This window comes from Persicitalea jodogahamensis, assembly GCF_014651615.1.
Lineage (GTDB): Bacteria > Bacteroidota > Bacteroidia > Cytophagales > Spirosomataceae > Persicitalea > Persicitalea jodogahamensis.
In genome coordinates this window covers 115343-230685 of the sequence record NZ_BMXF01000001.1, presented here as the reverse complement: position 1 = coordinate 230685, position 115343 = coordinate 115343, and the positions used below count along the sequence as shown (strand labels likewise).

The window sequence follows — 115343 nt, the reverse complement described above, 5'->3', positions numbered from 1 at the left end:
CATTCCAATAGCAAATGTCCGGCTCATAGTCGTTCCGTGTCAGGCCCACGAGGGCTTTTTCAGAATCGACAACGCCCAAGTCGTGGCGCATCACGTGGTTTAGTAGCAGATTTTCCAAATACTTGGTCGCATCCAGATGTCGCCGCTTGACGGGTGAGTGCATGATTACCTCACCGTTGATGAACTCAGCCTTCACATCATCCGTCAGCCATTCGCGGAATGCCAGGCGGCGGTTGGATTCATCGGCCAGGATTGCCTGCGCCCGCTCAATGACAAGCAGGGCATCGGGGGCTTCCAGAAGATCGTTTACCCGGTTTTCGAAGATCATAAGAATCGAGATGGATTACTATGATAACGGCAAATCAGAAAATTCTGACGCGCCACTTTTTCTCAAATATAAAAAGGAATGGCGGTAAGGACAATCGACATGATGAGAATAGCGCCGATTAGAACAAAACCCAGCTACAAGAATGCTTCCTTGGCCCGTTCGTAAAAAGATTTTTTGTCGACGAGGTACCCGGCCAGATTGGCAACCATAGCAGCCAGCAACAGATAAAAAATGGCCCCGTGGCGGTCAGTCATCTCCAGCACCAAAATGGCTGATGTAAACGGAGAGCGTGTCACGCCCGTCAGGAACCCTACCATGCTTACCAGAATCACCAGGTTGTAGTTGATGGCAGCCAGCCCCAGCAGCGCCGCCAGACCAGCCCCAAGCGTAGCTCCTGCACTAAGCGACGTGGCAAAAATCCCTCCCGCGCCTCCACTGTGGTAGCTCAGGATCGGTCCAAGGAACCGGGTCGGAAAGTCATACCATTCGGTACTTTTCTGATCGGAAAAAAGGAGGTGATTCATCATGTCTTTCCCGCTGCCACCTGCCTCGGGGCCCGCCAGATAAATCATAGTGGCAAACAGGAGCCCGACGCCCGCCACGAACAGAATTTGTTGCTGTCGACTTTGAACGAAACGGCCTTTCCAATCTGCGACGGCCAGCAATACCCGGGTCATCATGGCGCCGGCCCAGCCCGCCAAGGCTCCCGCCAGCAACACTACCCCAACAAAGGAAATTCCTACGGGCGAAATTTTGGGATAGCCCAAATATAGATAAGGTCCCAGCAACGCCTGAGCAGTCATACCCGCGATGATGACCGAAGCAAACACTGCCGTGCGGAAATAGGTGATGTGGGTTTTGGTCAATTCCTCCACCACGAACACAATTCCGCCCAGTGGCGTGTTGAAGGCTGCCGCCAACCCCGAGGCCCCACCCGTTACAAGCATAATGCGCTTGGAAACCTTAGGCCAGTAGTCGGGCAGGAGACGGTTGACGAAGCGGAAAATAGATGCCGATATTTGCAGCGTCGGTCCCTCGCGGCCAATAGCCCCCTGACCTAACAGCAAACTCAGGCTGCTCACGATTTTTACTAAGGCGATACGAAGGCCCAATATCCTATCCACCCGCTTATCCTGCCGTGGGTTGGCCAGCTCGATGGACGCCATAAGTTGCGGAATACCACTGCCCCGCGCCGCCGGCGCGTAACGATCGACAAGCCACCACGATAGCAGGAAGAAAGTGGGAGCCGTCACAAAAATAGCCCAGGGAGCGTCCTCCACCAGCAGTTGCCCTGCGCGCTCAAAAGCTGAGAACAACTTCTCGTAAGCTACCGCGACAACACCCGTGAGTAACGATGCGATCCAGAATGGAACGGCCTGTAAAGTGATCGTGCGGATTTCCTGATTGATAACTTTACGCCGCAACCAGGCTGCGCCATCCACGAGCTTATCCACCGACCACCAAAATCGTTCACGCATGAGATTTCATTGCCCGCTTGGGCGGACTATTTACGGATTGTGAGTGAGCGGCGGGACAATTTTAGGCTCTTTTTTTCGTGAAAAAAAGGAATAGGGAATTTCAATTTTTGAAAATTCAACCTATCTTACCTACGAAAACCAATCACTCTCCACGATATGCCAACTACCACGAATGCCACAAAAGGCAGCATGTTGGTCGCCGAGCCGTTTCTGGGCGATCCCAATTTCGACCGCAGCGTCGTTCTGCTATGTGATCACAATGCGCACGGCTCTTTTGGCTTTGTCCTCAATCAAACTACCGACGTAATGCTTGGCGACGTGTTGGAAGAAACCATTTATCAGGACATACCGCTGTACCTGGGCGGTCCGGTTGAGAAAAACACGCTGCATTTTGTCCATCGGCGCCCCGACCTGATCGAAGGCGGCGGCAAAATAGCGGAGGGGGTGTATTGGGGTGGCGACTTCGAAAGCGTGAAAACAATGCTCAACCTAAGTCAGCTGACTCACGAGGACGTGCGCTTTTTTGTGGGCTACTCCGGCTGGGGCGGCGGGCAACTCGAAGACGAACTTGCGCAAAAAGCCTGGTATGTGACACCCGGCAAATCGGAGTTTATATTCTCCACTCCCACCAAAGGCTTTTGGCGAGAGGTACTCAAAGACATGGGAGGCAAGTACCGGTCCATTGCACACTATCCGGTAGATCCGTCGTTAAATTAAAGCGACAAAGCCACGGAGATCACGTAGCAATACACTGCTGCGTGATCTCCGTGGCTTTGTCGCTTAATAGCTCTACTCAAAGTAATTCAACACCCGGTGCCCGCTGCTTTCCAGTAGTTGATCTTTCTTAAAGAGATTAAGATCAGCGGCTACCATATCATTTACCAGCGCTTTGAGATCATATTTGGGTTCCCAACCTAGCTTGGTCTTCGATTTGGTTGGGTCACCGATGAGTAGTTCCACCTCAGTGGGGCGGAAATAGCGCTCGTCGATGGCTACTACCTCTTTGCCCACGGGCAGCTGGTAGTCGGGGTCGTTGCATTTGACTACGAAACCTTTTTCTTCCACGCCTTCACCTTTGAATTCCAGTTCTATGCCTGCTTCGGCGAATGACATGCGCACGAAGTCCCGAATGCGGGTAGTTTCGCCCGTCGCGATCACAAAATCTTCGGGTTTTTCCTGTTGCAGGATCAGCCACATGGCTTCCACGTAGTCCTTGGCGTGCCCCCAGTCGCGTTGCGCGTCAAGATTTCCCAAATAAACCTTATCCTGCAGGCCCAGCGCGATGCGGGCAGTGGCACGGGTAATTTTGCGCGTCACGAAAGTTTCGCCGCGCAATGGCGACTCGTGGTTGAACAGAATGCCATTCACGGCGAACATGCCATAGGCTTCGCGGTAATTGACTGTGATCCAGTAAGCATACAGCTTGGCTACTGCGTAGGGCGAGCGCGGGTAAAAGGGGGTAGTCTCAGACTGTGGCACTTCCTGTACCAAACCATAAAGTTCGGAGGTGGATGCCTGGTAAATCTTCGTTTTCTCGGTCAGGCCCAGCAGTCGCACCGCTTCCAGAATACGCAGCGTGCCAATACCGTCCACGTTAGCCGTGTATTCCGGCTCATCGAAACTTACCTGCACGTGCGACATCGCCCCGAGGTTGTATATTTCGTCAGGCTGCACGTCCTGAATGATGCGAATGATATTCGTCGAATCGCTCAGATCACCGTAGTGGAGATGAAAACGGACGTTTTTCTCGTGGGGATCTTCGTAAATATGGTCGATCCGCTGGGTATTGAACAGTGACGTCCGACGCTTGATACCGTGGACTTCATAACCCTTTTCGAGGAGCATTTCGGCCAGGTAGGCGCCGTCTTGCCCGGTAATTCCAGTAATGAGTGCTTTTTTCATGATATTCTGTTTTAAGAATCAATATTTGGGGACGTCGTCGGATGCTCTGATTTGCAATCCTTTCTTGATTTCCACCCGATCGGGCAGAACAACTGCTGCCGGATATTGCTGGCGGATTTGTTCCAGGTAATCATCAGCATCAGCACGGTACATAAAGTCTCCGGCCTTCACCCGATACGTGGGCGACGAATAGCTGACGTAAGGGTATAGTTCGGGAAAAATCTGATAAACGTAAGATTTGGCCGCATCGGCCTCCTGGCGGGTATTGCCCACATAGAGTTGCACCCGATATCCATTGATATAGCGGATAGCTCTGTTCTGCCGGGCCATGGTGTCCAGCACAGCCTCAACGCGCTTAGTGACGTAAAGCGGCTCTTCGGTTTTGGCAGGCCGGTACTTTACGGGTTCTTTTTTCTTTTCTTTGGGGGGCTCTGCGGCTTCAATCACCGGTTCCACATAGGTATACCGGGGTCGCACGCTTTCCAGGTTATCCTCATAGCGGTCTTTTGCCGAAGTACCGACGGATTTCTTGGCACAGCTCGTCGTTCCCCACATTCCGGCGGCCATCAGAAGCAGCAGGATTATCTTTTTGAAAATCATCGGTAGATCATTCAGAAATAACGCACAAACATAAGCAAAAACGAATAAAACTAGCGAGTTCGCGCTCTTGCGCCACTATTATCTACCTTTGTTTTTTGAAAAAATCTTCATGGAAATAAAAGAAAACGTATCACTTCGGCCTTACAATACCTTCGGATTCGAGGCCAAAGCCCGGTATTTCGTCGCAATTACCTCAGTCGGGCAACTTCAGCAACTCCTGATTGACCCGCGCTGGGCGGCCACTCCCAAATGGATCCTGGGAGGCGGTAGCAATGTGCTGCTGACCCGTGATGTGGACGCGCTGGTTATTCGTATCGAAATCAAGGGAATAGAAATAGTTCACGAAGATGACGATCAGGTAATGCTGCGCGTAGGCGCGGGTGAAAACTGGCACGGCTTCGTGCAGCACTGCGTGGAGCAAGGCTATGGTGGCGTGGAGAATCTGTCGCTGATCCCCGGTACGGTAGGCGCGGCCCCGATGCAGAATATTGGTGCCTATGGCGTGGAAATCAAGGATATTTTTGAAGAACTGAAAGCCGTCGAAACTACCACCGGTATTTTACAGACGTTCGATGCGGAAACTTGCGCCTTTGGCTATCGCGAAAGCGTATTCAAGACGACTTTAAAGAACCAGTACATCATTACTTCGGTCACCTTCCGCCTGCAGAAAAAGCCCGTTTACAACGTTTCTTACGGCGATATTCAAAAAACGCTGGAAGAGATGGACGTCTCCGAACTCTCGGTACGCGCAATCAGCGAAGCCGTGGTCAAAATCCGCCAAAGCAAACTACCTGACCCTGCCCAGATCGGCAACGCGGGTAGCTTTTTCAAGAATCCGGAAATACCGAAAGCGCAGTTTGAATCACTGAAAACCGACTTCCCTACCCTGCCGGGCTACCCCGTCGGCAAGGCCATGGTGAAAGTTCCGGCAGGCTGGCTCATCGAGCAGGCGGGCTGGAAAGGCCACCGCACGGGCGCAGTGGGCGTACATGACCGTCAGGCGCTGGTGCTGGTGCATCACGGCGGAGGCACGGGGCAACAGATCAAAGAACTGGCAGCAGGGGTGCAGGCCTCAGTGGAAGATAAGTTTGGCATCCGGTTGACGCCCGAGGTGAATTTTGTCTAAGAGCCGTCGGCGGGCAGCAGTAGTCTACCGGTTTTCCTGTATCGCCAAAAGTACTCAAGCCACAAGCTAACAGCCGATCGCCCTACTCGAAACACAACGAAGCGGCCCCAAGCAATCCGGCGTCGTTGGCCAGCGTAGCCCGCTTCACACTCAGGTTTTTCAGGTAGTGTGGCGTAAGCCAGTAATCAAGCTGCCGATTGACGGCGGGCATGATGAAGTCGAAGGAAGCCGAAATTCCCCCGCCAATCAGAATAGTCGTGATGTCCAGGATACGTATCATCGCTACCAGACCATCGCCCAGCATCGCCCCCATTTCATCGAAGATGCGCAAAGCCAGTTCGTCGCCTTCGGCAGCGGCAGCCACCAGGCCCGTCGTGGAAATAGTACCATCGGTGGGCAAATGGGTCTCGCCCTTATAGGCGGCGCGCATTTCGGTAGCCATTAGCAGCAGTTCCACCTTGCCGATGTTGCGCTCAAGTACCCTACCGTGGCGCGAAGGGACATGGCCTGGCTCCATAGCATTGCCGCCCCCGCCTTTGAACACCTTCTTATCAATAATCGCCGCTCCGCCAATGCCCGTGCCGAGGGTGACGAAAATATAATCCTCGGGTAGTTTTTCCTCCCCAAAATAGTATTCTCCCAGAGCAGCCGCGTTGGCGTCGTTCTCGAGAAAAAACGTATGGCCGGGAAACCTGGCCGAGAGTTCGGGGATGATGCGGATACCGTCGATCTCGGGGATGGCGGTAATTTCGATGAGGGTGGTACGGTCACGGGTGATGAGACCCGGCACGCCAATACCCGTACGCTTGACGTGCGGCTCCTCTAACAGCTGCAGGGCGATGGCATCTCCCAGGCGCTCGACAAAGTGGCCCGATTTGCGCCAGCTGGCGGTATCGTGGCTATAAAAGTTAGAGATTCTGCCATCTGTAGCATCCACAATGCCCATTTTGACGTTGGTGCCGCCTACGTCTATGCCAAGGTACTGATCCATGAAATTCTGTAAAGTATGAGGTAATGTATAGGGAGTTTCTGGCGGGAAAGTTAATAATTAATCGGCCAATCCGCCTAATTTTAGCTAATATCACCTGCTACGGGCCGCATCAGAATCTCTTCAATTACCGCCGCAGGCGATAAGTTGTAGGCCGACCAGATGCTCTCGGCTACGTCTTCGGCCCGCATGAAGCGCGATTCCGGCAGATCGGTACCCGCCCAACTCGCGGTAAGCGTCGGTCCGGGTAGTACCGCCGTGACTTTTATGCCGAAAGGCTTCAGCTCTTCCCGAAAGCCCTTGGTCATGCCATAGAGCGCGAACTTGGAAATAGCGTAGGAGCCGCCATTGGGATAGGCCATCAGACTGGCTGTGGAACAAATATTAAAGATATGACCGGCCTTCTCGGGCGTCATCTTTGGCAACAGACCGCGAGTGATATGGTAGGCGCTGTAAACGTTGGTTTCGATGGAACGTTCGAGTATGCCCTCGGGTTCTGAATGGAGTTGGCCAGGAATGAAAACCCCCGTATTGTTGACCAGCACTGCCACAGGCTGGGCCAGTGAATCGACGTAATCCACAAAGTCGGCAGTTTCATTGCGCAGAGAGAGGTCTGCTTGCTTGATCAGGAGCGAGACATTGGGAAACCGGGCCTCTGCCTTTTCACGAAACTCTTCCAGGTCATCCATCTGGCGGGCACAGGTGACTACATCAAAGCCCCCGGCCAGAAAACGCTCGGCGGTGGCGCGGCCTATCCCCTTGGTTCCTCCGGTGATGACAGCTAACGGGTTCATTTTTTTGTTTGGGTCTAATTTTTCTAATTTTCCCGAAATTATCGGATAAAGATCACAATACATGGCAATCATCGGCAAATACTTCATTTTTTTGGGAGCGCTCTTCACGCGTCGGGAAAAAATGAAGGTCTATTGGCGTCGCTTTATGGAAGAGTGCGTGGGGATCGGCACCAGTTCGGTATTGATCGTAGCCATCGTCTCCACCTTCATCGGCGCTGTGTCCTGCATCCAAACGGCCTACAACCTGGTGAGCCCCATTATTCCTACTTCCACCGTCTCGCTGGTAGTGCGCGACATGGTGATTCTGGAACTTGCCCCTACCATTACCTGCATCGTACTGGCCGGAAAAGTGGGTTCCAACATTGCCGGCGAACTGGGCACCATGCGTATCACCGAGCAGGTGGATGCACTCGAAGTAATGGGCATCAATTCGGCGTCTTACCTGGTGTTGCCCAAAGTACTGGCGGCAATGATCACCTTCCCCATGCTGGTCATTATGGCGGCATTTCTGGGTATTCTGGGCGGCTATATAGCGGGCACACTTACGGGCGTCATATCACCACGTGATTATGTTTACGGCATCCGGGATGGCTTTGTCCCTTTCAACGTATTTTTCATGTGTGTCAAACCCGTGGTCTTTGGCTTCCTGATTGCTACTATTTCGGCTTATCAGGGGTACTTTACCAAGGGTGGCGCGTTGGAAGTGGGGCAGTCAAGTACCCAGGCTGTCACCAGCAGCTGTATCGCGATTCTGGTGGCGGACTATGTGCTGGCTCAGCTGTTTTTGTAATTTTTTGCTAGATTTTGGACGTTGGAGACTGGACATTGGACTCATCCTAATATCCAGCGTCCGGCATCCAATCTCCAACGTCCACTTATGATCGAAATAAACAATATTGCCAAATCCTTCGGCGACAAAGACGTGCTGATGGGCATCAGTTGCAAACTGCGTCAGGGCGAAACCAACCTGATAATCGGCGGAAGCGGCACGGGGAAAAGTGTGCTGCTGAAATGCATTATCGGACTGGTCCGGCCCGATGCGGGAGAGGTACTTTATAACGGCCGCAGCTTTTATGGTAGCGACAAGGAAGCGCAGCAAGCCATCCGCCGCGAAATGGGGGTACTGTTTCAGGGCGGCGCACTGTTCGACTCCCAGACCGTACATCAGAATGTTCAGTTTCCGCTGGATATGCTCACTTCTCAGTCGGCAGAGGAGAAGCGCGAACGCGTGGAGTTTTGCCTGCAGCGTGTGGGACTGGAAGGAACGGGGAAGCTCATGCCATCCGAAATCAGTGGCGGTATGAAGAAACGCGTGGCCATTGCCCGTGCCATCGTGATGAATCCCAAGTACCTCTTCTGCGACGAACCCAATTCCGGTCTTGACCCACTTACAGGCGTGAAAATTGACGAGCTAATCCGCGAAATCACCGACGAGTACCAGATTACCACCCTGGTCATTACGCACGATATGAATTCCGTGATGGAGATTGGCGACAATGTCATTTTCCTTCAGAAAGGCAAGAAGCTTTGGGAAGGCGATAAGGATTCCATTATGCACTCCGACGTGACGGAGCTAAACGAATTCGTCTTCTCCAATAAACTACTGCGTGATATGCGGGAGTAGCTTATTACGAATCACTCAGGTTAACTCTTTCCCAAGTACCGCTGGAAGCGCGGGGGGAGCGCATTGCGCTCTATCAACAGAATCACGCCAGCGAACACCATTAACCCAAACGCGCCCCCTGCTAGCTCTACCCAAAAGTTGTAGCGGGGCAGCAGCCCGGCCAGATAAACGATCATCGCCCCGCAAAGCACGTAGCCCAGCGCCGATCCCACTTTGTAGGGGACGGGGTAGTACTTTTGTCCAAATAAATAGCAAAGCGTTGTCATCACCACCGATGAAGCGGCAAAGGCCAGGGCACATCCCAGATAACCCATTCGGGGTACCAACAGAAAATTGAGCAAGGCCGTGACGGAAGCTCCTGTAACCGTTAGATAAGTACCATATTGGGTTTTGTCAGTAAGCTTGAACCAAGTGGCCAGGTTGTAGTAAATCCCCAGAAACAGAAAGCCCAGCAGTAGCCACGGCACTACCGGCAAGCCTTCGTGATAGATTTTCAGGCGGAGGAAAATGTCGGCCAGCACGTTCAGATTCAGACAGATGCCCACCCCCATCAGCACACACACGATCACGAACCATTTCATGACCTCGGCGAATACTTCCGGGGCGTTTTTATCTTCCGCTTTGGTAAAGAAAAAGGGCTCAGCAGCGTATTTGAACGCCTGTATCGCCAGATTCATGAAAATGGAAAGCTTCATCGTCTGCCCATAAATGCCGATGGCGTCGCGGGTCGTGCGTCCGGGATAGAAACCATTGGGCAGCAGGTACTGCAGGAACATCCGGTCGAAGAGCAGGTTGGTCACACCTGCTATGTTCATGATCATGATGGGCAGGGCGTACACCCAAACCGGACGAAAAATCTTCCAATTCCACACGAATCGAAAATCCCGCAGTTCCTGCCTTAAAAACCAGAAAAAAGTAAGGTTAGCTATAAGGTTGGCCATTACGATGTAAGCCGCCGGGGTATCCGGAACATAAATCAGTTCCACAAAAGGCCGTAATGCGGGCAGGTACTCTCCTTCGTAGATGTTACGGCAGAAAACCAGGAAGAAGACGTTCAGACCGATATTGAGCAGAATGTTGGTGATGCGAACCCGGACAAACTTCTTGGCCTTGCGTTCGAGCCGGAGGCGGGCAAAGGGAATGGCCATGATGCCATCAGTGGCCATGATGAGGGCCATCCACCGCACCAGCGTCACTTCCTCAGGGTACTCGATTAGCCGGGCCACGGGTTCGGCAAATGCAATGATCAACGTAGAAAGCAGTACGCTGACCACTATTACCGAACTCAGAATTAGATTATAGTAGGCTGGCTTGTCTTCCTCTTTCCGGGCAAAGCGGAAAAAGGAGGTTTCCATGCCGAACGTATAAATAATGAAAAAGAACCCGGCATAGGTGTAAAGCTGCACCTGAACGGCCATCAGCGATGGGTCGAAATCCGAATAGATGAATACCAGCAGGTAGTTCAGCAAGCGGGCCAGCATGGTACTGACGCCATAAGTGGCTGTATCGCCCGCTAATTTTTTTAAGATACTCAATTATTTAGTAGATCGTTGACAGTGAAAAGGTGGGGTACTTCCTGGCGACAACGCCATATCATCGTCAGGGATTTGAGCCTAAGTGTTACAAATGTACGCGGCTTGAAGGGCTTTGCATAAAAAAAGGCTTTTTCCCAAGGTCGGGAAAAAGCCTTTTTTCGAAAAAACACATAAGCTTACTTTTTATCGAGTGCTTCAAAAATGTCACCGACAACTTTCTCGATGCGCTTGAAGCCTTCATCGGATTGCAGGTCCACATCCATCATCTTGTCACGGTAGTCCGCTGAGACAGTTACGTGATAGATTCCTCCCATCAGCAGAGCTACCAATGCGTTGGTGTCTTCGTAGTTAGGCAGCGAGCCTACCTTCTCGATCATGCGCGCCCCTGTGTCGTTGCGCACATCAGTCAATACTGCCTTACCCAGGCCGATTTCCCAACGCACCAGGTCGCGGGTGGCTTTACGCTCACGCAGGTCATTCATGGCGGTCGTCAGGACATCCGTCCACACCTTCGAGCGTTTATCGGGCGCCGGCTTTTCCATATTATCGATGTACTTATGGCTCGAAGTGGAGGTGTATTCACCTGTCTTCACGTACTGCTCCATAAGACCATCTACGCCACCGAAATAGCGATAAATCAGCACTTTGTTCACATCAGCTTCGCGGGCAATCAGGTTTACCCCTACTTTCTTGGTGCCGTACTTCTCGATCACCTTGCCAACGGCTTTCAGAATACGGCTCTTTGTGCGCTCACGGTCGCGCTTCTTCACTTTTGCTTTTGCCTTGGTTTCGGCGACTTTCGCCTGTTTTTCAGTTGCCATTTTACGGACGTTTTAGAGTGTATATTAGTATGATATCCTACCGGTTGTAGCCGATTGGGCCAACAAGGTACGGAAAAAGTTTACTTAAACAAGAATTTATCGGAAGTTACTATAACCCAAAAAAAGAACTATGCAAGGCGAGCCGGGCCTTCCAAATGAAAAGAATTTCTCGGAAATATGATAGGTAATCGAGGCTTGGCAAAAAGAAAAGCCCCGTTCCATTGACTGGAAACGGGGCTTGCATTTACAAGTGTTGGCGGGCAAGGATTCGAACCCTGACTAAGAGAACCAAAATCTCCTGTGCTACCTTTACACCACCTGCCAATTCTGTATTTGGTGGTGCAAAAGTAAGCGGAATGATTTTATGTGTCAAGCATTAGTTTAAAAAAATTAAATTTAAACTACCGAAACCGCAGAAACTTCGACCTCTGGGGCTATCTTCTTGACCAGCCCCTGTAAAACTTTCCCCGGCCCGCATTCGATAAACATACTTGCTCCGTCACGCACCATATTCTCGACCGATTGTGTCCAGCGCACAGGAGCGGTAAGTTGAGCGATGAGATTGGCTTTAATTATATCTAAGTCTTGCGACGCTGATGCGGTGACGTTCTGGTATATCGGGCAAGGCATGGCTCTGAACGTGGTTCCGGCGATGGCCTGCGCAAGTTCTTCACGGGCAGGTTCCATCAGCGGCGAATGAAATGCTCCACCCACCGGAAGGGGCAGGGCGCGCTTGGCTCCGGCCTCTTTCATTTTCTCGCAGGCTATCCGGATGCCCTCCATTGTCCCCGAAATCACGATTTGGCCGGGACAATTGTAATTAGCCGCCACAACTACCTCATCGGTAATCGAAGCGCAGATTTCCTCCACCACTCCATCGCTCAACCCAAGGATGGCGGCCATCGTGGACGGTTGCCGCTCGCAGGCTTTCTGCATGGCGTCAGCCCGCTGGGCCACCAGTTTCAGTCCATCTTCAAAAGCCAGCCCTCCGGCGGCAACCAGCGCCGAGAACTCGCCCAGTGAGTGTCCCGCTACCATATCGGGCGCAAAGTCGTCGGCCACCGCCGCCAGTGCCACGGAGTGAAGAAAAATAGCGGGCTGCGTGACGTTGGTCTGTTTTAATTCCTCATCCGAACCCTCGAACATGATTTTCGTCAAGCCAAACCCCAGAATATTGTCAGCCTGATCGAATAGTCCTTTGGCTTTGGGAGAGTTTTGGTATAGGTCGGCTCCCATGCCTTTAAACTGAGAACCCTGACCGGGGAATACGTATGCTTTCATTCGTTAATGATTGATTATTGATTGAGTGAATTGTAAATGGGTCAATGCAGCGGCAAAGAAAAGGCTTTGGAATTTAAAATCTTACCCCATCGCTGTTTCCACTTCCTCCCGCGACGGAATAGATGGCTGCGCCCCCATGCGGGCGACGGATAGGGCCGCGGCCTGGCAGGCAAAGGCAGCACCATCGGCCAGCGACTTCCCTTCGGATAGCGCCACGACCAATGCCCCGCAGAACACGTCACCCGCCGCCGTGGTGTCAATGGCCTCGACCATTGGGGCAAGTACCAACAAATCAGTAGTGGCATTGTACAGAAACGCACCTTTTGCCCCCAGCGTGATTACCACATTTTCGACGCCTTTTTTGTGCAGGATACTGGCGGCCTCCCGGACAGTGTTCGTATCTGTAATGGAAATGCCCGTCAGTAGTTCGGCCTCGGTTTCGTTGGGAATAATGAGGTGGATATTTTTTAAAAATTCGTCGTCGAGCCGCTGGGCGGGTGCCGGATTCAGAACTACCTTCAAACCTTTACGGGTGCATTCGGCGATGGCACTTTTTACGGTATCCAGCGGAATTTCCAGTTGCAGCATTACCCATTCCGCATCAGGCATCTCTCCCAGGGCGTCAGAAACCTCTCCTGCACTGAGGTTGGCATTGGCGCCGGGCGCCACCATAATGGAATTTTCTCCTTCATCATCCACGCCAATGAGTGCTACGCCCGACGGCGCTTGTCTGTCTTGTAAAATGAACCGTGTATCCAGGCCCGCTTTTTCGAAAGCCTGGATGGCTTCGCGGCCGAAAACGTCGTTGCCGACTTTGGCGATAAAAACTACCTGCCCTCCTCCCGTCTGCAATCGCTGAGCGGCCATAGCCTGATTGGCCCCTTTACCGCCGGAATTCATCAGGAACGTGCCGCCAAGGACGGTTTCACCCGGACCGGGTAGTTGGGCAGCCTTCACGACCATGTCGGTATTGGAGCTACCGATGACGATAATCTGGCTCATTTTTGAGTGAGTTGATTGCTTGGGATAAAAAAGTACCTGAATTTGATTTTTTAACCCATTCAGCCGGATTTTGTTAAAATCTCACCGCTTCACAATCCGCTTCCGCCAAACCTGTGATGCCGATTTTACCTCTACGAAATAAGTACCCGCCGGAAGAGAACGAATGTCCACTTCCTGCTTGCTATTAAATAAAAAAGGCCTTTCCAAAACCCGTTTCCCGGTGAGGTCAGTAACGGTTACCGTAACGTCTACATTCCGGCGACCGGGATTTTCTATAATGACCAAATCACTACCAGGATTGGGATAAATGATAAAATCCTCTGCACCCGGGGCAGTAGCCAGCCCGGGCGGAATCTTGACAAAAATGGGGAACTCGTCCACCAGATAGCCCAACGAGTCGCGCACCGTAACGACCATGTCGCTCTGCGGCTGTACTGTGATCGTCCGCGTGTTGACCTGTCCCGTGGACCACCGGTGGGTGCCGGGCCAGGAAGCGGTCAATTCCACCGACTGGCCCAGGTCGATACGCTTTTCAGTACGCTTGTTTACATTTTTGAACATGGTGAAGCGGTCACGGATTTGGCCGTCGGCACAGATCCACTCGCTGTCCAGGCGGTTGTCCTGAATCGTAAAAATGCTGGAACCACCGATTTCGACGTTGGCGTAGACCGCCGCTGGCAGCGTCTCGTTGCGGCCATTCCAGTCGAGTCGTCCCGCCGAGCCAATGGTCATGTAAACCGTCCCCTGATCTTTATTGATGATCGGAGCGGAATCTTTGGTGTACAAAGCCTTCGTATCCTGCACCACATGCCGGTTTTTGTCGAAGGTAAACGAGAGCCCGGTATGGTCTTTCATCAGGTACGATCGCTCATAAACATGGCTATGGCCATTCAGTACTAAATCTACCTTGTGCTTGTCGAAAAGCGGGACAAGGGCTTCGCGTATGATCCGCAGCTCGGCCTCACCATCCGAATCGTGGGAACGCTTGGTGTAGGGAGGATGGTGGAAAAACACGATCGTCCAGAGCGAAGTGTTAGCGGCCAAATCTTTATCCAGCCATTTGTACTGCGGACCATCCGGGTCCGAGAAGGGGTACTTTCCTTCGTCATAACCGTAAGAATCCAGGGAAACAAAGTGGACGTTGCCGTAATTCACGGCGTAGTACGCTTCCGTTCCCGAAGGTACGCCTCCCGACTCACCCTGGGTAGGTGTGGTCACTATGTCGTAGTAAGGTACGTTGCGATCCTGGTGATTAGCGGCGGAGGTCGTGGCGTAGTACTCGTGGTTGCCGGGACTAGGCAGGATAGGCATACTGCCAAAAATGGAGCTACCATAAAAATCAAAAACCTGCGCCTGATATTCCGGCTCGGTGCCGCAACAGTAGGCGTTGTCGCCCAGCCACACCCACAGATCGACGGGCCCGTTCTTCCTGGCCAAAAACTGATCCCGCACCGCGCGTTGGTTGGTCGCGTACTTTTCCCCCTGATCGCCAAAGTCGCCCATGGCCCAGAAGCGGATCGGGCGTTTGGTATCGGCCGCCGGGGCGGTCGTGAAAAACTGATCGCGACTTTGGTTCAAAATGCGTTGGCTGGTGCCGATTTTATAAAAATACCTGGTATCGCGTGGCAGTCCGGTCAGCACGATTTCGTGTTCGGTAGTCAAAGCGTTGTCAGCTTTCGTAAATAGCTTCGTAGTATCGCTGGCGGCGGCGTAAATGACTCTGCTATCGGTGGGGATATCGGTGCGCCAGCGGAAGGTGATGCCGTCGGCGGTGGGACGTTGCAAGTACGGGCCTCTGGTGATATTCTGAGCGGTGAGATTGGTAACCGCAAAACAGAAGCAAAAGAGGGCAATATTGGAAAGTGAAGGCATTTTTTGCGAGTTAGGATAATTTCCAAAGGTAATCCAAAGCCCCGTTTCCCCGCATTTTGGATTACTGGAATATTCGCCGCAATTTTGGTACTTTCTCAAACCCGCTCCCTTTTCTTTGATGAGTAATTCCGCAAAAATCTTCCTCTGGTCCATTTCTGCCGCTCTGGGCGGCTTTCTTTTCGGCTTCGATACGGCCGTAATTTCCGGCGCGGAGCAAACCCTGCAAGTACTTTGGAATTCTACTGCTTTCGAGCACGGCCTGACGGTCTCCATCGCTCTCATTGGTACGGTGATCGGAGCGTTGTTCGGGGGAGTACCGGCGGATAAGTACGGGCGCAAATACAGCCTGCTGATCGTGGCGGTGCTGTATCTGGTGTCGGCCCTCGGGTCCGGGCTGGCGACGGGCTGGGAGATGTTTTTGATCTTCCGTTTCATCGGCGGCGTGGGTGTAGGTATTTCGTCCGTGGTGGCCCCGATGTATATTTCCGAAATAGCGCCACCCTCGCGGCGCGGGCGACTGGTAGCTTTGTTCCAATTCAATATCGTACTGGGTATCCTGATCTCCTACCTTTCCAACTACGCGCTCGAAGGCATCGGCGAGAATGCCTGGCGCTGGATGCTGGGCGTGGAAGCTATTCCGGCGGTACTTTTCATGGTATCCATCTTTTTCATCCCTGAAAGTCCGCGCTGGTTGATTTTGAAGAAAAATAAAATCCACGAAGCACGCGAAATCCTCAACGTCAGCGACTCCGAGGAAGCCGAGCGCGTAGTAGTGGCTGTGCTGAAAAGCAAGCACGAATCGACCGAAGGCAGCTACCGGGATCTGTTCAAGCCGCTTTATAAAACACCCGTCCGACTGGCGGTACTTTTCGCGCTGTTCAACCAGCTGTCCGGTATTAACGCTATCATTTATTACGCGCCGCGCGTGTTCGAGATGGCCGGGCTGGGCAAAGAATCAGCCCTGCTCTCATCGGCGGGCATTGGATTAATCAACCTGCTGGCAACGTTGCTGGGACTATCGCTGATCGACAAATTCGGACGTAAGTTTCTGATGTACGTCGGTTCGCTGGGCGTCATCACGGCCCTGGTGTTGGTGGCTAATTCCTTCTTCAGCGAGAACCTGGGCGGCGCGCAGGTGCCCATTTACCTTTTCATTTACATTGCCTTCTTCGCCCTGTCGCAGGGGGCGGTTATCTGGGTGTTTATCTCGGAAATATTCCCCAACGACGTACGCGCCTACGGCCAGTCCCTGGGTAGTTTCACGCACTGGATCGCGGCAGCAATCATTTCTTTCATCTTCCCCTACATCGCCCAAACCTTCGGCGGCGGCCCTACCTTCGCCTTCTTTGCCGGGATGATGGTACTTCAGTTGCTGTTTGTCTGGCAAATGATGCCCGAGACGAAGGGAACCTCGCTGGAAGGGATTGAGGAGGCGGTGGTGGCGTAAATTTGAACTGGATTCGATTTGCGCCGACCTTTCAGCGAACGATGCCTGATTTTCTGTGTTCTTCCAAAAACTAAAGAAATGCTTTTGGGGTTAAAGTCAGGATATGGCCCGGCCATATCACGATGGCCAGACACACCTTAACCCAGCGCATGACCACCTCATCCGAAACAATTCCCGCAGAAGAAATAGATTTTGCCGACCTGGACGCCCGCCGCTTTATTCTTATCAAGGGAGCCAAAGTTCACAACCTTAAAAATATTGACGTCGCCATTCCGCGCAATATGCTGGTGGTAGTCACGGGGCTTTCCGGCTCGGGCAAGTCCTCGCTGGCCTTCGATACGCTCTTTGCCGAAGGGCAGCGCATGTACGTCGAGAGTTTGAGCAGTTACGCCCGGCAGTTTCTGGGCCGGATGGAAAAGCCTGAGGTGGAGTACATCCGGGGCGTATCGCCTGCCATTGCCATCGAGCAGAAGGTTAATACCCGCAACCCGCGCTCGACGGTCGGGACAAGTACCGAGATTTATGATTACTTAAAGTTGCTTTTCGCCCGCATCGGGGTTACCTACTCACCGATTTCGGGCGACGTGGTGCGCAAGGACACCGTCACTGACGTGGTGGATTTTATGCTCGCCCACCCGGAAGGTACCCGTGTGCTGGTGATGGCCCCGTTGCTGGTGCGGCCCGGCCGTACGCTGGCTGAGGAGCTGAACATCCTGCTTTCCAAAGGCTACAACCGCATTGTGCGCGGTGGCGAAACGCAATTTATCGAAGAAGTACTGGAAGGCGAAGAACTAGCCGAAATCTCGGAAGCCGAAGAGCTTTTCATCCTCATCGACCGCGCCGCCGTACAGCCCGATGATGAAGATACGCAGTACCGCCTGTCGGACTCGGTGCAGACGGCCTTCTTCGAGGGTGAAGGTAGTTGTGTAGTCGAAATTGTGGGACAGGAGCAGCGTACTTTTTCTGATAAGTTTGAATTAGACGGCATTCTTTTCGAGGAGCCTAGCGTCAACCTGTTCAGCTTCAATAATCCTTATGGCGCTTGTAAGCGCTGCGAAGGCTTCGGCAAGGTACTTGGCATTGACCCTGATTTGGTTATTCCCGACAAAGGTCTGTCGGTTTTCGAGGGAGCCATTGCGCCCTGGCGGACCGAGAAGATGAGCGAGTGGCTGAAACCACTATTACGTAACGGTATCCGCTTCGACTTCCCGATTCATCGGCCCTACAAAGATCTGAGCCAGGCCGAAAAGGATTTGCTCTGGACGGGCAACTCGCATTTCAAGGGACTGGACGCTTTTTTCAATGAAATAGAAAAGCAAACCCACAAAATACAGTACCGCGTGATGTTGTCGCGCTACCGGGGCCGCACTACTTGTCCCGACTGTCGGGGCTCGCGGCTGCGAAAGGATGCGGCTTATGTCAAGATCGCAGGCGCATCCATCACCGATCTGGTACTAAAATCCATTGAAGATGCTTTGGATTTTTTCAAAAACCTCGAGCTGGACGAACATAGTCAGCAGATCGGAAAACGCATCCTGACCGAAATCAATAATCGCTTGGAATACATGGTGCGGGTGGGCCTGGGCTACCTGTCGCTCAATCGCCTCACCAACTCCCTGTCGGGTGGCGAGTTTCAGCGCATCAAACTGGCCACCTCGCTGGGGAGCGCGCTGGTAGGTTCCATGTATATTCTCGACGAGCCCAGCATTGGTTTGCACCCGCGCGACACGCAGCGGCTGGTGGGCGTGCTGGAATCGCTGCGAGATCTGGGAAACACGGTTATCGTGGTGGAGCACGAAGAGGAAGTTATGCACGCCGCCGACCAGATTATCGACATCGGCCCCAAAGCCGGGACGGGCGGTGGCCATTTGGTTTTCCAGGGTGATTGGGAAGAAGTCAAGGAATATGGAAAAAATGGGAAAGAAAAAGCCAACAGCCACTCGTACACCCTGGATTTCTTGCTAGGAAAAGATTCCATCCCTGTGCCGACATTCCGCCGGAAATTCACCCACTTTCTGGAATTGAAAGGGGCCCGGGAAAATAACCTGAAAGATGTGAGTGCGAAATTTCCGCTCAATACGCTTACCGTCGTAACCGGCGTGAGCGGCTCGGGTAAATCAACGCTGGTGCGCAAACTACTTTACCCTGCCTTGATGCGCACGAAAGGGGAATACGGTGAGGATGTTGGCAAATTTGACGAGCTGGCGGGCAGCCTGAACCGCGTGGAGGCCGTAGAAATGGTAGATCAAAACCCTATCGGCAAGTCCTCACGCTCCAATCCCGTCACCTACATCAAAGCCTACGACTACATGCGCCAGATGATGGCCGATCTGCCGCTGGCCAAGGCGCGGGGCTACAAGCCGTCGCACTTTTCGTTCAACGTCGATGGGGGGCGCTGCGAGGTTTGCCAGGGCGAAGGCCAGGTCAAAATCGAGATGCAGTTCATGGCCGATATTTACCTCAAATGCGAAGGCTGCGGTGGCAAACGCTTCAAACAGGAAATCCTGGAAGTAAAGTACCACGAAAAAGACGTGGCCGATATTCTGGACATGACCGTTGACGATGCCATCGACTTTTTCCGGGATTCTGAGGAGCGGCTGGTCGAAAAACTACAACCTCTACAAGACGTCGGCTTGGGCTACGTCACGCTGGGGCAGTCATCCAACACACTATCGGGTGGCGAGGCGCAGCGGGTAAAGCTGGCGTCTTTCTTGGGAAAGGGTAATTCTAATAAAGGCAAAACGCTCTTTATTTTCGATGAACCCACCACGGGCTTGCATTTTCACGACATCAAAAAACTACTGGCCGCCATCAACGCCCTCGTGGATCAGGGCGACAGCGTTATCGTAATCGAACACAACATGGAGGTCATTAAGTGCGCCGACTGGATCATCGACCTTGGCCCGGAAGGTGGCGAAAGCGGCGGCTACATTACTTATGCCGGTACACCGGAGGATATGGTAGGGCTGGAAGGAAACTACACGGCGGATTTTCTGCGGGGGAAGTTGGGGAAGGCTTGAAGATCCCACCCTTTAAGCCTTTTCACTCGTAAACCTTCTCCCCTTTATTAAGCCACACGCCCCAGGCGCGGGAGTAGGCGTGTACTTTTCGTGTAGGCTTGCCGTCTGCATCTACAATCGGGTAGTCCTGATTCACCCACTCGAAAAGACTCCCGTACAGATTTTGCACGTTGGTAAAGCCTGCATCCAGTAATTTCTTCCCAATCCTCTCGCTCCTGACCCCAACGGAGCAATAGATTACAATCGGCGTGTTCTTGCCGATACTTTGTACTTTGTCCAGCGTAAATTCCTCATAACCAACCCAACGGGCATCAGGAATATGACTCACTTTAAACTCTTCGTAGGCTCTGGCATCCAAAAAGAGTGCGTCGGGCATCTGACTGGCCTTTTCGCAGCTGACCAGCGGTACCTCCTTCTTGTAAAGCGTATTGAGCATGGCCCGGTAGGTGCCGGAGGTGATTTGGGCGAGGGAAGCGGTAAAGGGAATAAGCAAAGCGAAGGGCAGTATAATCAATGTTTTTTTCACAATATTGCGTTATATTAGTGCGAGAAGGCCTTTGTTGGTAAATCCCCCCGTCCGTAATAGTTTGAATTTTAGTTGTAAACGAGTAGCATGAGTAATTGGTTTGGCCGGGTAAATCGGATAAAGTTTTCCAGAATAGCGTTGGGAGTGGTGATTGCGTTGGTAGTGAGTTCCGTCGTAGCTCCGGCTTGGGAGCTTACAAGTTCCGTTCCATTCGTGTTGCTCAAATCTACACCCGAAGAGGTAGCAGCTCCCGTTGCCAAAGCGAAAAAACACTCAAAAGCCATCAAGGTTCTGCCCGAAAGTGCGTGGGCAGACAGCGTTTTACAGACGCTCACGCTGGACGAGAAAATCGGTCAGTTCTTCATGATTGCCACTTTCTCCAACCGCAACGAAATAGAATACCGCCAGATTGAGCGCCTGATCCAGGACTACCATCTGGGCGGCCTGATTTTCTTTCAGGGCGGCCCTTACCGTCAGGCACTGCTGACCAACCGCTACCAGGCGCAGTCGAAAGTACCTTTATTTATTGGCATTGACGGCGAGTGGGGCCTGGGAATGCGGCTCGACAGCGCAATGATTTTTCCCAAGCAAATGGTACTTGGAGCGATCCGTGATGACAGCCTGATCTACCGCATGGGCGACCAGATTGGTCAGCACTGCCGCCGTTTGGGGATTCAAATCAATTTTGCTCCTGTTTCCGATATCAACAGCAATCCCGATAACCCGGTGATCGGCTACCGCTCGTTCGGCGAGGACCGCGAGAACGTTACGCGTAAGTCGGTGGCCTATATGAAAGGCTTACAGCGCAACCGAGTCATCGCCACGGCCAAGCACTTTCCCGGCCACGGCGATACTGACGCCGACTCACACTACACGCTACCGGTAGTGACTCACTCCTCGGACCAGCTGCGCGACATTGATCTTTATCCTTATCGCCGCCTGATTGCCGACAGCCTGATGGGCGTCTTAACCGGCCACTTATATGTGCCCGTACTGGACAACACGCCGCTTTTAGCGACTTCACTTTCCCAGAAGGTAGTTACCGACTTGTTACGCACCGAAATGGGCTTTCGCGGCCTGATTTTCACCGACGCCATGAACATGCGCGGCGTTCTGAAAACCGGCCGCGCTCCTGACGTGAACCTCAAAGCTCTTATAGCCGGAAATGACATACTGCTCTATCCGAATAGTGTTGGCGAAACCGTCCAGCGCATCAAAGATGCTCTGGCAGACGGTACGATCAGCGAGAAATTTATTAACGATAAAGTAAAGCGCATCCTGCAAGGCAAGTACTGGTCAGGACTAGGCGATTATAAGCCTGTCGATACCAAAAATTTGTTTCAAGACCTGAACAACGAAAAAAGTCAGGAATTGGCCAGTGAACTGAGCGAAGCGTCGGTAACGGTGGTCCGTAATGAAAACAATTTGTTGCCTTTTGGCTCGCTGGAAAGTGCCAGGGTTGCATCCGTCACGGTGGGTGCGGGTGTCGGTACGGAATTTCAGAAAATGATGAGCCGCTACGCGCCGGTAAAACACTTCATATTTGAGGACAAACCCAACGGCGAAAAGGAAATAGCCGAGATGCTGGAATATCTGCAACCCTACGATGCGGTCGTGGTGGGTGTCCACGAGATCAGTAACTCACCGCGTCGCCGCCATAATATCACCAACGGTACCATCAACTTTGTCTCGCGGCTGCGCGAGGCCAATAAGAAAGTGGTACTTTGCCTGTTCGGCACGCCGTACAGTATTCGGTTCTTCCCCCAGACCGACGCCTTGATTTGTGCCAATGAAGACAATGAAACCACCGAGCAGGTGACCTCGCAAATCCTATTCGGGGCGCTACCCGCTTTGGGCCGACTACCCGTATCGGTGGCAGGCTATCGACCCGGTACTTTCGCTGAAACAGCCGTACTGGATCGCTTAAGCTACGGCACGCCTGAAAGCGTGGGCATGGATGGCAATAAATTGCGCAAAATCGACGATGTAGTGACCGACGCCATCGGCCAGAAAGTATTTCCCGGTTGCCAGGTGGTGGTGGCCCACAAGGGCCGGATCGTTTACTCCAAAGCGTACGGCGGGCTTGACTACCGATCCGGCGCACGCACGACCCCCGAAACGATTTACGATGTGGCTTCCGTAACGAAAGTTTCGGCTACGCTGCAATCCCTGATGTGGCTTTACGATCAGAAAAAGCTTGATCTGGATCAAAAGGCGGCTTTCTATTTACCCGAATTGAAAGGGACCAACAAACAAAACTTTACCATTCGCGATCTGCTGCTGCACCGCTCCGGTCTGGTTTCCTTTTATCCTACGCTCTGGAAAAATACCATGACGGGCGGCGGCGGATTACTGCCCGAATATTACAGCGCCCAGCCCGATACCTCCTTTCAACTGCAGGTGGCACCAAAACTTTTCGCCAAATCAATGCTCCGGGATTCAGTCTGGAAATGGGTCGTCGGATCGCCCCTCAATAACCGCCGCGACAAGGCTGGAAGATATGCGTATGTGTACAGCGACCTGGGTTTTCTTACTTTGCAGAAAGTCGTTGAGCGGCTGACAGGCTTACCACTGGACGTGTTTGCCTACAAAACTTTTTATGAACCGATGGGATTGCCTACGCTGGGTTTCAACCCTTTGCGCCGATTCCCGGCGGAAAGGATCGCGCCCACCGAGCAAGACTACCGCTTTCGCAGCCAATTGCTGCAAGGTACAGTACACGACCAAATGGCGGCCATTCAGGGCGGTGTCTCGGGACATGCCGGCTTGTTTGGCACGGCCACTGACCTGGCCACTTTAATGCAAATGAACTTGTGGAAAGGGAAGTACGGTGGCAAGCAGTATTTTCAATCTGGCACGGTTCCTGCTTTTGCTCGTATGGCCGACGAGGGCCATCATCGGGGATTGGGTTGGGACAAAGCTCCTTCTTCGGGCAATAGTTCGTACGTGTCGGACCAGGCTTCGGCCAATTCGTTTGGTCATACAGGGTTCACAGGGGCGGTAGTTTGGGTAGACCCTGACGAAGAGTTGATATTCGTATTTTTGTCCAATCGCATTCATCCCGACATGGAAAATCGGGGCATTTCCACCCACCGCACCCGGCGCAAGATTCATGACATCATATATGAAGCCCTCATTCCGTCCTGAAAATACTGATTCCTGGGAATGCAGTCTTATCGAACGCAGCTCTGGTCAGCCAGGGCTGCGTTCTTGGTTTTTTATTAAAAAATATACCTAACTTTATCCGCCATTTTTTACCCACACAGCATTTAAATTTCTTAAAAAGAACACGTTATGCAACGAAAAATTTTTACTTACTTAATTTTAGGGGGGCTGATCGGACTGGGATGGATAAGTAAGTCAACCGCGCAGACGATCACTACCGGGACAGTAGCCACTTCCTCTTATTGCGTTCCGGCCACCATTTCAGTGCCTTTTACGCAAACAGGTACTTTCGGAGCTACTAATGCTTTCAGCGTCGAATTATCTGGGCCGACAGGCAGCTTTTCCAGTCCGCGTACACTATTGACGACCGGGGCAGTCAGCCCTCTTACCGCTACTCTTCCTGACGATCTGCCCGCTGGCAGCGGCTATCGGCTACGAGTGGTTTCGAGTGCACCACAAGTCATCGGTACCACGGGGGCAACAGTACTTACTATTGGCAAGAAACCCGCTTCGCCCACAGTAACCACCACTTCTTACAATTACTGTGTAGGTGCAACCGCCACGCCGTTAGCGGCCACAGCAACAGGTGGCAACAGTCTGCAATGGTATAATGCTGCGGGTACTGAGCTCGCAGCCGCTCCCACCCCTTCTACCGCCTCGGCCAGTACGCAGACCTACAGCGTGGCCCAGGTAGCGCCAGCAGGCTGCGTAAGCGAAAAGGTTAGCATCAGCGTGCAGGTTTCTAGCTCACCAGGTGTCCCGGCAGGCGCCAGTTCCGTACAAATTTGTGAAGGGAGCCCGGCTTCCCCGCTAACAGCCACAGGCAATAATCTAAAATGGTACGACGTGTCTGACAACCCGCTGCCGGGCGCACCTACGCCGCCCAATAATGCTGCCTCCACCTATAAAGTCACCCAGACGGTAAACGGTTGTGAAAGTCTCAAAAAAACCATTGAAGTTACTATCAAGACCAGGCCCACCCCTCCGGCCGTAACGCCCAGCTACACATATTGTTCTGGGCAAACCATTCCGCCATTGACCGCCACGGGGACAGGCCTGAAATGGTACACTGTCAACGATACGCCGCTGGCCAGTGCGCCCACGCCTTCCAATACGGTCAGCTCCATCTATAAGGTGAGCCAGACGGTGGACGGTTGCGAAAGTGGCAAGGCTACAATAAGCGTCAGTATAAACCAAACGCCCACCCCTTCCACTACTACTTCTGTGGAATATTGTGTAGGTGCTACATCCACGGCCTTAATTGCCACCGGAGGAGACATCAAATGGTACTCTACCCCATCCGGCGGAACTGCGCTTGCTACTGCCCCAACGCCCTCGACGGCTTCGGCGGGAAATACCAACTACTATGTCAGCCAAACTTTGAGTGGTTGCGAAAGCAGTAGGGTTTCCGTTACCGTGACAGTGAAATCTCTTCCCCTCGCCCCTACTGTCGCCAGTCCGGTAGAGATTTGCGAAGGAAGCACAGCTTCACCGCTTTCAGCAACGGGCAGCAACTTGAAATGGTACAACGAAGCAGATGCTCCAATACAAGGAGCACCCACACCGAGCAATACAATTGCATCATCATATAAAGTATCCCAAACCGTGAACGGTTGTGAAGGGCCAAAGGCGACAATTGATGTCAAGATTAAGACCAAGCCAGCGGCTCCCAGCGTAACGTCAGGCTTTACGTATTGCTACGGCGAAACCATCCCTGTCCTGACCGCAACCGGAACGAGCTTGAAATGGTATACTGCCAACGATACACCTCTGAGCAGTGCACCTACCCCTTCGAACACGGCCAACTCGACCTTCAAAGTGAGTCAGACAGTGAATGGTTGCGAAAGCGACAAAGCCAGTATTTCTGTTAGCATTACCCGTACCAATCCGCCGGGCGTAGCTTCACCCGTCACTTATTGCGTGGGTGAAACTGCCTCTGCTCTTACCGCCAGCGGATCGGGATTGAAGTGGTACAATCAGGCGGGCACGCTGTTGACTGCCGCCCCGACGCCATCTACCGCTGCCGCAGGCAGCACCACTTACACGGTTACCCAAACCCAGAATGGTTGCGAAAGCGACCGGCGGGCGTCCATCCAGGTAGTTGTGAATCCGCGCCCGGCATCCCCCACTACCGTTGATTTGGTGTATTGTCAGGGTGCCACGGCGGCACAATTATCCGCCAACGGAAGCAATATTAAATGGTACAGTGCGGCTACTGGTGGAAGCGGTTCTGCCACTGCGCCTACGCCGTCAACCACTGCTGTGGGTACTACGGTCTATTATGTTACTCAAACCAACAGTTCCGGCTGCGAAAGCGAAGTCCGTGCCCAGTTGAAAGTGACGGTGAACCCAACTCCGGCTTTGCCGACGGTGGCAACCCCACCCGTTGAATACTGCGAAGACGCAACCGGGGCGACAGCTCTCACGGCTACCATTGCGACAGGCAATACCGCCAAATGGTATCTGCCCGGTGGAACTACCACTGCTACGGCACCCACACCTTCCACTGCCACAGCCCAAACACTAACCTATTCAGTTACGCAGACGAACAGTCTAGGTTGCGAAAGCCCCAAATCGGAAATTAAAGTAGTCATTAACCCGCTGCCGGCATTGCCAGGCATCACAAATCAGCAGGTTTGCCAAACCAAAGTTGAACAAGCCTATACATTGACCGCTACTGCATCCACTGGTGCCAGTCTGAAATGGTACACTGCTGCCACGGGCGGCACCGGAAACAGCACCGCCCCAACCATTAGTTTGGTGAATGATGGGTTAGTGACTTATTATGTAAGCCAAACCACCGCAAAAGGCTGCGAGGGCGAAAGAGCCAAAATAACGGTCAATATCAAGCCACTGCCCGTCAAACCTACGGTTCCGGCAGCGCTGGCCTACTGTCAGTCCGTCGTCGCCAGTTCATTGACGGCCACGCCTTCGGCGGGAGGGACTCTCAACTGGTACGGTACCAGTAGTACCGGGGGTAGTGCGAGTAGCAGTGCTCCCGTACCCTCAACGGCTGCCGACGGAGAAACACTCTACTACGTGAGCCAGTCGGTCAATGGTTGTGAAGGAGACCGGAGTTCGATTAAAGTGACTGTGCGGGCCACGCCGCAACCCAGCGTGGAGGCCCTGAAAGAATATTGCCAGAACGCCAGTGCTCAACCACTGACCGCCACGGGAGAAAACCTGAAATGGTACAACGCCGCCAGCGGCGGGACAGTATCCTCATCAGCTCCCATCCCTGCTACCAATCAGGTGAGTACCACCTCTTTTTACGTATCCCAGACCAAAACCTATACCATTGAGGGTATTGGCCTGAACTGCGAGAGTCCCCGCGCCCGCATTAACGTGCAGATCAACCCAACACCAAGCTTACCAAACGTGACGGCCTTTCAAGAGTTTTGCCAGGAACGTCAGGATAAGACATTCACTTTTTCAGCCACTGGCGACAATCTGAAATGGTACAATACCCCATCAGGTGGAAATGGAAGCTCAAGTACCCCGGGTATAAATCTGAAAAACACACAGGAGACATCTTACTTCGTGAGTCAAACTACGGCCAAAGGCTGCGAAGGCGGACGCATAGAAACCAAAGTACGCGTGAAACGACTGCCTGCCCTGCCCGGCGTAACGCCTTCCATCGAATACTGCCAGTTCGAAAGACCCAATCAACTGACGGCCAGCGCAGAAAGCAACGCCGCCCTTAACTGGTATGGTACCAGTGCCGTAGGTGGCGACCGCTCCGGCGTGGCCCCCACCCCCTCGACTGATAATGGTGGTGAAACGAGCTTCTACGTCAGTCAAACACTGGAAGGGTGCGAAGGTGACCGTACGTCGATCCGGGTTTTGATCAAAACGACTCCGAAGCCCGGTGTAACAACACCCCTGGAATATTGCCAGAATGTAGCCGCCCAGCCGCTCTCTGCCCAGGGCAGGGATCTGAAATGGTACCGCGAACCCGCTGCCACTGAATCACAAACTACTCCTTTCACGCCCTTTACAGCGAACGTCGGAAACTACGCTTTCTACGTCACCCAAACCGGAACTAATGGCTGCGAAAGCCCCAAAGAAAAAATAGACGTCAGGATCAAACCTTTGCCTTCGGCCACCGTCAGCGGCGACAATTCCATCAGCTTGGGTGCCTCTTCCCAGATTACGGTAGCCTTTACCGGAGATGGTCCCTGGGATTATAAGCTTTCCAATGGCTTGACCGGAAAAGGTGAAACTCAAAATCCCTTGAAAATCACCGTCACCCCTACCACCACCACGACTTATACGGTCACGGAGGTGGCTAACGTTTGTGGAAAAGGAATACCAATTGGTAGTGCCATTGTTACGGTAAAAATTCCAACCATCAGCACGGGTAATCCTACCATAGCCAGCCTGTGTGCCGGTCAATCATTTACTTTGCCATTCCAGCAGTCTGGCGATTTTGTATCGGGCAGTAAATTCAACGTGCAGATTTCGCTGACTGAAGCGGACGCCGGATTCCGTACCATACCTACCGTTACGACGGGCAGTGATGCGGTGGCCACGGTTCCCGACACGGCATCAGGTGGTAATTATTTCGTTCGCGTGGTGAGCGAAAGCCCGCAGTTTGTGATCAAGGGCAGTACCAGCCCGGTTCAAGTTACGGTACAGCCCAAGCCAACGGCTACAGTCTCTGGCTCATCGACCATTCTGATCGGAGAAACGGCGGCGATCAACGTCGCCTTCACGGGCGGTAGTCCCTGGACCTTCAACTTCAACAATGGTCGCCGCGATTCCCTCATCACCACCAGCGTCACTCCCTTTGTGATTAATGTCAAACCCGATTCCACGACAACTTACAAACTTAGCTCCGTGGCGAACTCCTGCGGCGAAGGTCGGGTGTCCGGTACGGCGCGTATCCAGGTGGACCCAATTTTGGGTACGGAACCTACCGTGGCAGCTGCCTGGCTGAAAGCCTACCCCAGCCCAGTGCAGACGATTTGTGTGGTGGAGATAGAGACCCCGCCCGCGGGAGATGCCGCTACGTTGCGAGTTGTCGATATGCGCGGGAGGACGGTTTCCGAGCAGAAAACCCGGCGTACCCGAAACGAGGTGGACTTTACCGCTCAGCCAGCGGGTGTTTATTTCATAAAAGTTGAAAACGGAGGCAGAGTTGGGGTAAGGAAAATTTTGAAAACAGAGTAAGCCCGGGCGTGTAGACGCGGAAAGTAGAAGAGGCTGATTTCTGGCTTTGAATTATCCAAAGGTTTGGCGGAATTCCGTCCCATCCTTGTGACTATGAGAAAACTCGCCACGCAAATTGGCATTTGCATATTGCTGTCGACTTTGGCCTTTGCCCAAACAGCGAAGCAAGCCCGCCAGGGGCCGGTCCCACGCAACGTACTGCTCATCGCTGTAGACGATCTCGACAACCACCTGGGTTGCTACGGCGACCCAATGGTGCAGTCGCCCAACATCGACCGCCTGGCGCGGCGCGGCGTCCGCTTCGACCGCGCTTACTGTCAGTTTCCGCTGTGTAGCCCCAGCCGCACAGCCCTGCTTACTGGGCTTCGGCCCGATTCGTCACGGGTGTATGACCTGCAAACGCACTTTCGCACCACCGTTCCCAATGTGGTGACACTGCCCCAGCATTTCAAGAACAAAGGTTATTTCGTAGCACGGGTGGGCAAGCTTTACCATTACGGCGTTCCGCGCGACATCGGTACCAGCGGCCTGGACGATCCGCTCTCCTGGACTACGGTGCGTAACCCGAAGGGCCGGGACAAGGTCGAGGAAAATCTCATTACCAACCTAACACCCAAACGCAGTCTGGGCTCGTCGCTTTCGTATCTGGCCGCCGACGGTACTGATGAGGAACAGACCGACGGCATGGTAGCTACCGAGGCTGTAAGACTACTGGAACGAACAAAGGACGATCCCTTTTTTCTGGCGGTAGGTTTCTTTCGTCCGCATTGCCCTTACGTGGCCCCGAAAAAGTACTTCGACCTGTATCCTCAAAATAAACTACCCCTCCCGGCCCATTCACCGGGCGACACCACCCAGTATTCGCGCGAGGCGTTCTGGACCTATCCTTTCAACTGGGGCCTGAACGAAGACCAGCGTCGCGAAGCCATCCAGGCGTACTATGCATCTGTCAGCTTCATGGATGCCCAGGTAGGCCGGGTTTTGGATGCGCTGGATCGCCTTGGACTGGCCGAAAACACGATCGTCGTTTTTTGGAGCGACCACGGGTATCTGCTCAGCGAACACGGCCAGTGGATGAAGCAGAGTCTGTTCGAAGAATCGGCGCGGGTACCAATGATCGTGGCGGTGCCGGGCGCTGAGGGAAATGGCGGTGCCAGTCCGCGCACCGTGGAGTTGCAGGATATCTACCCAACGATCACCGATTGGTGCCAGGTAGGCACACCCGCGCACGTGGCCGGGAATAGCCTGTTGCCACTGCTGTCCAACCCGAAAAGCGCCTGGGATCATCCGGCGATCACGCAGACAGACCGGAAAAGCGGCATGGGGCGCAGCATCCGTACGGAACGCTGGCGTTATTCCGTTTGGGAGAATGGCCAGGGGGCCGAAGAATTGTACGACCACGATAGGGATCCCTACGAACTGAAGAATCTGGCGAAGGAATCCGGCTTCGATGAGGTGAAGAGAGAGCTCAGAAGCAGGCTCCTGGGATCAACCGCCAAAGTGACAAAGTGATCGTTATACTCAATGTCCGGAAGATTGTCGATTGCAAAAAACGATATTGAACTTTGGCTTTCCTTTAAAGGCGGCAGCGAACGGGCTTTGGAACGTCTTTACCAGCGTTACTTTCCCGCGCTCAGCCGATACGGCTATCGTGTCATGCCCGATCGCCTTCTGGTAGAAGATGCTATTCAGGACATTTTCGTCGATCTTTGGCGCAGACGGGAATATTTGAGCGAAGTCGAACACGTGAAGTCCTACTTGTTCCGGGCCTTACGCAATCAATTGTTCCGAAACACCCGACACGATATTTTTGAGGCCGCTGAGGATATCGACGATTTCCTGGACTACCTCTCCTCCCTCTCCACCGAACAGCAGTCCATCGACCGCGAAACCCAGCTGAACCGTTCGCAGTCTATCCAAAATGCCCTTGCCAATCTTAGCAACCGCCAGCGGGAGGCGGTCCACCTGCGCTTCTACCAGGGCCTGAGCCTTGACGAGGCCGCTGAGGTCATGGGCATCCGAAAGCAAGTCGTCAAAAACCTGCTATCCAAGTCCTACGCCGTACTCAGAATCTCGCTCAAAACCCTCATTTCTCTCTTTCCTGTATCTTTTGCAGGCTGAGCGCCTGCCGACCACCTTCCTGTTCCCTTCATTCGGGCGCATTCTCATTTACTGTCTGAGAATACCCGTCGCGCCACCCCCTTTTATTATATTTTTTAAAAAAATCATCATGTAATGGTTACTATTTCCTGAATAGTATACCTCTACAAATAAGGACACTATTTGCCTTATTAAAAGATGAAAGGTAACTACACAAAAATTCAGGATTATTTGGACGACGATTCCTTCGTGCAGTGGGTACTGTCGGGCCGGGACGATGCCTATTGGCGGCAGTTTTTGGCTGATTACCCGCAGCACTCTGCAATGGTCCGGCAGGCGCAGACTCTGATTCTGGATATCAAAAAAAACGAAGGCGCAGACCTGCCTTTCCTCGACCAAAGAATGGTCTGGGCCAAAATCTCGGCCAACCTCCGCGACCCGGAAGTAAGCGACCAGGAATCAGCTTCGCTCAAATGGGGACGCTATGCGATCTGGCAGTGGGTGGCGGGGGTTGCGATAATGCTGGGACTGAGCTGGTACACCTGGCAAAACCAACCCGGCGGGGTAATCACTTACCAGGAGTTATCCGATTCAATCAGAGAGAAGAATGAATTAGTCGAAAGAATCAATACGCAGGATGCGCCGCTGGAAATAGCTTTGGAGGACGGCAGTGTCGTAATACTACACAAGGGCAGTAAGCTGATGTACCCCCGCCATTTTGGCGACAAAAACCGGAACGTCATCCTGATGGGCGAAGCCTTTTTTGAAGTTTCCCGGGATTCCGACCGCCCCTTTTACATTTACGCCAATGAGGTCGTAACCAAAGTTCTGGGTACAAGTTTCCGGATAAGGGCCTTTGAAAAAGAGCAACAAGTGACCGTACAGGTCAGCACGGGGCGGGTGTCGGTGTACAAGCAGCGGCGCATCAACCTGGCCGACCCCGAAACGGACGGCCTGGTGCTGTTACCCAACCAGGAAGCCGTCATCAACCGCAAGGCCGAAGGCCTGAGCCGTCGGCTGGTGGACAAACCCCAGCCCGTTCTCAAACGGGAGTTCGACACCCTGCCAACCCGCTACGATGAAGCCCCCGCCAGCCTGATCCTGCGGGATATCGAAACACGGTACGGCATTACCATTCTGTTCAACGACGATGTCCTGGACCACTGCTACCTGACGACCACTCTGAAAGAGGAGTCGCTCTACGATCAGCTCGACCTAATCTGCAAAACCATCGGTGCCAGCTACAAGGAAGTGGACGGGCAGCTGGTGGTGGAGTCGAAAGGATGTCGTTTTTAAACCCTAGCCCAGTTGCCTATGATTAAAAAACTCCAAGCGTAAAAAAGGGGAAACGATGCTGCCACATCGCCTCCCCGGTCTGTTGGTCCGCGCCGGTATGCACCTGCGGGATCCATGTGTTTTGTCTTACTAAAACAAAAACTATCAAAATTATGTCAAAATCGTGTACTAAAAAAGTGATTTTCAGGATTATGAAAATCTCCCTATACCAATTTCTGCTTCTGGCTATGTTAGCGGGCATAGGGTATGCCCACCCCAGCGAAGCTCAGGAAATACTGCAAAAACGGGTGTCGCTCTCCATTCGAAACGGGAGCTTGAAAAGCGTATTGCGAGACCTGGAGAAACAGGCCGACCTGGTCTTCTCCTATCAACGCGGGGTGCTGGATACGGACGAAAAAGTAAAGGCCCATTTTCAGGACGAAGCGCTGGGTTCCGTACTTGCCAAGGTGCTGAACCCGAGGGGGGTTGATTTCATGGTACTCCGCAATAAGCAGATTGTCCTGAGCCGGACAAAAGGGACAGGCAACCTGCCGGAAACTCTGGGAAGTGACCCCACCCAAACTTTTTTCGACGCGCCTGCGGAGGTCATAATAAAAGGGACGGTAGTGGATGATGCCAACGGACCGTTACCGGGGGTGAGCGTGGTACTTAAGGGCAGCAACCGTGGCGTCACTACCAATGTGAACGGCGATTACGAACTGGCGGTGCCCGATCAGGATGCGGTGCTCGTGTTCAGCTTCGTTGGCTACGCCACGCAGGAGATTCCGGTGGGCAATCGCTCGACGCTGGATGTGACGATGAAAGTGGACAATAAGATTTTGAGCGAGGTAGTTGTGGTAGGCTTTTCCACTCAGCGCAAGGCCACCGTGACAGGATCGATGTCTACCATCTCAACCAGCGAACTGGAACAGACGCCCACCGCTACGCTCACCAATGCCCTGGCGGGCCGGATGCCCGGCTTGTTTGCCAACCAGTTTGCGGGTGGCGAACCCGGCGTTGACCGGAGTGACATCATGATTCGGGGAATGGGTACGTATGGCAATACGGCCCCCATTGTGATTGTAGATGGCCTGGAACGGGACATGAACTACCTGGCCCCCTCCGAGATCGAAACGTTCACCATTCTGAAAGACGCCACTGCCACTGCCCCCTTTGGCGTTCGGGGAGCCAACGGTGTCATTCTGATCACCACCAAGCGCGGGAAGGTACAAGATAAAGCAGTGGTCAATTTTAAATCTTCGGCGGGTATGAATCAGCCGGTCAAATTTCCCACCTACCTGGGTTCGGCCGATTACGCCATGCTTTACAACGAGGCCATTCGAAACGATAACCCCGGTGTGAATCCCGAAAATCTCAATCTGTTTTCGCAGGATGCCATCGATAAATTCCGGCGGGCCAAGGGCGACAACTCCGATGGCCTGGGCTACGACTGGGATTACTTCGATTATGCGTTTAAGCCCGGTTTTCAGCAGGAAAACACCCTAAGCATCAGCGGTGGGTCGGCCAAGGCACGCTATTTCGTCATGGCTAACCATTTCCGCCAGACGGGCAACTACCAGCACTCCAACCTGAGCAACTACAATACCCAGGCGGTGTTCCAGCGCTACAACTTCCGCTCTAACATTGACATCGACGTCACTAAGGATTTCTACGCCCGCCTCGACCTCGGCGCCCGTATTACTGATCGCAGTGCACCCGGTACCACAGCCAACCGGATCATAGAGTTGGCCAACACCCAGCCCTCTTACCTACCCATTTTACTCAATGAAAACGATGACCCGGCCAACCAGCGTGCCATTGTCGGCAATCCGCTGGGGCTGCTCTACGGTGATCAGATCTACCGCTTCAACATTCTCGGCGAGCTGTCGCGCTCCGGCTTTCTCAATGAAAAAAACACCTACCTCAACGGCTCGTTCATTTTAGGGCATCAGCTCGATTTTATTACCCGTGGCCTCAAAATAGAGGGCTTGTTCGGCTATGATTCTTCGGATGGCATCTGGGTAGACCGCTCGGTAAACACCTACTCCGAAGGCTACCGCGTGTATCCCGGCTATGCTACCCTACAGCCAACGGGCGGCATCGATGTGTATCGTAATCCCGGCATTTATGAGGGGGCTTACAAGCGCGGCAATAAGTACGACATCGACCAGACGCTCGGCAACTCTACCCGCCGCAACGAAAACAACAGCCGCACCTACCTACAGGCCAAACTGGAATACCAGCGTCGGTTTGCCCGGCATGGCGTAACGGGTCTGCTACTCGTCAATCGCTCTAAGCGGAATATCGACAATCAGGTACCCTTCACCTATCAGGGGGTAACCAGCCGGCTTACCTATGATTTCGACGATCGTTACCTCTTTGAAGTAAATGCTGCCTACAATGGCTCCGAAAACTTTGCCAAGGGTCAACGCTACGGTTTTTTCCCGGCTGTGTCGGCGGGATGGATTGCCACAGGAGAGCGCTTCATGAGTAATGTCTCCTGGCTCAACTACCTCAAAGCGCGGGTCTCTTACGGGCTGGTCGGGAACGACCGCATCCCGAATGATCGCCGATTCGTGTACCTCCAGTATTTTCAGGGGGGGAACGATTATCAGTTCGGGACCGATTTCTTCGGCTCCGGGGCGGGGGGCGGCCTGCAGGAAGGCGACCTTGCCAACGTGAATCTAACCTGGGAGAAAGCCCAGAAAGCTAACTTCGGCATTGATGCTACTCTTTTCAAGAACCTTACGGTAACTCTGGATATCTTCCGCGAACACCGGTATGATATCATTACCGACCTGGGACAAAGCAACCGCTTGGGCTTCCCGAGCATTGTGGGCAAAAACGCGCCCTACGTCAACTCAGGTATTGTGAACAATCAAGGCGTCGATTTTGAGCTGGGCTGGTCGGGTAGGATCAACGACGACTTCACCTACTACATCCGCCCGAATCTGACTTACGCTAAAAACGAGATTATCTTTATGAACGAAATCCCCTATGACGCACCGGGACGCGCTCAAACCGGTAAGAGTATCGGGGAGCATTTCGTGTACGTAGTGGATCATTTTGTGCGCAATGCCGACGAAGCTGCCGCCCTGAACGCCAGCAACAACGGAGCAGGTTACCAGCCGTGGGGCAGGCTACAGCCTGGGGATGTAGTGTATAAGGACATTAATGGCGACGGTGTAATCAACGACCTTGGCGACCGTACGGCGGTCGGCCATCCGCGGAACCCCCAACTGATGTACGGCATTCCGGTGGGCGCGCGCTACAAAGGGTTTGATTTTAGCATGTTGTTCCAGGGAGCGGCCCTGACCTCGGTCCAACTCAGCGGCCCGGCCGTGTACGATTTCCCACTTTTCTCCCAAGACAAATACGGCAAGGTAAAGCCCGTCCACCTCAATCGTTGGACACCCGAAACCGCCGAAACGGCGACTTATCCTGCCTTACATTACGGCGATTACACCAATAACAAGAATGCCAATAGCAGCCTGTTCCTGTACAACGCCAGCTACCTGCGGCTGAAAACAGTGGAGATGGGATACAGCCTACCCAAAAAGCTCATTCGGGGCATCAAGCTGGAAAGCGTACGGTTCTACGCGCAAGGGCTAAACCTGCTGACATGGGATAAACTGAACGAGGCCGATGTGGACCCTGAAATTCGGGAGGGAAGCGGCGACTGGTACCCTGTGCAGAAGGTAGTGAATTTTGGTGTCGACATTAAATTTTAAAAAACTCAATTCATGAAAAATATCATAAAAGTAATCCTCAACACTACCCTCGCGCTGGCGGGTATCCTGCTGTTTTCGTGCGAAGACCAGTTTCTTGATCGACGGCCCGACGACCAAATCGACGCCGAACAGGCTTTCAGCCGCTACGAAAAATTCAACCAGTTGGTCACCGATTCTTACTCGCGCATCAAATCGGCCAACCGTCCGCTGGTCTTCTTCAACCACTTCTCTGCTTCCGCAATAACGGACGAGAGCGAGGGAACCAACGTTGAAGGCGGTATCACCAACAAGTTCAACTCCGGTGACTGGGGCCCCAACGGCATGCCCGACCGCAGCGATAACGGTCAGTATTGGTGGGGACTGTACGCCGATATCCGGCGCGCCAATGTGATTCTTGAAGGAGCCAGAAAATACAACACGCCCGACAATCCACTGCAAAAGGGTGACCTGGAAAAACGCCTGGGCGAGGTTTATTTCCATCGTGCCTATCTACATTATTTGCTCATCCGGATGTACGGCGAAGCCGTTTACGTCGATCGTGTCATCGACGCCACCGATCCCAAGGACTTCAAAAAGGAATCTTTCCACACGACAGTTGCCAAAATCAAGCAGGATTGTGACTCGGCTTTCGCCCGGGTACCCGAACGCTGGAGCGGCGTGGACTTCGGCCGGGTGGACAAGGGCGCCACGCTGGGTTTGAAGGCGATTGTGAGTTGGATGGCCGCCACTCCGCTCTGGAATGGGGGCACGCTGCCCAACGATACCCGCGAGTTCAAGTCGGAATACGCCAGGAACGCCAGCCGCTGGACGGCGGCCCGCGACGCGGCTAAGGCTGTCATCGACTTCAAAGCAGGCGGTGCACCGCGTTATACTCTGTACCAAGGCCACGGGCCGGCCGATTTCAAGGATGACGCGGGAGTCGATAACAACAATTCCAAGGTATACGCCCGGCTGTGGGATATGTTTTTCAGCATGGATTTCTTTCAGAATGAGGCTGTCTTCTTCGTGACGCGCGACAAGAATTGTTTCTGGCAGGGCGACCTCTACCCGCCTAGCTGGGGTGGGGCCTCCCGGCAAATGCCCGTTCAGGAGCAGGTGGACGAGTACGAGTATTTCGCCCCCAATGGCTTCGGCTACCCCATTTATAGTTCCCGGGCCAAGACTGACGGCTATGACGATGAAAATCCTTACGAAGGCATCAAGCGCGACCCGCGCTTCTACCGCGATATCATTTACCATGGCTCCACTTTCAAGGGCCGGGTCATTAACACCGCCGATGGCCAGGATCGCATCGGCGCTACCAATGCCACCGTCACGGGCTACTACCATCGCAAAATACTGCGGGAATCGTGGAATCGGGATAAGTGCTTTGACATTAACGGCCCGGCTATTTGGCGACTGCCCGAGTTTATATACATCTACTGCGAAGCGGTGAACGAACTATCCGGCCCTACCGCTGAAACAGTCGAGTTGCTGAACAAAGTGCGGGCGCGATCTTTTATGGCACCAGTGCCGCCGGAGGTCATGAACAGCAAGCAGATGATGAATGAGTATATCCAGCGCGAGCGCCGGGTGGAGCTGTTCTATGAAAATAACCGCGTGTGGACTTTCCGTCTTTACCTGGAGCCCTCCTCATCGGCAGAGATGGCCCGCGAACAGGCGTGGCAGGCAGCCGGCACTACCAACGACGAGCGTTCGCGCAAATATTGGCCTTACCCCAAAACCCAGCACATGATCAACGGGATGCGGCCCGTCGAAGACCCGAAGGGAAAAATCGTAGTAGGTGGAAAGAATTATCGGATGGAACGTTTTTACGTAGAGAGCCGGATATTCGTGGCGCCCCGGCATTACCTTTTCCCGATTATGCAAAGTGAGTTACAGCGTACACCATCCCTAACTCAGAATCCAGGCTGGTAGTTGTAGGCTGCCAGTTCCGTTAGAGGATCCCTACCAATTCCGCCCGTTTTCAGTAGTTGAAGACGGGCGGATTCTTTTTATCCAAAACCAAGCATTTGATTCCATGATCCGTATTGTTCGCCGATTCACCGCGCTGTTCCTCTTTTTGATTGTTCCACTGCTGTCCTTCTCACAGGCCCGGCAAGCCCGGCAAAGGCCCAATATCATCTTCATCTTCTCCGACGACCATGCCTACCAGGGCATCGGGGCCTACGGGAACAAGATCGCCAAGACGCCCAGCATCGACCGCCTGGCGCGGGAAGGTGCTTTATTCAAAAACTGTTTTGTGACCAACTCTATTTGCGGGCCGAGCCGGGCCACGCTGCTCACCGGGAAATACAGCCATATGAATGGCTACAAGCGCAACGACCGCACGCTATTCGATACTGACCAGACACTTTTTCCCAAGGAATTGCAAAAAAACGGCTACCAGACAGCCTGGATCGGCAAGATGCACTTGAACAGTCTGCCCGTGGGTTTCGATTATTGGAATATCCTGCCCGGGCAGGGGCACTACTACAATCCCGATTTCATCAGCCAACCCGGCGACACCACCCGCCACACGGGGTACGTTTCGAACCTGATCACGCAATTCTCGACCGAGTGGCTGGCCAAGCGCGACGATTCAAAGCCCTTCTTCCTGATTGTGGGCCATAAAGCCACCCACCGCAGCTGGATGCCCGATCTGCAGGATTTGGGTGCTTACGACGATGTGACCTTTCCGTTGCCTGCTAATTTTTACGATGAATATGAGGGGCGTGTCTCGGCCCGCGATCAGGATATGAGCATCGACAAAACGATGCGGATGAAGGAGGATTTGAAAATCAATCCTGACTACCAGAAAGATGGACTATTCAACCGCTTCACACCCGAGCAAAAGAAAATTTTCAAAGACTATTACGACAAAGTGGCCCGCGAAGCGGAAGCGAAAAACCTGTCGGGAAAGGCCCTGATCGAGTGGAAGTACCAGCGTTACCTGCGCGACTACTACGCCACGGCCAACGGCCTCGATCGTAACATCGGCGAGTTGCTCGATTACCTGGACAAAAGCGGATTGGCCGAAAACACCATCGTAATTTATTCGTCCGACCAGGGCTTTTACCTGGGCGAACACGGCTGGTTCGACAAACGGTTCATTTACGAGGAATCGCTGCGCACGCCACTGATTGTGCGGTATCCGGGCGTGGTAAAACCCGGCACAACCATCGACGCTCTGGTGGCAAACATCGACTGGGCGCCGACGGTGCTTGATCTCGCCAGTACAAAAATCCCGTCTGACATGCAGGGAAAATCCTTTTTTCCGTTGCTTAAAGCCGCTGACCCGCAGCGGGTACCGTGGCGGCAGGCAGTCTATTACCACTATTACGAATTCCCGCAACCGCACCACGTCTACCCCCACTTCGGCCTTCGGACCAACCGCTATAAACTCGCCTACTTCTACGACGGAGCCGATTCGTGGGAGTTGTTCGATTTACAGAAAGACCCGACCGAGATGTCTAATATTTACGGTCAGAAAGGTACTGAAAAGCTCACCGCTGACTTAAAAGCGGAGTTGAAAAAACTGATGGTTGAGTATAAGGATCAGGAAGCGTTGAATATTTTAGCCGGGGTTTGAGAATAATTGCAATTATGGGAAAAGTAAAGTACCACCTTCTGGCAAGTTTGTTAGGCTGCCTGCTGCTGGCTTACTCAGCGTGCGCTCAAAGTCTTCGTGAATCAAGTGGAATGCCGGACCGACCCAACATCGTTATCCTCTATGCGGATGATATGGGGTATGGCGATTTGGGAGTGCAGAATAAAAAGTCAAAAATACCGACACCGAATCTGGACAAGCTAGCGGCCGAGGGAATGCGATTCACCAACGCCCACAGCTCATCGGGTATCTGCACCCCCAGCCGCTACGCCCTGCTTACGGGTCGTTACCACTGGCGAAAATTCCACGGTATCGTCGATTCCTGGGATGCGTCTGTGTTCGACAAAGCCGAGATGACCTTGCCCGAAATGCTACAACAGAATGACTACCGGACGGCCTGCGTGGGAAAATGGCACCTCGGCTGGGACTGGGCCGCCATTCGAAAAGCCGGCGCCGAATCCGTCACGGTCAATAATAAGAAAACCTGGGAGCCAGACGCTTTCGACTGGACCAGACCGATACCTGACGGACCTACGGCCCACGGCTTCGACTACTACTACGGCGATGACGTACCCAATTTCCCGCCCTATGCCTGGTTGGAAAACGATCGCGTGGTGGACGCCCCGACTGTCATGCTGACTGTCACTGAAAAAACGCTGGAAGGAAATTGGGAGGCACGACCCGGCCCCGCCCGCAAGGACTGGGACTTCTATGATGTCATGCCTGCCAACACCAAAAAAGCGGTGGAATGGATCAAAGAACAGAAGCAGAATTCTCCGGGCCGCGTTCGGCCCTTTTTCCTGTATTTTGCTTTCACGTCACCCCATGCCCCCATCGTCCCCACCAAAGAATGGCAGGGCAAATCGGGCGCAGGTGCGTACGGCGATTTCATGATGCAAAGCGACTGGAGTGCCGGACAGGTACTTGAAGCGCTGAAAGAAAACGGCTTCGCCGAAAACACTATTGTTATTTTCACCTCCGACAATGGCCCTGAACACTACGCTTTCGACCGGGTCAGGAATTTTGAGCATTATAGCATGGGACCGCTACGGGGCGTGAAAAGAGATGTTTGGGACGGTGGCCACCGTATCCCGTTCGTCGTAAAATGGCCCGGTCTGGTTAAGCCCGGCACGGTTTCGGATGGGCTCATCAGCCAAATCGACATCATGGCTACGCTGGCGGATTTTTTAAAAATAAAACTACCTGGTGAAGCCGCCGAAGATAGCTTCAGTCAGCTTCAATTACTGCGGGGGAAAGCTTCCTCTGCCCGTCCGAGTATGGTGCACAATACGTATGACAAATACGCCATTCAGAAAGACAACTGGGTGTACATCGATGCCAAGGACGGCGAGCATTCCAAAATGCCCGACTGGTTCCGAACCAGAGAAAAGTACCCGGCCGACAATGCTTTCGGGGTGTTACTGTACAATCTGAACAAGGATGTTTCGCAACGCGAGAATCTGCTCTCCAGGTACCCAGCGAAGGCAAAAGCGCTTCGGGAGGAACTGAATAAAATTCGCCGGGTCAATTGATTTTATCTGGCACATTTCCTTTCGCTTTTACTAAAATCGAGTACCGACACTGACTCAAGACAGCGATTTCCGCCTATAGCAGGCAGGTGCCCCAAGGGTACTTTGCCTCCGTTTCGATGGTAATTTTGGCACCTGGAATACCGGTTCACTCTCTTTCCTTAGAAGTGCTTTCATGACCCGGACATCCATTGTTTTGGAAATAGGTAGTTGATACAGGCTCAAAACGGTGGGTTCGATACCTACATTGAAGGTAGGTGGTATGCCCTCGCATGATTGCTTAAAATCAGGCCCGTTTGCCAGCAGACGAATGTTTGTTTCGTGGGGACTCGGATCACCGTGTCCGGCCACACCGCCCGCAAAGCCGGTCCCCGCATACCTGTTGGCGTTCCGGGCATCGTTCCAGTTAGTTGCTACCGGAGTACCTCCCGAACACTTTCCTCCGTCGTAAAACCATTGCAGAGTCTTCAAAACAGAGTTACAAAGGAGATTATTTGAAATCAGTCTAAATAATATCTTTAAATCCTTGCATCTTTTACTTCCTAGGCCTTCCTTTGTGCTATTATTTATAACAAGTCTAAATAAAGAGACATTTTATCCTATCGATTCTTTACTTATCACCATTTCTGATAGATCAAGCTATAAAGAGGTAATGGTAGCAAAGAACTCCGGACCTGGTAGTTTCCCTATGATGGCCCAAATGTCATCTTACTATATGAAAGCAGTTTTTACCCTTCTTTTAGTAACAATAGTCCATTTTACCGGCCTATCGCAGACTGCGACGGTAAGAGGTAAAGTGTTTTCCAGAGAAAACGGCGGCGTAGGGTATGCAAGCATTAAACTGACCCATTGCGACAAAGCCGTGGTCGCTGATCATAATGGCTTTTTTACGTTTGAGGATATACCCTTTGGGCAGGAAGAGCTCATTGTAACATCGGTTGAGATGGAATTGCAGCGTATACCCCTAAGAGTGAATAAGTCGCTGGTAGAATTGTCCGTAATAGCCAAGCCGAAGAACATTAATTTAAATGAAGTACTTATCACCCAAAAATCGGAGAAAAAAGAAATAGAAACGAAGGGGTTTGCGGTCAATGTCATTGAAACCAGAGAGGTAGCCCAGCGAAATTTCCAAACCAACGAACTCTTGGACCGAACCGCAGGGATTAGAGTGCGCCAAAACGGGGGATTGGGCTCAGCCGTAAGCTATAACCTGAATGGCATGTCTGGCAACTCAGTCCGTATATTTATTGACGGCATTTCGGCTTCCACCTATGGGGAGTCCTTCAGCTTAAACAGCATTCCGCCGGCACTTATCGAGAGAATTGAAGTCTACAAAGGTGTCATCCCTGCTCATCTGGCGGATGACGCATTGGGAGGAGCCATCAACGTCATTCTCAAGAAGGGATCTGTCAATAACCTGACGGCCTCTGTTTCCTACGGGTCATTTAACACATTACAGGCCAACTTCAACGGAACCTACCGTAACGAAAAAAACGGCTTTACGGTCAGGGCATCGGCCTTTCACAACTATTCGAATAATGACTACGAAGTATGGGGCAAATTCGTAAGGAATATCCTTCCCAATGGACGCTATGAATACGTGAGGGCCAGAAGATTCAATGATGCCTACCGCTCCACGGGAGGGCAAATCCAGCTGGGCTTTACTAATGTTCGCTGGGCCGACCAGTTCATGATCGGGTTCAATGGTTCGGATGACTTCAATGAGATACAGCATGGCACGTACATGTCAATCCCTTACAAAGGTCGAACAAGCGAGTCGCAGTCGGCGGTGTTGAGTTTAAATTATATAAAAAAGAATTTCCTCACCAAGGGACTCGAACTTAACGTAAACGGAATGCTCAGCCAGCGCGCTCAGGTAGTGAGCGACACAGTAAAGTGGAACTACAACTGGTTCGGAGAAAGAAGCATAGGCCTGAACGGTGACCCCATCCTGCGCCCCACCGGCGCCCAGCAGGGAGCGCCCACCATCAATCATATTGACAGGAACGTAAGTACTTTTCGGGCGGGCCTCAACTACGATCTGACTGCCAACCATCGTTTTATCCTCAATCATATCTACTACGCCATCGACCGGAGAGAGCAGGATTTTATGCGTACGGAAACCGAAAGAGATTTCATCGGCACCCGAAATCTGGAGAAAAACATCACGTCGGTGGCCTATGAACTGAAAGCCTTCAATTCAAAATTGAAAAACAGTCTTTTCGGGAAATTCTACCAGCAGGGAATCGCACGTATGGACCCGGCCCTGAGGATGGTGGATGGAAAGCCTGCCCGGATCGAAAACCGCACAACGAGCAGCAAAACAGCCACCGGCTACGGGATGGCCATGTCCTTCGCCATCACACCACGATACACCATACTGGCCTCAGCCGAAAAAGCCGTACGATTACCTTCTGAAAATGAAGTATTTGGTAATCCAGGCGACAATATTGTCGAAAACTTCGGCATCCGTCCCGAAGTAAGCAACAACCTGAATGTGGGGCTGAATGCAGGTACTTTTTATGCCGGAAAACACAAATATTCCTTTACTGTTTCGGGATTCATACGTGACACCCGTGATAAGATAACCCAGAGAATCAACCCCAGGCTCAACGATGCCCTGCAAACTAATCCGTACGAAAATATCGGTAGGAACAAGGCGATAGGATTTGAAGCGGATGCCCGGTATACCCATGACAACAACCTGACGGTGGGTCTCAACATGTCAAAATTCAACTCGGTGTTCAATGTGCGTTACGACCCCAACGGAAGAGAGTACGACTATTACAACAAACAACTTCCCAACGAACCCTTCTGGACTGCCAATAGTAACATCCAGTACACCCTGAGGGATATTTTCATTAAAAAAGCCGCCCTGAATCTCTACTACAGTTTCCATTTTGTGGAGCGGTTCTACACTACGTGGCTGGATATTGAAGACTTCCGCACCCCGCGGCAATACATCCAGGACGTTGGCATAAGCTACGCCTTTCCGCAAAGCAGGTTCGTGATAACAGCCGATGCCAAAAACATCTTTGACCGTCAGGCTTACGACAACTTTGCCGTCCAGAAACCAGGCCGTGCCTTCTATTTGAAGGTCAACTATTTAATCAATAATTTGTACTAATTCAGGTAATACACTATGAAAACACAACTCGGAAATTTATTACGCTATATTACTGCCTTCGCCTTTCTTACCTTGGCAAGCTGTGAAAAATCTGACTCTCCCAACCCGGTTGACCCACCTGTTGACGAAGATCGCTGGATCACCGTGGCGGGTGCTCTGATGGGCACCAATCCTGGCGACGGGAATGGTGGTACCATGGTATATTCCGTCAGTAAGGAAGATGCACGGAATCCAGCGGTATCCATCAGCGTGTACGACGATGGAATGGCGGTCAAATCAAACAGAACCGCCCGCCTGCAATCGTCCGAAGACGGCAAGACGCTTTTCAATATTGCCTACACAGGCGACAACGGCGGTGAGTTTTCGAGATACAAAGTCAATGGTGCCGGCAGTTTCGTTCAGGAGGATGTTACCGTCAACATCTCTCAGTACGCAAGTACCTCGCCGCGCTGGTTGAAATTATTCGATGGAGACAAAACGGGTATTGCCGTAAACGTGGCCGATATCGCCGCCAACAATGCTGCGGACAAAACTCAACCTTTCAAATATTACCGAGGTACGGCCACGGTGCTGGCGCTCGATCTTCAGGGAGTACTGATCAGAGGGTATAAGCAATACCAGATTCCTCTGTCGGCCGGGGAGGAACTACAGGGCCATAGTATTTTCCGGCTGGATGGACCCGTACTGAACAAAGCTCAGGACAAATTGATTATCGGAACCTGGATGCGTAAAACCAACCCGGCTACCGGATTGACTGAGAGTTCTTTCGACCGCCTGGGGAGCAAGTCAGTGGTAGTAGACTACCCTTCACTCGAAAACCCCAAAGTGATCAGTTCGACCGTCGGATTTGGCGACAATAGTGGCTATCGGAGCCACAATTCCTTCCTGGCAACTGATGGAAATATCTATCAGGCTACACAGCGTGACAGCAAAGGCTCTCACATTCTGCGCATCAATCAGAATAACGACTATGACAATTCGTATGTATTTAGCTTGGATGCCGCATTAGGGGCTAAAAACGTGTATGTCGACAGCTGGAAATATGCCGGTGATGGAATCGCCTATGCAATGTACACTCAGGAAGGCTCGACCCAGGGGTACATTGCCCGCCTGGACCTGAACGCCAAAACCGCCACCAAAGTGAACATTGATTATGATCCCGCCCTGGATTTTGGCCAATATCAGGGGATACTCGTCAGCGGCGATGAGGTGTTTGTGGCCGTCACTCCCGTAGGGAAGGATGGGAATATTTATATCTTCAATAAAAACACAGGAGCCGTTACCAAAGGGGCAAAGCTGGTCAATAAAGCCGGCAACCACTACATTGGTGTTTTTTGATAGGTAGTTTGTAAGCATAAGGGACTGCCTTGTCATGCTTGAATAACTGGAAGGCAGTCCTTAATGTATTTTTAAAATGCCCCGGATTTAGCTAAACAGATTGCTCACGCAAATTCAATAAATTCATAGTAATCGCTTAATCAAAATGAAAATCAAACTGTTCTTCACCTTTTCGCTTCTCCTGGCAGGAGTTTCCCTTTCTGCGCAGAATATCTTTCACAGCCGGGAGTTCTGGGCCTCCAAACCGTCGGTCGACATCGTCAAACAAAAAATGGCCGAAGGGAATAATATCCTGGAAATGGGGCCCGGTGGCTGGGATGGTCCGCTGCTGTCCATCATGGCCGACTGCGACTACGAAACCATCAAATACGTCCTGGATCAACCGGGGATCGACGTCAATGTTGTCACGCACCATTCTAACAACTACTTGATGTGGACTACACAGAAAGGCAATGTACCGGTAATGAAACTTTTGCTGGACAAAGGTTCCAAAACGGATATCATCAACAGCCACGGACAGTCCTTTTTGATGCACGCTGCCCTCAGCGGAAAGGCTGATCCTGAGATGTATGACTTGTGCCTTCAGAATGGGGGCGATATCAAAAACGACAAAGATGAGCAGGGACGCAATGTCATGCTCACCGCCATTGGAGGTTTGAAGGATTTGTCTTTCTTGAACTACTTCACCAGCAAAGGCTTAACCCTGAATGACACGGATAATGATGGCAACGGGCTGTTTCATTATGCGGTTGTAGGTGGAAACACCGGAACGCTCCAGGAACTGGTGAAGATGGGGGTGAGTTATGCTCCGAATTTAAAAGGAGAAAACGCTTTCTCTTTCATTGGCCGGGGCCGCGGCGCGAAGCTGAATCTGGCACTGCTACAGTATCTCAAAAGTTTGGGTCTGGACCCAAAAGTACCATCGGCAAACGGACAAACCCTGGCTCATACCCTGGCCCGCACGGGTGCGGAGGAGCCGGTTTTGCAATTCTTAATTGAAAACGACATCGACCTTTCACAGGCTGATAAGGAAGGCAACACACCGCTAATGCTGGCGGCTGCCCGTGGGAATGCTCCTTTTATTAACTTTTGGCTGGCCAAAAACGATATCAACGCGACAAACAACGCCGGCCAGTCGGCACTTACGCAGGCGGTCGCGAACAATTCGGCAGAAATAGTGAAACTGTTGATTGAAAAAGGGGCAAAAACGGATGTGAAAGATGAGGATGGCAACGATCTGTATGGCACCCTTATCAGCTCGTACCGGAAGGGTAGAGGGAGCGTACAAAGAGCCACCGAGATTATGGATTTACTCAACGCTTCGGGCCTCGAAATGCCCCGAAATGGTAAGCTGATCCATACCGCTCTTGATAAAGATGACACAGACCTGATGGCGACACTCATCAAATCAGGGGAAGATATCAACGCCAAAGACAAAGACGGTTATACGATCCTTCACTACGCAAGTATGAAGTCCAAAGATCTGGATTTGCTGAAGTTTTTGATTGACAATGGGGCCAACGCCAAGCTAAAAACAGAACTGGATGAATCGGTACTTGACCTGATTGCCGAAAATGAAGTATTGGGTAAGCAGGAACTGAACCTTGATTTTCTTAAAAAATAATGATGAATAAGTTGAATAAATTACCAATCGTCTTTTTTGCTTTCGCAGTCACGGCTTTCTCCTTCTCAGGTTTCAGAACACCGCCTGCACAAGTTTCATTTAAGTGCTTGGTTCAACTCACCAACTATTCCGGAGAAGGTGCCTATGTGGTAGTTTCGCTGATTGACAGCAAAGGAAAGTACAAAAAGACTTTGCAGATTTTCGGGAAGGAAAAACGCTGGTACGACGACCTTACCTCCTGGTTTAACTACTATACTTCAGCCAAAGAAAATGTGGACGGCGTTTCGGGAGCTTCCATCACGGCGGGCGGTCGTAAGGTTTTTTCGATAAATACGGATGATACTGTGTTTAACAAAGGGTACAAGCTACGCTTTGAAACTGCCGTAGAGAACAAAGAGTACGAGGAAAAAGACGTGGAAATGGATTTTTCGGAAGTGAATGTCGGCAAGACCGTTTCGGGCACCGGATACATTCGTTACGTGAAGCTGATTAAAAACCCCTGATTTTGATGGCTAAATTTTGGCGGCAGCTGCACTTCGTGTCTACGGTAGTAGCCGGGCTTTTCATCTTTTTGGCCTCCGTAACCGGTTGCATTCTGGCTGTTGAACCGTGGTTCCTCAGCCAGAATGCAGTGTCCGGAGCTGCGAACCCAGATTTAAAACTTGTTGATTTTCAGAGTAAGCTTTCAGAGAACTTTTTAGAAGTTTTTAGCTTTGAGAAAGACGCCTACGGCAATATTAAGGTAGAGGGCATCGGACTCGAAGAAGAAGGTACCTTATTTGTCAGTGCGGAGTCGGGCTCAGTCTTACAGCCCCCGCCCAAACTATCCCGGCTTTTTGACACCAGTCGTGACCTGCACCGCTCTCTTTTCCTGAAAACGCCGGGCCGTATTTTAGTCGGTCTGGCAGCGCTCGCCCTGGTCTTTTTGTCCATCAGTGGCATCGGGCTTCATATCAAACGGGCAGGCGGGTTACGGTCTGTTCTAAAATCTATCAGAATTCTGGAGCTTAGGCGCGACGGTCATGCCCGCTGGAGTCGCCTGTTTCTGGTTCCTATTCTGATTGTGGCGGTTTCCGGGCTATATCTTTCCGTTGTCCGGTTTGCCCCCACGCCTCCCAATGCGGCCCTATCGCCTGCCAGTGCAACGCCGCTCGATCAGATTCTGCTGAGCGACGTCAGACAGGTTGCTTATCCCGTAATGGAAGAAGAACCTCTGGTGATCGAACTTGCTGACCGGATTCTGTACTTTGATCAGGCGCAAAACATACCAACGCGCGCTGAGCAAGTACCCTGGAGCGAGCAAATGCGCGCCGTCAATTTCGTGCTGCATACGGGCGAAGGTGCCCCCGTATGGACGGGCTTTCTGCTCCTGACTTCGCTGGTGATGGTTTTTCTGAGCTTCACAGGCTTTCAGATGGTGGTCGAAAGGTTACGCCTGAAAAAGCACAGAACCGTTCCGGACGCAAACGCCGACACAATTATTCTGGTAGGCTCGGAAACGGGGCACACGTGGCGCTTTGCCGATGCGCTGGAGGAAGCTTTTACCCGACAGGGCATCCAGGTCTGCACGCTTGGAATGGAGAACCTGCCCAAGGTGACCTCTGCTAAAACGCTGCTGTTCCTGACCTCCACGTACGGAGATGGTGATGCTCCGGAAAATGCACAGGGAGTATTGAAGCGCCTCAATGCCTGCCTCTCAGGGGCTGATTCGATAAAATTCAGTGTTCTGGGTTTTGGTTCGAGCGAATATCCCGCATTCTGCGCTTTTGCCGAAGTACTCAGATACACCTTGGCAGCCATTGAGAATACCAGGGAAATTGCTCCCTATTCTACCGTAGACAATCAGTCAGCGGTTCAATTTATCGACTGGGTGAGAGCGCTGAACAAAAATCTGAACATCGATTTAAGCATCGACACCTCAAGACTCCATCCGGTTCGAAAAAAAGGTCTGGAATCGTTTCAAATCAGGGAGAAAGCAGAGCAGGAAGACACCTTTTTGCTGCGAATCCTCCACGACAAAAACCTGGGTATCCGTTCGGGCGATTTATTGGGAGTTTACCCTCCCGATGAAAACATCGAGCGGTATTATTCCATTGCTTCTGTCAGCCCCACGGAACTCTTGCTGGTAATAAAGCGAACAGGCCTTTGCTCTAACTTTTTGGGTAGCCTGGCAGCCGGGGACCGATTTGAAGGCTACATCAAAGCCAATTCAGCATTCTATGAGCCTGTCGACGAAAAACCGGCGCTGCTGGTTGCCAATGGAACAGGAATAGCTCCTTTTCTGGGCCAACAGTCGTCAAATAGCCAATTGTTCTGGGGCGGCAAATATCAAACAGACTTCAAGTTGTTCGAAAAGTACTGCTCCATAAATAGCCCTTACCTTGCCTTTTCGAGAGAAAAAGAGAAGGCTTACGTGCAGGATTTGCTGCTTTGCCGGGAAGCAGATGTCGTGAAGGTTTTGAAAGAAAACGGTACGATCAAGATCTGCGGCTCACTGACCATGCTGAAAGGCGTATTGGACACAGTTGAAAAAATTGCGGCTTCAAACGCGCTGCCTTCAACCGAAGAACTCAGGAAAAGCGGCCGGATAGTAACGGATTGTTACTAAGCGTATCCATCTGTCCTGCTTCCGGCAGGTGGGCACCTGGCCCAGGCTCCTGATTTTCAGGCATACACAAAGAGGAGAATGTCAGTCAGGGCTTGATAAAAATTTAATACAGCCTTTCTTTTATTCTGCAACACGCGTCGGTTTACTCTGGCGCGTGTTTTTGCTTTAATAGCCCTCAAGACACTTCTTACCAGGCCCCCCTCCCTTATCGAGGTCAGAAATCTTATAAAATTTCTGAAAAAATCATCATATCAAGTAAGTGATCCTTTTGTAAAAGCACTCTTGTAAGCACAAGGCTTTCCCATTCCGCATCCTATGCCCGTACCTAACAACGAAGAAATACAGCCCGATCCGTCGCCGTTTGGTAAGTCGGAAAAACTGACGAGTAACCAGTTCGACGACCGGGAAATGTTTATCCGGCAGACTTTCGAACAGGATCCCCGGGCGGGCTTTGAATTATTGTTCCGGCGTTATTACCAGCCGCTGTATAGCCATGCTACCCGATTTCTGTACTCGCCCGATGTAGCGGGCGATATAGTAAGCGAAGTCTTTCTGAATTTTTGGCAGAAGAAAATCTATCTCAACGTCACTACCTCATATCGCCTCTACTTACTAACGTCAGTCCGCTATGCAGCTTTGGCGCATTTGCGCCGGGAATTCCGGCATGAATCGCTGGACGACTCGGAAGCACAGAAATTGGCTTTCCAGTCTCCCTCGGCCGAGAACACGATTCTGTTCGATGAATTGTATCTGGCTATTCAGCAGGGGGTGAAGTCGCTGCCGCCGAAAGGGCAGCGGGTATTTATGCTAAGCCGATTCGAGGGAAAGTCACACGCCGAGATTGCCGAGGAGTTATCGATTTCATACAAAACGGTGGAAGTACATATTTATCGGGCTCTGCGGGTACTGCGAAACATCATAGACGACTTGTAAGACCTCCTCTTAAAACATCATAAATGCCTTTTTATACCTATGAATCAGATCATTAACCGGGAGTTGCTGTTTTTATACTGGTCTGGACTCGCCACGCCCATGCAGCAGAAGCTCATTGTACGCTGGCTGGAAGACCCTTCCCATCAGGAAACGTTTTACCAATGGCTGATCGAATGGGAGGAGCTGCATCCCCAGGCACTGGGTGACTCAGAGGATGCCTGGACCAGCCTGACTCAACAACTCGAAAAGCAAGGCGAAACTACCCCGGCGTACCATATTTATAAACAAACCCCACGTACCTGGCTAGGCATTTTTCGCTGGTGGACGGTGGCGGCCAGTCTGGTCCTGATCGGCGGACTGTCTTTCCTATTGCGCGAAAGGCTTTTTTACACTACGCATCAGACGGGCAACGGCGAAATCATTTCCCTGCAATTGCCCGATGGTAGCCGGGCCACGCTGAATGCCAACTCCGAATTACGCGTCCCGGCCCTGTTCTTACCCTACTGCGACCGAACCGTCAAACTGGCTGGTGAAGCCGACTTTTCGGTAACTCACCGCAGCAATAAGCAGCGGTTCGTGGTCGAGACTTCCAGTGAAGTCAATGTAGTGGTGTTAGGTACCGAATTCGTAGTCCGCTCCAGAAAAGATCGGTTTCGGGTGGCATTGCATACCGGGAAAATCGCCCTCGAGCAACGCACCCGGCAGGGCGACAAACCAGTGGTTACGCTACGGCCCGGTGATGTGGCCTACACCGATAGTGGTAAAGACCGGCAACTGCAACTGATGTCACACCAACCCACCCGTGAATTGGCGGCCTGGCAGGAACACCTGTTTGTGTTCGACCACCATTCCTTGTCTGAAGTACTGCTGATGCTTAAGGAGCAATTTGGTGAGTCCATCAAACTGGAAAACGCCTCGCTGGCTACCTACCAGATAACCGGTCGCTTCCGGGCAGAGCGGGCAGAGGACCTGCTGGAGATTATTACAGAGCTCACCGGCTACAGAATCGAGACGCGTAACAACCAAAAGTACTTAGTCAAATAATTTTTTTCTTTAAGCCTAATCCCTTCCCTGATATGAGGAATATTTCTAAGAGCATAAGACGCTCCTTACGATGGAGTCTTTTTGTACCGCTGTGCCTGACTTTACAGACGGGCTATCCCCAGCTACTGGCCTCGGCACAGCAACCGGGCAACCAGCCGTCCCGGAAGGTTAGTACTTCCGTTTCGCTGCGTTCGGTGCTGCTGGACCTGATGAATCAGGAACAGATCGACATCGTTTTCGACGAACGGTTGTTGGCGGACAAACAAGTCATTAAAAAACCTGCGGCAGCCGATCAATCCGTCGAAAAAACTTTAACCACTCTACTCGAAGGGACAGGCCTGCGTTACAGAAAGATACGTCGGAATACCTATCTGATCCTTAAAAAAGCAGATGCAGGAAAGAGTTCAGCCAATGAGTCCTCAACCCTACCCGAATCTCTTCCGAACTCGAGCCACCCGAGCGGAAGCGTGACCCTTCAGGCTCCCTCGGCCGATGTACCAGTGGCGTCATTGCAAAAGCAATTGGAGCAAATCATCACGGGTAAGGTGACCGACGAAGACGGCTTGGCTCTGCCAGGCGTAAGCATTTTAATAAAAGGAACCCAACGAGGCACAACGACCAATCAGGAGGGACTTTTTTCCCTCGAAGTTCCCGACCAACGCGCCGTGCTGGTTTTCAGCTTTGTAGGCTACGTGGCTCAGGAGGTAGTGGTAGGCGATCGGACCCGCCTCAATATAAGTCTTGCAACTGATACGAAGGCGCTGGAAGAAGTGGTCGTGGTGGGTTATGGTACTGTGAAAAAGAGCGATTTGACGGGTTCGGTAGCTCAGGTGAAAGCCGAAGAGATCAATAGTTTCCCCACGGCCAATCCGTTGCAGGCGCTTTCGGGTCGGGCGGCCGGGGTGCAGGTCACGCAGAACACCGGCGCTCCCGGCGGCGGCATCAGCGTGCGCATCCGGGGTACCAATTCTATCCAGGGCAGCAACGAACCGCTGTACGTAGTGGATGGTTTTCCGATTTTTGGCAGTAACCCAACGATACTCAACAACGCCGACATCGAAAGCGTGGAAGTATTGAAGGATGCCTCGGCGACCGCCATCTACGGGTCGCGGGGGGCCAATGGGGTGGTGATCATCACGACAAAACAAGGCAAAACGGGACGCACGAAAGTTGACTTTGAGACCAGCTACAGCCAGCAAACGTTGCGCAAAAAACTGGATCTGATGAATGGCCGCGAATATGCCACTTTCTACAACCAGCAAGCTGTCAATGACAAGTTGGCCCCCTACTTTACGCCGGATCAGGTCAATGCTTTCGGCGAAGGCTTCGACTGGCAGGATCTGGTTTTTCAGAAGGCTCCCATGAAAACTACTTCGCTGAACATTAACGGCGGAAACGACAAAACCCAGTTTTCGGTGTCGGGCAGCTACTTCGGGCAGGAGGGAATCGTCAAAGGCAGCGATTACAATCGGTATTCGCTGCGTACCAACATCAATCATCAGGTGAGCAAAAAATTCAGCGTGACGCTGTCCAATACTTTGTCCCGTCTAAAAACCGATCGTCGGGATAGCGAGGGTGGTTCACGGGGCAACTCCATGATTTCGGCGGCACTCTCAGCCCCTCCCACGCTCACTCCCTACAACGAGGACGGTACCTATACTAGACTGGCCATCGCCTACCCTTTCGTAGCTACGGATTTAATCAATCCCCTGAATTTCATCAATGAGCAAAGCAGGCAAATCAATGCCAATCGGATACTCACCAATGCCGCTTTGATATTTAACCCCATTCCCGAACTGACGATCAAAATAGCGGGCGGTATCGAAAACCAGGACGACCGTACCGACGAGTACACTACCCGCAATTTTTTCAACTCACCGGGCCGGGCCAGCGTTAGTTCGTACCAGTTTACGAGCCTGCTCAACGAAAACACAATCAGCTACACCAGGACGTTCAACCAGCTGCATAGTTTTTCGGCGGTGGCGGGCTTTACCTACCAGGATTTCACCACCAAAACCCTGGGGGGCAGCGGCAATGGTTTCCTGAGCGACATCACCGAAAGTTTCGATCTCGGATCGGCCATCACGCCCGGCATCCCGGCATCGGGCTATGCCCAATCGGTGCTGGTTTCGTACCTGGGCCGTGCCAATTACAGCTATTCCGATAAGTACCTGCTAACGGCCAGTATCCGCCGGGATGGCTCTTCGCGGTATAGTCCCGGCAACAAATGGGGGTACTTTCCCTCAGCAGCCGTGGCCTGGAAAGTGGCCAACGAAGATTTCCTGAAAAACAGCCCTGATATTTCCGAGCTGAAACTCCGCGCCAGTTGGGGCTTAACGGGTAGTCAGGCCATCGCCGCTTACGCCACCCTCAACGAGCTTAACGCCAACCGGACGGTGTTTGACGATGCCATGTACACCGCCTTCTCGCCCAGTACCCGGCTGCCCGGTAATCTGAAATGGGAAACCACCGAACAACTCGATTTTGGCATTGACCTGGGCCTATTCAAAAACCGGCTGCTGTTTACGGCCGATTACTACATCAAGAATACCCGGGATTTGCTGAATACCGTGAGCCTTCCCTCTTCCCTCGGCTTTACCACGACGATCCAGAACATCGGACAGGTACAGAATAAAGGTTTTGAACTCGGTCTGGATGGTCGCGTGCTGACCGGGGCTTTCAAATGGAACCTCAACGCTAATCTTTCGATCAATCGCAATAAAGTAGTGAAGCTCTACGGGGGTGAAGATATTCTCGGCGGCAATGTCAACGTCGTGGTGATCAATGACGTAACCAGCATTCTGCGGGAAGGGCACCCTATCGGGAGCTTTTGGGGGTACCTTGAAGAAGGATACAATGAGCAGGGACGCATTACCTATCAGGACCTGGACGGCAATGGCACCATCAACCAGAACGATAAAACGTTCATCGGGAATCCTAACCCCAAATTTATCTACGGTCTCAATTCCTCGATGTCGTACAAAGGTTTCGACCTGACGCTGTTCGTACAGGGCGTACAGGGAAATGACCTGCTCAACGTAAGCTCCATTGTCAACACCATGGATCATGGTTTTGGGCTCAACATGACCCGCGACGTTTTTCTGAATAGCTGGACGCCCGAAAACCCAAATTCAAAGTACCCTTTGATCAGTCGCAACACCAACGCCCGGGTGTCCGATCGCTTCGTGGAGGACGGCTCCTACCTGCGGCTGCGGAATATTCAGCTGGCCTACAACGCTCCGGTCGAGAAATGGGGCATTGCCTGGTTACGGAGTGCGCAAATCTACGTGAGCGGGCAGAACCTCCTGACCCTCACCAACTATTCCTGGTGGGACCCGGAGGTGAATTCACGGGGCGGAGCTAATTCTACGGCCCAGGGACTGGATTGGAACAGCTACCCAACGGCCAAATCAACCACCGTCGGACTACGCGTTGGATTTTAAGGTACCCTTTCCTGCCGCTCGATTAATCATTCCAAATCAGAAAATCATGAAAACATCAAAAACATATAGCCGTCTGCTTTCCATTTCTTATCCGGGAAAAATCCTGCTTTGCCTGACCCTGTTGGCTTTGCTGGGTGCCTGTGAAGACGTTCTTGAAGAGAATCCCAAATTCATCGTGGTCGAGAATTTCTTTAACACCGCCGAAGAAGTCGAAGCCGCCGTGAATGCCGTCTATATTCCGTTGCGGGGTACCAACTATACGGTGTACGAAACTACCCTGGAATGCCAAGCCGACTACGCCTACGGCCGGGGTAGCTGGACGCCCCTGCACGAGCACAAAGGCCTGAACGACGCCAATATCAACCGCGTGGCGGGCCTTTGGAACGCCTTTTACCTGAGCATCCGCAACGCCAATCTGGTGATTGCCAACGCCCCGAACGGCACCTCGATCAGTCAGGCCGATATTGATAAGAACGTGGGCGAAGCCAAGTTTCTCCGGGCCTTCAACTACTTCCAGCTGGTACGCAACTGGGCGGGGGTACCTTTACGTACCGAGGCCAACATGACCCAAAACGACCTGAGGAAAAGTACCCCCGAGGAGGTATATGCCCTGATTGTCGCCGACCTGCAGGAAGCCGAACAAAAACTACCCGACCAGGCCACCAAAGTAGGCAAACCGACAAAATGGGCGGCTAAAACCCTGCTGGCCGATGTATACCTCACTCTCGGAAAGTACGCCGAAGCGCGTGACAAAGCCGATGATGTGATCAAAAGCAATAAGTTTTCGCTGGTACCCGTCCAATCGGTCAGCGACTTCCAAACCAAGGTGTTCGGCCCTGAACTGGTCAGTACCTCTGAGGAAATCTTTTACCTGAAATATACCCGCCAGATCAACCAGGGCAACTACATGCTCTGGATCACCAACCATCCAAGTACCAAGCTGTTCAATTTTGGCGGTGCGTATGTGGTGTACGGCTTCACGACCGAATCGTTCTACAAAGGCTGGGATAGCGACGACATCCGCAAAAAAATGTGGGAGCCGGTCAATATTGGTTTGGGAGCCAACACGCTCATCAGTTCGAAATTCGCCGATGCCAACGCCATCAGCCAGCAGGGCGCCGGGAACGACGATCCGGTGTACGGCCTGAACGACGTACTGCTCATCTATGCCGAGGCCGCGGCCCGGGCCGGCAACAGCGTAACGCCCGAAGCAATGGAAGCGCTTAACCGGGTGCATCGCCGCGCCTATGGCAAAGCACCCGCCGCTCCCTCTACGGTGGATTTCAAAGTGGCCGACTTCACGCCCGCCACTTTTATAGATCGGGTGATTCAGGAACGGGCCTACGAATTCTTATATTTGGGTAAACGCTGGCTGGATTTGAAACGAATTGGCAAAGTGAAGGAAACCATCAAAGCCGTGAAAGGCATCGACGTGGCCGACAAACATTTGCTCTGGCCCATTCCCGTTTCAGAATTGAATTTCAATGAAGCCCTGGATCCGGCTACGGATCAAAATCCGGGCTATTAAAATTAATAGCATGACAAAAATGAAAAGACGCTCAGCGCTGGCTTCCCTTGGCTCCATCTCATTGGGTATATCGTCGAAAGACTTTTTGCTTAAAGAGAAAGAAGTACCCGTCAATGCCTTTTACTCGATCAAAAAGCAGACGCTCAAAACCGATATTCTGGTCATTGGCGGTGGCACGGCTGGCGTCATTGCCGCTATCCAGGCGGGACGAGCGGGTAAAAAAACAATTCTGGTCGAAAACGTCAGTCAGTTGGGAGGTACCACCACCACGGGCGGCGTGGCCTACCCGGGCATCTTCTTTGCCTGGGGCAAGCAGGTGATTTCCGGCATCGGTTGGGAACTGGTCAAGGAAGCCGTCGACCTCAACGATGACACCCTGCCCAATTTTTCCATTCCTCACGGCAGAAATCACCCCCGGCACCAGATACGGCTCAATGGACAGCTTTACGCGATGCTCATCGAGGAAAAATGCGTGCAGGCCGGCGTGCACATCCGTTTTTACGAAACTCCAACCAAAATAACGCCCCAGAAAAATGGCTGGCTGGTGGAAACGATAGGAAAAGGGGTCAATACCGAAATCCAGTGCAATCAATTGATCGACTGCACCGGCAATGCTTTCGCCACTACGCTGGCCGGGTACCCGGTTCTGAGGGAAGAGGTAACCCAGCCCGGATCGCTGATGTTCCAGATCGGCGGATATGATTTCGAGAAACTTGACCTGAATCTCATCAAGGAGAAGTACCAGGAGGAAATAAAAAAAGGCACCCTCGATAAGTATGAGTTTCGAAACAATGTGGTAGGCTTACTCAAAAGCCAGGGCGATAACATCAGTCACGTGATGGGGGCTGATTCCACTACCTCGGAGTCGCACACGCTGGCCAATATCCAGGGAAGAGCTTCCCTGCTAAACACAATACGTTTTCTGCGCACGCTGCCCAATCTGGAAAAGTTGAAAATCATTGACGTCCAGAATGAAACCGCCGTACGGGAAACCTACCGGATCGACGGACACTATCAGATTTCGCACGAAGACTACGTGACCGGTAAAATGTTTGATGATGCCGTTTCGTACTCCTACTACCCCATTGATCTGCACGACGAGAAAGGCATCATCCCCAAGCACCTGAACGAAGGCGTGGTACCCACCATTCCGCTGCGGGCGCTGATACCTAAAAACAGCAAGAACCTCATCGTAGCGGGCCGTTGTGTGAGCAGCGACCGCCTGGCAAATTCGGCCCTGCGGGTGCAGGCTTCCTCGATGGGTATGGGACAGGCTGCGGCAGCAGCGGCAGTGCTTGCCCACACGCATGGAACCACGCCTTTGGAGGTACCTTTCGCCGAGCTTAAAAATCTCATTGAATCGCACGGGGGCATCGTACCCGGTTTGGTATAGTGCTTTTCATTTTGAACAATATTCTTGAAAACGATCACCAGAACCCTTCTCTTCCTTTTTACTGGAATTCTGATCCTGTCGGGGTACTTCCCACCCGGCAGGATTCAGTATTCCCACCCTCCTACCCTACCCCTTCCGGTTGATACGGTGCTGTATCAAATCGTGGATTTTAAAGACGATATTGCCAATGATACCCTGGTCCAGTCCCTGTCCAAAGAGGGGTACCCCATCAGCTACACCCGGCATCTGCGGACCGGGGTCTGCTTTGATAATAAATGCCGGCCGCTGGATATCACACTTCACTGGAATGTGACGGGTCGTTACCTGGGATTTGAGCTACCCGAAAAAGAATTTCTCAGTAAGTACGATCACGAACCTTTCACCGAGGCCGAGTACCTCCGTCTGCACGCCATCCTGACGGATTCTTTGTCGGCTCTAAATAATTTTCACTACAACGAAATCGTCCCCACGGCGGATTCGACCTACGAAAAGGTGGATGCGGTGTCGGGCGCCACTTCGGCCAACGTGCTGGAACATGTGGTGGAAGGAGCCGCTTTTACGACTTACAAACTCTGGCACCTCGTGTACGGTACGGCTAAGCAGCAGGCCGAGGCCCTGACGTGCCAGCGGCTCACGCCCGAATTGATCCGGCTTATTCTGAACAGTACCCACCCAAGTGATAAAATCTGGGCTTTAAATCACATCAACGGGTACGTTCAACCTACCCCCGCCCTGCGGCAAGCGGTGCTGTCCTATATTGATGGTAAAGACTACAACCTTACCGAAAGGGCTTTGAATTCGATTACGGCTGCTGATCTGGCATCGGATAACCTGCAAAGTACCCTGGCCCAGAAACTTCTGGAAGCAAATTACAGCACTCAGAAACTCCTGCTTGCCAAACTCAACGAAGCGCCTGCGCTCGACGGAAAAGCCCGGAAGCTATTGGCCAAAAACATCGGCTCTTTCAGCGGACAAGTGATTTCCAATGTGCTGGATTTGTTCCTTCGGCACCACACCACCGATGCGGAAACCTGTCGGGACGTGTCTGACTTGTTGCTGGTTAAAAACCCTTTCATTTCAAAGAAAGCCTATGCCTTTCTTATACAGGCAAATACGAAGGACGCAGGGGTACAAAAGCGGCTCATTCAGTATAAGACTGAGAATAATCTAATCGAGGTGGAATAATCCTGAAACCACTTCATGAGGTTAAAAAGCAGTAAGCCGGACTTCCAGGATGCTTTCGGGAATAACCATATTCGAATCAATTTTTGCCTGTCTACCTTTTCTGACCTGAAATTAGACTACACTTAGAAACTACCTGGCTCACTCTCTTTTTACATGAAACGCCGTACTTTTCTTGAAAACTCACTGCTGGCCTCCGCCAGTCTGTCCGTACTCCCGCCCAGCCCTTTAAGTCCCAAGAACGCCTCATTTCTAGAAGAAAAATATGCCTCGTCGCCTTACCAAAGTACCTGGCATACTCAGCCCGACCGGGTCTGGATTGGGGAAGCGTTGTGGGCCAATCGGTTGCAGGACTGGCACCTGCACAACGGCGGACTTCAATGCAACGTGCGGGGACGCAACCGTTCGGTGGCTCTGCTCACCCACGCGCTGGGGCCGCAGCGCGATGACTTTGTGCTCACGACTGATTTCCGGTTTCTTGCTCGGAATGAGCCCGCAGACGTCCTGGGTTTCAGGGTAGGCAGCACGGGGCCTATCGATGACTATCGCTCGGCGGCCATTTACGGCAAGGGGTTGCTGGCAGGTGTACGGGCCGATGGCAAATGGGTAGTCGGCGAAAAAACGCTTGATTCTCCGTTACCCGCCGAATCTTTATCCAAAGTACTTACACTCGAACTCCGGGGCGAACCGAAGGCCAACGATCAATACCAGCTTACTTTGCGTATTCGGGAAGGGGAGAAATTGCTCGCTGAAACTACCGTCGATTCGCTGCCAGGAGCCGATTTGCGTGGTGGCGTGGCTTTGGTAAGTCATGCCAATACCAACCAGCAACAGGAATTTACACCGTCGGTCCGGTTTGAAAACTGGCAGGTAACGGGCACCAAAGTGGTTTCCAATCCTGACCGGACCTACGGTCCGCTGTATTTTGCCCAGTACACCCTGCACAATGGTACCGTTAAGCTATCGGCCCTTTGCGCGCCCCTGCATGAAGCCGACCGGGAGGTAGTTCTGGAACTCAAACAGGGCGGTGAATGGAAACGCGTCGCAAAAAGCCCAATCGATCCGGTGAGCCTGCTGGCATCGTTCCGGCTGGCCGACTGGCAGGAAACCGATGCCGTTCCTTACCGGCTGGCCGTTAGTGTCCGGCAGAATGGCAACCAGGCAGCAATTCCCTACTACTATGAAGGTAGCATCAGCCCTGAGCCTGCCTCCGATCAGCCGATCAAGCTCGGCCTGTTCAGTTGCAACACCGATCACGGGTTTCCCGACACCGACCTGCGGGATAACATTCTTCATCACGATATTGATGCGGCACTTTTTCTGGGCGATCAGTTCTACGAAGTGACGGGAGGCTTTGGCGTAGAGGCCACTACCCTCGACCGCTCCATTCTTGACTATATGCGCAAATGGCAGCAGTTCGGCTGGTCGTACCGCGACGTGTTCCGGCATGTACCCTGCATCACCATTCCCGACGATCACGACGTGTACCACGGCAACGTATGGGGTGAAGGGGGCAAAGCCGCCATTCCCGAGGGTACGGCCTACCTGCGGCAGGACTCCGGCGGCTACAAAATGCACCCCGACTGGGTGAGAATGGTGGATCACACCCAGACCAGCCACCTGCCCGATCCTTATGACTCTACCCCTATCAAGCAGGGCATCGACGTGTACTACACCCATTGGAACTGGGGACCGCTGAGTTTTGCCATCATTGAAGACCGTAAGTTTAAGTCGGCTCCCAAGAACATCTTTCCCGCGGCGGCGGGGATTCAAAATGGCTTCATCACCAATCTCGATTTCAAGGACGAAAGCTACCTCAACGCCCCCCAAGCCGAGTTGCTCGGTCCCCGGCAGGAGAAATTTTTGCAGGAATGGGCTGCCGACTGGAAGCACGGCGCCCGCATGAAAATCCTGCTCTCGCAGACAAATTTCTGCACCCTGGCTACGCTCCCCAAAAACTCCACGGGCGATTCGGCCGTACCTACCCTGCCGATTCCTCCCCTGGGCGAGTACGTCTCTGGCGACGAACCGACCCGCGACATGGACTCCAACGGCTGGCCCCACAGCAAGCGCAACCGGGCCGTGGACATCATCCGCCGCGCGTATACGCTACACCTGGCGGGCGATCAACACATCGGTTCGGTGGTTCGCTACGGCGTGGACACCCACGACGACGCCGGCTTTGCGTTCGCGGGTCCGGCACTGAACAATATTTTTCCCCGCCGCTGGTGGCCTACCCTGCCGGCCAGTCACCAGCCCCTACCCGGTCGCCCGGCCTACACGGGGAAATTTGAAGATGGTTTCAAGAACAAAATCACGGTGCACGCGGCGGCCAGCCCGCGCCTGACGGGACTCAAGCCCGCCTTCATTCATGACCGCGCCACGGGCTACGGCATCGTAACGATCGATCCCGATTCCCGGCAGATCACCTTCGAATGCTGGAAGCGCAGCGCCAACCCGGCCCGGCCCACCGCCGACAGCCAATATGACGGCTGGCCTATCACCATCAATCAGTACGACAACTACGGCCGTACGCCGCTCGCCTATCTACCCGACATCGAAGTGAGTGACTACCCCAACGCCGTGGTGCAGGTGATCAACGAAACTACCAACGAAATAGAATATACCTTAAGGATCAAAGGGCAGCAATTCCGTCCGCCGGTATTCCAGAAAGGCAAGTACACCGTTCGCGTCGGCGAGCCCGACCGCGACGTCTGGCAAGAGTTCAAAGGAGTGCGCACCGGAAGAAGCAATAAGCCCCTGCGGGTAACACTCGGGTAGTAGCACGATCACTTTACTCATTCAAGACTACCAGGTTTCCATTTGATAAAGAACCATGAGACAATTTGCCCGAATAGCGTTCAAACTGGGTTTTAGCCTGGCTTTCCTGCTGGCTTTTACCGGCTGTGACAAAAAAGAAGCAGCCAAACAACCCAATGTGGTCGTCATCCTGACGGACGACCAGCGCTGGGATGCGGTGAGTTTTGCGGGAAATCCTTATTTGAAGACGCCCCACATCGACAAGTTGGCCGAAGAAGGGGTTTTCTTCAAAAATTACTTTTGCACTACCTCCCTGTGCTCACCCAGCCGGGCCTCGATCCTAAGCGGGCAGTACGCCCATGCCCACGGCGTGGTCAATAACTTCACGGAGTATCCCGTCGACCTCCCCAGTTTTCCCCGGCAATTGCAGGAAGCCGGCTACGAAACCGCCTACATCGGTAAATGGCACATGGGCGAGGACAACGACAATCCCCGCCCCGGCTTCGACTACTTCGTGACCCATAAGGGGCAGGGGAAGTACTTTGATACGGAGTTCAACATCAACGGAGCCGGTGGCAAAGAAATCAAGGGGTACTACACTACGGTAGTTACTCAGATGGCCGATGAATGGCTCAAAAAACCACGTTCCAAACCTTTCATGCTTATTCTGGGCCACAAGGCTCCGCATAGTTTTTATACCCCCGAGCCAAAGTACGCCAAAGCATTTGACGAGGTGCCCATCCCCTATCCGGCGAGCGCGTTTAATCTGGATGACAAGCCCGAATGGATCAAACAACGGCTCAACACCTGGCACGGCATCTACGGGCCGCTGTTCGACTGGCGCAAGCAATTTCCGGACTCTTCGCCTGGGGCCGTCAAGGATTTCGAGGCGATGATCCACGCCTACTGGGGTACCCTACTTTCGGTGGACGATAGTGTGGGTGAATTGTATAAGACTCTGAAAGAATCCGGCGAGCTGGACAATACGATTTTTGTATTCACCTCGGACAATGGCCTGCTCAATGGCGAACACGGTATGGTGGACAAGCGCACCATGCACGAGCCCAGCATCCGTATTCCTCTCGTAGTGCGGTACCCGGGCTTGACCCCTACCAACAAGCCTGTGGTGGTAGACAAGCAGGTACTCACGCTGGATATTGCTCCGACGATTCTGGAACTGTGCGGGGCTCCAGCCTTACAGAATATCCACGGGCAGTCGTTCAAACGGCTGGTACAGGGCGATGCCTCCGATTGGCGGAAAGCCTGGTACTACGAGTACAATTATGAAAAACAGTTTCCCTATACGCCCAACGTTCGCGGTGTACGCACCGACGAATGGAAGTACATGCATTATCCTGCCGGCGACGGTTCGCCCGACCAACACATGGCCGAACTCTACAACCTGGCCAATGATCCGGGCGAAGATCACAACCTGATCAATGACCCTGCCTACGCCACAAAGCTAAAAGAGCTGCAAAATGAATTGGCTACTCTGCTCCGGAAAGCCGGAGCCGAACCCGATAAAATGCCGCTGGATGAGGGAATCAAATCAGAATTGCCGGAACAGTCGATCCGTTGATGTAAAGCCTTGGGTACCTGAATTAAATTGTAGGGAAACGACCTCGTAATTTGTCATAGAATACCCGTTCGCTCCATTTCAGTGAGTCCGGAAAGGGGAGGCTATACTTTCCAAAATCGGACCAAAACATCAATATTCGGTGTTTGGACGGATCTTCCGAAGAAAGAATAACGGGAAAGTACCTGCCCTCCACCAACCTCCATTTGTCCTTTGTAAAATTGACAAAATAGCGTTGGTACTTATAGTCCTGACGTCCTTCGAGTACTTCATTTTTAAATGAATAACGGTAATGGAATCGTATAAAGGGCGTGGCTAGTCTCCCCTTCCGTATAGTTTCAATTTTAACGATTAGTGCGGTTTCGTAGGTCTGATTCTCCATGATTTGCTTTTTCTCACGGGCACTGGTGATACTCATATAAAGCGCAGGAAGGGCGAGCAATACCAGTCCCCAGGTTGAAAAAAACATGGCCCACTCAAACTCCGCTTTTGATTCTTTTGGAACACCTTCCATCATGTTAGTTTAAGCTTTTATTGTGCCAAAAAGCACTGGGCAATCAGACTGCATAGAATTTGGCCCAAAGCTACATCACTGCATTCAAAAGCTGTTTCTCTATATCCTGAATAAAATAATTCAATTATTTTCTAAAATTATTTAGGGATATCGTCGACTTGCTCTACTATACAGGCAACTATTCCTTTACCCCTAGCCCCGACAAACCTTGAAACAACTCGACGACGAACGTTTGGTACTTTTTCTTCGGGAAGGCAAAATGACTGCCTTCGAAGAAATATACCGTCGTTACTGGTACAGGTTGTATAGCATTGCGTACCATCAGACCGGCATCCGGGAAGAGGCCGAAGAACTGGTGCAGGAAGTATTCCTCAAACTTTGGGGCCGGCGCGAAGACGTTATAATCCGGCACCTGGGCATGTACCTCACCATCGCCGTTAAGAATCAGGCCTATGATTACATCAAATCCCGAATCAGCTACCGCAAGTACCAGGAGTACCTTATTTTTCAGGAACTTCACCAGCATCACGCTACCGACGAAACCGTCAACTACACACAGCTGACCGAGGCCGTCGAAAAGGCACTGAGCCGCCTGCCCGAAAAAACCGCCGAAGTATTCAAGCGCAGCCGCTTTGAAAGCCAGTCTGTGCGCGAAATCGCCCAGGGCCTCAACCTGAGCGAGAAAGCCGTGGAATACCATATCACGAAATCTTTGCGGTTTCTGAAAGATGACCTCAAAGAATATCACACCAACAACTAGGCTATCAATCGCCCCATCAACATGACCCAGCAAGAATTCAACCAACTCCTGAAGCGCTATCTGGAAGGGCAAACCACCCAGGAGGAAGATCAGCTCTTGACAGACTGGTACGAATCGCCCGCCAATCAGGTAGATCTGCACCTGCCGGAGCCTCAAAAAGAGATCATTGAAAAACGACTATGGCAGACTATCCGTAAGCAGGTACGTCCTGCTCTCAGAAATAATGTCATTCGCCTGGTCTGGCTATCGGGTGTAGCCGCATCCGTGCTTCTTGGCCTGGTATGGCTGATAAGCCAGCCTGAGAATGCTTCTGGATCGCTCGTCGCTTCCCTGGTGCGCCCGCAAACCGGAATCGAGGTAAAGAACACCAATTCAACCGAGCAGGAAGTGACACTCCCCGATGGTACCAAAGTACTTCTGGCTAACAATGGCAGCCTGGTGTACGAAAAAACCTTTGACCAGGCCCGCCGGGAAGTCTACCTTACAGGAGAAGCATTTTTTGAGGTGAAGCGCGATGTGACCCGGCCCTTCGTGGTACATAGCGGCGAACTGGTGACGGAAGTGCTCGGTACAAGTTTCCGGATTAAACACAACCCAAAGGGCCAGACTACCGAGGTGTCGGTCCGGTCGGGTAAGGTGTCGGTTTACGCACAGAATTCCGCAAAGAAAAGTGAACATAACGGCCTGATTATCACACCGAATCAACGTGTAATTTACGATACCCGTACCCGCAACATAATCTCCGGCATCGTGGATGAGCCCGTGGTGGTTTTGCCAGAACGCGAATCAAAGGCGGCACTGGTCTTTCGGGAGACTTCCTTTGAGAAAGTGCTGGCCGAACTCACCCGGCAATACGGCATTGAATTCATTATTTCGAATCCGACGGTAAAGGACTGCCACATCACTGCCGACCTGAACGGGCTATCCCTCTTTACCCAGCTCGAGCTACTCTGTAAATCCATTGATGCCACCTACGAAAAGCGCGGCACGGTGGTGTTTATCAACGGCGACGGCTGTTAAGAAAAAAGCCGAATGTGTGTCCAGCACATTCGGCTTCATTGGAACACCCTCTACAAACGCCAATCTGTGGGAGGGTGCTGTTTCTCAATTTTACCAATTAAAAAACAAGTAAAACTATGAAAAAACCAGTACCCATTCCCAAAAATTTGTGGAAGGTCATGAAAATTACGTTTTCACAAGTAGTGCTTATTCTTCTGTGTACCAGCCTGGCAACAGCTCATACTACCCGGGCTCAGGAGGTACTCAACCGCACCATTTCAATTCGCGGCGAGCGGGTGGAGCTGAAAGAAGTACTAGGACATATCGAAAAAGAAGCCCTGGTAAAGTTCGTATACAGCACCAAGATCAAATCCGGACAGCGGGTGTCGTTGAACGTCACCAACCGCAAGTTGTCGGCGGTACTGGATGAGGTTTTGAAACCGATTGATATTGACTACGAAGTGATTGAAAACAGGATTTTACTTCGGAAAAGCAAGCCGGGTATTGAAGAACCTACGGGTTTCGTACCCCGTTCAGTAGAGTTGCCCAAAGACCGGCAGATCACCGGGCGTGTCGTGGACGAAACCAACACCGGCCTGCCCGGCGTAAGCGTGGTGCTCAAAGGCACCCAGCGGGGCACCACGACCAATACCGACGGGCGCTTTCAGCTGGATGTGCCAGAGATTGGCTCACCGGTACTGGTGTTCAGCTTTGTGGGGTACCTCAGTCAGGAAGTTTCATTGGAAAGCCAAAACCAGATTGCGATTACTTTACAGACTGATACAAAATCGCTGGAGGAAATAGTGGTCGTGGGTTATGGCACTCAGAAAAAAAGCGACCTGACCGGGTCGGTGGCCAGCGTGGGCGAAAAGCAACTTACGGCGTACCCGGCACAGGATGCCGTTCAAGCCTTGCAGGGACGCGCCCCCGGTGTGCAAATCCAGGCTGTCAACGGCGAGCCGGGCTCCGGCTATAAAATCAGGGTTCGTGGGGCGACATCGATTAACGCCAGCAGCGACCCGCTCTTCGTTGTAGACGGAATCGTGGGAGGAGTGATGCCCCCTCCCGAAGATATCGCTTCCATCGAAGTGCTGAAAGACGCTTCTTCGACGGCAATCTACGGCTCAAGGGGCGCTAACGGTGTGGTGATGGTCACCACCAAAACCGGAACCATCGGGAAACCCAAAATCGCTTTCAACAGTTCGTTTTCCAGTCAGAAAGAAGTGGGTCGGCAAGCGGTGCTTGGAGCCAAAGATTACGCCGAGTACATCAACGAGGCCCGGGGTACCAATTATTATGATCCCAATGATTTGAGCAACGCCACCGATTGGCAGGAGCTCATTTTCCGTCCCGGCTCGATCTGGAACAATCAGCTTTCCGTTTCGGGAGGTACTGATAAGGTGAAATACTATGTTTCCGGGGCCATGTACCAACAGGCCGGTATTATCCAGACATCGGACTTCAACCGGATTTCTCTGAATACAAGACTTAGCATCGATGCCACCGAGCGGCTCAATCTCAGCTTCAGTACGTTTTTGCGCCGGGAAAAACAGGATGGCGTGTATAGCCAGAATCCCAGCGGGGCAAACACGGCCGGAGTCATTGCCTCCGCCCAACGATTTGAACCCAACCGGGGCATACTGGACGAAAACGGTGTGTATACGACCAGTAACGTTGGCACGGCCCCTTACGAGAACCCAATGGCCGTGCTGGACGGCAGGACCATCGAGCGCATAGGAGAAAATGTGCAAACGAATTTTCAGCTGCGTTACCGCATACTCGACGGTTTGTTTTTCAACTCGACACTGGGTGTAAGCTTCAACAACCAAAGAAACGGCCAGTACAACAACCGGATTTCTGCTGAAGGAATTGCCAGCAATGGTGAGGGGATACTATCGACCATCAGACGGTTAAACCTTATCAGCGAAAACTACTTCAATTATACTAGAACATTCGCCGAGCGCCATACTGTTTCGCTGGTGGGGGGATACTCCTATCAGAAATTCAATAACGAAAACTTTTCTGCCTCTAACAAAGGCTTCATTACGGATGCTTTTGGGTTCTGGAACCTGGATGCAGGATCCAATTGGCAGCCTGCAAGCTCCAACACCACTTCCTCCGAAATCGTATCGTATTACTCACGGCTGAATTACAACTTCGACGACCGCTACCTTTTTACTGCCACCGGTCGCTACGACGGCGCTTCCCAATTCAGCGAAGGCAATAAGTGGTCTTTTTTTCCGTCGGGTGCGTTTGCATGGAACGTAGCGAATGAGGATTTCTTCCCCAAAAACAATGTCATCACTACCTTAAAGCTCAGAACCAGCTACGGTATTACCGGCAATCAGGCCATCGGCCCCTACCAGTCGTTTTCCCGCATTTCGCCGGTTCTTTTTTCGATCGGCAACACCGTTCTGAATGCTGTGCGGCCTACGGCCATTGCCAACAAGGATCTCACTTGGGAAACCACCGCTCAGTTTAACATAGGTACCGATTTTGACCTGCTCGGCGGACGAATCAATCTGTCGGGAGATTATTACAACAAACAAACCTCTGACCTGCTTTTTACCGTGCCCATCACCTCTTTTTCGGGGTACACAAGCCGGACAGAGAATTTTGGGAAAATTGAAAATAAAGGGTTTGAGTTCTCGGCCACAACCAAGAATCTGGTGGGTGCTCTCAAATGGTCTTCCAATTTCAATATCACGTTTAACCGCAACAAAGTACTGGCTCTGCCCGGAGGTCTCGACCGGGAGTTTGGCGGTGCACCGGGGGTGTTGCGTCCTGGCAATACCTCCATTCTGCGGGAGGGCGAACCCGTGGGTACTTTTTACGGCTTTATCTACGATGGAGTATACCAGGCGGGCGATAGCTTCCTGCCAGGTGGGGGATTTGAGCAGGTCGCAGGTGGCGAAAAATTCCGGGACCTGAATGGAGACGGTGTCCTGACCATTGACGACCGTACCATCATCGGTAATCCTAATCCGAAGTACATCTGGAGCCTGAACAATGATTTTTCCTACCTGGGATTCGATCTGAATGTATTTTTTCAGGCGAGCGTGGGCGGTGATATATACAACTTCACCGCCATGGAACTCGGCCAGTTGAATGGAATTACAAATGCTTCTCTTGACGCCCTGAATCGCTGGACACCTACCAACACTAACACGAACATTCCCAAGGCTACCACAGACCGGACCAATCACTCCTCGACCCGCTTCATTGAGGATAGGTCCTACGTCCGACTTAAAAACCTGTCTCTGGGCTACAACTTTCCAAAAGAAACCCTCGCCCGGATAAAAATCAGTAACGCCCGCCTGTTCGTCAGCGCCCAAAACATACTAACGTTTACCAAATATACCGGAGTAGATCCCGAAGTGGCCTTTCGGGGCGCCGGGAACGTCAATCTGGGTGGCGATTACGACAGCTACCCCAACGTTAAATCCTATACGGTTGGTTTAAACCTCACTTTCTAAACAGGAAAAAAATGAAGAAGATAACGATACTTTTTTCCCTTGTCTTTGTGTCACTCACGGGATGTACGGATCTGGCCGAAGAGCCCAAGGGTTTGCTGGCGCCTGAATCATTTTTCAAAAGTACCACGGACGTCGAGGCCGGAATTTTTGGTGCATACAGCCAATTCGTTTCCGTCAATCTGTACGGACGCGAACTGCCCGTCATGCTCATGCTACGGAGCGATATGGCAGCCATTGGCGATTTAGGGACCCTGGCCGATCGTAAACAAATTGATGAATTTGATATGGACTCTCAAAACGATTTATCCAAAAATGTCTGGGAGGCTTTTTATCGAACCGTTTCGGCAGCAAACACTGCCATTGAAGCTGCTAAATCCGTAAAAGGCGACCCCGTGAAAAAGACCAGTCTGGAAGCTGAAGGCAGGTTTATTAGAGCTTTTTCCTACTTTAATCTGGTCAGGATATTCGGGGATGTACCCTACCTTGACAAGCCGGTGGAAACCACAGCCCAGTTGAACGGGGTAGCCCGTACTCCGGTAGCACAAATCTACCAGTCGATCGAGGAGGATTTACTTTTCGCCAGGAAAAACCTCCCCGATCGGCACACCGGAGATCCCAGAAACCGGGCCACCTCGGGAACTGCTGCTACTGTCCTGGCTGATGTGTATTTAACCCAGCAACAATTTGACAAAGCAGCCACGGAAGCCCGCTATGTTATCAATAACGCCAGCGGGCTTTTCAATTATCGTCTGGAGAAAAACTATCAGGATCTTTTCAACGGTACTTTGGCAGCATCAATCAAAGAACCCATCTTCGTGGCCGATTGGCAGAATAACCTGTTGGGCGACGGTGGGATCAACGAAGACTGGCTTATCTCTCAAACCAGACCCAGGGGGCTGCTCCCCCGAAGCCTTTCGGTGGTAGTGCCTACCATGGCTGTGTATAACTCCTGGGATGCGCGGGACTATCGGCGGGCCGTCAGTTTTGAAGATTCTGTGCTTATCAACGGTCAGAAGGTTTCAATAGTTAAGGCCGCCAGCATACCCGTAAAGCGTCCGCACATTGCAAAATACTACCGTTTTCCAGGCCCCCAGGATGCGGGCGACGACCGGCGGGCAGACAACGACTACCACATATACCGCTATGCCGACGTGCTGCTGATGGCGGCAGAAGCCATCGCTGAGTCGGAGGGCGTAAATGCCGAAGCGATTGGCTACATCAATGCGATCAGAGCCAGGGCGCGTTTCAATGGCAAAATCACCACGAGCTTTCCGGCGGATGTTACTCCTCAAATCAATGCAACTGACTTTATTAAGCTGGTCAGGGAGGAGAGAAGGCTGGAACTGGCCTTTGAATTCAAGCGCTGGTTTGACATAAAGCGCTGGGGTATTCTGCAAGAATCCTTTACGGGCCCCGGTGCCTACGAAACCCGGCCTGTTGATTCCAATCGGGACTACCTGTTACCTCTGCCGTTAAACGAAATCAGGCTCAATAGCTGGACGCAGAACCCGGGGTATTGATGAAGTACCTTGCCTGCCCTTCCCCCAATCCCAAGCGTAGTCGTATGAAAAATTTGGTAAGAACAATCCTTTTGGGTGCCTTGATATCGGCAGGTTTTCTCAAAGCAGCTGTCGCCCAACAAGCCAAGGCCCCCAACGTAGTCATGATTTCAGTTGATGACCTCAACGACTTCATTGGGGGCATGGGGCATCCCGACGCGATCACCCCTAACCTTGACAAGCTTATTGGTAAAGGTGTCCTGTTCACCAATGCCCAGTGCCAGTCGCCCATGTGCAGCCCCTCGCGAACCGCCATAATGACGGGACTCAGACCTTCAACAACGGGTATTTACGGCATGATCGACGACAACAAGATCAGGGAAGCCAACGCAGCCACCCGGCAGAACACTTTTTTGCACCAGTACTTCAAGGATGCGGGATACTATACCATGGGTGTCGGGAAAATCTTTCATGAGCACGCCCCGGAGGGCCTTCTCGATGAAAGTGGAGGGCGGGCGAAAGGCTTCGGCCCCAAGCCGCCCAAACCCCTACACTGGAACGAAAAACAGACTTCGACCGACTGGGGTGCTTTTCCGGAAAAGGATGAACAAATGCCTGATTTCCAGTCTGCACAATGGGCCATTGAGCGACTGAAGCGTACGTATGATCAGCCCTTTTTCCTTTCGGTGGGGTTTCTGCGCCCGCACGTACCCTGGCATGTTCCACAAAAATGGTTCGACTTATACGACCCTGAAAAGTTGCATGAGCCACCCTACCTGAAATCCGACCGGGAGGACCTTCCTCCCATCGCACTACGCGTGGACGATTGGCCCATGATGCCCACGACCGACTGGGCCATCCAAACCGGCCAATGGAAGGACATTCTGCAAGGGTACCTGGCCAGTGTTTCGTTTGTGGACCATTACGTGGGTCAAGTACTCGATGCGCTTGAAGCCAGTCCCTACGCGAAAAACACCATCGTTGTTCTGTGGTCGGACCACGGCTACCGCCTTGGCGAGAAGGGTACTTTCGCCAAGATGTGCCTGTGGGAGCGAGCTACCGCTGCTCCGTTGATTTTTTCCGGACCGAATATCCCGCAGAACACCAAAATCGATGCCCCTGTCGAGTTATTTTCCATCTACCCTACCCTGACCGATCTATGCGGACTGGCTCCCAATAAAAATCTGGAAGCCCGCAGCCTGCTCCCCCTTTTAAAATCGCCCAAAGCCCACTGGCCGCATCCAGCCATCTCGACCTGGGCCAGAAACAATCATGCGGTCAAAACGAAAGACTACCGCTACATTCATTACGAAGATGGCTCTGAGGAATTGTACAGGGTAAAAAACGACCCCAATGAGTGGCATAACGTGGCCAGCCAGCCCCAATACGCCAAAGTAAAAGCGGGTTTAAAGAAACATCTGCCGACCGTCAACGTCAAGTGGGCGGCAGCTTCCGAGTACAACATGAACGACTATTTCATTGAGCAGAAAAAGCAGCAAAGTGATGCATCTCCCCAAGATTGAAAAAGAGGATCTTTCGTATTTTTGAAGGAATGCTATGGTCTGATATTGTTCGACGATCAGCCTAGCTCTGGGGAACGGCACCTTTTTTTCACGCTGAAAAATCGCCAGGATGCACTCATAAAAAACGACACTTGCCTATGCAAATTCCATGACGCATTCCCTTACCTGATCTTCGCTGATGACCAGTTGATTCTGCATTTCCCGACGGTATTCATCAGTCTCGTTCGTGAGTTCTTCCACCAAGGCCCTGTAGTAGTCGATACCGGCCAAAATCTGTCCGGCAAATTTTTGCAGGTATTTCAACTTTTTCGGCGTGGGATTTTTCGTATAAACCCCGCGCTCTTTAATGTAGTACTCCACATAAAGAGTCAATTCGTTGATAAACATATTGGGCCGTTTCACCCCAGCCAGCAAATCGGTTTTTCCGTAGATATGTCCCGCCATTTCTTCAAGGGAGTAGGTGCGGGAAAACCAGGCCAGATTCGGCCCCGGACAAATCGCCACGGACTTGTTCTCCCGGGGTGCCAACAGGTTGTTTTTCAGGAGGGTCGAGGTACTTAGCCCATCGCACAGGCAAATCTTCTGAGTGATGGCATTGGCCTGAATTTCGTACTCCTGAGCTTCAAGATTCAGACTTTTCAGCTGATTTAGTTTCAAATGCTGATATTCCCGGGAGGCCAGGCAAATCGGTTCCTCCGTAAATTCAGTGTTGGAAACGAGATACTTCTTTTTGCAGGGACTACCAGGCCTTCCTTTGGCGATGCGTGCCAACCGGTCTTTTTCCGCCGAGCTGTTGCGGAAATTATTGAAAAGTACCCCCAGAGGCGACGAGTCACTGACGTAATAATCGCTGCTATCGGCCTCCACGAGATCGTTGAGCGTGTCGGCATCCACGTTAGTCACTTCGGGTACCAGCAAGAATGGACTACCCCAGCCCGCGGCATCTACCCCGTAGTGCCGGAGCAGAAATTCGTGTTCTTTGGCCGTTCCGATCCCTCCCTGTACGGTGATCAGCAAAGCGGGCATGGTGTCAATGTGTAGTCCTTTTGTCGCCAGGGCAGTCTGGTACATGGCAAACAATTCGGCGCTCATTTCCTTCCGCTTCGTCTTGAATTCCTCCAGAATTGGGCCCAGCAGATAGCCATCGGTGGCAAAGGCGTGGCCGCCGCAGTTCAAGCCCGATTCGATGCGGAATTCCGAGATCCAGATCCCCTTTTTTGCCAAAAATTTCGCCTGAATAAACGCCGAACGAAAGTCGCTGACTTTCAAAATGATCTTTTTTTTCAACCTGCCTTTTTCATCTGGGTAGAAATCCCGGAATTTTTCCAGATAACCGTACAACCGGGGATTCATTCCGGCTGAAAGTACCAGCGAGGAAGCAAGGGTACTTTGGGCAAAGCCCCGGAGCGCGGCAGAGGCGTCGGAGTCCTCGTCGCCCAGCATTTCTCCGCTCGCACTTTTATTCATTTTATCCACTTTGGACATAATGTTGACGTCTATACTACCTTTCACCAGGCTTGCCCGCAGCTCTTGTTCTAGCTGCGCTTTCTGATCACCATTCTGCGCATTCAGCCACTGCACATACGGCTTTTTCAAGGGTGAAGTACAGGGCAAAAGCTCGAAATAGCGGGTAATTCCAGTACCTTTTCCGAATGGCTCCCGGCGCAAATGATTGAACGTGTCGTCGATAATTTCGTCCATCAGATTGAGGTAAGCCGTGATGCGTCGGCTCCGGAAATCAGGTTCATTTGTCTTAATCGGCACGAAAGACTTCCGGGATTTAATGGCATGGTACTTCCGCATTCGTTCAATCATCTCATCATCGACGATAGACGCCACGGAACTGATGCCAAAAGGTGAGACTTTGATGGGGGTGTCGACCGAATAACCCAGGCCGAGAACGGGTATGTGAAAGGAATGCATCGCTTGATTGTAAGACTACGGGACTGGAGGAAAACTCAAAGTTCAAAACTACTTTTCCAGCCCGCAGCAAGCCATGCTTCAGATTTTCTTACAAAATGATACGCGTCATAGTACGGTATGGCATAGTACGGTATGGCGTCTCAGGGTATAGATCCATCCGCAGGCACAGGTCGGGCGAATCGTTGCCACCACTCTATTATTGGTGGAGGAAGACCGTTGAATATTACGCTATTTGATTCCCCAATAAGCCGCTACCGCATCCCCATCACCGCTGCCATCGTTTCCAACCCATCAAACAGATTTCCCAGCCGGATATTCTCGTTTTCGGCGTGTTGATTATTGTCGTGATTCGCAATGGGGACGGTCATTGTGTTTGCATTCAGGTATTTAACAAACAAATACAATGGAAGACTACCGCCCGAGGTAGGTTGCAGTACCAGCGGATCGGGCGTGGTGGTCTGCACGGCGGCGATCACCTTTTGGGCGATGGGCAGGTCCATCGAAGTGCGCTGGGCGTTGTAGCCATCGTCGCCGGGGATTACCTTAATGAGCTTGGCGTAGTTGGCTCTTTCGGCATCGGTGGGCTCGTGGTCGATAACGTGGTACCCCTGGGCTGCGATATGGTCGATCACTTTTTGCTGCTGACGCTGCGCGTCATTGCCCAGTACCAGTCGCAGGTCAAGTACCGCAGTAGCGAAGGTCGGAATCTGATTGGAGGCCATTTTCCCCACATTACCACTCTGCATACCGTTGATGTTCAGCGAGGGCATACTGATTGCCTCGTTCAGTACGCTTTCCGGCATCTCGGTGGCACTGATCCCCAATTCGCTCTTCATCTGCGCTTCCACGGAAGGTACTTCGCGCATGGCTTTTTTTTCGGATGCGCTGAGCGGTATCACGTCATCATAAAAACCTTTGACCAGCACCCGGCCGTCGTCATCCTTCATGGATGCCAGCAGTTTTGCAAGCATCAGCGCGGGATTGGGCGCCCAGTTGCCATAGTGGCCGCTGTGCAGGGGACGCTTGGGTCCATACACGGTCAGGTCGATATGGGCGTCACCGCGCACGCCAAACACGATCTGCTTTTTGCCCGACTGGTGCACGGGCCCGTCGCAAATGATCCACAAGTCTGACTGCAGCAGCGATTGGTGCTTTTCCAAAATCTCATCCAGGTGCGGCGATCCGGCCTCCTCCTCGCCCTCGAAGAAAAATTTCAGATTGGTAGTGGGTTTCATCCCGCTTTTCGTCAGGGCTTCGTAGGCATTCAGAATCGTGTACACTCCCCCCTTGTCGTCGGAGGCCGAGCGGGCGTAGATGCGCCAGTCCCTATCGTACTTCCCGTTGGCCGGGAAAGGTATATTTTTGCCTCCCTTGTCGATAGCACCAGTGAAAAGTTTGGGTCCGAAGGGTTCAAGCCCGGCGGCCCATTGCGCGGGGTTAACGGGCTGGCCATCGTAATGGGCGTAGAAAATGAGTGTTTGGGTCGCGCCCGGCACCATCACTTCGCCATACACGGCAGGAGGCGCACCCGGCGCAGCAGGCGACAAAAGCTGCACATTTTTGACGCCGCGCTTTTGCATCATGTCCATAATGGCAGCGGCATTCTTCCTGATGTTAGCCGTGTCGCTTGCCACATTGGGAATGGACAGAAATTCACTAAACTCCCGAATGATCTTATCGGCGTTTTGGGAGCCGTAGTTGCGGATACTCAGCGTTTCAGCGGATTGGGCGAAAGATGGCTGGTTGAGAAAACCAATCAGCCCCAAAAAAAGCATAGATTTTTTCATAGAAGCGAGGTAAGCGATAATTAAATCAGGCGATCACCCGGAAGTATGGTTATATTGTTGGGGTGTCGTTCTTTGAATAAGCATACGCCCTGGGGCTGAAATTATCGAATTTATCAAAACATCGCGACCATGAAGAAGATATTTGTTTTCGTTCTGTTCCCCATTTGGTGCTTTGCCCAAACGGATCAGGGCGCGCCCGCATTACAGGTCAAAACCGCCAACGGCATTCTGGAAGGCCTGGACGAGTCGGGCATCCGGGCGTTCAAGGGCGTCCCCTTTGCCGCGCCGCCCGTGGGTGACCTGCGCTGGCGCGAGCCCCAGCCCGTCAAGAACTGGACGGGTGTGCGCAAGGCCGATAAGTTTGGCCCCCGCGCCATGCAGTTGCCCATTTTCGGCGACATGAACTTCCGGTCCGACGGCGTCAGCGAAGACTGCCTGTACCTCAATGTCTGGACGCCCGCCAAAACGGCCACCGACCGCCTCCCGGTGCTGGTCTATTTCTACGGCGGTGGTCTGATCGCCGGCGATGGTTCGGAGCCACGCTACGACGGCGAGAGTCTGGCGCGCCATGGCATCGTGACTGTCACGGTCAATTACCGCCTTACGATATTCGGCTTTTTCTCCCACCCTGAACTGTCAAAAGAATCCCCCCACAAGGCGTCGGGTAACTATGGCTTTCTGGATCAGGCCGCTGCGCTGCAATGGGTACAGAAAAACATTGCCGCTTTCGGGGGGGATCCCAATCGGGTGACGATCGCTGGCGAATCGGCAGGTTCTTTTTCAGTAAGTGCGCAAATGGCTTCTCCGCTGGCGAAGAATCTGATCGCGGGTGCCATCGGCGAAAGCGGGTCGCTGCTGGGTTCTCGTCCGATTTCGTCCTTGTCCGAGGCTGAGCAAACCGGTGTAGAGTTCGGCAAAGTCGTAGGAGCAACTTCGCTGGCTGCCCTGCGGAAAATGCCTGCTCAGGAACTGCTGGAAACTACCACCAAGCCCGGCGTTCCCCGCTTTTCGGCGGTAGTGGATGGGTACTTCTTCCCCAAGCCTCCTGTTGAAGTTTTCGCAAATGGACAGCAGTCACACGTCCCATTGTTGGTGGGCTGGAACTCGCAGGAAAGCGGCTATCAGGGTATATTAGGCAAAGAGCAACCTACCCGCGACAACTACACCGCCGCCGTAAAGAAAATGTATGGTGAGCAGGCCGACCAAATGCTTAAGGTGTATGCTCCGGCTACGGACGCCGAGGTAGAGCAGGTAGCTACCGATATGGCCGGGGATCGGTTTATCGGATTTGGCACCTGGAAATGGGCTGATCTCCACAGTCAGACCGGCGGTAAGCCAGTGTACCGTTACCTCTACGCCCGGCCCCGTCCGGAGATGCGGGCAGAAATGGGCAATGCGACGGCTAACCTCGCGGGCGGCGTCACAAGAAATGACGATGCGACGGCAAAGCGGCCTCCTGCTCCAAAAGGTGCCGTTCACTCGGCAGAAATCGAGTACGCTCTTGGTAATTTACCCACCAACCGCGTGTATGACTGGCAGCCGGAGGATTACAAAGTATCAGAAATCATGCAGCTCTTTTTCGCCAACTTTATTAAAACCGGGAATCCCAACGGTCTGGGCGTTCCGAACTGGCCCGTCGTGAAAAGCGGGCAGCCTGCCGCCGTGATGCATATCGACGTGCAGACCAAGGCTGGGCCGGAAAAGCACCGGGACAGGTACCTGTTACTGGATAAAATGGCGAAAGAGGCGAATTGAAAACCCGCATCGCTTTACGGTTTTTACCAAACTTCCCCAACTACCCCTGGGAAAGTTCGGTAGCTCGTTTTTGGGCCGCGTGAATGCCCTGCGTGAGAGCATCGGCTAACTTGCCTTCCTCGAAGCCTTTCAGGGCTGCTTCGGTAGTGCCGCCTTTGGAGGCCACCGCCTTGATGAGCTCGTCGAGGGAGCGGTCGGCATTATTGATGAGGTGGTAGGAACCAAGCATAGTTTGCTTTACCAGCAGCGTGGCCACCGATTCCTCGAAACCCATTTGTCTGCCCGCTTCGATCATCGTTTTTACCAAATAGAAAAAATAGGCCGGGCCACTGCCACTCAGGGCGGTCACGGCGTCCAGCTGGCCTTCGTCTTCCAGAAAAACCGAGCGGCCGGTGGCGTTGATGAGGTTTTCTACCTTGCGCAACTGCCCCCGCTCCACTTCGGGCGAGGCAGCGTAGGCCGTAATGCCCATGCCCAGCATCGCGGGCGTATTGGGCATGGCCCGCACTACGGGCTGATGATTGAGCGATTCCTGAATGGTTTGCATGGAGATGCCCGCCATAATCGAAAGCACGATCTGCGACGGCTGAATGACCTCACGCAGCGACGCAGCGACTGTCAGATAATCCTGCGGTTTGACCGAAAGAATGACCAGGTCATAAGTACCAATCTCGGGGCTGATGACACCCGTCAATACACCCGGCTGAAAGCTGTGCAGGGTTTCCTTACGCTCGGCGCTTTTTTCCACCAACAGGAAGTCCTCTTTTTTTACCAGATCAAATTTAAGAAAGGCACGGGCGAATGCCATGCCCATATTGCCGCAGCCTACGATGGCGATTTTCATTTAGCTATTGAATTTTTTATTTGAGGGTCGTACAAAAAACACAAAGTAACGAAAAAGCCCGACGCAGAGCCGGGCTTTCTATTGATTCATTGATTGTTCTTTCCTTTTTATTCTCCGCCGAGCAATTCGCTGATTTTGGCTTCCAGCGAGGCCCCGCGCAGGTTTTTGGCAATTACTTTTCCTTCTTTATCCAGCAAAAAAGTAGCCGGAATAGCGTTGACGCCGTAAGTCTGGGCCACGGCGGAATTCCAGAATTTAAGGTCGGAGCCATGCGTCCAGGTCAGGTTGTCTTTTTTGATGGCAGCGAGCCAGGCGGCTTTGTCTTTGTCAAGAGAGACGCCGTAGATCGCGAAGCCCTTGTCTTTGTATTTATCGTAAAGCTTCACCACGTTGGGGTTTTCCATGCGGCAAGGGCCGCACCACGAAGCCCAGAAGTCGATGAGTACGTACTTACCACGCAGCGACGAAAGCGTTACGTCCTGACCTTCGGGATTGTTCAGCGTAAAATCGGGGGCGACATCACCTACCGAAATGCCTTTGAGCCGCTTGACAAAGCCAATGTAGGATTGTGCGATTTTGGACGAAGGGTTTTCCTGCTCAAAACGCTGAGCCACGGCTTCCATCTCGGCAAAGTCCCGCTCCGGATTGAGCATATTGTTGGCTGCAAAAATGGCCACCAGCGAAGTACCCATTTCGGGCAATAGCGTTTTGATTTTAGCCACATGTTCTACCTCGGCAGCCTGGAAATTACCCTGAATCTCCTGCATTTTCTTACTATCCTTTTTCTCGGTAGCCTTGGCGTACTCGTCGTTCCATTTGTTGACTTTGTCCACCATCGCCTGGTTCATTTCCATGAGTTTGGCGTAATACTCCATGTTTTTGGAGCCTTTCACCGTGTACTTGCCGGGCTCACCCTTGTCATTTTTGTCGTAACCGTCGGTCGTGACCGCAAAGTTTTCGCCCCCTTCCACAAGCAGCACTATTTTCTGACGGTCGGCGATATTGAGCATATAAAAATTGCCACCATCTTTCTCTGTGCCCTTAATGGTGAAAGTACCGTCGGCGGCCAGCGTCGTCGAATCCAGAGTCACGGGTGGGTTGGTCGAGAACTGCAGATAAACCTTCTCTCCCGCCGAACCGTTTTTAACTTTGCCTGACACCGTAAATTCCTTAGCGGCAGGCTCCTGCTGCGCAAACGCAAAGACGCTCAATAGCATGAATAGCGCGAGGTACTTTGCTCTTTCTATAAGCATTTGTCCATTCTCCATTGTCAACTGTTCATTAGTTAAGTTTTTGGGCCAAAAGCTGATTGATCATTTTCGGATCGCCTTTGCCTTTCGATTTTTTCATCACTTCTCCGACAAAAAGCCCCATCAAGCCTTTCTTCCCTTTCTGATAAGCTTTTACTTTGTCGGGCATAGACTGAAGAACTTCCTCTACCAACGTCTCGAGTTCGTTTGTATTGCGGTTTTGGAGCCAGTCGCTGGCTTCGGCCAGTTCGCGCGGCGAGCGGCCAGGCTCTTCCAGCAAAGCCGGGAAGGCCTTCTGCGTGGCCACCGAATGGCTGATAACCTGCGTCTCTATCAACTCGATGAGTTCGGCCAGCGTTCCCGGTGTCAGCGGAAAAGCCGCAATTTCCGTACCGCTTTCGTTCAGATACGAGCGAACGGGGCCCATCAGCCAGTTGGAGGCCGTTTTGTAATGGGTAGTCAGGCCGCATAATTCTTCGAAGTAGCGGGCCATGTCCCGCGTATCGGTGAGCAACTCGGCGTCGTAAGCCGGTATCCCGTATTGGCTGACGAATTTTTCCCTTAATTCACGCGGCAGAGCGGGCATTTGGCTTTTTATTGCCTGTACTCTTTCTTCCGTCAACTCCACGGGGCAGAGGTCGGGATCGGGAAAATACCGGTAATCGTTCATCGTTTCCTTCACGCGCATCCCGTAGGTTTCGCCCGTTTCGGCGTCGAACATCCGCGTTTCCTGAAAAAGTGCGTCGCCATTTTCCAGCGCCGACACCTGCCGCCGCCGCTCGTATTCTACGGCCCGCATGATATTGCGGATGGAATTCATGTTCTTGATTTCCACTTTGGTGCCGTATTCTTCCTGCCCGAAGGGCCGTACCGACACGTTGACATCGCAGCGCAGCGAGCCTTCCTCCATGTTGCCATCGCTGATGTCGAGGTAGCGCACCAGACGCCGTATCTCGGTCACGAAGGCACCCGTTTCCTCCGCCGAGCGCAGATCAGGCTCCGACACCATTTCCACCAGCGGAGTTCCGGCGCGGTTGTAGTCGAGTTGGGTATCGCTGCTGCTGCCATCGTGCACCGACTTGCCCGCATCTTCTTCCAGATGGATGTGGTGAAAGCGTATCGTACGCTCTACCGGATTATTTTCCTGGTCCTTGGTCGTAACCGTCACGCCGCCCCCCACACAAATCGGGGCTTTGTCCTGTGAGATCTGGTAGCCCTTGGGCAAATCCGGGTAGAAATAATTTTTGCGGTCAAAAATAGTGTGGCGGCTGATGTCGCAGCCGCAGGCCAGCCCCAGCCTTACCGCGTATTCCACGGCCTTTTGATTCAGTTTGGGCAAAGTACCCGGCAACGCCAGCGTCAGCGGGCTGATGTGCGTGTTGGGTTCGCCACCGAAGCGGTTGGTATCCGAGGCAAAGAGTTTGGAGTCGGTCAGGAGCTGGCAATGCACTTCCAGACCGATGACAGTTTCGTATTTTTCCAAAAGCTCATCCGGTAGTTCGGTGGGTGTGAATTCAGTAGAGGTCATAAGTATTGGCTATATCGGCAAAGGTAGGGTGTTTCTGCCTGAGGCGAAGGTAAAAGATCTAACTTCCCCACTCCTCTACCACCTTCAGAAACAATTCCCGTAAAAACACTGTTCGCTTTCCGGGATGGCCATCGGCAATGGTGTGTTCGCCGACCTGTACGATGGGCACCGCCCATTTGGTGGTGCTGGTGGTGAAGCACTCGTCGGCGTTAATCAACTCGTCGAACAGAACGGGCCGCACCTGCACATCGAAGTGAGGAGCGGCGAGTTCGAGAAACGCGCGGCGGGTGATGCCGTTCAGCACATTACGATCGGGCGTGATCAGCGCGTCGCCTTTAAAAAGAAAAACATTGCTTCGGGTGAGTTCACTTATTTCGCCGCCTTTATGAAAAAGCAAATCCGCCGCGCCCTGCGCCTTCATCTCTCCGGCCTGCAGAATCATGTGGAGGTAGTTTGTGGTCTTGATTTCGGGTAAATCGCGGACATAATCGTAGGGCAGCACCTTTATTCCTTCGCGGAGAGAAGTTGGATTATCTTTGGGCAACGGCTCACAGCGAATCAGAAAATTGGGTTGTGTCACCGTCACGCTGTCGGCGGCGTAGCCACCCGTCAATACAAAACGGAATGCCACTTCGGCCTCACCCGAACGCTTGTACAGGTCGGCCAGGATATCAGCGGTTTCGTCCTGCGTAAGCGGTGGTGCCATATGCAGCGACCGGGCCGAGTTCGCGAATCTCGTCCAATAATCATCCCAGCGAAACGGGACGCCGTTGTAGGTGCGAAAGTAGTCGAACATACCATAACCCCGCAGCAGACCCAGATCGTTTGTTTTGAGCAGGTCGGCGTCGTTGGGAAAGATTTGGCCGTTAAAATATTGCGCGTAGGGCATAAGTGAAGACGATTGAGACAAGTACGTACCTCACAAAAATGGCAAGAAAATCCGACAATGGCGGTGATTTATTGTTTGAATTCCGCCACGTTTTCCTTCGTCACCAACTGAAACGGAATCAGCACTTCCTTTTCATAGGGCTGCTTGTCAATGATTTTCAGAGCCGTTTCGATCGCCTGAGAACCCTGCTGTCCGGCATTCTGAAACACGGTGGCATCGAGCGTTCCCTTTTCTACGGCTTGCAGCGCGTCGGGAATAGCGTCAATGCTCACAACTACCACCTTATTCTTCATCCCGGCGGCTTCCAGGGCTTTGACGGCTCCCATGCCCATTTCATCATTTTGGGCAAAAACGGCATCGATCTTGTTGCCGTAAGATTGTATCCAGTTTTCCATGAGCGACATGGACTTGGCGCGGTCCCATTCACCCGTTTGGTGAGCCAGCATTTTCAGACCAGGGTACTTTTTCAGGATTTCGCGCGCGCCCTGCTCACGCTGGATTTGAGCGGCCTGGCCCATATAGCCGTGAATCATAATCACATTGCCCTTTCCACTTAGTCTCTTGGCAATATACTCCATCGCGATGCGGCCCGACTCCACATCGTCGGAACCGACGAAGGCGGTGGGCTTGGTAGCTGTAGCCGAGTTGACGTTAATGATCGGAATTCCTGCCGCTAGTGCCTTAGTCACGGCGGGCGAACTCGCCTCCACTTCGCAGGGGTTCATGATGATAGCATCTACCCCCTGTGCAATAAAACTCTCTACCTGCTCGATCTGCTTCAGTGCCGACCGTTCGGCATCCACTACAATCAGTTCCGCACCGACAGCTTCGGCCTTTTTCTCCATTTCGTCGCTGATGTTGACGATGAACTCATTCTGCATGCTCAGCATCGAAACGCCAATAAGCGGCTTACCGCCGTTGGCGCCGTCGTCGGATTGATTGCAGCCCGTTAAGGCCACGAAAAAAGTAAGGATCAGGAGAATTTGCTTCATGGTTTTGAGGGAAAGTGTTTTGGGTAAAGAAGCGAAAGGGAAGGGATTTACTTATCCCTTTCGATTTAACCCGTCAAGTACCACCGCCCCAATGATGATCACTCCCATCACTACTTCCTGATAATAAGAGGTGACATTGAGCAGATCCAGCCCATTGCTGATCACCCCGATCAGCAAAGCGCCGATGAGCGTCCCGGTCATGGTGCCGCTGCCGCCCGAGGTACTGGTGCCGCCGATGATGGCGGCGGCGATGGCGTCGAGTTCGAAGCCTTGCCCGGCATTGGGTTGTCCGGTGGTGATGCGGGAAGTCAGCACGATACCCGCCAGTGCAGCGAGCGCCCCACAGAGCGTGTAAACGATCATCTTGACTTTGGCCACCGAGATTCCCGACGCTCGTGCGGCCTGTTCATTGCCGCCTACGGCATACATATAGCGCCCCCAAATCGTTTTTTTGAGCAAAAGCGTACAAAGCCCAAAAACCACAACCAGAATGATAATGGGAAAAGGAATTCCGAACACCTGGCCCCCTCCAATAAAATTAAACGTATCCGAAAGGTTGGAAACAGGCCGCCCTTTACTCAGTATCAGGGCCAATCCGCGCCCGATGGTCATCGTGCCGAGGGTGACGATGAAAGGGGGTACTTTGCTTCTGGTAATGACCAGGCCATTGAAGCCTCCCATCGCCACGCCCGCCGCCAGCGCGATTCCCAAGGGCACAACCAACGGGTAGGTGTCGGGATGCGCAAACAAAGCCGCAGCGACGCCCGTCACCGCTACCATCGACCCCAGCGACAGGTCTATCCCTCCCGTGATGATGACAAACGTAACCCCGAAAGCCAGCAGAGCGTTGATAGACACCTGCGTGAGGATGATGGTCAGGTTACCCACCGTCAGGAAGCGCGGCGTCGTCAATGCCAGGGCGGCGCAAATAACCACGAAGGCCAGCAAAATGCCGAAAACACCCAGGCTGCGAACCCTGGTGCTGTATGAATTTCTGGCTTGAAGAATCGTGGTCGTAATCTTTTGTTTCATACTAAGTAGTTCATTTTAGCCATGACTTGACTCCGTCAAAGTCCTGTTCACAGCGGTCAGTTTAGCGCTGGATGGCGTGGTTCATGATTTTCTCCTGACTGATGGTTTGCCCCGATAAAACTGCCGTTTGCCGCCCTTCGGCCAATACCAGCACCCGGTCACAAAGGCCAAGTACTTCGGGTAGTTCGGATGAAATAAGCAGTACCGCTATTCCCTGCGCGGTAAGCTGACGGATGAGTTTATAGATTTCGTGCTTGGCTCCTATGTCGATACCACGCGTGGGTTCATCGAAAATAATGATTTCCGGTTCGGCAAGCAGAGTTTTACCAATCAGCACCTTCTGCTGGTTGCCGCCGCTGAGTTGGAGCACCTGCTGAGACAGTCCGGCAGTTTTGATGTGCAGATCCGTCGCCATCCGGCTTGCGGCGGCTTTCTCGCTTCCGGCGTCGATAAAACCGCCTCGCAAGTGATCGCGCAGACTTGACAGTGTCATCGTGTGCAGCACCGACATGCCCGGAACACAGCCCCAGGCCTTGCGATCCTCGCTCACGTAACCAATGCCGTGCCGGATGGCGTCCTCCGGCGACCGGATCGTTGTCTTTTCACTTTTTATAAAAATCTCACCTTCCGCCAAAGGGTCCAACCCGAAGATTGCACGGGCTACCTCCGTCCGGCCCGCCCCCATGAGTCCGGCCAGGCCAAGTACCTCACCCGCGCGCAGGTCGAAACTAATGTCCTGAAATTTGCCGGGAATGCTCAAATTTTTAACCGAAAGAACCACCTCGCCCTTCTCGGCTGTCGCCTCGGGAAAAAGACTATCGATCGTGCGCCCAACCATCATTGTAATCAAGGTACTTTGGTCCAGTTCGGCGGCGGGCTTTGTCCCAACGTATTTTCCGTCACGCAGTACCGTGACGGTGTCGGCAATCTGGGCGATTTCCTCCATCTTGTGCGAGATGTAAATGATGGACACCCCTTTGGCTTTTAAATCTTTTATTATTCCAAAAAGTGCAGCCACTTCTTTTTCGGATAAAGCGGAGGTGGGCTCATCCATGATTATCACTCTGGCATCGTACGAAATGGCCTTGGCGATTTCGACCATCTGCATTTCGGCCACGCTCAGGTACTTCATCCTAGTGTGGGCATCCAGCGCTACGCCCAGATCAGTGAGGAGTTGCTTCGTTGTTTGGTAAATGCTCCGATCGTCCAGCCAGCCCGGCAACCAGCGGGTACTTTCGCGACCCAGGAAGATATTCTCGGCCACGGTTAGCTCCGGGACTACCTGTAATTCCTGATGAATCATGGAAATTCCCCGGTCCAGCGCATCGCGCACGCCGTGGTTTTCCCAGGATTTCCCGGCAAGCATGATTTCACCCGAGTCGGCCGTCTCCAGTCCCATCAGAATTTTCATCAAAGTGGACTTGCCCGCGCCATTTTCGCCCATCAAAGCGTGTACTTCGCCCCCATTGAGCGTAAATTCAACTTTGTCCAGTGCTTTGATGCCGCCAAATGATTTAGAAAGGGCTCTTACAACAAGTACCGGGCGGGCTGTCTGATTATCCATAAAATGAAAAAACGGCAAATCCGGATTCGCCATTGATTTTTGTTTTTACAAAAAGCGAATGTGGCAACGCTCTACCTATTTGCCCCTGCTCAATTTTAAACCGAAGCGATCATTTTCTCTCCAAAATCCAAAAATTTTCCTTGTTTATGGGTACCTTAGTGGTTCTGTCTCCTTTATACTAATAGTAGTACGGGCCAATGGCCCCGCTTTTGAAGACTTTGTGGAATTGATTCATTTTACTTCCAGCACAATAACACTACGAGTACCATTTCCCAATTACCCCCATGAATTTGAAATACCTTACCGCCGGACTTCTTTTTTTTGTCAGTTCCAGCGTTTTTTCTCAAGACAAACCCACCAATTACGCTCAGAAAATACCCGGTACCAACCAGGAATACGAAATGGTAGCCATTCCCGGCGGAGAATTCACGATGGGCAGTCCGGCTTCCGAAGCAAACCGCAATGCCGATGAAGGTCCGCAGCATACGGTGAAGCTAGATGGTTTCTGGATGGGCAAGTACGAAGTAACCTGGGACTTTTTCGATCTCTATTCTTTCAAGAACATGGAGGCTGAAATGGCAAAACGCTATCCTGATGACGAAAAAAGCGTAGCCAAGACCGACGCCAGCACCCGCCCCAGCCCTCCCTATGTGGATATGTCGTTCGGTATGGGCCGCGCGGGCTACCCGGCCATCAATATGACGCAATATTCGGCCATCCATTTTTGCAAATGGTTGTATGACAAAACGGGCGTGTTTTACCGCCTGCCTACCGAGGCAGAGTGGGAATACGCCGCGCGCGCGGGTACTAAAACAGCCTACTCGTTCGGCGACGACCCGGCCAAGCTTGATGAATACGCCTGGTATAAGAAGAACAGCGGTGGTACTTACAAAAAAGTCGGCACAAAAAAGCCTAACCCATGGGGATTGTACGATATGCACGGCAACGTGATGGAATGGACGCTCGATCAGTATCTTCCCGATTTTTACGCCAAAGCCGACGGGGTAGTGGATAACCCTTACGTACCCGTCACGGAGTTATACCCCAACTCCGTAAGAGGTGGCTCCTGGGACGATGATGCAGCAGTGGCCCGCTCCGCCGCGAGGACACCCTCCGCGGCCGAATGGAAGATGCTCGACCCGCAACTACCCAAGAGCGAGTGGTGGATGACCAACGCCTCTTTTCTGGGAATGCGTCTGGTACGGCCCTTCAAAACGCCTACTCCCGAGGAAATTGAGGCGTATTACAATCCAGAACTGATTGAGGATTATTGATATGGGCCGTCAACGGTCGGCTTTCGGCCACTGGATTAATAATATGAAGTACAATTAAGCGATTTATAATCAGCCAAATAAGTAAACTGATTAGCAAACGTTCTTTGCTCTAATAAACTACATTTTTAAACCGTAATAACCAGAGGTAAAAAAGCTGAGAGCCAAAAGCCGACTGCCGATTGCCATTAAAAACAACAATCATGGAACAAAAAAGACGTGAATTTCTGAAAGCTTCCGGGCTACTGGCCGGAGGAATTGCCCTGAGTCCGCTCTCGTCCTATGGCTTCAACAGTAATGTGGATGACACTATAAAGGTCGCATTGATCGGTTGTGGCGGCCGCGGAACCGGCGCAGCGGCGCAGGCCCTCAGCACCAAACAGAACGTGAAGATCGTAGCGATGGCCGATGCTTTCCGTGATCGTCTGGAGACTTCATACAAGAGTCTTACTTCCAAAAAATATAAAGATGCCAACGGCAAAACCGTAGACGGCACCACCAAAGTGGACGTGCCCGACAGCCGCAAGTTTGTGGGCTTTGAGGCTTACAAAGATGCAATGGCGCTCGCCGATGTCGTCATTCTGGCAACACCTCCTGGCTTCCGGCCTTACCATTTCGAAGAAGCAGTGAAGCAGGGCAAGCAGGTTTTCATGGAAAAACCCGTAGCTACCGATGCTCCCGGCATCAGGAAAGTACTGGAGGTAGCCGAGATCGCCAAGAAAAAGAAACTGAACGTAGTGACAGGCCTTCAGCGCCACTATCAGCCCAACTATCGCGAAGCGATCAAGCGCATTGAGGATGGCGCCCTGGGGGACATCGTGGGTGGACAAGTGTACTGGATCAGCGGTGGCGTGTGGGTAAAAGACCGTTTACCCAGCATGACTGAAATGGAATACCAAATGCGTAACTGGTATTACTTTAACTGGTTGTGTGGCGACCACATTGTCGAGCAGCACGTCCACAATATTGACGTGGCCAACTGGGTCAAGGGCGGCTACCCCGTAACTATTCAGGGAACGGGCGGTCGCGAGGTACGCGACGATAAGAAGTACGGCGAAATATTCGACCACCATTGCCTGGATTTGGTCTATGCCGATGGCACGACGATTTCGAGCCAGTGCCGTCACTATGAAGGTACTTATAGCCGCGTGGATGAGGCTTTCGTGGGCACTAAGGGCCGCATCGACAGCTTTGCCAACAATAATACCGTGCTAAAAGATTATAAAGGTAAAGAAATATACAAGCACGATTCCAAAGGAGACGGCAACCCCTACCAAATCGAACACGACGAATTGTTTGACGCCATCGCCAAGGGAGAGTACAAATTTGCCGATGCCGAGCGCACCGCCAAAAGTACCATGACGGCGATCATGGGTCGTATGGCTACGTATTCCGGCAAGCAAGTGAAGTGGGACGAAGCGCTAAACTCGGATATCAGCCTTTTCCCCGACAAGCTCGCCTGGGACGCCATGCCCAAAGTACTGCCCGACGAGAACGGCTACTATCCTGTACCCGTGCCTGGCAAGACCCGCGCAGTGTAGAGTCAATTTATCGCTTGGTGAAAAAAGCCCGTTTCGTGAGAAGCGGGCTTTTTTTGGTATAAGCGGAGGGCTTCGCACGATAGAAAAAATATTTCAATAAAAAAACAAAGTTTTCATTAAAATATTTATTTATCTTAGATAACTTTATAATCCCTTCGTGCTCAGCCGTATTACCCTATGAAAGCCGATCCCATTGAAGCATTTATCGAAACGGCCGCCAGCCTGCTGAGTCTGAAAGCCCTTCAATATCTGGGCGGGCGTCTTGGCGTCCGTCGCTTTGCTCTTCGCCACCTGCTGCGCGGAGTCCACCCCTTTGACGGTGTCTCCTACATGCAGATAGATCATTTACTTATCCCATTGACGTTTCTTTCTTACAAGAAGGTATATACCTCTGCCAGTTAAAAGCCAATGACATCTCCATCACAAAAAAACTGATCGTGAGTAAGAAATGAGAAAAGGAAGTCATGGCCCTCGATTGGCAGGAAGCCTTTTTCGTTTTATACGCATTTAACTAAATCAATACTATTATGAAAACAAAAACAGCCCTACTGCTGCTCAGTCTTGGCCTTTGCCTCTTTGCCTGCAAGAAGCCCCAAGAGGTCGTGGACGACAAGCCCGCTATCAAGTCCATCTCCTTCGAGGGAATCCCCGCACAGAACGTGCGGCTGGACGCGCGCACCTCGATCATCACCGTTCAGCTACCCGCTGTCTTGCCGGAGGTAGGGCTAAAGCCCGTGCTGGAACTGGTCAACGGGGCAAGCGTCGTCCGGGGCCTGCTGCCGGACGGCACGATCAGCGTTTCTTCGTACTGTGCCTGCAACTACCCTTCCGGTGCTGGCACATATAAGGATACGCTGGCCATCGTAGTGGGCAACGCGGCAAAGACGACCTACTATCGGCTGAGGATAATCCCGCCGACTGGCCCCATGAAGGCAATCGCAACCGACACTCAGTTTGTGTTTTCCCGCCAAACTAAGCTGCTTCGGTTGAGTTTGCCCGTCGAGAATCTGTACACCAATCCACAGGTGAGACAGATAGACTTCATCAATGTAGCCACTGGGCTAAGATCGGTTGTCAACGCCGATGCCTCCTGCCTGAGCGGTTGCTCGGATGAAGCTCCCAACCAACTGCTCATCAACTTAACCTCTCCAATCGAGCTAAGGCTAACGCCTGGCACCTATAAGGTGACTGCGGGCGGCGTTGAATTTCCACAGAAATTGGTGGTGACTGAGTGAGGGCCGAGACGAAAACACAATCGCCCATGAAAACAAAAACCGCCCTACTGCTGCTCGTGCTTGGCCTCCATTCTTGTAACAGTCCCGATGAAGTCCCTGACGACCGGGCTGCCATCAAGTCCATTTCCTTCGAGGGCGTCCCCGCCCAGAACGTGACCATCGACCGCGCCTTGTCCACGATCAACATAAGGATACCCACCGAACTGCGGGGCGGCTTAAGACCCGTCCTGGAACTGAACGAGGGGGCTAGCGTGGTGGGAGGATTGACGGCCGATGGGCTGGTCAACCTGGGTCCATATTGTTCTTGCTACATCAATGGTGCCCAATCGCAGATCGTAGTGGACAAGGAAAGCTCGAATTCTTCCTTGAAGTACCGAAGGTCGTACGCTGTGAAAATCGTGAACCAGGGGCCGCTGAAGGCATTAGACAGCACCATTCCGCTCACTTTTTCCCGAAAGACAAACCGATTAGTCATGCACCTACCCGTTGAGAACCTGTACACCAACCCCAGGATTTCACAATTGAAGTTTACTAATGTTGAGACGGGAGTAGGGCCGCTTCTTGACGCCGATGGCAACTGCCTGAACAGTTGCTCGAACAGCGCCATCAACCAGCTTATTTTTAACTTTTCGGCTCCGACCATGAGCGTACAGTACCTTATGCCAGGTACTTACACCGTCTCTGCCAACGGCATTGAGTTCCCCCAGAAGCTGGTGGTGACGGAGTGAGGGCTAATTCGATTTTGGCAAGCACTCCCGTGCGAATCCCATTCATCGGCATTTTTTTTTCAGCATTCCAGGTCGATTAGAGGCTATCGAGAACCCTGATACGAAAAGTTACCATTTGCTGAGCAAAAGTTACCATTCAGTAATTGTTTCAAGTTGATCCATTCCTTTCTTTTGTCAGATCGGAAATTCCGAACCATCTGGCTTGGAGTCAATTGATTCTCAGGCAGGCCTGAATTTTTCTATTAACTCAATCGACTGGTGTATGAAGAAGTGCTCCACCTTTCTGCTTACCCGTTTGTTGGCTCTTGCCGCGATTATAGCCAGCAGCCTCCTTAATGAAGCTGCCGCGCAGGACTTGTCCTCCGAGCTGATTTCTTACTCAAGCAAGCTGCTCGAACAGCTACCAGCGAAGCATAGGCAAACTGCTAGTGAGTTGACCGAAGATAAGAATGTCACGTCCTATCTGATCCGCATCAATTCTATCAAAAATGCTGTGCGAGATAATACAATTACACTCACTCTGCCAGGAAGCGAGGAGGCGATCAGAGTTGCACTGGATAGAATCGAATATCACGATGAAAAAAACTACATCGTAGCTGGCAAAGTGGAAAACACTCTGCTTACTGTCCTCTTCTCGAGCCATGAGGGCCGAAAAGGCGGACTCATCCAAGGGTTTGAATCAACCTACGAGATTTTCGACTTGGCCGAGGAAGGCCAGCTTCTGGTGAAAAGCAACAATGCGGAGAGCAGCGAAAATTTTTGCGGGTTGGAGCAGACATCTGGTAATCCTCCCCTACTATCTGAACAAATACCAAACAACACCGGCAGAAAATCCTTAGCTAACGCTCGTGTGGATGCATGTACAAGTAACATTCGAGTTTTATTCCTACACGACACATTTATCGGATCATCTACTGCAACTTCTTACGCCTACAATTCGATTGATATACTTAACCAAGCTATATCAGCCAGCAGTGTTAATAACTCCTTGGGTTACGCACAATTGGCAGGAGTAACTTCAATCAATTACACTCCTAGTAATCAGTCTGATATACGTGCAGATGCCGTCAACTTGTCAAATAACTCTACTGCTCAAAGTCTCAGAGATACGTATAAAGCGGATTTGGTGGTTCTTATTTCGCACGAATATTATAATGGGTTAGGAGGCGTACCTAACCCTGAAGATATTGCGCACCCTCACAACGGAAGAGCTTACGCAATAGTTACAACCGTTGGTAATTCCACTGTTCCCCTTGTGGTTGCGCACGAGTTAAGTCATCTCTATGGATGCAACCATGAAGACGTAGCCTATGGACTGTATTATTCCAAAGCCAAGGTATTTGGTGGGCCAAATAATAATACATACAAGACACTGGTAGCTAGCGCATCCACAAATAGCAACTTAGCAATTGCTTATTCAAACCCTAATAAGACATACAATGGTTATGTAATGGGCGATGCAACTAGCAATAATACTCAAGTAATGAGCACCTACGCAGGAGGCGTCAAGAACTTTCGCCCCGAGCCGAATGTACTGAGTACCTACATCGACGGTACTTATAGCGGCATTGCTTACCATATGTACACCTTCGAGGCGATAACGAGTTGTGGGTCTGACCCGTACTCTTACCAATGGCAAGTTTCTACAGATGGGTTTAATTATGGGTCGGTGCTTGGAACAGGAGAATTTTTCAATACGCATCTTTATCATAACGGTAATCACTGGCATTACATCAAGCTGACAGTCACTTCGGCGGATAACCAGACCAAACAGTCTACCCATCAAGTATGGGTGGATGACAATAACCCCTACCGGGTGGGAGTAGTGGAAAATGCAGTCGTTGACAATACAGAGAAGGAATTTCAGGAGGGTACCTTATACCCTAACCCCGTCAGTAGTTTCGCTAAGGTCGATTTAGAATTGACCGAAGCAGGCAATGTATCTATTGATATATATGGCATTGCCGGAACTCTGATAGCCCGTCCTATCAGCCAAAAGATGGAACGGGGCCAGCATCGACAGATTGTTCCATTGGATAAATATGCCCTGCCCGATGGTGAATACCTCATTCGCGTACAAACTCCAAATAAGGTAAAAACGTATAAAGCCGTCTATCGCCATGAAACCCATTAACCTTATTTTGTTCCTCGTTTTAGGATTAGCAGCCGATGGCTGCCACCCTAGCGAACCGGATGTGATGCCCATGAATTTCTCGATGGAGATCAACGGGGTGAGGTATCAGCAGAGCGTAGTAGCGGAAAAACCTAATAAACAACTGCTTCTGGCCCTATCAAATAACGACAGTTTCTCGTGCGGTTTTGACATTGTGTGGCTGACTTTGACCAAGCCTGTGTTTGACGGAGCTTTGCTCGCAGTGTACCTCAGTATTCCCACATTAGTTAAGAGCTACCCTTTGACTAGCTACTTTCCTTACGAGGTCCCCTGTAGGCAAGCTGACAGTCTTAGGGTATATGTCAACATAGAGGAACAGCCCGAGGTAGCTCGCCCTATCGACATCACCAGCATCGCGGTGTATGATTTGGCCAAAGACCCGGCCAACTACTTGGAAGTAACGCACTTCGATGCAGAAAAGCGGCAACTGCGGGGCCGCTTCCATATCAAGGTGGTGCGGTCAGGGGTCAACAAACACATACCCATTCCGCTATCTGACACACTGGTGCTGTCCAATGGTGAATTCAGCGTGGGGTTCAGCCGAAAAACTTCCTGATTGGGCTACCCTCTGCCGCTGGCCGACACGCTGGTGATCAAAAACGGGAAGTTCAGCTTCATCTTCAGGCGGGAATGAGGAGAAGAAGGCAGGTTTTTCATTCCAGCGTCCTCCATTCGCGGGTTTTCCCTCCTTCCGTTTCCAGCAGCCACACCTGCACGCCCGGAAATCGGCGGAGGATTTTTCGGCTACGCCGGATTCCCCCCACGCTGACAGCCGTAGCCAAAGCGTCAGCCAAAGTACCGTTCGGCGCGATGACGGTCGTGCGCACATGGAAGCGTAAGCCGACGCCCGTCTCGGGATCGACAATGTGCGAGTAGCGGACGCCTTCGTGTTCCAGGTAGCGGTAGGTGGCCCCCGAGGTGGCAACGCCCGCCTGGGCGAGCGGCATCGATACGGTAGAATCCCCGGAACCGACGCTGATTTCCCAGGCTTTCCTACCGGGCGGTGGCTGGGCCAGCGTAATGTCCCCTCCGGCGTCGATCAGCACGGATGTTATCCCGAGATTTTCCAGCAGTTTCACGGCTTCGTCGGCGGCGTACCCTTTCCCGATGCCGCCCACATCCAGCCGCATACCGGAGCGGATAAGCCTGACCGATTGCGAACGGCAGCGTAGTTTGACAAAACGGTAACCGACTGCTCGCCGCGCTACTTTTAGTTCGGCTTCGGTTGGGAACTCGTTGCGTCGTATAGCCCGCCGCCAGAGTTGGACTACCGGGCCGATGGTTACGTCGAACGTACCGCCCGTACGGCGGCTTACTTTTTTGGAAATAGAAAGAATCCTGAACAAATCATCACTTACGGCGATCCATTGGCCGCTCCCGGAAGTGGCCGACAGACGGTTAATCTCGCTGCCGTCGCGGTAGTCGCTCAATAAATCGTTGAGCTGCTCGATGCGGCCAAAGGCCCGATGGGCGGCTTCGTCGGCTACGGAATCATTTTTGGCATAAAACACCAACCGAAAAGGCGAGCCCATTAGCCCCTTCTCGAATTCGTAGCGCTTTTCCTGTCCAAAGCCCGAAGTTGGCAAGTAGATTGGAATCAGGATTATACTTATATTCAAAAAAAAGCGGAGGCTGCTCCTTCCCATTTTACCACAAGACCCGAAACGGGTGAAACTGACTGTATTCAATGCAATACTAATCCTGGCCATTGGGATGATGGTCGTGCTGACGGGCGTTTTCATGAAAACACAGCGTCTGCCGTCCGGCAATTATATCATGCTGGGGGGCCTGGTCCTGGAATTCCTCGGGACCGTGTGGTTTGTCCTCAGCCTGTATCGCCGCCGCAAATCCCGTCGAGATTAAACCCGACTGGCCTGGTGTCGCAGGTAGAAGTCAGCCATGACCAACGCAGCCATCGCTTCCACAATGGGTACTGCGCGAGGTACAACACAGGGGTCATGTCTTCCCTTTCCCTGCACGGTTACGGTTTCACCGGCCTCATTAAGACTTTCCTGATTCTGCATAATGGTAGCCACAGGCTTAAAGGCGACGCGAAAATAAATATCTTCTCCGTTGGAAATACCGCCCTGTACTCCACCCGAATGATTGGTTCTGGTATGTACTTTCCCGTTTTCATCGGTGAAGAAAGCATCGTTATGTTCCGAGCCCCGCATCTCGACACCCGCAAAGCCGCTGCCGTACTCAAATCCTTTTACGGCATTTATACTCAGCATAGCTTTGCCCAATTCGGCGTGCAGTTTATCAAATACCGGCTCCCCTAATCCAACGGGTGAACCTGTGATAATACAGGAAACTACGCCGCCTATGGAATCTCCTTCCTTGCGTACCTGATCGATGTAGTCGAATACGCCCTGCGCGGTTTCGGGTTCAGGCCAGCGCACGGCATTTGCCTCGGCGTTTTCCAATTGTAGTTGCTGGTAGTCTTTCTCCAGCTTCATTTTGCCCACTTGCGAAACGTAAGCCTGCACCTGAACACCAACCTTTTTTAAGATCATCTTGGCCACGGCTCCGGCGGCAACGCGGGCAGCCGTTTCTCGGGCCGAGCTGCGCCCCCCACCCCGGTAGTCGCGGGTGCCATACTTGGCCTGGTAGGTATAGTCGGCATGAGAAGGACGATATTGGGTAGCGATGTGAGAGTAATCCTTGCTGCGCTGGTCCTGGTTGCGGATGATGAGAGCAATGGGTGTTCCAGTAGTTTTCCCTTCGAATATGCCCGACATTACCTCAAACTCGTCGGCTTCCTTCCGTTGCGTCGTGATTCGCGACTGGCCAGGTTTACGCCGGTCGAGCTCGCTCTGAATAAATGCCTCGTCGAAGTCGATTCCCGCTGGACAGCCCTCCAGCACTACACCGATCCCAACGCCATGTGACTCGCCGAAGGTCGCTATTTTCAAAATTTTACCGTAGGTACTACTCATTTTTACTTTATTTTCTGAATATCCAAACCATTGCTCCCAATAAAATGAGTACAACAGCATTGGTGAGATTGCGGATAATTTCCTGATAATCTATATAGCGGACGTTGGTGTCCAATTCGTCAATATTTCCGTAAACCGGATCGGCCCCCTCTCCCGACAAAGCGGAAGCCCGGAGATTCTCGCCCGTTACCTCGACAGTTCGCGATGACCGGAGCGTATCGTACTTCGCCCTGACCGGATCAAAATATATCCATTGAAAAAATCTTCCCAGCGTGAAATTACCTTTCTGACGCGCCACAATGTTGTAGCCGAATGTTTTCTCGCCGCTCACTTTCTCATAGCTGCGTTGTACGGTTTGACTCACGTCGGGCGGATAGAAATCGAAGGCCATACTTTTGGCCATTTCGGGAGGGGTAATGGTAGCAATATTGCCGTCCCCTTTAATCGTGAACTCATATCGCAGACTTTCGCCTGAATACACTTTGTCTCTCGTCAGCTTCTCGCCTAGTTGATAATTCCCCACCGCGATTTGGTCTTTCCTGGGATGCGAGGGCAGAGGTTTCACGAGTACCCGCACCGGACGTGAGTAAAAAGATTCTACCTCCTTTTTCTTCTGGCCATCAGGAAGGGTTTTCAGCAAAAGCATATCAAGCTTCACGGCTGGAAAAGACACTGATTGCAAGGTAATCGGGAAAAATACCGACTGGTACATTTGGTACTCAGTGAATTTCTTATTCCCGACAGTCACCTCCCGCTGGACAATCTCCTCGATACCCACATTTTCTTCCCAACAGGTGGCGGGTCGCAATTTTTTCAGGATATTTTGTAATTGAACATCCAGCTGGTAAAATTCCATCTCTACCGGGGCACTCTTCGCCACGTAGAGCGCCAGCCTTACCGAAAAGCCTTCCCGTACATACACAATGGGCTTCGAAACTTTCACAGACAAAAATATACTTCCGGCGGCCAAGTCCTCGGCCGAAGAAATTATTTCCTCGGCTTCGCCGGAATTTTCAGTAGATATCGCCCCGCCTTCGACTTTGTTAAAAGTGAGGGTCGTGCCTTCCGACTTCACTTTGGTTCCATCTACCGTAACCTCGAAAGGAAGAAGTACATTTTTGCCTTCCTGTTTGGCAAAATACTGCTGGCTGATCGTTTGAATCAGAACGGTTTTGCCGTTCACCACATTAGTGGTACTGGTAGCCGACGCGCTTCTTTTTTCCAGTCCCGGCAATTCGGGAAATTGCACCGAGGGCCTGCTAGTGCTGTTCCGCACCACCACTGACACAACGAAAGGCTGGTTTATAGCCAAGTCTTTTTCACCCATTTCCACACTCACGCTCTTCTCGGCTGGCTGTTGTGCCATGATGGGGCAAAAGCCTAAAATTAGCATCAGAAGTACATACGCTTTCATCCTTCGGTTGCGTTCTATATCGGGATGATATCCGACTTTGCCGGCTAATCTGTCCTCCTTTTTCTCAATATCCTAAACCCCAAAACTAAGTAATACTATGGCCTCTATGTTAGAGTATATCAAAATTATTCTGCAAAAAGTCAGCTTTGACCGCAGATTGTTCGAGAAAGAACTCCGCAAAGCGATTCGAATGCTGATGCCTGGTGAGGTAAAAAGACTAAAATTATGGTGTTATGAGAAATTTGCGGCGGTTCATCAGCCCGTTCTCGACACTTGCTTCGTCACTCCAAACACGATACTCTGATTTTTTTGACTTTTCAAAACGGCGAAGGCCCCGGAAATTTCCGGGGCCTTCGCCGTTTTGAGCCATTTGCGTCAGCTTACTTGCTGTTGCCTTTCTTCGGGGTGACCGCTGTTGCGGGTTCTGTCATGCCTAATGCCTGCTTAGCCGTAATATTATCAGGATCCACTGTTAACAGTTTTTGCCAGTAAGTCTTAGCCTTGGCTTCATCCTGACCCACAGTTTGATAGTATAGGGCAAGATAACTATAAGGTTGCTTGAAGTATGTCTTGCTCAGGCTTCCATCCTTCTCACCCAACTCAACAAATTTCTCATAGTAAGGAAGCGAGATGCCTTGATCCAAGTTAGCCTGTGCGCCATAAGCATTATACAACACATTAGCTCTTTGTAAGTAGCTGTATGGCCAGTCAGGCAGCTTCTTCGAAGTGAAAGCGAAGAGAGAGTCAGCTTTGAGATAAAACTCTTTTTTCTTTGCTGCTAGCGCAGCGCCATCCAGACCTACCATTGCTTCCGGCATTTTTGCCAATTCAAGAGAGTCAAACTTACCGGTAGAATCTGGCAAAGCGATGTTGCTGGCCGCATACGAATAAGCCGATCCAGCCTGGTAATAATCGTTCCCATTGGCCTTGGCCGTATCCATAGCTATACCTTTATCGAATGCTGCACCTGCTTTCAGGTACTCTTTATTTTTGAGATAAAGGTTAGCAATCTCTTTATAGGTAGTTGCTGACTCAGCCACGTTGGTATCCAGATCAGCACCTTTCATCAGCGCCTCTATCCCCTGTTCTGTATACTCGCCTTCGGTAGCCATCTTGTTATATGCCCGACCTAGGTACCTGTAATCATCCGGGACAAGCGTTCTGAAATTGCCATCCTCGTCTTTTGTAGTAGGAGCTACCTGAATGAATTCTTCAAGATTTTTGATCGCATCCTCCATGTTGTTAGTCTTGTAGTAAGACCAGCCATACATTCTTTTCAGAATCGGGTTATCAATTTTGCCCTTAATGCTATCCAGCAGCTCGAGAGAGCGGGAATAGTCATCGGCTACGAAGGCAAACTGCGCAGCACGAAGTACCGTTTCGGGATCCTTGTCACCACTCTTCTGAATGTACAGATCAAAATTTTCGGCTGCGCGCTTGTACTGGCGTGCCAGGTAGTATAGCTCAGCTAAATCCTTATAAGCCGGAGCGTAGTCGGGATCTTTCTCGATAGCCTTCTTATAAAAATCCAGAGCCAGGTTGTAGTTTTTACCGCGCAGATAAATCTGACCGATACGGTTGTTAGCTACGGCGTAGTTTGGCCGCGCCGTAAGCGCGTATTCGTAGGCAGTGACTGCCTGTCCACCTTCGTTTTTCTTGGACAGAATATCACCTTTAACAATGTAGGCATCCGCCAAAGTATTGTCCTTTAAGGTAGCTTCGTCAATCAGACGGATAGCCTCGGCGGGATCGCTGGTTTTGTCGAAAAGGGACCATGCTTCTCCAGCCCGGAAAAGTACATTAGCATCCTTACCACGCGTCTTTTTGACAGCATAGTCGATCATCTCCTTTCCTTTCTCGCGGTTGCCCCGGCCCAATTCCACCATAGCCATACCCACTTGGTTGATATAACTCTTGTCATCCAGGGCCAAGCCTTTTTCGAAAGCTTTTTGAGCCTCGTCCAGCTGGTTGTTGCGGACATGATAGTAGCCTAAATTAAAGTAACTTTCTTCCGAAGGACTGGATTCCGCCAGTTTCTTGAAAGTTTGCCCCGCTTCTTCCGTTTGGTTAGTATTGAGCTGATCGAAGCCTTCCTGAGCCGTCTGTGCAAAACTAATTGCCGTTGCAGACAGACCTAGCATCAGGGTCGCGATAAATTTTCTGAGCTTAGTGTTCATTTCTTAATCAGGTTGAATAAGAGAGTAAAAATTGGGTTGTATTAAAAAACAGGTTCCAAAGATAGCAAATTGCAGGCCAACTCTAAAAATTTTGTTTGGTTTGCATCTCCACATCTCTCGGATAGGGTATCGTCGGGACAAGTCCCATCTTCTCAATCACAAGTCCGCCTACATCACGGGCAATATAAGTCATCAGGCCCCCTCCCAGTCCTGAATAACCTTCTCTGCTAATAATATAAATGAATCGTGCCAAAGGATAATTCCCCTTGCGAAGATCGCGCTGAAAAGGTTGTCCGTAATCCTGGATCGAAGTCGGGTTCTCTTTATCCGAAACGCCCATCACCCGCATATTTTTTGATAATTCGGAGGTAAGAGTCGCATCCCCGTCGCTAATCCAGCTCACACCAATAAAACCGATTGAGGAGCGATTGTCGCGTACATGCTTAATAACGTTTTCATTGGATTCAGCGGTATAGATCGGCAGCTTTGTGACATCCTGAACCCCGAAGCGTTTAAGCATGTAATCAAGATTGCTGGAATTGGCATGATCGAAAACCAGCGTTATGGGTCCTGTCTGGCTGCTCCCCTTCAACTGCGACCAATCTTTGATCCGGCCCGAGAAGATGCCTTCCAACTCCTTTATTGTAATCAGGCTGTCCTGATTGGCTTTACCTGTTATAAGGGCGATACCATCGATAGCGATTTTTTGCTCGGTCAGTTTGCCATCCTGCTGTTTGATTACCTCACGTTCATTCTCGTTCAATTCCCGGCTGGTAAATGCCAGACGGGAACTGTCGCGAAGCAGGGAAATCACCGCTTCCTGTTCGGGCAGATAGGATACATTGAAGTGTGCGTCCGGGTAGATTCCTTCGTATGCGTGCGTCAGCGATTTGACCAATGGACGGAAAGACTCATCAACGCTAACATTGATCGTACCCTGACGAGGGTTGTCCAGGTTACCGGACGTGCAGCCATACCAGACCAATCCGCTGGCAACCACTAGCGATACCCAAAACAATTTTTTTATTTTCACAGCCTTATTTGTTAATCGCGTCTGAATTCCCAAGCGCGGTAGCCCCGGTAGATGCCATAGGCGATCAGGGCCACAGCAAATATGTAGCGGTAGACGCTACCCGCTGGCAGGAAGCTAAAAGACAAGGAGGAGGCGATCAGATAGATGCCTCCTCCTATGTAAACCAGTGCCATGAACATCGAAGTATAAAAAGGTATCTCCTGATGCAATGGTCTTCTCTTCATATTCCGTATTACTCGAGTTGGAAACTGATGGGCAGGTTATACTTAACCCGTACCGGACGTCCTGACTGCTTGCCGGGCTTCCATTTTGGCATAGTTTTCACTACACGCATGGCTTCCTCGTCACAGCCAAATCCGAGTCCTTTCAACACTGCTACGTCTTGAATACTACCGTCGGTATTCACCACAAAAGTGAGAAATACTTTCCCCGAAACGTTGGCACGTGAGGCCGCAGCAGGGTACTTGATGTTCTTACCCAAGAACTTATACATCTCCTGAATACCACCTGGGAATTCGGGTTGCTGCTCAACTACGGTAAAGATTTGCTCTTCAACCTTAGCTTCTACCACTGTTCCTTTACTTGGGGCAGCGACCTGCTCAGGAGCAATGATAATCTCCTGGGCATTGATATCCCCTTCCTGCGTTTTGTCAGCAGCAACGGCTACTTCCAGTTTCTCCACTGTGGGTGGAGGAGTTTCTATGGGTACTTCCTCGTCCTTCTTCACTTCCGGTGGTAGGAACTTCACAGTTTCCACTTTGGGTTGCTCGACGGGCGGCGGCGGCGGGGGTGGCGGCTCAGCGGGATCGATTGGCGGCGGTGGAAGATTCATCAGATCCACGTTCACCATTACTTCTTCCGCTTCATCCTCAGTGAGGAACTTATCAGCCAGCATCGGAGAAAGCATCGCCAAAATAAAGATGGCGGCTCCGATCAGCGTGGAGCGGTTGATCACCCCACGGTATTCCTGGCGTAAAGGATACGCACCGTACGCCTTGTTGCGATTTTCGAACACTATGTCGTCAAGCGTCGCATTCGGGCTCATTTCTGCCATGGCGTTTGTTTTAAATTAATTGATTGAAAATTAAACTACTATTGGTCTCCTGGCTGCGGCTTGATCCGGTCGCCCAGAAGCTCCTTTTCAGAATCCGAGAGAAAATCCACCATCGCATACCGCTTGGTTTTAGTGATAGCCATTTCGTCCAGAATATCCACCACATTTTTATAAGTGGATACTTCTGTCGGTTTGATTACTACCACGAAAGGCAAGTTGCCTTCTTCGTCTTTCTCGAATTGAGAGTTGACGCGCTTTTGAGATTTGAAAATCCCATCGCGCAGTTCAGTACCGAAGCGCACTTTCTTAAGTTCTTCCGGTGCCTTGTCGTCATTGGATGCTATTCCATCCAGCAAGTACACATCATCATTACGGCCCAGAAAAACAGTCAGTACCTTGGAAGCTTTCAAAGGTTCGGTTTCCTGTTCTTCTTTATCTTCCTGCTTGTCAGGAACGTTCAGGGTCATAGAGGTAGGCTTGCTAAGAGTCGTGGCCAGCATGAAGAAGGTAATGAGCAGAAAGCCCAAATCCACCATGGGGGTCATGTCCACCCGGGTAGAGAGCTTTTTGGCCCTTACTTTACCATCACCTTTGCCTTTACCACCGCCCGATTCTACTATTTCTGCCATCGCTTTTGTTGTTTAGGGGTAAATCCAAGTTATTACTCGCTGTCCGATCGCCAGCCCGCAGGTGGTTCCTCGGCATCGGTGATCAGGTTGAACTTGTTGATATTCTGCGATTGCAGATTAGCAAGCACGTTCTTAAACGTCGGAAACTTTGCCGAATTGTCTCCTTTAATCGCGATGCGAAGCTGAGAGTTCGCTTTCCGGGCGGCATACACCCAGTCTGCCAACTCGCTCACACCAGTTGAGTCCGTTGGGATACCCGGCTGCTTCACAGTTCCCATTTCAGGGGCGGGCAGATCGAGCCATCCTTTCAGTTGGGCAAGCGGAAAACCGAAACTCGCCTGATTGGAAAACTTTTTCTTCTGCTCGTCCGTAAAAGTCAAGCCTTTGGTTTCAGCGATGTTGTCCAACATCCTGATGCGGTCAGGCTGTGCATCCACACCGAAGAACACCTCACCCTCATTACCGATGCTTATCATCAGTATGTTGTCATCGGGCACTTTGATAGCGGAAATGGATGACGGCGTGTCGATCTCAGCAGCCTCCTGCGACTTAAATGTGGCGGTCATGATGAAGAACGTCAATAGCAGAAACGCTACGTCCGTCATCGCCGTCATGTCTATCGTAGGCGGATGCTTCTTTGGTCTTACTTTTGCCATGGCAATGTATAAGTTTTTTTTATATTAACGAAACAATACTATCGATTATTTTGCAATAATCTAAAATTATCAAGCGGCTAAACTAAAAACCGCTTGATAATCAAATCAATAGTGAGCGGCAAAGTTTTGCTGAATGCTCATGCTGATTTCGTCAATGCTGTACGTCAGGTCATCCACTTTGCTGTTCAGATAAGCATAGGAGATCGTCGCGATTGCGGCGGTACCGATGCCCAAACCAGTGTTGATCAAAGCCTCGGAGATACCCGTTGCCAGAGCAGCTGAGTCAGGAGAACCGGAAGCACCCAGGGCGGCGAACGCCTTGATCATTCCGATTACAGTTCCGAGCAGAGCAATAAGTGTAGAGGCAGATGCCAGCGTAGCGATAATAGTCAGGTTCTTTTGCAGCATGGGCATTTCCAGTGTGGTAGCTTCCTCGATTTCTTTCGAGAGTGCAGCCATTTTCTGCTCTTTATCCAGTACCGTATCGGTTGTCAACAATTTGTACTTTTCCAAACCTGTACGAATCACGTTACCTACTGAACCTTTCTGCTTGTCACACTCTTTGATGGCCTCGTCAATCTGATTGCGGTCCAGCAAGCTCCGGATTTTGCGAACAAAAGCGTCCACATTAGAAGTTCCGCTAGCTTTACCCAGCGTAATAAGACGTTCAATAGTGTAAACCAGTACAATCAGAAAGCAGGTCATCAGAATCGGCACAATGGGTCCTCCTTTATAAACGATACCGTAGTAGTCGCCGGGTTTAGGTCCTTTTTCGTGATCGCCATCAATGAAGTGTTCGGGGGCACCCAGCACAAACATGTAGATGGCGAGTGCGATGATGAACAACAGGGGAATGACCCACGCTGGGTTCAACACTCCGCCTTTTCCTTTTGCTTTGGGGGCTGCGGCAGCTTTTGGTGCCGGGGTCGTAGCTTTCTTTTCCATTAGACTTGTTTTTTAAAGAGTTAATTGAGGTTTTGGTTACTGATTAGATAAAAAATTTTGAATAAAGGGCCTTTAATAAAATAATCTTCTGATTTTAGGATGAGACAATGGACAAGGCAAAAGTATGGGTTTTCCTTTTAATATTCCGCAAGAGCACATTCAGTTTTTTTTAAACTTTTTTAAAAAACTTCAACACCTGATATGATTTTTCTAATAGAGGGCCAAGGTAATAATTACAGATTTTCTTGACTGGTTGCTGAAAAAGCCACTTTTTTGTCTTTTTAACAAAAGTGAGAATTGCACTATTTACAACTTATTCATTTAGTTTGAATCACCTTTTTGCCAATTGGAGCGGAAAAATAGAGCCTTACGCAAACAAAAACAAATTTTATTTGGAAGGATGTTTGATGGGACAATTTCAAATCGTTCAGAAACTAATAAAGCGGTCTACCTTCTTCTTTATACTGCCCGCAGGCGGTCGTTATTGTCCTTCAAATCTAACTTGTTCCAAAAAATTATTTCAAAATACTGTCTCACAGATTATTAGATAGCAGAATGGCAGCTGTCTGTTTTTGAGTATTGACTGCTAAGCAAATGAAGGGATGCTACAGTTCGTGAATGATCTGATAGTCAATTGATAAAATAATACGACGGTCTAAAATTCCAGCCAAACAGAGAATTGGGTATCAGCCGTTTTCTGCCGTTAATGGAGGCTGGAAAATTTCCGAAAAAGGGTAGTCCGGCATTCTACCCTTGCTCCCATCCTTGCGCTGTAATGGGGACTTTACTGCCTGACTTCAAAGATAGCGTGATGCTTTGCGGCTGGTCGGTAACGTACCCGATGACACTGATTTTGGGATTGTTCTTTATTTTATCGTAATCCGCCTGACGAACAGTAAACAGGAGTTCGTAGTCTTCGCCGCCGTTTAAGGCCGCTGTGACAGGACTGAGATTGAGTTCCGTAGCAGCCAGATACGTCTGCTCGTCAATGGGCAGGTTTTCCTCGAAGACCATCGCTCCTACATTAGATGCCTTGCTTAACTGAAGCAGGTCGGAGGCCAGACCGTCCGAGAGGTCAATCATGGCGGTGGGAATTACGCCTGCTTCTGCCAGTTCATAGATTACATCCATACGTGCTTCGGGCTTCAACTGGCGTTGTACGACATAGTCGTGACCGTCCAATTGCGGCTGCATGTTTGGGTTAGCCAGAAAAACCTGCTTTTCGCGTTCCAGAATCTGTAAGCCAAGGTAGGCAGCTCCCAGGTCGCCTGTGACACACAGCAAGTCGTTGGGCTGAGCAGAGGCGCGATATACTACTTTGCCTTTGTCCACTTTGCCAAATACGCTCACAGAAATCAGCAGTCCGGAGCGCGACGACGACAGGTCCCCACCTACCAAATCCACCCGAAAATCAGCGCAAGCAGCTGCAATTCCTGCATAAAGCTCTTCAATAGCCTCTACTGAAAAACGATTGCTTACCGCCAGGCTCACCGTCACCTGCCCGGGAATACCGTTCATGGCGGCGATATCGGAGATATTGACCGCGATAGCCTTATAGCCCAAATGTTTGAGAGGAAAAAAGCTCAGATCAAAATGGACGCCTTCCAGCAGCAGGTCGGCAGTCAGCAGACCATATTCATTTTCCAGGTCAATCACGGCGGCATCATCACCTATTCCTTTTACAGTTTGAGGCGATGCAGCCGCGAAAGGCTGACTCAAACGGTCTATCAGACCAAATTCTCCCAGAGAGGCAATTTCGGTGCGGGTTTCGGACATTTTTGGATGAGTAAATATTAAATGGTTGATCAACCGTCAGGGACAATTAATAAGGCCAAGCACGGTAGACAAAGTTAATCAAAACACGAAGAAGCCGATTCCTCCTAGAATCGGCTTCTTCTACAAAGCGCCACAATTATCATTAAGGGTGCCTGAAACCAGTTTTTTACAGAATCTCAATCGGATTAAGGATTCGACAGCGTGTACTGGTTAATTGTACCTCCCGTTTTGACGCTGGATGTGGTACGGGTCAGAATCATGCTGCCGTCGCTGAACTCGGAGATGTCGAACTCAATGGTACCGTTGGTACCCGTAGGCTGCGGGTTCAGGTTTTTCAGAATCAATTTATTCTCACCATTCAACTCCCATTGGCCCGTAAAGGTATTACCGTCAAACTCAGTGTAGGTGACCGTATTGTCATTGTTCAACGCAAGTTTGTAATTCGCATAGCCGGGCTTTGCATTGCTGGCCCCGCCTTTGGTATATACTACCGTGCTACCTTCTTTGATCGTATTGGCCGACCAGACTTTTGCGATACGCTCAGAAAGCGGCGGTGGATCTTTTTTACAGCTAATGGCTACCAATCCGATAGCCATGCACAGGCTCCACACAATAGGTTGAATTTTTTTCATGATATTAAAAATGACCAGAGTTTTTTCAAAAGAACGAAATTTCCATTTGAGTTTATATCTATTAGAGATAATTAAGATTATCCAAAAACCCGGCCACAATTTCTACATTTACCGCATTATATCAAAAAAAAGGCGGCAAAGCCTATGAAAGAGTACACTCGCGCTCAACTAGCCTTACGTAACGGTCAGGATCGCGACGAGATCTGGTGCGCCTATCAAGGCAAAATTTACGATGTGTCGGCCTCGCGGCTATGGCGCGATGGCAAGCATTACGAGCATTGGGCGGGCCAGGACCTCACGGATGAACTACCCGACGCGCCGCACACCGACCAGGTTTTCAGTAAATTCACTATCATCGGAACCATTAAATGATACTCATCGCCGACAGCGGCTCCACCAAAACCGATTGGCTGCTTCTTGATAATGAAGGCCAGCAAGCGGCGCGCTTCGCCTCCGTCGGCTTTAACCCTTTTTACCAAAATCAGGCAGTAATAGCAGAGGGCTTACGTACTGAAGTCGTCCCTAACGTAAATGGTCCGGTGGGAGAAGTTCATTTCTATGGAGCTGGCTGCGCTGATGAAGTTTCCAGCCGGCCGGTCCTGGAAGCGCTTACCGATGCTTTTCCCGCTGCCACCATTACGGTCAACAGCGACTTACTCGCTGCCGCGCGGGGGATGTGCGGACGCGAAGCTGGCATCGCTTGCATTCTCGGTACCGGTTCCAATAATTGCCTGTATGACGGCAATAAAATCGTCAATAACATTGGTTCCCTTGGTTTTTGGTTAGGCGATGAAGGCAGCGGCGGGTACTTAGGCAAGCAGTTGGTAACACGTTATCTGCATAGCGAATTGCCCGTTCAGCTTCAAGCGGATTTCCAAACTACCTATCCCGATGTCACGCGGCTGTCGGTACTGGACCGGGCCTATAAGCAGCCTTTTCCCAATCGCTACTTTGCCACCTTCGCGCCTTTTTTGAGCCAACACCTGAGCCATCCTTTCATTAAAGCGCTCGTCCAGGATGCTTTCCGGGTGTTTTTAGATATATATGTAGTCAGGCATCCCGGTTCTGGTTCGCTGCCCGTGCATTTTACGGGTTCGGTGGCGCATCACTTCCAATCGGTTCTTCAAGATGTCCTGGCTGAGAAAGCCTTACAGTTAGGGTCGATTCAGAAAAGCCCGATGCCGGGTTTGACAAAATATCATAGGGCGGGTAATGGATTAGAAGAATTCCGATAAATGATATCTCCCAGTCGAAGAACTATTGTTTATTTAGGTCTTTTAGCGAACACAACCCAAAATCGGTATTCTTTGGGCGTTTTGCGTTATGGTGAGGTTCAGATTTTCATCCAATTTTGCAAAGTAGTTTTCTGACCTCGAGAGGGGCATGAAGATGCTGCTTGTAGGTAAACGCTGATTCAGAATATTGCCACCTCGATTCGTATCAATGGTAAAAATTCTTTTACAGACTGATTTCTACGAAAATATAACTGACAAGAAAATAAATTAAGATAAATCAACTCATGAGTAAACAAACCCTATTCGACAAAGTATGGGACGCTCACGTCGTCCGCCACATCGATGAAGGCCCCGATGTTCTGTTCATCGACCGCCATTTTATCCACGAAGTGACCAGCCCCGTGGCCTTCAACGGCCTCGAAAGCCGGGGCGCAGAGGTACTTTTTCCGCAGCGCACCTTCGCTACCGCCGACCACAATACCCCTACTATCAACCAACACCTACCCGTTGAGGATCCGCTGTCGGCCAATCAATTGCAGGCACTAGCTAATAATACGACCCGGCATGGCATTTCATTTTGGGGATTAGGCCACGCCAAAAACGGAATCGTTCATATTATCGGCCCGGAGAATGGAATCACACAGCCGGGCATGACGATCGTCTGCGGCGATTCCCACACTTCGACCCATGGCGCGTTCGGAGCTATTGCATTCGGGATCGGTACTTCAGAAGTGGAGATGGTACTGGCGACACAATGCATTATGCAGCCCAAGCCCAAGAAAATGCGGATTACTATTAACGGCAAGTTGGGTAAAGGGGTACTTTCCAAAGACGCCGTGCTGTATATCATTTCGCAGATTTCGGCCAGCGGCGCCACGGGCTATTTCGTAGAGTACGCCGGAGAAGTTTTTGAGGACATGAGTATGGAGGCCCGCATGACGGTCTGCAATATGAGTATCGAAATGGGCGCCCGGGGCGGCATGATTGCTCCTGATGAGAAAACTTTCGCTTACCTCAAAGGCCGCGATCAGTCGCCCAAGGACGAAGCCTGGGACAAGGCCGTGGCGTACTGGAAAACACTCAAAACCGACGCCGACGCCAAATTCGACCTGGAATATACCTTCGATGCTGACGACATCGAGCCCCAAATAACTTACGGTACCAACCCCGGCATGGGTGCAGGTATTTCGCGCCCCATTCCGACGGCCGAGCAAGCCAAAGGCGGTGCAACTACCTACGCCAAATCACTGGATTATATGGGCTTTGCGGAAGAAGATAGTATGCTGGGCAAGCCCATCGACTTTGTGTTCCTGGGAAGTTGCACCAATGGCCGTATCGAAGATTTCCGGGCGTTTGCTTCTATTGTAAAAGGACGTAGAAAGGCTGATAACGTTACAGCCTGGCTGGTACCCGGCTCGCACGTGGTAGAATCCCAAATAAAAGAAGAGGGCCTTCTGGATGTGCTGACGGAGGCAGGCTTCGAACTCCGGCAGCCCGGCTGCTCGGCCTGCCTGGCGATGAACGACGATAAAGTACCAGCTGGTAAGTATGCCGTAAGTACCTCTAACAGAAACTTCGAAGGAAGACAAGGACCAGGCGCGAGGACATTGTTGGCTAGTCCGTTCGTAGCAGCGGCAGCGGCGGTAACGGGAGTAGTGACTGACCCGAGACAATTCCTTTAAAAGCTGTAAGCATTAAGCTATATGCTTTTTGGGTCATGGGAAAACGCGACCTTTTGGATCTTAAACTGATTTAAATAATTGACGTGAGAGATTTCAGAAAGTATGAGGTTTGGAAGTTGTCTCACGAGTTGGTGTTGGAAATTTACGCCCTTAGCAAAGCTTTTCCAAGTTCCGAAACGTATGGAATAACCAGCCAGTTGAGAAGGGCTTCGGTATCCATTCCAACTAACATTAGCGAGGGATGTGGGAGAAAAACTGACAATGAATTTATCAGGTATATTCACATTTCGTTGGGATCGGCCCACGAAGTCGAATACCTTTTGCAGTTATCATTTGACTTGCAGTTTATCGACATTGCTTCCTACGAAGCATTGAACAAAAAAATCAATGTAGTGAAAAGGATGCTTTTCCAACTAGAAAAGAAAATTAACGAAACAAAAATTAATTGACAAGTAGGTATAAAGAGTAGGATAAAGAAAAATGGCCTACGGCTTATGGCCTACAGCATAAAGCAATAAATTATGGCTTACGATAAATTCACAACCCTTACCTCTTCTGCTGTTCCGATGCCCATCGAGAACGTGGACACCGACCAGATTATCCCCGCCCGCTTCCTGAAAGCAACTGAGCGTACAGGATTTGGTGACAACCTGTTCCGGGATTGGCGCTATAATAAAGACGAAAGCCCCAAACCGGACTTTGTCCTGAATAATCCCATATACCAAGGCAAAATTCTCGTTGGCGGCAAAAACTTCGGCAGCGGTTCCAGTCGCGAACATGCTGCCTGGGCTTTGTACGACTACGGCTTCCGTTGCGTAGTATCGAGCTTCTTCGCCGATATTTTTAAGAACAATGCCATCAATGTCGGCCTTCTGCCAGTGACTGTGTCGGCGGAATTTTTGGATAAAATCTTTAAAGCCATCGAGCAAGATCCCGATGCGCAATTGGAAGTAAGTCTGCCCAATCAAACGATCACCATTCTGGCGACGGGCGAGCAGGAATCATTCGTTATCAGTGACTACAAAAAGCACAACCTCCTGAATGGCTACGACGACATCGACTACCTTCGCGCCATGAAAGAAGAGATTGGTGCGTTCGCGGAGCAGAGTATGTATTAAATAGGCTATCGGCTATCCGCTTTCGGCCACCGGCTTTTTCATACTGCCGAATGGAGCCGACTGCCGGTAGCCGACTGCCGACCGCCCAATGAGATCAATCGAAATAATGGACACGACCCTGCGCGACGGGGAGCAGACCAGTGGAGTATCGTTTTCGGCCTCCGAGAAGCTGACCATCGCGCAGTTGTTGTTACAGGAAGTAAAAGTGAACCGCCTGGAGGTGGCGTCCGCCCGCGTATCGGATGGGGAGTTCCAGGCCGTGAAGAAAATCACGGACTGGGCCGCGCAGCACGGTTTACTGGATAAAATTGAAGTACTGACCTTCGTAGACGGCGAAGCCTCTATCCAATGGATGCAGAAAGCCGGGGCGAAAGTGATGAACCTGCTGACTAAAGGTTCGCTCAATCATCTTACGCACCAGCTAAAAAAAACACCCGAACAACATTTTGCGGATATCCGGCAAGTTATCGAGCGAGCCAAGGAAGAAGGCATTTCGGTCAACGTTTATCTGGAAGACTGGAGCAACGGGATGCGCAGCTCACCAGACTACGTGTTCGAGGCGCTGGATTTCCTAACGGCTCAGCCTATCCAGCGCATTATGCTGCCCGACACGCTGGGGGTACTTACACCCGCTGAGTCCTACAAATTTGTAAAATCAACTGTTGACCGTTATCCGAATCAGCACTTCGATTTCCACGCCCACAACGATTACGATCTCGGTGTTTCCAACGCGCTGGAAGGCGTAAAAGCCGGAGCACATGGGCTACACCTGACCGTCAACGGTATGGGTGAGCGGGCGGGCAATGCTCCTTTGGCAAGTACCATTGCCGTGCTGAACGACTTTCTGCCCGAAGTGAAGACATCGGTCAGGGAAGAGTCTCTCTATTCGGTTAGCAAGATTGTCGAAACCTTTTCGGGTATTCGCATTCCTTCCAACAAGCCACTGGTAGGGGAAAATGTTTTTACTCAAACTGCGGGCATTCACGCCGACGGAGATAAGAAAAACAATCTTTACTTCAGTAAGCTGATGCCGGAGCGATTCGGGCGGCAGCGATTATATGCGCTGGGCAAAACTTCCGGCAAGGCCAATATCGAGAACAACCTTCGCGACTTGGGCATCACGCTGAGCGACGACGAATTGAAGAAAGTCACGCAGCGAATAATCGAGCTGGGCGACCGGAAGGAGGTAGTTACGCCGGAGGATTTGCCCTACATCATTTCGGATGTACTGGACAGCGAGGCGATCGAGGAAAAAGTGACGGTGTTGAATTACGTGCTGACGCATTCCAAAAACCTGAAACCATCGGCTACCTTGCAGGTACGGATTGGTGAAAAAGTTTTTGAAGAAAGTGCCCAGGGCGACGGTCAGTACGATGCTTTCATGAACGCTTTAAAGAAAATTTACGCCCAACTCCACACTGAACTACCCATGCTGACCGACTACACCGTGCGCATTCCACCGGGTGGCAAAACGGACGCACTTTGTGAAACAATCATTACGTGGAGCATCGGAGACCGAGACGTGAAAACGCGTGGTTTGGACTCCGATCAGACAGTATCTGCTATTCAGGCAACTCAAAAAATGCTTAATCTCCTTTGAGGTTCAAAGTAACTGAGTGACAGAGGTTCAGAGTGCACTTAATCTAGTAAAATGGCAGAAGTTAAAACATTTCGCGATTTACAAATTTGGCAGAAATCTATGGCTTTGGTAACAGCTATCTACCAGACAACGCTTAACTTCCCGAACTCAGAGCAATTTTCTTTGACCTCTCAAATTCGCCGGTCCGCTGTGTCCGTCCCAAGCAATATTGCCGAAGGGTTTGGTCGCCAAAGCCTTGGGGACTACCTTCGATTCTTGCAAATCGCATTCGGTTCACTCTTCGAACTACAAACTCAGATTGAAATAGCGGCAAATTTGAATTATTTACAAAAAGCTGAATTCGATAGTTTGTATAGCCAAAGCAGGGAAATAGAGAGAATGATGTCAAGCTTAATCCAAAAATTAAAACTTAAAAAATAAATCTAACACTTATTAGGGGCTTCCTGTGACAAACTTTGTCACTTTGTCGCTATGAACCTTTGTTCCTATTTAAAAATGAAAAAACATATCCTAGTAGTACCCGGTGACGGAATTGGGCAGGAAGTGACTGCCGTCGGTAAGAAAGTATTGGAAAAAATCGCTGAGAAATTCGGCCACGAATTCACTTACGACGAGGCATTGATTGGCCACGCGGCCATTGAGGCGGCTGGTAACCCGTTGCCCGATGAAACGCTGGAAAAAATGCGGGCGTCAGATGCCGTGCTATTCGGCGCGGTGGGACACCCTAAGTACGACAACGACCCGAGCGCCAAGGTGCGACCCGAACAGGGACTACTGAAAATGCGCAAAGAGTTGGGCTTGTACGCCAACCTCCGGCCCATCAAATTGTTCGACGAACTACTTTCGGCTTCTTCTATTAAGCCCGAAATTCTCCGCGGCTCCGATATTCTGTTCTTCCGTGAGCTGACGGGCGACATTTATTTTGGAGAAAAAGGCCGGGAAAACGACGGAGACACAGCTTACGATATCGCGCGATACAGCACCTACGAAGTTGAGCGCATTGCCCGCAAAGCCTTTGACGCCGCCATGACGCGCGGCAAAAAACTCATGTCGGTGGATAAAGCCAACGTACTTGAAACCAGCCGCCTTTGGCGGGAAGTGGTGCAACGTGTGGCGAAAGAATACCCCGAGGTGACGGTAGAGCACCAATTTGTGGACTCAGCGGCGATGTTGCTCATCAAGGACCCGCGCCGCTTCGACGTAGTCGTGACGGCCAACCTCTTCGGCGACATCCTGACCGACGAAGCCAGCCAAATCGCGGGCTCAATGGGAATGCTCGCCTCCGCTTCCATCGGTGACGGCACGGGCGTTTACGAACCCATCCACGGTTCAGCGCACGACATCACGGGCATGGGCCTGGCCAATCCGATGGCCTCGGTACTTTCGGCGGCTTTGCTCCTGGATATTTCTTTTGGTTTGAAAGAAGAATCCGACGCGATCATCAACGCCGTGGATCTGGTTTTGAAATCGGGCGTCCGAACCCGCGACATCGCCGATGCCGACACTCCTAAAGACAAAATACTAGGCACGGATGCAACGGGCGAAGCTTTATTGAGCTATCTGTGAGCATTCCTGGCTATCTTGCCGAATGTTCCGATTCCTCAATCAACCTTATCCTCGCGACAAACAGAACCTCCGTCGCTGGCTGCTTACTTCTGCCGGGGCGGGTCTGTTTGTCGCTCTTTTTCTGATTGTTTTCCAGCCCTTCGGCTCTGCCGAATGGAATGATCCCCGCAAACCTTTTGTGTTGGCGGGCTACGGCCTGGTTACGTTCGCTTGCCTGGGTTTGGTGGGGTCCGTTTTTCCTTATTTTTTCAACGATTTCTTCGATGAGAAAAACTGGACAGTAGGCCGCGAAATCTTCTGGAATGTCGTCATCATCATTTTTATTGCTTTCGGCAATCTTACTTATAGTACCTGGATGCTGGGAGAAGGATTTGGCAATGTGTTCGTCTGGTTAGGAATTACAGCAGCAGTCGGTGTCATTCCCTCAACGGTTATCACGCTGCTGAACTACACCAGGCTGCTCCGCAGATACGCCACCAGCGACCTGCATATCAGGGAGGATGTGGCGCTAGCTACACCCTCTTCCTTTTCTCAAAAAATTACCTTCACTGCCGAAAACGAAAAAGACGCCCTCACGCTGGCAATGGACGACCTTCTTTTCATCGAGTCGGCAGACAACTATTCCGAGCTTGTTTTTTTACAAAATGAAAGGGTCGAAAAGACGCTGCTACGAGGTAGTTTGAGCCGCTTCGAGGAGCAAGCCCATCATCCCGACGTAGTGCGCTGCCACCGTTCTTTCATCGTCAACCTTCAACAAGTCGAAAGTATTTCAGGCAATGCGCAGGGCTACAAGCTGCAACTCAAAAACTACCCCACCCCCGTCCCCGTAGCGCGACGATATGGGGACTTGGTAGCGGAGTATTTCAAAGGATAGCCTTGTCAAACGTCCCAAAAAAATGCCAATTGACCCAAATTTGGGTCATTCTTCCCATATTCCGGTCAGGCGTCCCTCTTTTTTGTAGGGTGGTTTTTTAGCATTTAGGTTTGCAGCAGTCAACCACAAAAATCCGTTGCTGCTATGAAATTTTGCCTCCGTTTTCCTGCTTTTCCTTCCGCCATCCTTCTAGTCTTTTTCTTACAGACTCTTTCGCAGCAAGCTGTCGCCCAAACCGCTGAGAAAGATACAACAGCCGAAAGACTGAGAGTGAGGACCTCCTTCGCAAAATCTTATTTCGGCGCAGATGTCGTGACCCTTGCGGGAGGCCGTACACAGTACTTTAGTCAGGACGTATTGGCTACCGCGAACTTCGGCAACCAAAGCAGCGCTCGTATCGTCATAGGTGGTACGCATTTCTGGGGACACGCGGATTTTTATGTGGCTTTCCCCATTGCGAACCTCCGTTTTCCTGCCGCCGAAAGCTTACAAAAGGTTTCATACAATCAAGGGGTCGAAACAGGCTTCCGGGTGTTTCCGTGGGCACTGAACGCGGGGAAACTTCGTCCCTTCGCAGGAATGAGCTTCAAGAGTTTGAATTACGCGCAGGTGTCGAACGAGCCCAACAAAGATTATGCACAAGTTCCCTGGGTAGCAAAAATGATATTTCCCTACCAGGCAGGGTTTGCTTATTCCGGAAGGCAATTTCTGGTTCAGGCCGGGGTCAACTACCAGCGTAGAACTGACTATCACTACCCCGTCTCCCGTACCCAATACGGTGATTTGACACTCTCACCCTGGTCTTTTAACCTGGGCATGAGCTATCTCATCAATACGAACGGCGGACTGGGTTCGGCACGCGGGGCAAAACTCATCAAGAGCAGAACCCGGCAGTTGGCGGCTACCAACCACCTCGATTCATGGTACGTCGGGATTGGTCCTTCGGGTACTTTCGAGATCAGCAAGTCAGAATATGTTAAGGACAAATACCCCTACCTGGAGCAATCCAGTCCCGGTGCTTTCATTCCCGATATCGCGGCCGGGCGGTACTTTCACAAACCAGACCTGAACGTAGGGATATCCTACCGCCGATTGCGCTACGGGTCGAGCGGCTATAATACCTCGCTATCGTACAGCCGTCGTTCTTACACACTGGAAGCCTACAAGTTTCTGGGTGATTACCATGGGTTCGTCCCGTTCGTCGGTCCGACACTCGCTTACGAAGATTTGAAATTCACGGATAAAAACGACGGGGATACTGACACATTC

At 51.6% G+C, this 115343-nt stretch carries 89 protein-coding genes and 1 tRNA gene (2 of these 90 running past the window's edge); 54 read left to right on the top strand and 36 right to left on the bottom strand.

Annotation, left to right across the window (positions count from 1 at the left end):
• Nucleotides 1-328, bottom strand: the 5' portion of a protein-coding gene (locus IE117_RS00950; RefSeq protein ID WP_308439255.1) for a Uma2 family endonuclease. It extends 347 nt beyond the left edge of the window; the window shows 328 of its 675 coding nt (coding positions 1-328); it begins with the start codon at nt 326-328; its stop codon lies beyond the left edge, outside the window.
• Nucleotides 329-462: 134 nt separating this feature from the next.
• Nucleotides 463-1806, bottom strand: coding sequence for a chloride channel protein (locus IE117_RS00945; protein WP_189562483.1), 1344 nt, complete (start codon nt 1804-1806; stop codon nt 463-465).
• Between the two features lie 156 nt (nt 1807-1962).
• Between IE117_RS00945 and IE117_RS00940 the strand changes: the two genes are divergently transcribed.
• A complete protein-coding gene (locus tag IE117_RS00940; protein WP_189562482.1) occupies nt 1963-2523 on the top strand; it encodes a YqgE/AlgH family protein in 561 nt (186 codons plus the stop codon).
• Between the two features lie 72 nt (nt 2524-2595).
• Here the strand turns inward: IE117_RS00940 and gmd are convergent, their stop codons facing one another.
• Complete coding sequence (gene gmd, locus IE117_RS00935) at nt 2596-3708, bottom strand: GDP-mannose 4,6-dehydratase (RefSeq protein WP_189562481.1); 1113 nt, start codon at nt 3706-3708, stop codon at nt 2596-2598.
• Between the two features lie 18 nt (nt 3709-3726).
• Nucleotides 3727-4308 carry an SPOR domain-containing protein gene (locus tag IE117_RS00930; RefSeq protein ID WP_189562480.1) on the bottom strand — a complete coding sequence of 194 codons (582 nt, stop codon included), beginning with the start codon at nt 4306-4308 and terminating at the stop codon, nt 3727-3729.
• A gap of 109 nt (nt 4309-4417) precedes the next feature.
• Between IE117_RS00930 and murB the strand changes: the two genes are divergently transcribed.
• Nucleotides 4418-5434, top strand: a complete 1017-nt coding sequence (gene murB, locus IE117_RS00925; RefSeq protein WP_189562479.1) for a UDP-N-acetylmuramate dehydrogenase — start codon at nt 4418-4420, stop codon at nt 5432-5434.
• Between the two features lie 82 nt (nt 5435-5516).
• Here murB and IE117_RS00920 read toward each other — a convergent pair whose 3' ends face one another.
• Both IE117_RS00920 and IE117_RS00915 read right to left on the bottom strand, forming a co-directional pair.
• Nucleotides 5517-6425 (bottom strand): ROK family protein, encoded by a 909-nt coding sequence (locus IE117_RS00920; RefSeq protein ID WP_189562478.1) that lies wholly within the window; start codon nt 6423-6425, stop codon nt 5517-5519.
• Nucleotides 6426-6505: 80 nt separating this feature from the next.
• On the bottom strand, nt 6506-7216 hold the full coding sequence (locus tag IE117_RS00915; RefSeq protein WP_189562477.1) for an SDR family oxidoreductase: 711 nt from the start codon (nt 7214-7216) through the stop codon (nt 6506-6508).
• Nucleotides 7217-7277: 61 nt separating this feature from the next.
• On the opposite strand from IE117_RS00915, the gene IE117_RS00910 reads away from it, so the two are divergent.
• Nucleotides 7278-8006: an MlaE family ABC transporter permease gene (locus IE117_RS00910; protein WP_189562476.1), complete on the top strand. Its 729-nt coding sequence runs from the start codon at nt 7278-7280 to the stop codon at nt 8004-8006.
• Nucleotides 8007-8093: 87 nt separating this feature from the next.
• The gene (locus IE117_RS00905) at nt 8094-8840 is read left to right on the top strand and encodes an ABC transporter ATP-binding protein (protein WP_189562475.1); all 747 of its coding nucleotides are present in this window, start codon (nt 8094-8096) and stop codon (nt 8838-8840) included.
• A 20-nt stretch (nt 8841-8860) separates the two neighbouring features.
• On the opposite strand, the gene IE117_RS00900 is transcribed toward IE117_RS00905, so the two are convergent.
• The 6 genes from IE117_RS00900 to IE117_RS00875 all read right to left on the bottom strand — a co-directional run bounded on the left by IE117_RS00900 (nt 8861) and on the right by IE117_RS00875 (nt 15351).
• A complete protein-coding gene (locus IE117_RS00900; protein ID WP_189562474.1) occupies nt 8861-10375 on the bottom strand; it encodes an oligosaccharide flippase family protein in 1515 nt (504 codons plus the stop codon).
• 176 nt (nt 10376-10551) lie between these two features.
• Entirely contained in the window at nt 10552-11196 is a 645-nt protein-coding gene (locus IE117_RS00895; RefSeq protein WP_189562473.1) for a TetR/AcrR family transcriptional regulator, read from the bottom strand.
• Between the two features lie 253 nt (nt 11197-11449).
• Nucleotides 11450-11520: transfer RNA gene (locus IE117_RS00890), tRNA-Gln, on the bottom strand.
• A gap of 72 nt (nt 11521-11592) precedes the next feature.
• Nucleotides 11593-12477: an ACP S-malonyltransferase gene (gene fabD, locus IE117_RS00885; RefSeq protein WP_189562472.1), complete on the bottom strand. Its 885-nt coding sequence runs from the start codon at nt 12475-12477 to the stop codon at nt 11593-11595.
• Nucleotides 12478-12558: 81 nt separating this feature from the next.
• Complete coding sequence (gene rbsK / locus IE117_RS00880) at nt 12559-13479, bottom strand: ribokinase (protein WP_189562471.1); 921 nt, start codon at nt 13477-13479, stop codon at nt 12559-12561.
• An 81-nt stretch (nt 13480-13560) separates the two neighbouring features.
• On the bottom strand, nt 13561-15351 hold the full coding sequence (locus IE117_RS00875) for a metallophosphoesterase (protein ID WP_189562470.1): 1791 nt from the start codon (nt 15349-15351) through the stop codon (nt 13561-13563).
• A 118-nt stretch (nt 15352-15469) separates the two neighbouring features.
• On the opposite strand from IE117_RS00875, the gene IE117_RS00870 reads away from it, so the two are divergent.
• Together IE117_RS00870 and uvrA are read left to right on the top strand one after the other, a co-directional pair.
• On the top strand, nt 15470-16798 hold the full coding sequence (locus IE117_RS00870; protein ID WP_189562469.1) for a sugar porter family MFS transporter: 1329 nt from the start codon (nt 15470-15472) through the stop codon (nt 16796-16798).
• A 149-nt stretch (nt 16799-16947) separates the two neighbouring features.
• Entirely contained in the window at nt 16948-19818 is a 2871-nt protein-coding gene (uvrA, locus tag IE117_RS00865) for an excinuclease ABC subunit UvrA (RefSeq protein WP_189562468.1), read from the top strand.
• A gap of 22 nt (nt 19819-19840) precedes the next feature.
• On the opposite strand, the gene IE117_RS00860 is transcribed toward uvrA, so the two are convergent.
• The gene (locus IE117_RS00860) at nt 19841-20344 is read right to left on the bottom strand and encodes a rhodanese-like domain-containing protein (RefSeq protein ID WP_229580146.1); all 504 of its coding nucleotides are present in this window, start codon (nt 20342-20344) and stop codon (nt 19841-19843) included.
• An 87-nt stretch (nt 20345-20431) separates the two neighbouring features.
• Here IE117_RS00860 and IE117_RS00855 point away from each other — a divergent pair, with 87 nt between their 5' ends.
• The 9 genes from IE117_RS00855 (at nt 20432) to IE117_RS00815 (ending at nt 40908) form a co-directional block, all read left to right on the top strand.
• Entirely contained in the window at nt 20432-23491 is a 3060-nt protein-coding gene (locus IE117_RS00855) for a serine hydrolase domain-containing protein (protein WP_189562459.1), read from the top strand.
• Between the two features lie 147 nt (nt 23492-23638).
• On the top strand, nt 23639-28681 hold the full coding sequence (locus IE117_RS00850; protein WP_189562457.1) for an Ig-like domain-containing protein: 5043 nt from the start codon (nt 23639-23641) through the stop codon (nt 28679-28681).
• 93 nt (nt 28682-28774) lie between these two features.
• Complete coding sequence (locus tag IE117_RS00845; protein ID WP_189562455.1) at nt 28775-30193, top strand: sulfatase; 1419 nt, start codon at nt 28775-28777, stop codon at nt 30191-30193.
• Nucleotides 30194-30205: 12 nt separating this feature from the next.
• Nucleotides 30206-30802, top strand: coding sequence for an RNA polymerase sigma factor (locus IE117_RS00840; protein WP_229580143.1), 597 nt, complete (start codon nt 30206-30208; stop codon nt 30800-30802).
• 177 nt (nt 30803-30979) lie between these two features.
• The gene (locus IE117_RS00835) at nt 30980-32077 is read left to right on the top strand and encodes a FecR family protein (RefSeq protein WP_189562454.1); all 1098 of its coding nucleotides are present in this window, start codon (nt 30980-30982) and stop codon (nt 32075-32077) included.
• A 191-nt stretch (nt 32078-32268) separates the two neighbouring features.
• Complete coding sequence (locus IE117_RS00830) at nt 32269-35787, top strand: SusC/RagA family TonB-linked outer membrane protein (protein ID WP_229580140.1); 3519 nt, start codon at nt 32269-32271, stop codon at nt 35785-35787.
• Nucleotides 35788-35799: 12 nt separating this feature from the next.
• Entirely contained in the window at nt 35800-37704 is a 1905-nt protein-coding gene (locus tag IE117_RS00825) for a RagB/SusD family nutrient uptake outer membrane protein (RefSeq protein ID WP_189562451.1), read from the top strand.
• Nucleotides 37705-37807: 103 nt separating this feature from the next.
• A complete protein-coding gene (locus IE117_RS00820) occupies nt 37808-39358 on the top strand; it encodes a sulfatase family protein (protein WP_189562449.1) in 1551 nt (516 codons plus the stop codon).
• A gap of 14 nt (nt 39359-39372) precedes the next feature.
• Nucleotides 39373-40908, top strand: coding sequence for a sulfatase family protein (locus IE117_RS00815; protein ID WP_229580137.1), 1536 nt, complete (start codon nt 39373-39375; stop codon nt 40906-40908).
• A 54-nt stretch (nt 40909-40962) separates the two neighbouring features.
• Here the strand turns inward: IE117_RS00815 and IE117_RS00810 are convergent, their stop codons facing one another.
• A complete protein-coding gene (locus IE117_RS00810) occupies nt 40963-41376 on the bottom strand; it encodes a hypothetical protein (RefSeq protein WP_189562447.1) in 414 nt (137 codons plus the stop codon).
• 244 nt (nt 41377-41620) lie between these two features.
• Between IE117_RS00810 and IE117_RS00805 the strand changes: the two genes are divergently transcribed.
• The 13 genes from IE117_RS00805 (at nt 41621) to IE117_RS00745 (ending at nt 63464) form a co-directional block, all read left to right on the top strand.
• Nucleotides 41621-44032 (top strand): TonB-dependent receptor, encoded by a 2412-nt coding sequence (locus IE117_RS00805; RefSeq protein WP_229580135.1) that lies wholly within the window; start codon nt 41621-41623, stop codon nt 44030-44032.
• Nucleotides 44033-44047: 15 nt separating this feature from the next.
• Complete coding sequence (locus IE117_RS00800; protein WP_189562445.1) at nt 44048-45370, top strand: DUF4374 domain-containing protein; 1323 nt, start codon at nt 44048-44050, stop codon at nt 45368-45370.
• A gap of 145 nt (nt 45371-45515) precedes the next feature.
• Nucleotides 45516-46994, top strand: coding sequence for an ankyrin repeat domain-containing protein (locus IE117_RS00795; RefSeq protein WP_189562443.1), 1479 nt, complete (start codon nt 45516-45518; stop codon nt 46992-46994).
• A gap of 107 nt (nt 46995-47101) precedes the next feature.
• On the top strand, nt 47102-47497 hold the full coding sequence (locus IE117_RS00790) for a DUF2271 domain-containing protein (protein ID WP_229580132.1): 396 nt from the start codon (nt 47102-47104) through the stop codon (nt 47495-47497).
• A gap of 5 nt (nt 47498-47502) precedes the next feature.
• Complete coding sequence (locus IE117_RS00785) at nt 47503-49602, top strand: PepSY domain-containing protein (protein WP_189562441.1); 2100 nt, start codon at nt 47503-47505, stop codon at nt 49600-49602.
• Between the two features lie 315 nt (nt 49603-49917).
• Nucleotides 49918-50535: an RNA polymerase sigma-70 factor gene (locus tag IE117_RS00780; RefSeq protein ID WP_189562439.1), complete on the top strand. Its 618-nt coding sequence runs from the start codon at nt 49918-49920 to the stop codon at nt 50533-50535.
• A 39-nt stretch (nt 50536-50574) separates the two neighbouring features.
• A complete protein-coding gene (locus tag IE117_RS00775) occupies nt 50575-51579 on the top strand; it encodes a FecR family protein (RefSeq protein ID WP_189562437.1) in 1005 nt (334 codons plus the stop codon).
• A 32-nt stretch (nt 51580-51611) separates the two neighbouring features.
• Nucleotides 51612-55022, top strand: a complete 3411-nt coding sequence (locus tag IE117_RS00770) for a SusC/RagA family TonB-linked outer membrane protein (RefSeq protein ID WP_229580130.1) — start codon at nt 51612-51614, stop codon at nt 55020-55022.
• Between the two features lie 46 nt (nt 55023-55068).
• Nucleotides 55069-56550, top strand: coding sequence for a RagB/SusD family nutrient uptake outer membrane protein (locus IE117_RS00765; RefSeq protein ID WP_189562435.1), 1482 nt, complete (start codon nt 55069-55071; stop codon nt 56548-56550).
• Nucleotides 56551-56569: 19 nt separating this feature from the next.
• Nucleotides 56570-57943 (top strand): FAD-dependent oxidoreductase, encoded by a 1374-nt coding sequence (locus IE117_RS00760; protein ID WP_189562433.1) that lies wholly within the window; start codon nt 56570-56572, stop codon nt 57941-57943.
• A 24-nt stretch (nt 57944-57967) separates the two neighbouring features.
• Nucleotides 57968-59128, top strand: coding sequence for a hypothetical protein (locus IE117_RS00755; protein ID WP_189562432.1), 1161 nt, complete (start codon nt 57968-57970; stop codon nt 59126-59128).
• 153 nt (nt 59129-59281) lie between these two features.
• Nucleotides 59282-61906: an alkaline phosphatase D family protein gene (locus IE117_RS00750; protein WP_189562430.1), complete on the top strand. Its 2625-nt coding sequence runs from the start codon at nt 59282-59284 to the stop codon at nt 61904-61906.
• Nucleotides 61907-61961: 55 nt separating this feature from the next.
• A complete protein-coding gene (locus tag IE117_RS00745) occupies nt 61962-63464 on the top strand; it encodes a sulfatase family protein (protein WP_189562428.1) in 1503 nt (500 codons plus the stop codon).
• Nucleotides 63465-63486: 22 nt separating this feature from the next.
• On the opposite strand, the gene IE117_RS00740 is transcribed toward IE117_RS00745, so the two are convergent.
• The gene (locus tag IE117_RS00740; protein WP_189562426.1) at nt 63487-63978 is read right to left on the bottom strand and encodes a hypothetical protein; all 492 of its coding nucleotides are present in this window, start codon (nt 63976-63978) and stop codon (nt 63487-63489) included.
• 205 nt (nt 63979-64183) lie between these two features.
• Here IE117_RS00740 and IE117_RS00735 point away from each other — a divergent pair, with 205 nt between their 5' ends.
• From IE117_RS00735 to IE117_RS00715, 5 genes are all read left to right on the top strand, one after another.
• Nucleotides 64184-64735, top strand: coding sequence for an RNA polymerase sigma factor (locus IE117_RS00735; RefSeq protein ID WP_229580119.1), 552 nt, complete (start codon nt 64184-64186; stop codon nt 64733-64735).
• Between the two features lie 21 nt (nt 64736-64756).
• Entirely contained in the window at nt 64757-65755 is a 999-nt protein-coding gene (locus IE117_RS00730) for a FecR family protein (protein WP_189562424.1), read from the top strand.
• A gap of 116 nt (nt 65756-65871) precedes the next feature.
• A complete protein-coding gene (locus IE117_RS00725) occupies nt 65872-69210 on the top strand; it encodes a TonB-dependent receptor (protein WP_229580117.1) in 3339 nt (1112 codons plus the stop codon).
• 11 nt (nt 69211-69221) lie between these two features.
• Nucleotides 69222-70730: a RagB/SusD family nutrient uptake outer membrane protein gene (locus tag IE117_RS00720; protein ID WP_189562422.1), complete on the top strand. Its 1509-nt coding sequence runs from the start codon at nt 69222-69224 to the stop codon at nt 70728-70730.
• Between the two features lie 44 nt (nt 70731-70774).
• Complete coding sequence (locus IE117_RS00715) at nt 70775-72232, top strand: sulfatase (protein WP_189562420.1); 1458 nt, start codon at nt 70775-70777, stop codon at nt 72230-72232.
• Nucleotides 72233-72367: 135 nt separating this feature from the next.
• Here the strand turns inward: IE117_RS00715 and IE117_RS00710 are convergent, their stop codons facing one another.
• Together IE117_RS00710 and IE117_RS00705 are read right to left on the bottom strand one after the other, a co-directional pair.
• Nucleotides 72368-74155: a hypothetical protein gene (locus tag IE117_RS00710; protein ID WP_189562418.1), complete on the bottom strand. Its 1788-nt coding sequence runs from the start codon at nt 74153-74155 to the stop codon at nt 72368-72370.
• A 251-nt stretch (nt 74156-74406) separates the two neighbouring features.
• Entirely contained in the window at nt 74407-75942 is a 1536-nt protein-coding gene (locus IE117_RS00705; protein ID WP_189562416.1) for a M20/M25/M40 family metallo-hydrolase, read from the bottom strand.
• Between the two features lie 129 nt (nt 75943-76071).
• Between IE117_RS00705 and IE117_RS00700 the strand changes: the two genes are divergently transcribed.
• Nucleotides 76072-77697, top strand: coding sequence for a carboxylesterase/lipase family protein (locus IE117_RS00700; RefSeq protein ID WP_189562414.1), 1626 nt, complete (start codon nt 76072-76074; stop codon nt 77695-77697).
• A gap of 40 nt (nt 77698-77737) precedes the next feature.
• On the opposite strand, the gene proC is transcribed toward IE117_RS00700, so the two are convergent.
• From proC to IE117_RS00665, 7 genes are all read right to left on the bottom strand, one after another.
• A complete protein-coding gene (proC, locus tag IE117_RS00695) occupies nt 77738-78541 on the bottom strand; it encodes a pyrroline-5-carboxylate reductase (protein ID WP_189562412.1) in 804 nt (267 codons plus the stop codon).
• 107 nt (nt 78542-78648) lie between these two features.
• A complete protein-coding gene (locus IE117_RS00690; RefSeq protein ID WP_229580106.1) occupies nt 78649-79809 on the bottom strand; it encodes a TlpA disulfide reductase family protein in 1161 nt (386 codons plus the stop codon).
• A gap of 13 nt (nt 79810-79822) precedes the next feature.
• Complete coding sequence (gatB, locus tag IE117_RS00685) at nt 79823-81319, bottom strand: Asp-tRNA(Asn)/Glu-tRNA(Gln) amidotransferase subunit GatB (protein WP_189562410.1); 1497 nt, start codon at nt 81317-81319, stop codon at nt 79823-79825.
• A 58-nt stretch (nt 81320-81377) separates the two neighbouring features.
• Nucleotides 81378-82208: an aminotransferase class IV gene (locus tag IE117_RS00680; protein WP_189562408.1), complete on the bottom strand. Its 831-nt coding sequence runs from the start codon at nt 82206-82208 to the stop codon at nt 81378-81380.
• Between the two features lie 68 nt (nt 82209-82276).
• Entirely contained in the window at nt 82277-83200 is a 924-nt protein-coding gene (locus IE117_RS00675) for a sugar ABC transporter substrate-binding protein (protein ID WP_189562406.1), read from the bottom strand.
• 51 nt (nt 83201-83251) lie between these two features.
• Complete coding sequence (locus IE117_RS00670; RefSeq protein ID WP_189562404.1) at nt 83252-84232, bottom strand: ABC transporter permease; 981 nt, start codon at nt 84230-84232, stop codon at nt 83252-83254.
• A gap of 61 nt (nt 84233-84293) precedes the next feature.
• Complete coding sequence (locus IE117_RS00665) at nt 84294-85796, bottom strand: sugar ABC transporter ATP-binding protein (RefSeq protein ID WP_189562402.1); 1503 nt, start codon at nt 85794-85796, stop codon at nt 84294-84296.
• Between the two features lie 284 nt (nt 85797-86080).
• Here IE117_RS00665 and IE117_RS00660 point away from each other — a divergent pair, with 284 nt between their 5' ends.
• From IE117_RS00660 to IE117_RS00630, 8 genes are all read left to right on the top strand, one after another.
• On the top strand, nt 86081-87070 hold the full coding sequence (locus IE117_RS00660) for a formylglycine-generating enzyme family protein (protein WP_189562400.1): 990 nt from the start codon (nt 86081-86083) through the stop codon (nt 87068-87070).
• 200 nt (nt 87071-87270) lie between these two features.
• Nucleotides 87271-88608 carry a Gfo/Idh/MocA family protein gene (locus IE117_RS00655; RefSeq protein ID WP_189562399.1) on the top strand — a complete coding sequence of 446 codons (1338 nt, stop codon included), beginning with the start codon at nt 87271-87273 and terminating at the stop codon, nt 88606-88608.
• A 177-nt stretch (nt 88609-88785) separates the two neighbouring features.
• Nucleotides 88786-89010, top strand: coding sequence for a hypothetical protein (locus IE117_RS00650; RefSeq protein ID WP_189562397.1), 225 nt, complete (start codon nt 88786-88788; stop codon nt 89008-89010).
• The gene (locus IE117_RS26640; RefSeq protein ID WP_510186714.1) at nt 88992-89060 is read left to right on the top strand and encodes a hypothetical protein; all 69 of its coding nucleotides are present in this window, start codon (nt 88992-88994) and stop codon (nt 89058-89060) included. The genes IE117_RS00650 and IE117_RS26640 overlap by 19 nt, the downstream gene beginning before the upstream one ends.
• A 75-nt stretch (nt 89061-89135) precedes the next feature.
• Entirely contained in the window at nt 89136-89843 is a 708-nt protein-coding gene (locus IE117_RS00645; protein ID WP_189562395.1) for a hypothetical protein, read from the top strand.
• 26 nt (nt 89844-89869) lie between these two features.
• Complete coding sequence (locus IE117_RS00640) at nt 89870-90571, top strand: hypothetical protein (RefSeq protein WP_189562393.1); 702 nt, start codon at nt 89870-89872, stop codon at nt 90569-90571.
• A 262-nt stretch (nt 90572-90833) separates the two neighbouring features.
• Entirely contained in the window at nt 90834-92705 is a 1872-nt protein-coding gene (locus tag IE117_RS00635) for a zinc-dependent metalloprotease (protein WP_189562391.1), read from the top strand.
• The gene (locus tag IE117_RS00630; protein WP_189562389.1) at nt 92692-93300 is read left to right on the top strand and encodes a hypothetical protein; all 609 of its coding nucleotides are present in this window, start codon (nt 92692-92694) and stop codon (nt 93298-93300) included. The genes IE117_RS00635 and IE117_RS00630 overlap by 14 nt, the downstream gene beginning before the upstream one ends.
• Nucleotides 93301-93397: 97 nt before the next feature.
• Here IE117_RS00630 and IE117_RS00625 read toward each other — a convergent pair whose 3' ends face one another.
• Nucleotides 93398-94363, bottom strand: coding sequence for an FAD:protein FMN transferase (locus tag IE117_RS00625; protein ID WP_229580103.1), 966 nt, complete (start codon nt 94361-94363; stop codon nt 93398-93400).
• 49 nt (nt 94364-94412) lie between these two features.
• Between IE117_RS00625 and IE117_RS00620 the strand changes: the two genes are divergently transcribed.
• Nucleotides 94413-94607 carry a hypothetical protein gene (locus IE117_RS00620; RefSeq protein WP_189562388.1) on the top strand — a complete coding sequence of 65 codons (195 nt, stop codon included), beginning with the start codon at nt 94413-94415 and terminating at the stop codon, nt 94605-94607.
• Here IE117_RS00620 and aroC read toward each other — a convergent pair.
• Both aroC and IE117_RS00610 read right to left on the bottom strand, forming a co-directional pair.
• Nucleotides 94604-95683, bottom strand: a complete 1080-nt coding sequence (gene aroC, locus IE117_RS00615; RefSeq protein ID WP_189562386.1) for a chorismate synthase — start codon at nt 95681-95683, stop codon at nt 94604-94606. The two genes, IE117_RS00620 and aroC, sit on opposite strands and share 4 nt — an antisense overlap.
• 7 nt (nt 95684-95690) lie before the next feature.
• The gene (locus IE117_RS00610; protein WP_189562377.1) at nt 95691-97049 is read right to left on the bottom strand and encodes a BatD family protein; all 1359 of its coding nucleotides are present in this window, start codon (nt 97047-97049) and stop codon (nt 95691-95693) included.
• Between the two features lie 145 nt (nt 97050-97194).
• On the opposite strand from IE117_RS00610, the gene IE117_RS00605 reads away from it, so the two are divergent.
• Entirely contained in the window at nt 97195-97401 is a 207-nt protein-coding gene (locus tag IE117_RS00605) for a hypothetical protein (RefSeq protein ID WP_189562375.1), read from the top strand.
• Between the two features lie 76 nt (nt 97402-97477).
• On the opposite strand, the gene IE117_RS00600 is transcribed toward IE117_RS00605, so the two are convergent.
• The 9 genes from IE117_RS00600 to IE117_RS00560 form a co-directional block, all read right to left on the bottom strand.
• Entirely contained in the window at nt 97478-99274 is a 1797-nt protein-coding gene (locus IE117_RS00600; RefSeq protein WP_189562374.1) for a tetratricopeptide repeat protein, read from the bottom strand.
• 82 nt (nt 99275-99356) lie between these two features.
• Entirely contained in the window at nt 99357-100307 is a 951-nt protein-coding gene (locus IE117_RS00595) for a PstS family phosphate ABC transporter substrate-binding protein (RefSeq protein ID WP_229580085.1), read from the bottom strand.
• Nucleotides 100308-100318: 11 nt separating this feature from the next.
• Nucleotides 100319-100531: a hypothetical protein gene (locus IE117_RS00590; RefSeq protein WP_189562372.1), complete on the bottom strand. Its 213-nt coding sequence runs from the start codon at nt 100529-100531 to the stop codon at nt 100319-100321.
• 8 nt (nt 100532-100539) lie between these two features.
• Nucleotides 100540-101361 carry an energy transducer TonB gene (locus tag IE117_RS00585; RefSeq protein WP_189562370.1) on the bottom strand — a complete coding sequence of 274 codons (822 nt, stop codon included), beginning with the start codon at nt 101359-101361 and terminating at the stop codon, nt 100540-100542.
• Between the two features lie 38 nt (nt 101362-101399).
• Nucleotides 101400-101990 (bottom strand): ExbD/TolR family protein, encoded by a 591-nt coding sequence (locus IE117_RS00580; RefSeq protein WP_189562368.1) that lies wholly within the window; start codon nt 101988-101990, stop codon nt 101400-101402.
• A 32-nt stretch (nt 101991-102022) separates the two neighbouring features.
• On the bottom strand, nt 102023-102646 hold the full coding sequence (locus IE117_RS00575) for an ExbD/TolR family protein (protein WP_189562366.1): 624 nt from the start codon (nt 102644-102646) through the stop codon (nt 102023-102025).
• Nucleotides 102647-102751: 105 nt separating this feature from the next.
• Nucleotides 102752-103591: a MotA/TolQ/ExbB proton channel family protein gene (locus IE117_RS00570; protein ID WP_189562364.1), complete on the bottom strand. Its 840-nt coding sequence runs from the start codon at nt 103589-103591 to the stop codon at nt 102752-102754.
• Nucleotides 103592-104338: 747 nt separating this feature from the next.
• On the bottom strand, nt 104339-105367 hold the full coding sequence (gene thiL / locus IE117_RS00565; RefSeq protein ID WP_189562362.1) for a thiamine-phosphate kinase: 1029 nt from the start codon (nt 105365-105367) through the stop codon (nt 104339-104341).
• Nucleotides 105368-105552: 185 nt separating this feature from the next.
• Nucleotides 105553-105999, bottom strand: a complete 447-nt coding sequence (locus tag IE117_RS00560) for a hypothetical protein (protein WP_189562360.1) — start codon at nt 105997-105999, stop codon at nt 105553-105555.
• A gap of 144 nt (nt 106000-106143) precedes the next feature.
• Between IE117_RS00560 and IE117_RS00555 the strand changes: the two genes are divergently transcribed.
• From IE117_RS00555 to IE117_RS00510, 10 genes are all read left to right on the top strand, one after another.
• Nucleotides 106144-106371 (top strand): cytochrome b5 domain-containing protein, encoded by a 228-nt coding sequence (locus IE117_RS00555; RefSeq protein ID WP_189562358.1) that lies wholly within the window; start codon nt 106144-106146, stop codon nt 106369-106371.
• Nucleotides 106368-107234, top strand: coding sequence for a BadF/BadG/BcrA/BcrD ATPase family protein (locus IE117_RS00550; RefSeq protein ID WP_189562356.1), 867 nt, complete (start codon nt 106368-106370; stop codon nt 107232-107234). The genes IE117_RS00555 and IE117_RS00550 overlap by 4 nt, the downstream gene beginning before the upstream one ends.
• A 284-nt stretch (nt 107235-107518) precedes the next feature.
• Nucleotides 107519-108916: a 3-isopropylmalate dehydratase large subunit gene (leuC, locus tag IE117_RS00545; protein ID WP_189562354.1), complete on the top strand. Its 1398-nt coding sequence runs from the start codon at nt 107519-107521 to the stop codon at nt 108914-108916.
• 83 nt (nt 108917-108999) lie between these two features.
• On the top strand, nt 109000-109365 hold the full coding sequence (locus IE117_RS00540; RefSeq protein WP_189562352.1) for a four helix bundle protein: 366 nt from the start codon (nt 109000-109002) through the stop codon (nt 109363-109365).
• Between the two features lie 72 nt (nt 109366-109437).
• Nucleotides 109438-110034: a 3-isopropylmalate dehydratase small subunit gene (gene leuD / locus IE117_RS00535; protein WP_189562350.1), complete on the top strand. Its 597-nt coding sequence runs from the start codon at nt 109438-109440 to the stop codon at nt 110032-110034.
• 106 nt (nt 110035-110140) lie between these two features.
• A complete protein-coding gene (locus tag IE117_RS00530; protein ID WP_189562348.1) occupies nt 110141-111634 on the top strand; it encodes a hydroxymethylglutaryl-CoA lyase-like TIM-barrel protein in 1494 nt (497 codons plus the stop codon).
• Between the two features lie 51 nt (nt 111635-111685).
• Nucleotides 111686-112054: a four helix bundle protein gene (locus tag IE117_RS00525; protein WP_189562346.1), complete on the top strand. Its 369-nt coding sequence runs from the start codon at nt 111686-111688 to the stop codon at nt 112052-112054.
• A gap of 75 nt (nt 112055-112129) precedes the next feature.
• A complete protein-coding gene (gene leuB, locus IE117_RS00520) occupies nt 112130-113200 on the top strand; it encodes a 3-isopropylmalate dehydrogenase (protein ID WP_189562344.1) in 1071 nt (356 codons plus the stop codon).
• 22 nt (nt 113201-113222) lie between these two features.
• Nucleotides 113223-114074: a LytR/AlgR family response regulator transcription factor gene (locus IE117_RS00515; protein WP_189562343.1), complete on the top strand. Its 852-nt coding sequence runs from the start codon at nt 113223-113225 to the stop codon at nt 114072-114074.
• A 144-nt stretch (nt 114075-114218) separates the two neighbouring features.
• Nucleotides 114219-115343, top strand: the 5' portion of a protein-coding gene (locus IE117_RS00510; RefSeq protein WP_189562341.1) for a hypothetical protein. It continues 213 nt past the right edge of the window; only the first 1125 of its 1338 coding nucleotides appear in the window; it begins with the start codon at nt 114219-114221; its stop codon lies beyond the right edge, outside the window.

What these genes read in the sequence shown, in the direction of transcription:
- IE117_RS00945 (WP_189562483.1), bottom strand. Translation starts at nt 1,806, where the DNA reads ATGCGTGAACGATTTTGGTGGTCGGTGGATAAGCTCGTGGATGGCGCA.
- IE117_RS00940 (WP_189562482.1), top strand. Translation starts at nt 1,963, where the DNA reads ATGCCAACTACCACGAATGCCACAAAAGGCAGCATGTTGGTCGCCGAG.
- gmd (WP_189562481.1), bottom strand. Translation starts at nt 3,708, where the DNA reads ATGAAAAAAGCACTCATTACTGGAATTACCGGGCAAGACGGCGCCTAC.
- IE117_RS00930 (WP_189562480.1), bottom strand. Translation starts at nt 4,308, where the DNA reads ATGATTTTCAAAAAGATAATCCTGCTGCTTCTGATGGCCGCCGGAATG.
- murB (WP_189562479.1), top strand. Translation starts at nt 4,418, where the DNA reads ATGGAAATAAAAGAAAACGTATCACTTCGGCCTTACAATACCTTCGGA.
- IE117_RS00920 (WP_189562478.1), bottom strand. Translation starts at nt 6,425, where the DNA reads ATGGATCAGTACCTTGGCATAGACGTAGGCGGCACCAACGTCAAAATG.
- IE117_RS00915 (WP_189562477.1), bottom strand. Translation starts at nt 7,216, where the DNA reads ATGAACCCGTTAGCTGTCATCACCGGAGGAACCAAGGGGATAGGCCGC.
- IE117_RS00910 (WP_189562476.1), top strand. Translation starts at nt 7,278, where the DNA reads ATGGCAATCATCGGCAAATACTTCATTTTTTTGGGAGCGCTCTTCACG.
- IE117_RS00905 (WP_189562475.1), top strand. Translation starts at nt 8,094, where the DNA reads ATGATCGAAATAAACAATATTGCCAAATCCTTCGGCGACAAAGACGTG.
- IE117_RS00895 (WP_189562473.1), bottom strand. Translation starts at nt 11,196, where the DNA reads ATGGCAACTGAAAAACAGGCGAAAGTCGCCGAAACCAAGGCAAAAGCA.
- fabD (WP_189562472.1), bottom strand. Translation starts at nt 12,477, where the DNA reads ATGAAAGCATACGTATTCCCCGGTCAGGGTTCTCAGTTTAAAGGCATG.
- rbsK (WP_189562471.1), bottom strand. Translation starts at nt 13,479, where the DNA reads ATGAGCCAGATTATCGTCATCGGTAGCTCCAATACCGACATGGTCGTG.
- IE117_RS00875 (WP_189562470.1), bottom strand. Translation starts at nt 15,351, where the DNA reads ATGCCTTCACTTTCCAATATTGCCCTCTTTTGCTTCTGTTTTGCGGTT.
- IE117_RS00870 (WP_189562469.1), top strand. Translation starts at nt 15,470, where the DNA reads ATGAGTAATTCCGCAAAAATCTTCCTCTGGTCCATTTCTGCCGCTCTG.
- uvrA (WP_189562468.1), top strand. Translation starts at nt 16,948, where the DNA reads ATGACCACCTCATCCGAAACAATTCCCGCAGAAGAAATAGATTTTGCC.
- IE117_RS00855 (WP_189562459.1), top strand. Translation starts at nt 20,432, where the DNA reads ATGAGTAATTGGTTTGGCCGGGTAAATCGGATAAAGTTTTCCAGAATA.
- IE117_RS00850 (WP_189562457.1), top strand. Translation starts at nt 23,639, where the DNA reads ATGCAACGAAAAATTTTTACTTACTTAATTTTAGGGGGGCTGATCGGA.
- IE117_RS00845 (WP_189562455.1), top strand. Translation starts at nt 28,775, where the DNA reads ATGAGAAAACTCGCCACGCAAATTGGCATTTGCATATTGCTGTCGACT.
- IE117_RS00840 (WP_229580143.1), top strand. Translation starts at nt 30,206, where the DNA reads ATGTCCGGAAGATTGTCGATTGCAAAAAACGATATTGAACTTTGGCTT.
- IE117_RS00835 (WP_189562454.1), top strand. Translation starts at nt 30,980, where the DNA reads ATGAAAGGTAACTACACAAAAATTCAGGATTATTTGGACGACGATTCC.
- IE117_RS00830 (WP_229580140.1), top strand. Translation starts at nt 32,269, where the DNA reads ATGAAAATCTCCCTATACCAATTTCTGCTTCTGGCTATGTTAGCGGGC.
- IE117_RS00825 (WP_189562451.1), top strand. Translation starts at nt 35,800, where the DNA reads ATGAAAAATATCATAAAAGTAATCCTCAACACTACCCTCGCGCTGGCG.
- IE117_RS00820 (WP_189562449.1), top strand. Translation starts at nt 37,808, where the DNA reads ATGATCCGTATTGTTCGCCGATTCACCGCGCTGTTCCTCTTTTTGATT.
- IE117_RS00815 (WP_229580137.1), top strand. Translation starts at nt 39,373, where the DNA reads ATGGGAAAAGTAAAGTACCACCTTCTGGCAAGTTTGTTAGGCTGCCTG.
- IE117_RS00805 (WP_229580135.1), top strand. Translation starts at nt 41,621, where the DNA reads ATGAAAGCAGTTTTTACCCTTCTTTTAGTAACAATAGTCCATTTTACC.
- IE117_RS00800 (WP_189562445.1), top strand. Translation starts at nt 44,048, where the DNA reads ATGAAAACACAACTCGGAAATTTATTACGCTATATTACTGCCTTCGCC.
- IE117_RS00795 (WP_189562443.1), top strand. Translation starts at nt 45,516, where the DNA reads ATGAAAATCAAACTGTTCTTCACCTTTTCGCTTCTCCTGGCAGGAGTT.
- IE117_RS00785 (WP_189562441.1), top strand. Translation starts at nt 47,503, where the DNA reads ATGGCTAAATTTTGGCGGCAGCTGCACTTCGTGTCTACGGTAGTAGCC.
- IE117_RS00780 (WP_189562439.1), top strand. Translation starts at nt 49,918, where the DNA reads ATGCCCGTACCTAACAACGAAGAAATACAGCCCGATCCGTCGCCGTTT.
- IE117_RS00775 (WP_189562437.1), top strand. Translation starts at nt 50,575, where the DNA reads ATGAATCAGATCATTAACCGGGAGTTGCTGTTTTTATACTGGTCTGGA.
- IE117_RS00770 (WP_229580130.1), top strand. Translation starts at nt 51,612, where the DNA reads ATGAGGAATATTTCTAAGAGCATAAGACGCTCCTTACGATGGAGTCTT.
- IE117_RS00765 (WP_189562435.1), top strand. Translation starts at nt 55,069, where the DNA reads ATGAAAACATCAAAAACATATAGCCGTCTGCTTTCCATTTCTTATCCG.
- IE117_RS00760 (WP_189562433.1), top strand. Translation starts at nt 56,570, where the DNA reads ATGAAAAGACGCTCAGCGCTGGCTTCCCTTGGCTCCATCTCATTGGGT.
- IE117_RS00750 (WP_189562430.1), top strand. Translation starts at nt 59,282, where the DNA reads ATGAAACGCCGTACTTTTCTTGAAAACTCACTGCTGGCCTCCGCCAGT.
- IE117_RS00745 (WP_189562428.1), top strand. Translation starts at nt 61,962, where the DNA reads ATGAGACAATTTGCCCGAATAGCGTTCAAACTGGGTTTTAGCCTGGCT.
- IE117_RS00740 (WP_189562426.1), bottom strand. Translation starts at nt 63,978, where the DNA reads ATGATGGAAGGTGTTCCAAAAGAATCAAAAGCGGAGTTTGAGTGGGCC.
- IE117_RS00730 (WP_189562424.1), top strand. Translation starts at nt 64,757, where the DNA reads ATGACCCAGCAAGAATTCAACCAACTCCTGAAGCGCTATCTGGAAGGG.
- IE117_RS00725 (WP_229580117.1), top strand. Translation starts at nt 65,872, where the DNA reads ATGAAAAAACCAGTACCCATTCCCAAAAATTTGTGGAAGGTCATGAAA.
- IE117_RS00720 (WP_189562422.1), top strand. Translation starts at nt 69,222, where the DNA reads ATGAAGAAGATAACGATACTTTTTTCCCTTGTCTTTGTGTCACTCACG.
- IE117_RS00715 (WP_189562420.1), top strand. Translation starts at nt 70,775, where the DNA reads ATGAAAAATTTGGTAAGAACAATCCTTTTGGGTGCCTTGATATCGGCA.
- IE117_RS00710 (WP_189562418.1), bottom strand. Translation starts at nt 74,155, where the DNA reads ATGCATTCCTTTCACATACCCGTTCTCGGCCTGGGTTATTCGGTCGAC.
- IE117_RS00705 (WP_189562416.1), bottom strand. Translation starts at nt 75,942, where the DNA reads ATGAAAAAATCTATGCTTTTTTTGGGGCTGATTGGTTTTCTCAACCAG.
- IE117_RS00700 (WP_189562414.1), top strand. Translation starts at nt 76,072, where the DNA reads ATGAAGAAGATATTTGTTTTCGTTCTGTTCCCCATTTGGTGCTTTGCC.
- proC (WP_189562412.1), bottom strand. Translation starts at nt 78,541, where the DNA reads ATGAAAATCGCCATCGTAGGCTGCGGCAATATGGGCATGGCATTCGCC.
- IE117_RS00690 (WP_229580106.1), bottom strand. Translation starts at nt 79,809, where the DNA reads ATGGAGAATGGACAAATGCTTATAGAAAGAGCAAAGTACCTCGCGCTA.
- gatB (WP_189562410.1), bottom strand. Translation starts at nt 81,319, where the DNA reads ATGACCTCTACTGAATTCACACCCACCGAACTACCGGATGAGCTTTTG.
- IE117_RS00680 (WP_189562408.1), bottom strand. Translation starts at nt 82,208, where the DNA reads ATGCCCTACGCGCAATATTTTAACGGCCAAATCTTTCCCAACGACGCC.
- IE117_RS00675 (WP_189562406.1), bottom strand. Translation starts at nt 83,200, where the DNA reads ATGAAGCAAATTCTCCTGATCCTTACTTTTTTCGTGGCCTTAACGGGC.
- IE117_RS00670 (WP_189562404.1), bottom strand. Translation starts at nt 84,232, where the DNA reads ATGAAACAAAAGATTACGACCACGATTCTTCAAGCCAGAAATTCATAC.
- IE117_RS00665 (WP_189562402.1), bottom strand. Translation starts at nt 85,796, where the DNA reads ATGGATAATCAGACAGCCCGCCCGGTACTTGTTGTAAGAGCCCTTTCT.
- IE117_RS00660 (WP_189562400.1), top strand. Translation starts at nt 86,081, where the DNA reads ATGAATTTGAAATACCTTACCGCCGGACTTCTTTTTTTTGTCAGTTCC.
- IE117_RS00655 (WP_189562399.1), top strand. Translation starts at nt 87,271, where the DNA reads ATGGAACAAAAAAGACGTGAATTTCTGAAAGCTTCCGGGCTACTGGCC.
- IE117_RS00650 (WP_189562397.1), top strand. Translation starts at nt 88,786, where the DNA reads ATGAAAGCCGATCCCATTGAAGCATTTATCGAAACGGCCGCCAGCCTG.
- IE117_RS00645 (WP_189562395.1), top strand. Translation starts at nt 89,136, where the DNA reads ATGAAAACAAAAACAGCCCTACTGCTGCTCAGTCTTGGCCTTTGCCTC.
- IE117_RS00640 (WP_189562393.1), top strand. Translation starts at nt 89,870, where the DNA reads ATGAAAACAAAAACCGCCCTACTGCTGCTCGTGCTTGGCCTCCATTCT.
- IE117_RS00635 (WP_189562391.1), top strand. Translation starts at nt 90,834, where the DNA reads ATGAAGAAGTGCTCCACCTTTCTGCTTACCCGTTTGTTGGCTCTTGCC.
- IE117_RS00630 (WP_189562389.1), top strand. Translation starts at nt 92,692, where the DNA reads ATGAAACCCATTAACCTTATTTTGTTCCTCGTTTTAGGATTAGCAGCC.
- aroC (WP_189562386.1), bottom strand. Translation starts at nt 95,683, where the DNA reads ATGAGTAGTACCTACGGTAAAATTTTGAAAATAGCGACCTTCGGCGAG.
- IE117_RS00610 (WP_189562377.1), bottom strand. Translation starts at nt 97,049, where the DNA reads ATGGCACAACAGCCAGCCGAGAAGAGCGTGAGTGTGGAAATGGGTGAA.
- IE117_RS00605 (WP_189562375.1), top strand. Translation starts at nt 97,195, where the DNA reads ATGGCCTCTATGTTAGAGTATATCAAAATTATTCTGCAAAAAGTCAGC.
- IE117_RS00600 (WP_189562374.1), bottom strand. Translation starts at nt 99,274, where the DNA reads ATGAACACTAAGCTCAGAAAATTTATCGCGACCCTGATGCTAGGTCTG.
- IE117_RS00590 (WP_189562372.1), bottom strand. Translation starts at nt 100,531, where the DNA reads ATGAAGAGAAGACCATTGCATCAGGAGATACCTTTTTATACTTCGATG.
- IE117_RS00585 (WP_189562370.1), bottom strand. Translation starts at nt 101,361, where the DNA reads ATGGCAGAAATGAGCCCGAATGCGACGCTTGACGACATAGTGTTCGAA.
- IE117_RS00580 (WP_189562368.1), bottom strand. Translation starts at nt 101,990, where the DNA reads ATGGCAGAAATAGTAGAATCGGGCGGTGGTAAAGGCAAAGGTGATGGT.
- IE117_RS00575 (WP_189562366.1), bottom strand. Translation starts at nt 102,646, where the DNA reads ATGGCAAAAGTAAGACCAAAGAAGCATCCGCCTACGATAGACATGACG.
- IE117_RS00570 (WP_189562364.1), bottom strand. Translation starts at nt 103,591, where the DNA reads ATGGAAAAGAAAGCTACGACCCCGGCACCAAAAGCTGCCGCAGCCCCC.
- thiL (WP_189562362.1), bottom strand. Translation starts at nt 105,367, where the DNA reads ATGTCCGAAACCCGCACCGAAATTGCCTCTCTGGGAGAATTTGGTCTG.
- IE117_RS00560 (WP_189562360.1), bottom strand. Translation starts at nt 105,999, where the DNA reads ATGAAAAAAATTCAACCTATTGTGTGGAGCCTGTGCATGGCTATCGGA.
- IE117_RS00555 (WP_189562358.1), top strand. Translation starts at nt 106,144, where the DNA reads ATGAAAGAGTACACTCGCGCTCAACTAGCCTTACGTAACGGTCAGGAT.
- IE117_RS00550 (WP_189562356.1), top strand. Translation starts at nt 106,368, where the DNA reads ATGATACTCATCGCCGACAGCGGCTCCACCAAAACCGATTGGCTGCTT.
- leuC (WP_189562354.1), top strand. Translation starts at nt 107,519, where the DNA reads ATGAGTAAACAAACCCTATTCGACAAAGTATGGGACGCTCACGTCGTC.
- leuD (WP_189562350.1), top strand. Translation starts at nt 109,438, where the DNA reads ATGGCTTACGATAAATTCACAACCCTTACCTCTTCTGCTGTTCCGATG.
- IE117_RS00530 (WP_189562348.1), top strand. Translation starts at nt 110,141, where the DNA reads ATGGACACGACCCTGCGCGACGGGGAGCAGACCAGTGGAGTATCGTTT.
- IE117_RS00525 (WP_189562346.1), top strand. Translation starts at nt 111,686, where the DNA reads ATGGCAGAAGTTAAAACATTTCGCGATTTACAAATTTGGCAGAAATCT.
- leuB (WP_189562344.1), top strand. Translation starts at nt 112,130, where the DNA reads ATGAAAAAACATATCCTAGTAGTACCCGGTGACGGAATTGGGCAGGAA.
- IE117_RS00515 (WP_189562343.1), top strand. Translation starts at nt 113,223, where the DNA reads ATGTTCCGATTCCTCAATCAACCTTATCCTCGCGACAAACAGAACCTC.